This is a genomic window from Flavobacterium sp. RSSB_23 (assembly GCF_051547145.1).
Taxonomy (GTDB): domain Bacteria; phylum Bacteroidota; class Bacteroidia; order Flavobacteriales; family Flavobacteriaceae; genus Flavobacterium.
In genome coordinates this window covers 173,014-288,356 of the sequence record NZ_JBPTTO010000003.1, presented here as the reverse complement: position 1 = coordinate 288,356, position 115,343 = coordinate 173,014, and the positions used below count along the sequence as shown (strand labels likewise).

Annotated in this window: 113 protein-coding genes (2 of these 113 only partly in view); 67 read left to right on the top strand and 46 right to left on the bottom strand. The window is 34.1% G+C overall.

Features of this window, described 5'->3' with window-relative positions:
- The 3 genes from ygiD to ACSVH9_RS08065 form a co-directional block, all read left to right on the top strand.
- Positions 1-620 carry the 3' portion of a 4,5-DOPA dioxygenase extradiol gene (gene ygiD, locus ACSVH9_RS08075; RefSeq protein WP_438063279.1) on the top strand. The gene continues 211 nt to the left of window position 1, outside the view, so only the last 620 of its 831 coding nucleotides appear in the window; the start codon falls outside the window, past its left edge; it ends in the stop codon at positions 618-620.
- Between the two features lie 105 nt (positions 621-725).
- Positions 726-1,460 carry a 3-deoxy-manno-octulosonate cytidylyltransferase gene (gene kdsB / locus ACSVH9_RS08070; protein ID WP_438063278.1) on the top strand — a complete coding sequence of 245 codons (735 nt, stop codon included), beginning with the start codon at positions 726-728 and terminating at the stop codon, positions 1,458-1,460.
- A gap of 52 nt (positions 1,461-1,512) precedes the next feature.
- Positions 1,513-2,643 (top strand): serine hydrolase, encoded by a 1,131-nt coding sequence (locus ACSVH9_RS08065; RefSeq protein ID WP_438063277.1) that lies wholly within the window; start codon positions 1,513-1,515, stop codon positions 2,641-2,643.
- A gap of 1 nt (position 2,644) precedes the next feature.
- On the opposite strand, the gene ACSVH9_RS08060 is transcribed toward ACSVH9_RS08065, so the two are convergent.
- The 7 genes from ACSVH9_RS08060 to ACSVH9_RS08030 form a co-directional block, all read right to left on the bottom strand.
- Positions 2,645-3,577 carry a transglutaminase gene (locus tag ACSVH9_RS08060; protein WP_438063276.1) on the bottom strand — a complete coding sequence of 311 codons (933 nt, stop codon included), beginning with the start codon at positions 3,575-3,577 and terminating at the stop codon, positions 2,645-2,647.
- A gap of 20 nt (positions 3,578-3,597) precedes the next feature.
- A complete protein-coding gene (locus tag ACSVH9_RS08055; protein WP_438063275.1) occupies positions 3,598-4,449 on the bottom strand; it encodes a substrate-binding domain-containing protein in 852 nt (283 codons plus the stop codon).
- Positions 4,450-4,986, bottom strand: coding sequence for a GNAT family N-acetyltransferase (locus ACSVH9_RS08050; RefSeq protein ID WP_438063274.1), 537 nt, complete (start codon positions 4,984-4,986; stop codon positions 4,450-4,452). It abuts the gene before it with no gap.
- Positions 4,983-5,363 carry a VOC family protein gene (locus tag ACSVH9_RS08045; protein ID WP_438063273.1) on the bottom strand — a complete coding sequence of 127 codons (381 nt, stop codon included), beginning with the start codon at positions 5,361-5,363 and terminating at the stop codon, positions 4,983-4,985. Before ACSVH9_RS08045 ends, ACSVH9_RS08050 begins: the two co-directional genes overlap by 4 nt.
- 11 nt (positions 5,364-5,374) lie before the next feature.
- Complete coding sequence (locus ACSVH9_RS08040; protein WP_438063272.1) at positions 5,375-6,241, bottom strand: nucleoside phosphorylase; 867 nt, start codon at positions 6,239-6,241, stop codon at positions 5,375-5,377.
- Between the two features lie 148 nt (positions 6,242-6,389).
- Positions 6,390-6,719: a translation initiation factor gene (locus ACSVH9_RS08035; RefSeq protein WP_438063271.1), complete on the bottom strand. Its 330-nt coding sequence runs from the start codon at positions 6,717-6,719 to the stop codon at positions 6,390-6,392.
- An 86-nt stretch (positions 6,720-6,805) separates the two neighbouring features.
- Complete coding sequence (locus ACSVH9_RS08030; RefSeq protein WP_298294315.1) at positions 6,806-7,759, bottom strand: isopenicillin N synthase family dioxygenase; 954 nt, start codon at positions 7,757-7,759, stop codon at positions 6,806-6,808.
- Between the two features lie 171 nt (positions 7,760-7,930).
- Between ACSVH9_RS08030 and ACSVH9_RS08025 the strand changes: the two genes are divergently transcribed.
- Entirely contained in the window at positions 7,931-9,907 is a 1,977-nt protein-coding gene (locus ACSVH9_RS08025) for an alpha-ketoacid dehydrogenase subunit alpha/beta (RefSeq protein ID WP_438063270.1), read from the top strand.
- A gap of 42 nt (positions 9,908-9,949) precedes the next feature.
- Here the strand turns inward: ACSVH9_RS08025 and ACSVH9_RS08020 are convergent, their stop codons facing one another.
- Positions 9,950-10,846: a LysR family transcriptional regulator gene (locus ACSVH9_RS08020; protein WP_438063269.1), complete on the bottom strand. Its 897-nt coding sequence runs from the start codon at positions 10,844-10,846 to the stop codon at positions 9,950-9,952.
- Between the two features lie 97 nt (positions 10,847-10,943).
- Here ACSVH9_RS08020 and ACSVH9_RS08015 point away from each other — a divergent pair, with 97 nt between their 5' ends.
- Genes ACSVH9_RS08015 through ACSVH9_RS08005 form a run of 3 tightly spaced genes read left to right on the top strand, consistent with a single transcriptional unit; the run spans position 10,944 to position 12,112 of the window.
- A complete protein-coding gene (locus ACSVH9_RS08015) occupies positions 10,944-11,537 on the top strand; it encodes an NAD(P)H-dependent oxidoreductase (RefSeq protein ID WP_438063268.1) in 594 nt (197 codons plus the stop codon).
- A 2-nt stretch (positions 11,538-11,539) separates the two neighbouring features.
- Positions 11,540-11,830, top strand: a complete 291-nt coding sequence (locus ACSVH9_RS08010) for a putative quinol monooxygenase (RefSeq protein ID WP_438063267.1) — start codon at positions 11,540-11,542, stop codon at positions 11,828-11,830.
- A gap of 60 nt (positions 11,831-11,890) precedes the next feature.
- On the top strand, positions 11,891-12,112 hold the full coding sequence (locus tag ACSVH9_RS08005; protein WP_438063266.1) for a hypothetical protein: 222 nt from the start codon (positions 11,891-11,893) through the stop codon (positions 12,110-12,112).
- A 39-nt stretch (positions 12,113-12,151) separates the two neighbouring features.
- Here the strand turns inward: ACSVH9_RS08005 and ACSVH9_RS08000 are convergent, their stop codons facing one another.
- Positions 12,152-13,696, bottom strand: coding sequence for a hypothetical protein (locus tag ACSVH9_RS08000; protein WP_438063265.1), 1,545 nt, complete (start codon positions 13,694-13,696; stop codon positions 12,152-12,154).
- 153 nt (positions 13,697-13,849) lie between these two features.
- Between ACSVH9_RS08000 and ACSVH9_RS07995 the strand changes: the two genes are divergently transcribed.
- From ACSVH9_RS07995 to ACSVH9_RS07930, 14 genes are all read left to right on the top strand, one after another.
- A complete protein-coding gene (locus tag ACSVH9_RS07995; RefSeq protein WP_159685454.1) occupies positions 13,850-15,025 on the top strand; it encodes a 2-isopropylmalate synthase in 1,176 nt (391 codons plus the stop codon).
- A gap of 26 nt (positions 15,026-15,051) precedes the next feature.
- The gene (leuB, locus tag ACSVH9_RS07990) at positions 15,052-16,167 is read left to right on the top strand and encodes a 3-isopropylmalate dehydrogenase (protein WP_438063264.1); all 1,116 of its coding nucleotides are present in this window, start codon (positions 15,052-15,054) and stop codon (positions 16,165-16,167) included.
- A gap of 253 nt (positions 16,168-16,420) precedes the next feature.
- Positions 16,421-18,094 carry a dihydroxy-acid dehydratase gene (gene ilvD / locus ACSVH9_RS07985; RefSeq protein WP_438063263.1) on the top strand — a complete coding sequence of 558 codons (1,674 nt, stop codon included), beginning with the start codon at positions 16,421-16,423 and terminating at the stop codon, positions 18,092-18,094.
- A gap of 51 nt (positions 18,095-18,145) precedes the next feature.
- Positions 18,146-19,840 (top strand): biosynthetic-type acetolactate synthase large subunit, encoded by a 1,695-nt coding sequence (gene ilvB / locus ACSVH9_RS07980; protein ID WP_438063262.1) that lies wholly within the window; start codon positions 18,146-18,148, stop codon positions 19,838-19,840.
- A gap of 5 nt (positions 19,841-19,845) precedes the next feature.
- Positions 19,846-20,364: an acetolactate synthase small subunit gene (gene ilvN, locus ACSVH9_RS07975; RefSeq protein WP_159685444.1), complete on the top strand. Its 519-nt coding sequence runs from the start codon at positions 19,846-19,848 to the stop codon at positions 20,362-20,364.
- Between the two features lie 96 nt (positions 20,365-20,460).
- Complete coding sequence (gene ilvC, locus ACSVH9_RS07970) at positions 20,461-21,930, top strand: ketol-acid reductoisomerase (protein ID WP_438063261.1); 1,470 nt, start codon at positions 20,461-20,463, stop codon at positions 21,928-21,930.
- Between the two features lie 369 nt (positions 21,931-22,299).
- A complete protein-coding gene (acs, locus tag ACSVH9_RS07965) occupies positions 22,300-24,207 on the top strand; it encodes an acetate--CoA ligase (protein ID WP_438063260.1) in 1,908 nt (635 codons plus the stop codon).
- A gap of 115 nt (positions 24,208-24,322) precedes the next feature.
- Positions 24,323-25,441, top strand: coding sequence for an NAD(P)/FAD-dependent oxidoreductase (locus tag ACSVH9_RS07960; protein WP_438063259.1), 1,119 nt, complete (start codon positions 24,323-24,325; stop codon positions 25,439-25,441).
- Positions 25,425-26,162, top strand: a complete 738-nt coding sequence (locus ACSVH9_RS07955; RefSeq protein ID WP_438063258.1) for a methyltransferase domain-containing protein — start codon at positions 25,425-25,427, stop codon at positions 26,160-26,162. The genes ACSVH9_RS07960 and ACSVH9_RS07955 overlap by 17 nt, the downstream gene beginning before the upstream one ends.
- Complete coding sequence (locus tag ACSVH9_RS07950) at positions 26,159-27,211, top strand: type III polyketide synthase (RefSeq protein WP_438063257.1); 1,053 nt, start codon at positions 26,159-26,161, stop codon at positions 27,209-27,211. Before ACSVH9_RS07955 ends, ACSVH9_RS07950 begins: the two co-directional genes overlap by 4 nt.
- Before the next feature lie 3 nt (positions 27,212-27,214).
- The gene (locus ACSVH9_RS07945; RefSeq protein ID WP_438063256.1) at positions 27,215-27,643 is read left to right on the top strand and encodes a 3-hydroxyacyl-ACP dehydratase FabZ family protein; all 429 of its coding nucleotides are present in this window, start codon (positions 27,215-27,217) and stop codon (positions 27,641-27,643) included.
- 23 nt (positions 27,644-27,666) lie between these two features.
- A complete protein-coding gene (locus tag ACSVH9_RS07940; protein WP_438063255.1) occupies positions 27,667-28,947 on the top strand; it encodes a beta-ketoacyl-[acyl-carrier-protein] synthase family protein in 1,281 nt (426 codons plus the stop codon).
- A 14-nt stretch (positions 28,948-28,961) separates the two neighbouring features.
- On the top strand, positions 28,962-29,219 hold the full coding sequence (locus ACSVH9_RS07935) for an acyl carrier protein (RefSeq protein ID WP_438063254.1): 258 nt from the start codon (positions 28,962-28,964) through the stop codon (positions 29,217-29,219).
- Positions 29,220-29,227: 8 nt separating this feature from the next.
- Positions 29,228-29,719 (top strand): 4'-phosphopantetheinyl transferase family protein, encoded by a 492-nt coding sequence (locus ACSVH9_RS07930; RefSeq protein WP_438063253.1) that lies wholly within the window; start codon positions 29,228-29,230, stop codon positions 29,717-29,719.
- Here ACSVH9_RS07930 and ACSVH9_RS07925 read toward each other — a convergent pair.
- The gene (locus tag ACSVH9_RS07925) at positions 29,708-30,307 is read right to left on the bottom strand and encodes a 3'-5' exonuclease (RefSeq protein WP_438063252.1); all 600 of its coding nucleotides are present in this window, start codon (positions 30,305-30,307) and stop codon (positions 29,708-29,710) included. The two genes, ACSVH9_RS07930 and ACSVH9_RS07925, sit on opposite strands and share 12 nt — an antisense overlap.
- Position 30,308: 1 nt before the next feature.
- A complete protein-coding gene (locus tag ACSVH9_RS07920) occupies positions 30,309-32,225 on the bottom strand; it encodes a DUF294 nucleotidyltransferase-like domain-containing protein (RefSeq protein ID WP_438063251.1) in 1,917 nt (638 codons plus the stop codon).
- A gap of 182 nt (positions 32,226-32,407) precedes the next feature.
- On the opposite strand from ACSVH9_RS07920, the gene ACSVH9_RS07915 reads away from it, so the two are divergent.
- From ACSVH9_RS07915 to ACSVH9_RS07855, 13 genes are all read left to right on the top strand, one after another.
- A complete protein-coding gene (locus tag ACSVH9_RS07915; RefSeq protein ID WP_438063250.1) occupies positions 32,408-32,914 on the top strand; it encodes a DUF2911 domain-containing protein in 507 nt (168 codons plus the stop codon).
- A gap of 176 nt (positions 32,915-33,090) precedes the next feature.
- Entirely contained in the window at positions 33,091-34,233 is a 1,143-nt protein-coding gene (locus ACSVH9_RS07910) for a hypothetical protein (RefSeq protein WP_438063249.1), read from the top strand.
- Positions 34,234-34,333: 100 nt separating this feature from the next.
- Positions 34,334-34,525, top strand: a complete 192-nt coding sequence (locus ACSVH9_RS07905) for a hypothetical protein (RefSeq protein ID WP_438063248.1) — start codon at positions 34,334-34,336, stop codon at positions 34,523-34,525.
- 89 nt (positions 34,526-34,614) lie between these two features.
- The gene (locus ACSVH9_RS07900; protein WP_438063247.1) at positions 34,615-34,743 is read left to right on the top strand and encodes a hypothetical protein; all 129 of its coding nucleotides are present in this window, start codon (positions 34,615-34,617) and stop codon (positions 34,741-34,743) included.
- Positions 34,744-34,852: 109 nt separating this feature from the next.
- Positions 34,853-35,572, top strand: a complete 720-nt coding sequence (locus ACSVH9_RS07895) for a hypothetical protein (RefSeq protein WP_438063246.1) — start codon at positions 34,853-34,855, stop codon at positions 35,570-35,572.
- Positions 35,573-35,574: 2 nt separating this feature from the next.
- Positions 35,575-36,087, top strand: a complete 513-nt coding sequence (locus ACSVH9_RS07890) for a hypothetical protein (protein ID WP_438063245.1) — start codon at positions 35,575-35,577, stop codon at positions 36,085-36,087.
- Position 36,088: 1 nt separating this feature from the next.
- Positions 36,089-36,262: a hypothetical protein gene (locus ACSVH9_RS07885; protein WP_438063244.1), complete on the top strand. Its 174-nt coding sequence runs from the start codon at positions 36,089-36,091 to the stop codon at positions 36,260-36,262.
- 20 nt (positions 36,263-36,282) lie between these two features.
- Positions 36,283-36,504 carry a hypothetical protein gene (locus ACSVH9_RS07880; protein WP_438063243.1) on the top strand — a complete coding sequence of 74 codons (222 nt, stop codon included), beginning with the start codon at positions 36,283-36,285 and terminating at the stop codon, positions 36,502-36,504.
- Between the two features lie 11 nt (positions 36,505-36,515).
- Positions 36,516-36,686 carry a hypothetical protein gene (locus ACSVH9_RS07875; protein WP_438063242.1) on the top strand — a complete coding sequence of 57 codons (171 nt, stop codon included), beginning with the start codon at positions 36,516-36,518 and terminating at the stop codon, positions 36,684-36,686.
- Positions 36,652-37,173 (top strand): hypothetical protein, encoded by a 522-nt coding sequence (locus ACSVH9_RS07870; protein WP_438063241.1) that lies wholly within the window; start codon positions 36,652-36,654, stop codon positions 37,171-37,173. Before ACSVH9_RS07875 ends, ACSVH9_RS07870 begins: the two co-directional genes overlap by 35 nt.
- Positions 37,174-37,403: 230 nt before the next feature.
- Positions 37,404-37,949: a hypothetical protein gene (locus ACSVH9_RS07865; protein ID WP_438063240.1), complete on the top strand. Its 546-nt coding sequence runs from the start codon at positions 37,404-37,406 to the stop codon at positions 37,947-37,949.
- A gap of 10 nt (positions 37,950-37,959) precedes the next feature.
- Positions 37,960-38,760, top strand: coding sequence for a hypothetical protein (locus tag ACSVH9_RS07860; RefSeq protein ID WP_438063239.1), 801 nt, complete (start codon positions 37,960-37,962; stop codon positions 38,758-38,760).
- Positions 38,761-39,008: 248 nt separating this feature from the next.
- A complete protein-coding gene (locus ACSVH9_RS07855) occupies positions 39,009-39,377 on the top strand; it encodes a hypothetical protein (RefSeq protein WP_438063238.1) in 369 nt (122 codons plus the stop codon).
- 180 nt (positions 39,378-39,557) lie between these two features.
- Here ACSVH9_RS07855 and ACSVH9_RS07850 read toward each other — a convergent pair whose 3' ends face one another.
- The 4 genes from ACSVH9_RS07850 to ACSVH9_RS07835 all read right to left on the bottom strand — a co-directional run bounded on the left by ACSVH9_RS07850 (position 39,558) and on the right by ACSVH9_RS07835 (position 44,578).
- Positions 39,558-40,832, bottom strand: coding sequence for an NAD(P)/FAD-dependent oxidoreductase (locus ACSVH9_RS07850; RefSeq protein WP_438063237.1), 1,275 nt, complete (start codon positions 40,830-40,832; stop codon positions 39,558-39,560).
- 108 nt (positions 40,833-40,940) lie between these two features.
- Positions 40,941-42,275, bottom strand: a complete 1,335-nt coding sequence (locus tag ACSVH9_RS07845) for a DEAD/DEAH box helicase (protein ID WP_438063236.1) — start codon at positions 42,273-42,275, stop codon at positions 40,941-40,943.
- Positions 42,276-42,398: 123 nt separating this feature from the next.
- Entirely contained in the window at positions 42,399-43,937 is a 1,539-nt protein-coding gene (locus ACSVH9_RS07840; protein WP_438063235.1) for a DEAD/DEAH box helicase, read from the bottom strand.
- Positions 43,938-44,041: 104 nt separating this feature from the next.
- Entirely contained in the window at positions 44,042-44,578 is a 537-nt protein-coding gene (locus ACSVH9_RS07835; RefSeq protein ID WP_438063234.1) for a DUF6155 family protein, read from the bottom strand.
- Between the two features lie 105 nt (positions 44,579-44,683).
- Between ACSVH9_RS07835 and ACSVH9_RS07830 the strand changes: the two genes are divergently transcribed.
- The gene (locus ACSVH9_RS07830; protein WP_159685402.1) at positions 44,684-44,968 is read left to right on the top strand and encodes a DUF3817 domain-containing protein; all 285 of its coding nucleotides are present in this window, start codon (positions 44,684-44,686) and stop codon (positions 44,966-44,968) included.
- A complete protein-coding gene (locus ACSVH9_RS07825; RefSeq protein WP_438063233.1) occupies positions 44,961-46,253 on the top strand; it encodes a mechanosensitive ion channel family protein in 1,293 nt (430 codons plus the stop codon). The genes ACSVH9_RS07830 and ACSVH9_RS07825 overlap by 8 nt, the downstream gene beginning before the upstream one ends.
- A 14-nt stretch (positions 46,254-46,267) precedes the next feature.
- On the opposite strand, the gene ACSVH9_RS07820 is transcribed toward ACSVH9_RS07825, so the two are convergent.
- Positions 46,268-46,651, bottom strand: coding sequence for an acyl-CoA thioesterase (locus ACSVH9_RS07820; RefSeq protein ID WP_438063232.1), 384 nt, complete (start codon positions 46,649-46,651; stop codon positions 46,268-46,270).
- 69 nt (positions 46,652-46,720) lie between these two features.
- On the opposite strand from ACSVH9_RS07820, the gene ACSVH9_RS07815 reads away from it, so the two are divergent.
- The 20 genes from ACSVH9_RS07815 to ACSVH9_RS07720 all read left to right on the top strand — a co-directional run bounded on the left by ACSVH9_RS07815 (position 46,721) and on the right by ACSVH9_RS07720 (position 66,770).
- Positions 46,721-47,119 (top strand): glyoxalase, encoded by a 399-nt coding sequence (locus ACSVH9_RS07815; RefSeq protein WP_438063231.1) that lies wholly within the window; start codon positions 46,721-46,723, stop codon positions 47,117-47,119.
- Positions 47,120-47,459: 340 nt separating this feature from the next.
- Positions 47,460-48,020, top strand: coding sequence for a gluconate 2-dehydrogenase subunit 3 family protein (locus ACSVH9_RS07810; RefSeq protein ID WP_438063230.1), 561 nt, complete (start codon positions 47,460-47,462; stop codon positions 48,018-48,020).
- Positions 48,021-48,067: 47 nt separating this feature from the next.
- Complete coding sequence (locus ACSVH9_RS07805; RefSeq protein ID WP_159685388.1) at positions 48,068-49,771, top strand: GMC oxidoreductase; 1,704 nt, start codon at positions 48,068-48,070, stop codon at positions 49,769-49,771.
- 16 nt (positions 49,772-49,787) lie between these two features.
- Positions 49,788-50,942 carry a Gfo/Idh/MocA family protein gene (locus tag ACSVH9_RS07800; RefSeq protein ID WP_438063229.1) on the top strand — a complete coding sequence of 385 codons (1,155 nt, stop codon included), beginning with the start codon at positions 49,788-49,790 and terminating at the stop codon, positions 50,940-50,942.
- 10 nt (positions 50,943-50,952) lie between these two features.
- A complete protein-coding gene (locus ACSVH9_RS07795) occupies positions 50,953-52,011 on the top strand; it encodes a sugar phosphate isomerase/epimerase family protein (RefSeq protein ID WP_438063228.1) in 1,059 nt (352 codons plus the stop codon).
- Positions 52,012-52,024: 13 nt separating this feature from the next.
- Entirely contained in the window at positions 52,025-52,384 is a 360-nt protein-coding gene (locus ACSVH9_RS07790) for a c-type cytochrome (protein WP_438063227.1), read from the top strand.
- Between the two features lie 14 nt (positions 52,385-52,398).
- On the top strand, positions 52,399-53,862 hold the full coding sequence (locus tag ACSVH9_RS07785) for a Gfo/Idh/MocA family protein (RefSeq protein WP_438063226.1): 1,464 nt from the start codon (positions 52,399-52,401) through the stop codon (positions 53,860-53,862).
- Between the two features lie 168 nt (positions 53,863-54,030).
- Positions 54,031-54,741 (top strand): 3-keto-disaccharide hydrolase, encoded by a 711-nt coding sequence (locus ACSVH9_RS07780; RefSeq protein WP_438063225.1) that lies wholly within the window; start codon positions 54,031-54,033, stop codon positions 54,739-54,741.
- Between the two features lie 40 nt (positions 54,742-54,781).
- Complete coding sequence (locus ACSVH9_RS07775) at positions 54,782-55,999, top strand: nucleoside permease (RefSeq protein ID WP_438063224.1); 1,218 nt, start codon at positions 54,782-54,784, stop codon at positions 55,997-55,999.
- A 14-nt stretch (positions 56,000-56,013) separates the two neighbouring features.
- Positions 56,014-56,904 carry a hydroxypyruvate isomerase family protein gene (locus ACSVH9_RS07770; protein WP_438063223.1) on the top strand — a complete coding sequence of 297 codons (891 nt, stop codon included), beginning with the start codon at positions 56,014-56,016 and terminating at the stop codon, positions 56,902-56,904.
- A gap of 19 nt (positions 56,905-56,923) precedes the next feature.
- Positions 56,924-57,796 carry a sugar phosphate isomerase/epimerase family protein gene (locus ACSVH9_RS07765; RefSeq protein ID WP_438063222.1) on the top strand — a complete coding sequence of 291 codons (873 nt, stop codon included), beginning with the start codon at positions 56,924-56,926 and terminating at the stop codon, positions 57,794-57,796.
- Positions 57,797-58,169: 373 nt separating this feature from the next.
- Positions 58,170-58,967, top strand: a complete 798-nt coding sequence (locus ACSVH9_RS07760; protein ID WP_438063221.1) for a hypothetical protein — start codon at positions 58,170-58,172, stop codon at positions 58,965-58,967.
- A 180-nt stretch (positions 58,968-59,147) separates the two neighbouring features.
- Positions 59,148-61,541: an AAA family ATPase gene (locus tag ACSVH9_RS07755; protein WP_438063220.1), complete on the top strand. Its 2,394-nt coding sequence runs from the start codon at positions 59,148-59,150 to the stop codon at positions 61,539-61,541.
- Between the two features lie 167 nt (positions 61,542-61,708).
- Positions 61,709-62,224 (top strand): hypothetical protein, encoded by a 516-nt coding sequence (locus tag ACSVH9_RS07750; protein ID WP_438063219.1) that lies wholly within the window; start codon positions 61,709-61,711, stop codon positions 62,222-62,224.
- A 162-nt stretch (positions 62,225-62,386) separates the two neighbouring features.
- Positions 62,387-63,037 (top strand): hypothetical protein, encoded by a 651-nt coding sequence (locus ACSVH9_RS07745; RefSeq protein WP_438063218.1) that lies wholly within the window; start codon positions 62,387-62,389, stop codon positions 63,035-63,037.
- Between the two features lie 199 nt (positions 63,038-63,236).
- Positions 63,237-63,665: a hypothetical protein gene (locus ACSVH9_RS07740; RefSeq protein WP_438063217.1), complete on the top strand. Its 429-nt coding sequence runs from the start codon at positions 63,237-63,239 to the stop codon at positions 63,663-63,665.
- A 47-nt stretch (positions 63,666-63,712) separates the two neighbouring features.
- On the top strand, positions 63,713-64,156 hold the full coding sequence (locus ACSVH9_RS07735) for a hypothetical protein (protein ID WP_438063216.1): 444 nt from the start codon (positions 63,713-63,715) through the stop codon (positions 64,154-64,156).
- A 482-nt stretch (positions 64,157-64,638) separates the two neighbouring features.
- Positions 64,639-65,367 carry an SIMPL domain-containing protein gene (locus tag ACSVH9_RS07730; RefSeq protein ID WP_438063215.1) on the top strand — a complete coding sequence of 243 codons (729 nt, stop codon included), beginning with the start codon at positions 64,639-64,641 and terminating at the stop codon, positions 65,365-65,367.
- 210 nt (positions 65,368-65,577) lie between these two features.
- Positions 65,578-66,036 (top strand): hypothetical protein, encoded by a 459-nt coding sequence (locus ACSVH9_RS07725; RefSeq protein WP_438063214.1) that lies wholly within the window; start codon positions 65,578-65,580, stop codon positions 66,034-66,036.
- Positions 66,037-66,215: 179 nt separating this feature from the next.
- Positions 66,216-66,770 (top strand): hypothetical protein, encoded by a 555-nt coding sequence (locus tag ACSVH9_RS07720; RefSeq protein WP_438063213.1) that lies wholly within the window; start codon positions 66,216-66,218, stop codon positions 66,768-66,770.
- Positions 66,771-66,851: 81 nt separating this feature from the next.
- On the opposite strand, the gene ACSVH9_RS07715 is transcribed toward ACSVH9_RS07720, so the two are convergent.
- The gene (locus tag ACSVH9_RS07715) at positions 66,852-68,507 is read right to left on the bottom strand and encodes a M1 family metallopeptidase (protein ID WP_438063212.1); all 1,656 of its coding nucleotides are present in this window, start codon (positions 68,505-68,507) and stop codon (positions 66,852-66,854) included.
- Between the two features lie 263 nt (positions 68,508-68,770).
- On the opposite strand from ACSVH9_RS07715, the gene ACSVH9_RS07710 reads away from it, so the two are divergent.
- Positions 68,771-69,709, top strand: coding sequence for a DUF2167 domain-containing protein (locus tag ACSVH9_RS07710; protein WP_438063211.1), 939 nt, complete (start codon positions 68,771-68,773; stop codon positions 69,707-69,709).
- A 74-nt stretch (positions 69,710-69,783) separates the two neighbouring features.
- Here ACSVH9_RS07710 and hisIE read toward each other — a convergent pair whose 3' ends face one another.
- From hisIE to pckA, 10 genes are all read right to left on the bottom strand, one after another.
- On the bottom strand, positions 69,784-70,380 hold the full coding sequence (hisIE, locus tag ACSVH9_RS07705) for a bifunctional phosphoribosyl-AMP cyclohydrolase/phosphoribosyl-ATP diphosphatase HisIE (RefSeq protein ID WP_438063210.1): 597 nt from the start codon (positions 70,378-70,380) through the stop codon (positions 69,784-69,786).
- Between the two features lie 38 nt (positions 70,381-70,418).
- Positions 70,419-71,174 (bottom strand): imidazole glycerol phosphate synthase subunit HisF, encoded by a 756-nt coding sequence (hisF, locus tag ACSVH9_RS07700; RefSeq protein WP_298295667.1) that lies wholly within the window; start codon positions 71,172-71,174, stop codon positions 70,419-70,421.
- Between the two features lie 53 nt (positions 71,175-71,227).
- Complete coding sequence (locus tag ACSVH9_RS07695; RefSeq protein ID WP_438063209.1) at positions 71,228-71,593, bottom strand: four helix bundle protein; 366 nt, start codon at positions 71,591-71,593, stop codon at positions 71,228-71,230.
- 237 nt (positions 71,594-71,830) lie between these two features.
- On the bottom strand, positions 71,831-72,574 hold the full coding sequence (gene hisA, locus ACSVH9_RS07690) for a 1-(5-phosphoribosyl)-5-[(5-phosphoribosylamino)methylideneamino]imidazole-4-carboxamide isomerase (RefSeq protein WP_438063208.1): 744 nt from the start codon (positions 72,572-72,574) through the stop codon (positions 71,831-71,833).
- Positions 72,575-72,581: 7 nt separating this feature from the next.
- Entirely contained in the window at positions 72,582-73,217 is a 636-nt protein-coding gene (hisH, locus tag ACSVH9_RS07685; protein WP_438063207.1) for an imidazole glycerol phosphate synthase subunit HisH, read from the bottom strand.
- A gap of 58 nt (positions 73,218-73,275) precedes the next feature.
- Positions 73,276-74,412 (bottom strand): bifunctional histidinol-phosphatase/imidazoleglycerol-phosphate dehydratase HisB, encoded by a 1,137-nt coding sequence (hisB, locus tag ACSVH9_RS07680; protein WP_438063206.1) that lies wholly within the window; start codon positions 74,410-74,412, stop codon positions 73,276-73,278.
- 140 nt (positions 74,413-74,552) lie between these two features.
- Positions 74,553-75,599, bottom strand: coding sequence for a histidinol-phosphate transaminase (hisC, locus tag ACSVH9_RS07675; RefSeq protein WP_438063205.1), 1,047 nt, complete (start codon positions 75,597-75,599; stop codon positions 74,553-74,555).
- Positions 75,600-75,675: 76 nt separating this feature from the next.
- Entirely contained in the window at positions 75,676-76,989 is a 1,314-nt protein-coding gene (hisD, locus tag ACSVH9_RS07670; RefSeq protein ID WP_438063204.1) for a histidinol dehydrogenase, read from the bottom strand.
- A gap of 49 nt (positions 76,990-77,038) precedes the next feature.
- Complete coding sequence (gene hisG, locus ACSVH9_RS07665) at positions 77,039-77,896, bottom strand: ATP phosphoribosyltransferase (RefSeq protein WP_024981796.1); 858 nt, start codon at positions 77,894-77,896, stop codon at positions 77,039-77,041.
- A 370-nt stretch (positions 77,897-78,266) separates the two neighbouring features.
- Positions 78,267-79,871: a phosphoenolpyruvate carboxykinase (ATP) gene (gene pckA, locus ACSVH9_RS07660; protein WP_438063203.1), complete on the bottom strand. Its 1,605-nt coding sequence runs from the start codon at positions 79,869-79,871 to the stop codon at positions 78,267-78,269.
- 300 nt (positions 79,872-80,171) lie between these two features.
- On the opposite strand from pckA, the gene ACSVH9_RS07655 reads away from it, so the two are divergent.
- Complete coding sequence (locus ACSVH9_RS07655) at positions 80,172-81,872, top strand: putative transporter (protein WP_438063202.1); 1,701 nt, start codon at positions 80,172-80,174, stop codon at positions 81,870-81,872.
- A gap of 81 nt (positions 81,873-81,953) precedes the next feature.
- On the opposite strand, the gene ACSVH9_RS07650 is transcribed toward ACSVH9_RS07655, so the two are convergent.
- The 10 genes from ACSVH9_RS07650 to ACSVH9_RS07605 all read right to left on the bottom strand — a co-directional run bounded on the left by ACSVH9_RS07650 (position 81,954) and on the right by ACSVH9_RS07605 (position 93,546).
- Positions 81,954-82,433 (bottom strand): hypothetical protein, encoded by a 480-nt coding sequence (locus tag ACSVH9_RS07650; RefSeq protein ID WP_438063201.1) that lies wholly within the window; start codon positions 82,431-82,433, stop codon positions 81,954-81,956.
- A gap of 25 nt (positions 82,434-82,458) precedes the next feature.
- Positions 82,459-83,574, bottom strand: a complete 1,116-nt coding sequence (locus ACSVH9_RS07645; RefSeq protein WP_438063200.1) for an efflux RND transporter periplasmic adaptor subunit — start codon at positions 83,572-83,574, stop codon at positions 82,459-82,461.
- Positions 83,575-83,582: 8 nt separating this feature from the next.
- The gene (locus ACSVH9_RS07640) at positions 83,583-87,917 is read right to left on the bottom strand and encodes a CusA/CzcA family heavy metal efflux RND transporter (RefSeq protein WP_438063199.1); all 4,335 of its coding nucleotides are present in this window, start codon (positions 87,915-87,917) and stop codon (positions 83,583-83,585) included.
- A 95-nt stretch (positions 87,918-88,012) separates the two neighbouring features.
- Complete coding sequence (locus ACSVH9_RS07635) at positions 88,013-88,417, bottom strand: hypothetical protein (protein ID WP_438063198.1); 405 nt, start codon at positions 88,415-88,417, stop codon at positions 88,013-88,015.
- A 93-nt stretch (positions 88,418-88,510) separates the two neighbouring features.
- Complete coding sequence (locus tag ACSVH9_RS07630) at positions 88,511-89,890, bottom strand: sensor histidine kinase (protein WP_438063197.1); 1,380 nt, start codon at positions 89,888-89,890, stop codon at positions 88,511-88,513.
- 12 nt (positions 89,891-89,902) lie between these two features.
- A complete protein-coding gene (locus tag ACSVH9_RS07625; protein ID WP_438063196.1) occupies positions 89,903-90,565 on the bottom strand; it encodes a response regulator transcription factor in 663 nt (220 codons plus the stop codon).
- A gap of 2 nt (positions 90,566-90,567) precedes the next feature.
- The gene (locus ACSVH9_RS07620) at positions 90,568-91,884 is read right to left on the bottom strand and encodes a DUF3570 domain-containing protein (RefSeq protein WP_438063195.1); all 1,317 of its coding nucleotides are present in this window, start codon (positions 91,882-91,884) and stop codon (positions 90,568-90,570) included.
- A gap of 38 nt (positions 91,885-91,922) precedes the next feature.
- On the bottom strand, positions 91,923-92,132 hold the full coding sequence (locus ACSVH9_RS07615) for a DUF4266 domain-containing protein (RefSeq protein ID WP_438063194.1): 210 nt from the start codon (positions 92,130-92,132) through the stop codon (positions 91,923-91,925).
- A complete protein-coding gene (locus tag ACSVH9_RS07610; protein WP_438063193.1) occupies positions 92,132-93,112 on the bottom strand; it encodes an FAD:protein FMN transferase in 981 nt (326 codons plus the stop codon). The genes ACSVH9_RS07615 and ACSVH9_RS07610 overlap by 1 nt, the downstream gene beginning before the upstream one ends.
- Positions 93,109-93,546, bottom strand: a complete 438-nt coding sequence (locus ACSVH9_RS07605) for a thioredoxin family protein (RefSeq protein WP_438063192.1) — start codon at positions 93,544-93,546, stop codon at positions 93,109-93,111. The genes ACSVH9_RS07610 and ACSVH9_RS07605 overlap by 4 nt, the downstream gene beginning before the upstream one ends.
- 180 nt (positions 93,547-93,726) lie before the next feature.
- Between ACSVH9_RS07605 and ACSVH9_RS07600 the strand changes: the two genes are divergently transcribed.
- Both ACSVH9_RS07600 and ACSVH9_RS07595 read left to right on the top strand, forming a co-directional pair.
- On the top strand, positions 93,727-95,823 hold the full coding sequence (locus tag ACSVH9_RS07600; protein WP_438063191.1) for an LTA synthase family protein: 2,097 nt from the start codon (positions 93,727-93,729) through the stop codon (positions 95,821-95,823).
- 40 nt (positions 95,824-95,863) lie between these two features.
- The gene (locus tag ACSVH9_RS07595; protein ID WP_438063190.1) at positions 95,864-96,640 is read left to right on the top strand and encodes a YoaK family protein; all 777 of its coding nucleotides are present in this window, start codon (positions 95,864-95,866) and stop codon (positions 96,638-96,640) included.
- Here ACSVH9_RS07595 and ACSVH9_RS07590 read toward each other — a convergent pair.
- The 5 genes from ACSVH9_RS07590 to ACSVH9_RS07570 all read right to left on the bottom strand — a co-directional run bounded on the left by ACSVH9_RS07590 (position 96,621) and on the right by ACSVH9_RS07570 (position 102,897).
- Positions 96,621-97,601, bottom strand: coding sequence for a YeiH family protein (locus tag ACSVH9_RS07590; RefSeq protein WP_438063189.1), 981 nt, complete (start codon positions 97,599-97,601; stop codon positions 96,621-96,623). The two genes, ACSVH9_RS07595 and ACSVH9_RS07590, sit on opposite strands and share 20 nt — an antisense overlap.
- A 74-nt stretch (positions 97,602-97,675) precedes the next feature.
- A complete protein-coding gene (locus ACSVH9_RS07585; RefSeq protein ID WP_438063188.1) occupies positions 97,676-98,572 on the bottom strand; it encodes a LysR family transcriptional regulator in 897 nt (298 codons plus the stop codon).
- 29 nt (positions 98,573-98,601) lie between these two features.
- Complete coding sequence (locus ACSVH9_RS07580; protein WP_438063187.1) at positions 98,602-100,629, bottom strand: hypothetical protein; 2,028 nt, start codon at positions 100,627-100,629, stop codon at positions 98,602-98,604.
- 93 nt (positions 100,630-100,722) lie between these two features.
- Complete coding sequence (gene fabG, locus ACSVH9_RS07575) at positions 100,723-101,469, bottom strand: 3-oxoacyl-[acyl-carrier-protein] reductase (RefSeq protein WP_159685293.1); 747 nt, start codon at positions 101,467-101,469, stop codon at positions 100,723-100,725.
- Positions 101,470-101,727: 258 nt separating this feature from the next.
- Entirely contained in the window at positions 101,728-102,897 is a 1,170-nt protein-coding gene (locus ACSVH9_RS07570) for a proline dehydrogenase family protein (RefSeq protein WP_438063186.1), read from the bottom strand.
- Positions 102,898-102,989: 92 nt separating this feature from the next.
- Here ACSVH9_RS07570 and aroB point away from each other — a divergent pair, with 92 nt between their 5' ends.
- The 6 genes from aroB (at position 102,990) to ACSVH9_RS07540 (ending at position 109,885) form a co-directional block, all read left to right on the top strand.
- Positions 102,990-104,057: a 3-dehydroquinate synthase gene (gene aroB / locus ACSVH9_RS07565; protein WP_438063185.1), complete on the top strand. Its 1,068-nt coding sequence runs from the start codon at positions 102,990-102,992 to the stop codon at positions 104,055-104,057.
- 293 nt (positions 104,058-104,350) lie between these two features.
- Positions 104,351-105,751 (top strand): arginine decarboxylase, encoded by a 1,401-nt coding sequence (locus ACSVH9_RS07560; protein ID WP_438063184.1) that lies wholly within the window; start codon positions 104,351-104,353, stop codon positions 105,749-105,751.
- A gap of 83 nt (positions 105,752-105,834) precedes the next feature.
- Positions 105,835-106,806, top strand: a complete 972-nt coding sequence (locus ACSVH9_RS07555) for a deoxyhypusine synthase family protein (RefSeq protein WP_438063183.1) — start codon at positions 105,835-105,837, stop codon at positions 106,804-106,806.
- A gap of 8 nt (positions 106,807-106,814) precedes the next feature.
- The gene (locus ACSVH9_RS07550) at positions 106,815-107,210 is read left to right on the top strand and encodes a DNA primase (RefSeq protein ID WP_438063182.1); all 396 of its coding nucleotides are present in this window, start codon (positions 106,815-106,817) and stop codon (positions 107,208-107,210) included.
- Between the two features lie 84 nt (positions 107,211-107,294).
- Positions 107,295-109,400, top strand: a complete 2,106-nt coding sequence (recQ, locus tag ACSVH9_RS07545) for a DNA helicase RecQ (protein WP_438063181.1) — start codon at positions 107,295-107,297, stop codon at positions 109,398-109,400.
- Entirely contained in the window at positions 109,397-109,885 is a 489-nt protein-coding gene (locus tag ACSVH9_RS07540; protein ID WP_438063180.1) for a DNA-deoxyinosine glycosylase, read from the top strand. The genes recQ and ACSVH9_RS07540 overlap by 4 nt, the downstream gene beginning before the upstream one ends.
- Here the strand turns inward: ACSVH9_RS07540 and ACSVH9_RS07535 are convergent.
- The 4 genes from ACSVH9_RS07535 to ACSVH9_RS07520 all read right to left on the bottom strand — a co-directional run bounded on the left by ACSVH9_RS07535 (position 109,880) and on the right by ACSVH9_RS07520 (position 114,896).
- The gene (locus tag ACSVH9_RS07535; protein WP_438063179.1) at positions 109,880-110,395 is read right to left on the bottom strand and encodes a DinB family protein; all 516 of its coding nucleotides are present in this window, start codon (positions 110,393-110,395) and stop codon (positions 109,880-109,882) included. The two genes, ACSVH9_RS07540 and ACSVH9_RS07535, sit on opposite strands and share 6 nt — an antisense overlap.
- 10 nt (positions 110,396-110,405) lie before the next feature.
- Entirely contained in the window at positions 110,406-112,991 is a 2,586-nt protein-coding gene (locus ACSVH9_RS07530) for a phosphoenolpyruvate carboxylase (RefSeq protein WP_438063178.1), read from the bottom strand.
- A gap of 192 nt (positions 112,992-113,183) precedes the next feature.
- Positions 113,184-113,663 (bottom strand): Lrp/AsnC family transcriptional regulator, encoded by a 480-nt coding sequence (locus tag ACSVH9_RS07525; RefSeq protein ID WP_159685266.1) that lies wholly within the window; start codon positions 113,661-113,663, stop codon positions 113,184-113,186.
- 78 nt (positions 113,664-113,741) lie between these two features.
- Entirely contained in the window at positions 113,742-114,896 is a 1,155-nt protein-coding gene (locus ACSVH9_RS07520; protein ID WP_438063177.1) for a M14 family metallopeptidase, read from the bottom strand.
- Between the two features lie 299 nt (positions 114,897-115,195).
- Between ACSVH9_RS07520 and ACSVH9_RS07515 the strand changes: the two genes are divergently transcribed.
- Positions 115,196-115,343: the beginning of a helix-turn-helix domain-containing protein gene (locus ACSVH9_RS07515; RefSeq protein ID WP_438063176.1), read on the top strand. 284 nt of this gene lie beyond the right edge of the window; only the first 148 of its 432 coding nucleotides appear in the window; it begins with the start codon at positions 115,196-115,198; its stop codon lies beyond the right edge, outside the window.

The following is a 115,343-nucleotide window of genomic DNA, read 5'->3' as shown; positions in this document are numbered from 1 at the left end:
CCGCTATGGAAATGCCGAAAACCATTCACGATTTTGGTGGTTTCCCAAAAGAGTTATTTGAGGTACAATATCCCGCTCACGGAAGTCCTGAATTAGCTTCTTTTACCCAAGAATTATTGCTTCCGACAGCAGTAGAATTAGACCATCATTGGGGATTGGACCACGGCGCTTGGAGTGTAATTAAACATTTATATCCAGAAGCCAATATTCCTGTCATTCAATTGAGTATAGATTATTCAAAACCCGCTGAATATCATTTTCAATTGGCGCAACAATTGAGTAGTTTGCGTCAAAAAGGTATTTTAATTATTGGTAGTGGTAATATCATTCATAATTTGCGTTTGGTCGATTTTTATAATTTTGAGAAAGATGATTATGGCTATGATTGGGCTATAGAGGCTAGAGATACCATTAATTCACTTCTACTAGATGGCAATTTTCAACCTTTACTCGATTACGAAAAGCAGGGTCAAGCTTTTAAATTGGCTATTCCAACACCCGAACATTTTTTGCCTTTGATTTACGCATTGGGTTTAAAGGGCAAAAGCGAAGAAATACAATTATTCAATGACAAATTAGTAGCGGGTTCGTTAAGTATGACCTCGGTGCAAATTGGCTAGAGTTGCTAATTGACTTAAAAAGAAAGGATTTTATATATTTGTTTAGTCAAATTTTAAATTAAAAAAACTTCATATACTAGCGCCTTTGTGGCAAAAAATAAAACAATGAAAATAATAGCAGTCATTCCCGCTCGATACGCATCAACCCGATTTCCTGCAAAATTAATGAAAGATTTAGGTGGAAAAACAGTCATCAGAAGAACTTATGAAGCCGCCATTAATACCCAACTTTTTGATGATGTGTTTGTGGTGACCGACTCTGATTTAATTTATAATGAAATTGTAGCAAATGGCGGAAAAGCCATTATGAGTATCAAAGAACACGAGTCAGGGAGTGACCGTATTGCAGAAGCAGTTGAAAATCTCGATGTTGATGTCGTGGTCAATGTGCAAGGTGATGAACCATTCATAAATGCAGAGCCTTTAGCTAAAGTCATTGAAGTGTTTAAAAATGACACCAACCAACAAGTGGATTTGGCTTCTTTGATGCGAGAGATTACAAATGAAGATGAAATCAATAATCCAAACAATGTGAAAGTTGTGGTAGACCAAAACAGTTTTGCCTTATACTTTTCACGTTCTGTAATTCCTTATCCAAGAGAGAAAAATGTCGGAGTGCGCTACATGCAACATATAGGCATTTATGCTTTTAGAAAGCAAGCCTTATTGGATTTTTACAGTTTACCAATGAAATCTCTAGAAGCTTCTGAAAAACTAGAACAATTACGTTATTTAGAATTTGGGAAACGAATTAAAATGGTCGAGACTACTCACGTAGGTATTGGTATAGACACTGCCGAAGATTTGGAAAAAGCCAGACAGTTACTTCGTGATTTATAATTGAATTTATATTTTTTCTTCACGAATCTATAATCTGAGTTCAACTAATTTTATGAAAAAAGGCTACACTATTTTCTTTTGCTCACTGCTAACAGTTTTAGTAGGCTGTAGTGGCTTGCGAAACAATCCATTAAGAGAGACTTTAAAAACACCAAAAGGGATTATTCATCAAGTAATGCAAAATCCCGAAGAATATGAGGTTCAAATCATTTATTCTCAAATTAAACGAGCTGCTAACGGAAAGGCTTCTTTTATTGATTTTAAGTATAATGTAGACTCCAAAAACTATTTCTATCCTGCCAGTACAGTGAAATTCCCTATTGCAGTCATGGCCTTAGAGAAGTTAGATGCAATTTCGAATACCTCAGTAAATTCAACATTCTCCATTGGAGAAGAGGCAACACAATGGAAATTCTCAGAAGAAGTTTCAAAGTTGTTTGCAGTAAGTGATAATGAAGCCAGTAATCATTTGTTCGAATTTATCGGATTTGATGATTTGAACAATGGTATGAAAAATAAGGGTTTGTCGCCATTCAGAATTACTCATCGATTATCGACAGCAAATTCTGGTAGTAGAGTAATAAAACCTATCACTTTGTATAAAGACGATGGTTCAGTTGTGAAATTCCCATCAATTCAAACAAAAGCATTTGTTCCCTTGAAGCTAAATGGAATTCAAAAAGGAAATGGCTATTTAGAAGGAGAGCAAATCATTCAAAATCCATTCGATTTTTCATCAAAAAACTATTATCCTTTAGAGACATTGCATAATACATTGAAAAGAATTGTCTTTCCAGAAGCTTTTGAGGAAAATGAGCGTTTCAAGCTTTCAGAAAAAAGCAGAGAATTTATATTGTTTTCGATGCAAAACTTGCCAAGAAATGCAGGATATGACCCAAAAGAATATTTTGATGGGTATTGTAAGTTTTTTATGTTTGGTGATACCAAAGAACCTATTCCTGATTACATCAAAATTTACAACAAAGTTGGAGAAGCGTACGGAACACTTACGGATTGTGCGTATATCGTTGATTCGAAAAACAACATTGAGTTTTTAGTATCGGCCACTATTTTGGTCAATAAAAACAAAATTTTTAACGATGGAATTTATGAATATGATTCGATTGGATTTCCTTTTTTGGGAGAACTCGGTCGACAATTGCATAAAAAAACAAAGCAATAATCTAGTTTAAGGTCAAGGCTCCTAAAATTTCCTCGAATAAGAAAGGACCTCCGGGATATTTCGCGGTATAATCCAAATTCATCCATACTTGCCCACGCTCATCGATGTGATAATGCAATTGTTTCTTGGCGCTTTCTCTCGGGAATAGTTCGTTTTTGATTAAATAATTCACTTTTTCTAAATCTTCCATCGAGCCAATTAAGATTTCAGGATAAATGTGCCCTTTGGTGTGAATTAATCTTGGAGTGCCACCAATTGCTCTAACACAAGCTGCCATAAGAATGGAATGGTCATCACAATCGCCAGAGAAATACATCAAAGATTCTGTTGCTGTAGCAATATAATCGCCTTCTTTAGGGTCGTGAACGTAATTCCAACGCGAATTGATTTCCTTGAAAACAGCAAAACACTGAATAATGGTTCTGTAATCGCTATATCCTTTTAGATTTCGAAAGTGCTTTGTAGTAGCCATAATGGCAAAATTGCGCACTTTTGGATTTTCATATTCAATGGCGCTCAAAATCTTTGATTTATTGGGAAAGGGAAGGAGTTTGGCAATGATAATATCTTGAGGGTAAGGACTGTCAGACATAGTGTAAACCATTGAATTGTAATCTTCAACGACGCTATTAAATCCGTAATTTCCAAAAATACTCCCGTAAATAAGAACAAAAAAATAAATCAGAATGGCAATCATCATAAAGGTTCGCATTGCATTCAGAACGAAATGAATAACAATGAAGACCAACAAGAATATCAGAATTCGGTCTAAATTAAAAGGCCAATTGAAATCAATAACATTGTGATGAATAATGATGAAAACAGGGAAGGTGATGACCAAGTTCAAAAAAGATATAATAATAATGTCCCAAGGTTTCTTGACTTGAAGTTGGGTTTTTAGCTTATTTAAATCAATTTTTTTTGGGTCTATCATATCTTAAAAAAGGAGTACGATTATACCACTTTTACTATTTCAGCAAATGTACTTTTTTTATCAATAATTCCGAGTTCTAACAATTGATTTTGGACATTGTTTAACACATTTTCACTTAACTGATTTTGTGACCATTCGGTTAAAGCCAACCATTTTTCAAGGTCTTCTTCTTTTTGATGAAAACGTACTGCTAATTTTTCAATAATATTAAGTAACGATTTAAAATTTAATGTATTGGAGTTAATTACTTCAAGTATTTTTGCAATTATTTCAGGGTTTTGATTTAGAATTTCTTCTCGAACAGCAACAACAAAACAAGGCCAAGGTGTGGGACAATCAGCAATTCTCCTGAAAATTCCTTTGTCTACAAGAGGTTGTGTCATAAATCGTTCCCACATAAAGTAATCAGCAGTACCTTCGGTCAAAGCAGTGACAGCTCCATCAATCGTATTTACAATTTCAAATGTCAAGGAATTAGCGTCCCACTTTTGATTACCAGCATTGACATAGGCCATTAATTGAGAACCAGAACCTATTCTTGAAATAGCGGCTTTGGTGCCTTCAAGTTGGGCTAAGGTCTTGTATTTGGATTGGGCTGCAACGTGAATTCCCCAAATTAATGGAGTTTCAACATACACTTGAACTATTTTTGAAGGATTGCCAGCGGTAATATCTTTTACGATACCTTCGGTTAAAATAATAGCAATATCCGTACTCCCATCACGAAGCATTTGGCACATTTTACCCGTGCCTTCTGGAACATCTGTCCATTGCAAATCGATGGCTGCTTTTTTAAAATCTCCATTTTCTATGGCTAAATGCCAAGGTAAATTAAAATGTTCTGGAACACCAGCTATTCGTATTGTTGTCATTTATTTTTGATTTGGATTCAATAGTTGCCACCATTTCCAATTGATACCATCTTCAGTCGTATATTCTTCTATAAATTGCATTCCGCATTTGCTTAAGATATGATTAGAAGCACCATTTTGGGTGTGGGTGTAAGCATTCATTTCTTGTATCTTCATTTCATTAAAACCATACTCCAGCCAAAATTTTGTGGCTTCGGTGGCGTATCCTTTGTTCCAAAAGCGCTCGTCCAAGCGGTATCCGTAATCGTAAAAATTAGTATTTCCGTTTTCTATATGGTCGTTGATGAACTTAATACCTGTCCAACCGATAAATTGTCCCTCTTCTTTTAAAAAAGTAGCAAAACGACCAATTTTATTTGCTGCATATTGTTTTTGAAGCGATTCAATCACCGGATAGATTTCTGAAACATTTTGAACGGGTTTGTTCCATAAATATTTATGAACATTAGGATTGGAATCCATAATAAACATGGCTTCGGCATCGTCAAGCGTAAATGGGCGAAGAATTAATCGGTCAGTTTCGAGAAGGACATTCATGCTTGTGTTTTTAAATTTGAAATAATTATACCGTATCCATCGGGGTCAAAAAACAATTTGCCATTTTCGTTCCAATATGGATTTTTCGTTGGCCTCCTTTTTATAGCGTTTGTATTTAAACTAGAAATTATTCTATCGTAATCTTCAATGCAATTGGGATAAAAAACTAAAAAATCTTCGTCTCCAAAATTAAAAGTAATAGTTTCTTCCGATTTTGTAAATTCTAGATGCCAATTTTCATTCGATTTGCCAATAAAAATACCATCATACCCGTTGTGATTTTTAAAACATCCCAATAATTCGAAGCCTAAAATATGGATATAAAATGATTTAATCTTTTCTAAATCGTTAGTATGTCTTGCAAATCTAAATGTCATCCAAATAAATTTTATTGGGCTAGTTTATTGAGCGTATACAAAATAAGTTCGTCTACCGCTTTATAAGGATCTTGGCTAAAAGTTCCGTTCGCGCGGTTGGCAATGATGGCATTCATTGATAAGCAATGATGTCCTAGTAATTTACCGAGTCCATAAATAGCACTGGTTTCCATTTCTAGATTGGTAATGCGATGCCCTTCAAAACTAAAGGAATCCATTTTAGAATTCAATTCTGGATCTTGAATTCCTAAACGCAACACACGCCCTTGTGGTCCATAAAAACCACCAGCCGTTGCCGTAATTCCTTTATGAATTTGTTCACTTGCAATTAATTGCTCCAACTCAGTAGAACAACCAATAACATAAGGCGTTCCTTTTTTCAAATCCCAGTGGGTATGTTCGATAAAGGCTTTTTCTAAACGAGTCTCAGAAATTGAATCAATCAAATAAGAGCGAAGCATATTGTCTAATCCTAGTCCGTATTGCGCCATCACAAAATGATCTACAGGAATATCGGCTTGCAGAGAACCTGAAGTTCCAATTCTGATGATTCGTAACGCTGTTAGGGTGTCTTTTATCTTTCTGGTTTTTAAATCGATATTGACTAAAGCGTCGAGTTCATTGAGTACAATATCTATATTATCTGGACCAATTCCAGTAGAAATCACACTAATTCGCTTGCCTTTATAGGTTCCGGTTTGCGTTTTGAATTCTCTTTTTTGAACGGTAAACTCAATAGTTTCAAAGTGTTTAGTGATTTTTTCTACACGATCTTGATCACCCACAAACAGAATTGTAGTTGCAATTTGTTCTGGCTTTAAGTTAAGATGATAAACGCTACCATCTGGGTTGAGTATTAATTCGGAATCTTTTATCATAACCTATGTTTAAATTGTTTGAGCTTTAATCGTTTAATGTTGTTAAACTGAGTATTAAAACCTGCATTCTGAGGACTAAAGTACGTGCTTTTGTGTTTTTTATCTGTTAAACCGAACACTAAAAACTGCATACTGAACACTTACTATTTTACCCTCCAACTCTTTTTGTTTTAAAGCCTTTCTCTTTTAAAAGGGTCATAATTTTATCACGGTAATCCCCTTGAATGATTATCGCTCCTTCTTTGAAAGTACCGCCAACACTCAATTTTGTTTTTATTTCTTTGGCTAGAATTTTGAAATCTTCATCGGTTCCTTCGTAGCCTTCTATAATCGTGGTGGCTTTGCCTTTTCGTTTTTCGTATTTACAAATCATCGGTTCTTTTTGCACGTACAATTCGTGCGCTACTTCCTCGACAGGTTCGTCAGGAAGGGGTTGATGATCTGGAAAAAGATGCTTTAATTGGTCTTGTAAATCCATAAAATTAAACTTTTAAAAAAATCAAATTCCAAATTCCAAGTGGGTAAGCTTTGGAATTTGGAATTACTGATAGTATGTTTATCCTTTTATTTTTTGATTAAACCCAAATCCACCAAACGCTCATATAAATAATCGCCAGCAGTGATATCATCAAACAATTTAGGGTGTTGGTCATCGATACAATTTTCCAAGCAATTCAGCTTCATATCGCTAACAGGATGCATGAAAAACGGAATAGAATAACGTGAGGTTCCCCATAATTCTCTTGGTGGATTCACTACTTGATGAATGGTTGATTTCAAACGATTATTGGTGTGACGGGATAACATATCACCAACATTAATCATTAATTCGTCAGGTTGTGCCATAGCATCAATCCATTCGCCATCGTGATTTTGCACTTGCAACCCTTTTCCTTGAGCCCCCATTAATAGGGTAATCAAATTAATATCTCCGTGAGCTGCTGCACGAACTGCGCCGTCTTTTGGCTCATCTGTAATTGGAGGATAATGAATAGGTCGCAAAATGCTGTTACCATCTTTTACGTATTGGTCAAAATAAAATTCATCCAAACCAATAAACAAGGCTAATGCTCTTAATACATAAACTCCGGTTTTCTCCAACATTTGATAGGCTTCTTTTCCAACTGTATTAAAATTGGCTAATTCTGAAACTTCAACATTGGCAGGATATTCCCCAGCGTATTTTGAACCTTCGCTTACATATTGGCCAAAATGCCAAAATTCTTTCAAATCTCCAGCTGAGCGTCCTTTGGCATGTTCTTTTCCAAAAGAAATATAGCCTCTTTGTCCACCAATACCTGGAATTTCATATTTTTCTTTTACTTCGAGAGGAAGTGAAAAAAAGTTACGAACTTCGGTATACAAGTTCTCAACTAATTCGTCATTCAAAAAATGACCTTTTAATGCTACGAAGCCTATTTCTTCATAAGCGGTTCCGATTTCATTTACAAATTTTTGTTTACGTTTCGGGTCATCCGAAAGGAAATCACGCAAGTCAACACTAGGAATGTTTTGCATATTATTTGAATTTTGATAATTTAGAAGCTTTTTAAACTTCTAGTTACAAATGTAAAGAATATTTTCAATTCTGACTTTTTAAAAAATCATTTGAAAATCAAAAAATATAACAAAAATAATCAAAACTGTTATATTTTTATATCTTTGAAGCACTCATAAAAATCGAAAACCATGACTTTTGATAGAAAAGAACTTAGCAACGAACAATTAATTAGTCTCTATAAAAAAATACTACTTCCTAGACTTATTGAGGAAAAAATGTTAATCTTGATACGACAAGGTAAAGTATCCAAATGGTTTTCAGGCATTGGTCAAGAAGCTATTGCTGTAGGTATTACCGCTGCTTTAGACCAAGATGAGTATATTTTGCCAATGCACAGAAATTTAGGAGTTTTTACAGGAAGAGCTATTCCGTTACACCGATTATTTTCTCAATGGCAAGGTAAAGCAAATGGTTTTACAAAAGGTAGAGATCGTAGTTTTCACTTCGGTACCCAAGAATATAAAATTATTGGAATGATTTCGCACTTAGGCCCTCAACTGGGAGTGGCCGATGGGATTGCTTTGGCCAATACCTTAAAAAAGAATAATAAAATTACAGCTGTTTTTACAGGAGAAGGAGCGACAAGTGAAGGCGACTTTCACGAAGCTTTAAACATTGCCGCTGTGTGGGATTTACCAGTTCTTTTTGTCATTGAAAACAATGGTTATGGTCTTTCTACGCCAACTAATGAACAATACCGTTGTGAAAATCTAGCCGATAAAGGAAAAGGTTACGGAATGGAAAGCCATATTGTGGATGGTAATAATATTTTGGAAGTTTTTACTTTGATTAGTGAATTAAAAGCCTCGATGGTTGAGCGTCCTCGTCCTATTTTGCTAGAGTTTAAAACCTTTAGAATGCGAGGTCACGAAGAAGCAAGCGGTACTAAATATGTTCCTCAAGAATTGATGGATTTATGGGCAGTGAAAGACCCTGTTGCGAATTATAAAGACTTTTTACTTCAAAATGGTATTCTTACAGAAGCAGAAGATGCTGAAATCAAAGCAAAAATAAAACAGGAAATCGATACCGATTGGGCTTTGGCGAATGCCGAACCGGAAATTGAAGCTAGTTTCGACGAAGAGTTAAATGATGTTTATAAACCCTACGTTGCAGAAATTGTTGAACCTTCAGGAGCTACTGAAAATATTCGATTTATAGATGCGATTAGTCAAGGATTAAGACAATCCATGCAGCGCTTTGAAAATTCTGTTATCATGGGGCAAGATATTGCTGAATATGGTGGTGCTTTTAAAATAACCGATGGTTTTGTGGCTGAATTTGGTAAAGAACGTGTTCGGAATACGCCTATTTGCGAAAGTGCAGTTGTCTCAGCCGCTATGGGATTGTCCATTAATGGGTATAAAGCCATCATGGAAATGCAATTTGCAGATTTTGTGTCTACAGGTTTTAATCCAATAGTAAATCTTTTGGCTAAATCGCATTATCGTTGGTTGGAAAAAGCCGATGTTGTTGTCCGAATGCCTTGTGGTGGCGGAACTCAAGCTGGGCCTTTTCATTCACAAACCAACGAAGCTTGGTTTACCAAAACACCAGGTTTGAAAGTAGTGTATCCTGCTTTTCCTTATGACGCCAAAGGATTATTAAATGAATCCATTAATGACCCTAATCCGGTTTTATTTTTTGAACATAAATTATTGTACCGTTCTATCTATCAAGAGGTTCCAAAGGAGTATTACACGCTTCCTTTAGGTAAAGCAGCCGTTTTAAAAGAAGGGGAACAAATTACCATTATTGCTTTTGGAGCCACTGTTCATTGGGCATTAGAAACGTTGGATAAAAATCCACAGCTTAGTGCTGATTTGATTGATTTACGAACCTTGCAACCGTTGGATACCGAAACTATTTTTGCTTCTGTGAAGAAAACAGGAAAGGCAATTATTGTCCAAGAAGACAGTCTTTTCGGAGGAATTGCAAGTGATTTGTCCGCATTGATTATGGAAAATTGTTTTGAATATTTGGATGCGCCAGTAAAACGAGTAGCCAGTTTGGATTCGCCAATCCCATTTACTAAGGCGTTGGAAGACCAATATTTACCCAAAGGCAGATTCGAAAAAGAATTGCTGGATTTAATAGCTTATTAATAACAAAAGGGTTGCTTATATTCTGGAATATGAGCAACCTTTTTATTTTAATAAAGACAGAAACTTTTCTTTAATTAAGTTTATTTCAGCCGAATGTTCGTTTTTCTTTCTTGAAGCAAAATAGAGTTTATTTATCAAAGGATTTTTCCCTTTCCAAATTAATTGAACAGACCCGTTTTCTATCTCGTTTTTGCAAAGAAAATCAGGAACTACTGCTAAACCTGGCCCTGAACTTAAACAACGAACAATAGAATTGATATTTGGTACAATGTAATTAGGTCTAAAATCAGGATGCTTATTAAAATTTAATTGCCAAAATTTGCGAAGATGCTCCATGTCGCCAGTAGTGCCGTACCATTTTTGCTGTTTTAACCAAGTTTCGATTTCAAGCAAATTCTCATTTTTAAGTATTGCATTAAATTTATCACTGTCAGTCGAATTTCCACCAATAAGTACAATGGTTTCTTTAGAAAACTCTTGATAATCAATTCCGTTTTTAGCTACTATTTGAGGAGTTACGATAAGGTCTAAGATTCCTTTTTCTAAACTTTCTATCATCTCGGGATACAATCCAAATTGAATGATAATATTGAAAGACAAGCTAGAAACAAATTGCTCTAAAGTAATTTGAAAGGTTTCAAAACACATTCCTACGCTTATGGTTGGCGTGTTTTTTTCGGTACTTCGCTGAAACATTTTTTCTGCTTCTTCGAGTTTACTCAATGCTTCAACTATAAAATTGTAAAGTACTTTTCCTCTTTCGGTAGGAATCATTTTTCTGCCACTTCGGTCAAATAATTTATATCCTACATAATTTTCTAAAGCACTTAAGTGCAAACTTACACCAGGCTGAGATATGAATAGCACCTCTGCTGCATTCGTCAAAGTGCCTGTTTTATAAATCGCTTTAAAGGTTCGATACCATTCAAAATTCACCATAACTATTATAATTATAATACAAAGGTATAATTTATATTGTTTTTGTAATAGTTAAATACGTTCTAACTTTGCAAAGTCAAAAAATACAACTTATATCATGAAAAAAATATTTATAATCAATGGTGGACAAAAATTTGGTCATTCAGGTGGACGATTCAATGAAACTATTGCAAATGCCTCTATAGAGTTCTTCGAAAGCAATCCAAATTTTCAAGTAAAAACGACCAATATTAATGACGAGTATAATCCAAAAGAGGAAGTAGAAAAATTTGTTTGGGCTGATGTGATTATTTACCATACTCCAATATGGTGGTTTCAATTACCTCATGGTTTTAAAAAATATATAGACGTTGTTTTTACAGAAGGTCACGCTAATGGAATTTACAAAAGTGATGGTCGTTCTGCTGAAAACCCAACGATAAATTATGGAACAGGTGGTATGTTGATTGGAAAACAATATATGCTTACCACTTCATGGAACGCACCCAAAGAAGCTTTTACTTTACCAGGGGAGTTTTTTAATCAACATTCTGTAGATGAAGGGCCATTGTTTGGTTTTCATAGAATGAATGCATTCGTAGGATTACAACCAATACAAAGCATGCATTTTCACGATATTGAAAAAAATGCCAATGTTGAAAAGGACTTAGAAAAATATCAAAACCATTTGGAGCAACTATTTTTAAATTAATTATGAAAATAAATCTAACAGCAATTTTAAAAAGTAAGCCTGAGAATATTGAAGAACTTCGTCACATACTTTTGGATATGGTTGATAAGTCCAAATCAGAAAAAGCTTGTATTCAATATGAATTGCACCAAGATAGGAATGACAAGTCTCTTTTTATTTTTCATGAAGTATGGGAAAATCAAGTTGGTTTTGACCTTCATAATCAACAAAATTACATTCAATCTTTTTTTCAAAAGTCAAAATCATTACTTCAAGAAGAACCATTGTTATATTTTACCAATCGAATAGCATAAAAATTTGTGCACTCAGATAGTATGATTTAATTTTGAAAATTAATGTAAGAGAAATTAAAAATGAAACCACTTAAAGAAAAACTTCTAATTCAAGATGCTACAATAAACAAAGTGCAATATGATACAGAGTGGTTTTTCAATTTTGAGGACATAGCTTTTTACCTAAAAGAAGACCTTTCGGAGGTGGAATGGATTTATTTGCCAATGATGATAGAAGGGGAGCAAGAAATTGTAAAATGCTGTACTTTTGAAGATATTCTGAGAGGTAGAAAAGAACTATAAACAAAAAAGGAGGTACTAATTATACCTCCTTTTTGTTTTTTATCGATTATTTATTTTGGCTTTTTCTTTTATGATATCACTAATTTTTCTGTTTTCAATTTTGCTTTCAAGCCAAGAAATGATGTCCAAGTATAAGAAAGCTCTCTTTTCATAAGTGTTTTTGTCAAGTTCTACGAAACGCTCTTTCATTTTTATAAACTCTTTTTTGATATCACTTGGATAAATCGAGTTTAAGTTTTTCATAAAACGAATGATTTCTTTTTGCACTTCATGCAAATCATTCATCTTAATCAAAAATTTATAGGTGTTTTTGATTTGGTTTTCGATATAAAAATCTTTGCCAAGTTCATAATGAGCAATTAAGCATAAAAGTCTAGAAAAACACATCAAATCCTCACGCATTGATAAGTTTTTGTTGTTGATTATTTTTTCAAGATAATTAATACATTCTGCATATTTTTCATTACCAAAGTAAATAGAAGCTATTTTGTAATAAAACAACATTTCATGATGCTCATCAAGATGGTCGTTGTGAATTTTGAGTTTATTCAAAATCTCTGGAATCAAATATTCGCTTTCTACAAATGAGCCTTCGAGAATGTGATAATTGAGTTTGTTGTTATACAAATACAAAAAGGACAAGCAAGCAATATTGTCGTTGATTGGAAAACGAGGGTCTTTAATTGTTTCTTCGAGTAAAACTAAGTATTTCTTGAACTTTGATTTGTATTTGAGCATGTACAATGACTCCAAAAGATAATTGTTCCCTTTTAAGAAAAAAACGGGATTCAAATAAATCATATTGGGATTGTCATAAAACAAGGTAACCCATTTAAAGGCATATTTATAACTGGCCAAAAAGTTCTGAACCAAGAAGCTACGCCATAAATTGGCATTGTAAAACCAATATTTTTCTCTAAAACCAAATTTACTTTCATCTAATTTGGAGATATGTTTTTTGAAATAATCATCAATATACTTGTATTCAGTATCACTTTTTACATATCCCGTTTTTAGCATAATGCCATACAACTGCAAGGAAAGATTGGATAGCTTACTCGAAATGGTATTGCGATAATTCAACTCTTTGGCTTGCACCACTAATTCGTCTGCACGACCTTGTATACTTCTCGTGATGTATTGTGACTCGATTAGTTTTTCAAATTCAACAATTTCAAAAGCCATGTATTTTTCGTCATTTTCAATGGCTAAGGCTTTGGTTTTATCAAGAATTTTCAAGCTTTGTTTATACAATCCTTTGTTGTACAAAATCACCGCAAAATCAATTTGTTCACGCAATTGATAGCGAATATTTTGACTTGGAATATTTAAGCGTATGCTAACTAGGATTTGTTTGTACAAGTATGATTTCAAATTGGATAATTGCACTTTTTTAATCAATCCATTCTTTAAAATCATTTTTTCATCATAGACTTCTGATTTGTCCAAAATATTGAAAAGTTCGATGAATTTAGTATTTGAACTAGTCTCCAATCGACTGGCAAAAATTTTAAATTGACGTTTTTCAGACTTAGAAAGAGACTTAATCAATACAAATAAAAAATCTTTTTGATGGTTAGCCATTGTAAAATAATGTATATTAAACTATTGAAAATCAATTAATTAAAAACAATTAACTGCTTTTATAAAGAGTATATTTGAATATATTGGTTTTTGTGCTTGTGTAACGAAATCTATTTTTGTTTAGAGATGTGAAATTACATTAAATAAATTAAAATGAATAGAGAGAAAGTTCAAATTTTTGACACCACACTAAGAGATGGAGAGCAAGTTCCTGGATGCAAGCTAGATACCAAACAAAAGCTAGTGATTGCAAATCGTTTAGACGAAATGGGAGTTGATATAATAGAAGCTGGTTTTCCGGTTTCTAGTCCAGGTGATTTTTTATCTGTTTCTGAAATTAGCAAAATTGTAAAAAATGCAACGGTTTGTGGTTTAACTAGAGCCGTAAAAAATGATATAGATGTTGCTGCTGATGCTTTACGATATGCCAAAAAACCTAGAATTCATACAGGAATTGGTACTTCAGATTCGCATGTAATGCACAAATTGAATACGACAAGAGAAGATGTAATCGAAAGAGCTAAAGCCGCTGTTGCCCATGCAAAATCATATGTTGAAGATGTAGAGTTTTATGCTGAAGATGCTGGTCGTACTGACAATGAATTTTTGGCACGAGTCTGTGAGGAAGTCATCAAATCGGGAGCTACTGTTTTGAATATCCCAGATACAACAGGTTATTGCTTGCCAGAAGAATACGGTGCCAAAATTAAATACTTGAAAGAAAATGTAAGAGGTATTGAAAATGTAATTCTTTCTTGTCATTGTCACAACGATTTAGGAATGGCTACAGCCAATTCAATTTCTGGAGCAATAAACGGAGCCAGACAAATAGAATGTACTATCAATGGTATTGGAGAGCGCGCTGGAAACACAGCACTCGAAGAAGTGGTAATGATTTTTAAGCAACACCCGTATTTGAATTTGGATACCAATATCAATACCCGACAATTGAATGAAATGAGTCGTTTGGTTTCTGAAAGTATGGGAATGATTGTGCAACCTAACAAAGCGATAGTAGGTGCCAATGCTTTTGCTCATAGTTCAGGAATTCACCAAGATGGGGTAATTAAGAACAGAGCGACTTATGAAATTATGGACCCATTAGACGTTGGTGTCAATGAATCATCCATTATTTTGACAGCAAGAAGTGGCCGAGCTGCTTTGGCATACCGAGCAAAAAAAGTGGGTTATGAGCTAACCAAAGTACAATTGGATATTGTCTATCAAGAATTTTTAAAGTTTGCCGACATTAAAAAAGAAGTAGTTGATACCGATATTCACCAAATCATAGCCGCTTGCAAAATTGAAAGCGAGCTAGCCAGAAACTAAACCAAGACTATTAAGACCAAAAGATTATGAATTTAAAAATAGCAGTACTTTCAGGAGACGGAATAGGTCCAGAGGTAACAATGCAAGCTAAAAAAGCTTTGAACGCTATTGGTGTGGTTTACAATCACGAATTTGTTTTTGAAGACGCTTATATTGGTGCAATAGCCATAGAAAAAACAGGAAAACCACTTCCAGATCAAACTTTGAATTTGTGTAGAAACACAGATTGTATCTTATTTGGTGCAATCGGAGACCCTATATACGACAATAACCCAACTGCAAAAGTTCGTCCAGAACAGGGATTATTAAAATTAAGAAAAGAATTAGGCTTGTATGCCAATATTCGTCCAATAAAAGCTTATCCTCATTTAATGAGTTCTTCTCCTATTAAAAAAGAAGTTTTAGATGGAACTGATTTTGTAGTGTACAGAGAATTGAATGGTGGCTTATATTTTGGCAAAAAAACAACCAACGAAACCGAAACGTATGCTTCGGATTTGTGTGAATATAATGAATCTGAAATTGCAAAAATCACTCATTTGGCTTTCAAAGCTGCCCAGGCTAGACGCAAAAAAGTGACATTAGTTGACAAAGCCAATGTATTAGAAACCTCTCGTCTTTGGAGAAGAGTAGTAGCAGAAATCGCTACGGATTATCCAGATGTAGAATTGAATTTCTTGTATGTAGACAATGCAGCAATGCAAATCATTTTGAATCCAAGACAGTTTGATGTTTTATTAACGGATAATTTGTTTGGTGATATTCTATCGGATGAAGCAAGCGTTATCTCGGGTTCAATCGGGTTAATGGCATCTGCTTCTATAGGAGATTATCATTCTTTATTTGAACCCATTCACGGTTGTTATACCGAAGCCAAAGATAAAAATATTGCAAATCCAATTGCATCCATTTTATCGGTAGCTATGCTATTGGAACATTTTGGATTGTTTGAAGAAGCTAAAAAAGTAATCGCTGCGGTAGAAGCTGCCATAAGCAATCAAGTCGTCACGGTAGATTTAAAGGTAGATTCTCGATTTGGAACAAATGAAGTCGGGGATTTTATCGCGAATCACATTATGGATGCAGAAGATTTGTACTTCAAAAAAGATTTTGTACAAATTGGTCGATCAACTATAGTCTAGTTTATTGACAAAACATTAAAAATAGAGGATTCGTTGTTTTTTTATCCAAACTTTTAGTAGATTTGGACTTCAATAAAAAAAACAATGCAAAAACATAACAATACTATTACCTCTATTATTAATGTCATCGTAATTATTACGCAGGCAAGAGGAATGGTATGATAATATGTTATAAACATATATAGAAAAACCTTCCAGCTTCTTGGAAGGTTTTTTTTTACACAAATTTTTAAAAAAAATAGATATACATAAAATGGAATTAAATAAATACAGTAAAACAATTACACAAGACGAAACACAACCAGCAGCACAAGCAATGTTGTACGGAATTGGATTAACTGAAGAAGATTTAAAAAAAGCACAAGTAGGAATTGTAAGCATGGGATACGAGGGAAATACTTGTAACATGCATTTAAATGATTTAGCCAAACACGTTAAAAAAGGGGTTTGGGATGCCGATTTAGTTGGCTTAATTTTTAATACGATTGGCGTTAGTGACGGAATTTCTAACGGTACAGATGGAATGCGTTATTCATTGGTTTCTAGAGATGTGATTGCTGATTCTATCGAAACTGTAATGGGAGCGCAATGGTATGATTCTATGATTGCCATACCGGGATGTGATAAAAATATGCCAGGAGCTTTAATTGCAATGGGAAGAGTAAATAGACCAGCCATTATGGTTTATGGCGGATCAATTCATTCAGGGGAATGGAAAGGTGAGAAGCTCAATATCGTTTCTGCTTTTGAAGCTTTGGGTAAAAAATTACAAAAAACAATTTCTGAAGAAGATTTTAAAGGGGTAATTCAAAATTCTTGCCCTGGTCCAGGTGCTTGCGGTGGAATGTATACTGCCAATACTATGGCTTCAGCAATTGAGGCTTTGGGAATGAGTTTACCATACAGTTCATCTAATCCGGCTTTGAGTGAACAAAAAAGAAATGAATGTTTGGATGCTGGTAAATACATCCGATTGTTGCTCGAAAAAGACATCAAGCCAAGGGATATTATGACTCGAAAAGCGTTTGAAAATGCGATTACGATTGTAGCTGTTCTTGGAGGTTCTACCAATGCGGTAATGCATTTAATCGCAATGGCGCATTCAGTTGATATTGAAATTACCTTGAAAGATTTTCAAAATATTAGTGATAAAACACCTATGCTAGGTGATTTGAAACCAAGTGGTAAATACATGATGGAGAATCTTCATTATGCAGGAGGAGTTCCAGCAGTTTTAAAATATTTATTGAAAAACGGCTTGATTCATGGTGATTGTATCACAGTAACTGGTAAAACAGTAGCTGAAAACTTGGCGAATATTCCAGACTTAAATGATGGACAGGATGTGATTCACGAAATACAAAAAGCATTAAAACCTACAGGAAATATTCAAATTTTATATGGAAATCTTGCTGAAGAAGGTTGTGTAGCCAAAATAAGTGGTAAAGAAGGTGAATATTTTGAAGGTACAGCCGTAGTTTTTGAAAGTGAGTTTGAAGTGATTCCCGGAATAGAAGCTGGAAAAGTAAAACCAGGTAACGTAGTAGTAATTAGATACTGTGGTCCTAAAGGTGGCCCAGGTATGCCTGAGATGTTGAAACCAACATCTGCCATAATGGGAGCAGGCTTAGGAAATTCGGTAGCTTTAATTACTGATGGAAGATTCTCAGGAGGTTCTCATGGTTTCGTGGTAGGTCATATCACTCCAGAGGCTTATGATGGTGGTGGAATTGCTCTAATCGAAGAAGGAGACGTAATTAGTATTGACGCCGTCAAGAATACGATTAACCTTAAGATTTCTGATGAAGAGTTTGCAAGACGAAAAGCCAATTGGGTACAACCACCACTAAAAGTTACAAAAGGGGTGTTACTTAAATACGCTAGATCGGTCTCTAGTGCTTCAACAGGATGCGTAACCGATAAATAACTAGAAATATTTAAAAAATGAAAGCAATTTCATTTCCAAATAATAATACCAATGGTAACAAATAAAATTTCAGGCGCTGAAGCAATCATCAGATGCCTACTAGAAGAAGGTGTAGACATCGTTTATGGATATCCAGGTGGTGCCATAATGCCTGTATACGATGAATTATATAAATTTCAAGATAAGTTGCATCATGTTCTAGTGCGACACGAACAAGGAGCAACGCATGCTGCACAAGGTTATGCTAGAGCTACAGGAAAAGTTGGAGTAGCCATCGCTACTTCAGGACCAGGAGCCACTAATTTAGTCACTGGAATTGCCGATGCTCAAATCGATTCGACTCCAATGGTTTGTATTACAGGTCAGGTTGGGAAACATTTATTGGGTTCTGATGCTTTTCAAGAAACGGATATTATCGGAATTTCGACTCCTGTAACCAAATGGAATTACCAAGTTACAGAAGCTTCGGAAATTCCAGAAATCATCGCTAAAGCTTTTTATATCGCTCGTTCAGGACGTCCAGGACCAGTTTTGGTAGATATTACCAAAAACGCTCAGTTTGATGAACTTGATTTTAGTTATACTAAATGCAAAGGAGTTCGCAGTTACTTTCCAAAGCCTGTTTTGGATCACCAAAAAGTTGCTGAAGCAGCTGCATTGATTAATGGTGCTAAAAAACCTTATATCGTTTTTGGTCAGGGTGTGATTTTGGGGCAAGCCGAGGAATTATTAAAAGCGGTAATTGAAAAAACAGGAATACCAGCAGCTTGGACGATTTTAGGTCTTTCTGCTTTACCATCAGATCATCCACTAAACGTTGGTATGCTTGGTATGCACGGTAATTATGGACCAAATATTTTGACCAATGAATGCGATGTATTGATTGCCATTGGTATGCGTTTCGATGATCGTGTAACAGGTAATTTAGCCACGTACGCCAAACAAGCCAAAGTAATCCACTTTGAAATAGACCCTGCTGAAGTAGATAAAAATGTAAAAACGGATGTAGCTGTTTTAGGTGATGTAAAAGAATCGTTGGCAGCACTTTTACCTTTGGTAGAAGCTAAATCACATGAAGCTTGGCATAACGAATTCAAGGAAAAATATAAAATTGAATTAGAAAGTGTTATCAACGACGAATTAAATCCAAAAGGAGAAGGAATCTCTATGGGTGAAACTATTGAAATGATAAACAAGCATTCAAATGGCGATGCTATTATGGTTTCAGATGTTGGGCAACACCAAATGTTTACTTGTCGCTATTCTAAATTCAATCAATCAAAAAGTAATATTACTTCAGGTGGTTTAGGAACTATGGGATTTGCTTTACCTGCAGCTATCGGTGCCAAAATGGGACAGCCAGATAGAGAAGTGGTTGCCATCATTGGTGACGGCGGTTTCCAAATGACCATTCAGGAATTAGGAACTATTTTTCAAACTAGGGTTCCAGTAAAAATTGTGGTGTTAAACAATGAATTTTTAGGAATGGTAAGACAATGGCAGCAGTTGTTTTTTGACAAACGCTATGCGTCTACCGAGATGATTAACCCCAATTTTATTGCAATTGCCGAAGGGTATTATATCAAAGCCAAAAAGGTGACCAAAAGAGAGGATTTAGATGCTGCCGTAGCTGAAATGTTAGCTTCAAAAGAAGCCTATTTCTTAGAAGTAATGGTAGAAAAAGAAAATAATGTATTTCCGATGATTCCAACAGGGGCCTCAGTTTCTGATATCAGATTAAGTTAAAAGTTATGGAAAATAAAACATTCACGATTTCTGTATATTCAGAAAACAACGTAGGCTTATTGAATAGGATTTCAGGCATATTTCTGAAACGACATATAAATATTTTGAGTTTAAATGTATCCGAATCAGAGATAGAAAACGTTTCTCGATTTGTAATTGTAGTAAATACAACCGAAAAATGGGTACAAAACATCGTAGGTCAAATCGAAAAACAGATTGAAGTAATTAAGGCTTTTTACCACATCGATGAAGAGACAATTTTCTTGGAAAGCGCTATTTTCAAAATCGAATCCAGTTTACTTTTTGATGAGCGACAAATTCAAAATATAATCAAAGAAAGCAATTCACAAATTGTAACCGTTTCGAGAGACTTTTTTGTGATTTCAAAATCAGGAAAACGTTCTGAAATAGAGGAGTTGTATGCAAAGTTAAAGCCTTTTGGAATTATGCAATTTGTACGTTCAGGACGTATTTCAGTTTCAAAAACGAAAATGGAAATTTCAGCAATATTAGAGAATTTATAAAGCAATAGCATTCGAAATTACCATAACTAGAATTTCAAAACAAAACCAAATAAAACTATTAATTATAAAATTTTACATTCATTAAATATTAAAAAAATGGCAAATTATTTCAATTCATTACCACTTAGATTACAACTAGAACAATTAGGCGTTTGCGAATTCATGGACCAATCAGAATTTGCAAATGGAATAACAGCTTTGGCAGGAAAAAAAGTAGTCATTGTAGGTTGTGGAGCTCAAGGTTTAAACCAAGGTTTAAATATGAGAGATTCTGGTTTAGATATTTCTTATGCTTTACGTGCAGAGGCAATTGCTCAAAAAAGAGCTTCTTATATGAATGCTGCAGATAATGGTTTTAAAGTTGGAACCTATGAAGAATTGATTCCAAGTGCAGATTTAGTTTGTAATTTAACTCCAGATAAACAACATACTGCCGTAGTAAGTGCTATTATGCCATTGATGAAAGAAGGAGCTACTTTAGCTTACTCTCACGGTTTTAACATCGTTGAAGAAGGAATGCAAATTCGTAAAGATATTACGGTAATTATGTGTGCACCAAAATGTCCCGGATCAGAAGTTCGAGAAGAATACAAAAGAGGTTTTGGAGTGCCTACCTTAATTGCAGTACACCCAGAAAATGACCCTAATGGAGTAGGTTTAGAGCAAGCAAAAGCGTATGCAGTGGCAACAGGTGGTCACAGAGCTGGCGTATTGAAATCTTCTTTCGTTGCCGAAGTAAAATCAGATTTGATGGGAGAGCAAACCATTTTGTGTGGAATGCTACAAACGGGTTCTATTTTGTGTTTTGACAAAATGGTAGAAAAAGGAATCGAGCCAGGTTATGCTTCAAAATTGATTCAATACGGTTGGGAAACAATTACTGAAGCTTTAAAACATGGTGGAATCACTAACATGATGGATCGTTTGAACAATCCTTCTAAAATTGAAGCTTATGAATTGGCTGATGAGTTAAAAGACATTATGCGTCCTTTGTTTCAAAAACATATGGATGATATTATTTCTGGTGAGTTTTCAAAAAATATGATGATTGATTGGGCAAATGACGATATCAATCTATTATCATGGAGAGCTGCTACAGCTGAGACTAATTTTGAGAAAACAGCACCAACTGCAGCATCAATTTCAGAACAAGAGTATTTTGACAATGGTGTTTTAATGATTGCGATGGTTAAAGCAGGTGTAGAGTTGGCTTTTGAAACAATGACAGAGTCTGGAATTATCGAAGAATCTGCTTATTATGAGTCATTGCACGAATTGCCTTTGATAGCAAATACTGTAGCCAGAAAAAAATTATATGAAATGAATAGAATCATTTCTGACACGGCTGAATATGGTTGTTATTTGTTTGATCATGCGTGTAAACCTTTGTTGGTAGATTTTATGCAAGCTATTGATACAAATGTTATTGGTAAGCCATTTTCTACTTCAAATGAAGTTGACAATGCAGTATTAATTGCTGTTAATAATAGTATCCGTCAACACCCAATTGAAGAAGTGGGAGCTTGGTTACGTGAATCAATGACTGCAATGAAAAAAATAGGTTAAAAATAAAAAAGGAATTACCACACAGGGAGCGTGTGCTGAAAAACTATCTTATCGATACTCTTTTGGTTTTAGTTTGAATTAGTTATTAAATTTTAAAATTGGGCTAAACGATTTGATAAAGTCAGGTTCACTTAACTTCGTTGGGGAGTTAAGTGAATGTAATCCAGAAAATAGAATAGATTGTTAAAAATTGAGTTAAATTGTTATTTCTAAAGGCAAACTGTAAAAAGTTTGCCTTTTTTATTCTATCAAAACCTACAAAAAACAACAATTATTGTAAACATCAATCAAAGGAATTAGTATATTTGATTTTCAATAAAATCAACGAATAAAATTTAGAATTAATACCTTCGCAAAAAATTAAAAAAGATGAGTTATTTTAAAATCGAAAATTTAGAGCAATATTTTAAACACTATAATAAATCAGTTAGAGAACCTAGAAAATTCTGGGGAAAAATTGCTGAAGAAAATTTTACTTGGTATCAATATTGGGATAAAGTAGTTGATTTTAATATGGCTACCGCTGAAGTAAAATGGTTTACCGAAGCAAAAGTGAATATCACCAAAAACTGCATTGATCGTCACTTAGCCAAGCGAGGAGAAAAAAATGCCATCATCTTTGAACCTAATAATCCTGAAGAAGCAGCACAGCACATTACTTATAACGAATTGCATCAGCGAGTTTGTAAAATGGCTAATGTTTTGAGAGAACAAGGGATTTCAAAAGGAGATCGTGTTTGTATCTATTTACCGATGATTCCTGAATTGGCTGTTTCGATTTTAGCCTGTGCTAGAATTGGGGCTATTCACTCTGTTATTTTTGCAGGATTTTCTTCTTCTGCTGTAGCGTCAAGAATTAATGATAGTGAATGTAAAATGGTCATCACTTCTGACGGTGGATATAGAGGGAATAAAACCATCGATTTGAAAGGAATCATTGATGAAGCATTAGAGGCTTGTCCTACAGTACAATCAGTATTGGTTGCCAAAAGAACGGAGACAACAATTGCAATGAAAGCTGGAAGAGATCAATGGTTACAACCTCTTTTGGATCAAGCATCAGATAACAATGTAGCAGAAATAATGGATGCCGAAGATCCATTGTTCATTCTTTATACATCTGGTTCTACTGGGAAGCCAAAAGGAATGGTACATACCACCGCTGGTTATATGGTGTACACTTCATATACCTTTAAAAATGTTTTTAATCACGAAGAAAATGATATCTTTTGGTGTACCGCAGATATCGGATGGATTACGGGACATTCTTATACACTTTACGGTCCATTGTTAAATGGTGGAACAACAGTTATTTTTGAAGGAATTCCTTCTTATCCAGATTTTAGTCGTTTTTGGGAAACTATTGAAAAACATAAAATTACTCAATTCTACACTGCACCAACCGCAATTCGTTCTTTAGCCAAAGAGAGTTTAGAATATGTACAACGTTTCCCTTTGAAATCATTAAAAGTTATTGGTTCTGTTGGAGAGCCTATCAATGAAGAAGCTTGGCACTGGTTCAATGATCACGTTGGTGACAAACGTTGTCCAATTGTGGATACTTGGTGGCAAACTGAAACGGGTGGAATCATGATTGCGCCTATTTCTTTTGTAACGCCAACCAAACCAACCTATGCTACTTTGCCTTTACCAGGAATTCAGCCTGTTTTGATGGATGATAAACGCAACGAAATCGAAGGCAATCAAGTTGTTGGAAGTTTGTGTATTAAATTCCCATGGCCAGGTATAGCAAGAACAATATGGGGAGACCATCAACGCTATATTGATACTTACTTTTCATCGTTCCCAGGTAAATACTTTACCGGAGACGGTGCCTTACGTGACGAAGTTGGGTATTACAGAATCACAGGTCGTGTAGATGATGTTGTAATTGTTTCGGGGCATAATTTAGGTACCGCTCCAATCGAGGATGCTATCAACGAACATCCAGCTGTGGCTGAATCGGCTATTGTGGGATTCCCTCACGATATCAAAGGAAATGCTTTGTATGGGTATGTTATTTTGAAAGAATCTGGTGAGTCTAGAGATAGAGATAATTTGATAAAAGAAATTAATCAAATCATTACCGATCATATTGGCCCAATTGCAAAATTAGATAAAATTCAGTTTGTAACTGGTTTACCAAAAACACGCTCAGGAAAAATCATGCGTCGCATATTACGTAAGATTGCAGAAGGCGATTTTTCTAATTTTGGAGATACTACAACCTTGCTTAATCCAGAAATTGTGGATGAAATTAAAAACAATAGATTGTAATACAAATAAATACACTTTTTACAGAACTGCTTTATTTTATCGATAAAGCAGTTTTTTTATATAATAAAAGTGCACTTGTTGCTTCAGTACAAAACATTTGACTAAATTTACCAATATGGTATCTACAGAAGTTGTTATTATTGGAGGTGGATTAGCAGGTTTGACTGCTGGAATTCATTTATCTCAAAACGGAATTTCAGTAACTATTATCGAAAAAAACGAATATCCAAAACACAAAGTTTGTGGAGAATATGTTTCTAATGAAGTAAGAGGATATTTGGAATCCCTTGCTATTTCTATACAAAATGCAGAACCAACAGCAATTAATCAATTAGAATTTGAAACCCTTTATGGTGCAAGAATACTTCAAAAGCTTCCATTAGGAGGTTTTGGTATCAGTAGGTATACATTGGATTTTATTTTGTACAAAAAAGCCATTGAAAATGGATGTACTATAATAAATCAAACTGTAGAAAATTGTCGATTTGATGGGAATCATTTCATAATCGAAACAATTGAAAAATCAATTTATAAAGCACAAATTGTATTAGGCGCTTATGGCAAAAGAGCTCAATTGGATTATTCATTAAAAAGAACATTTATCAAAAAAAAATCACCTTGGTTAGGGGTGAAAAATCATTACAAAGGTCAGTTTTCAGATAATCTTGTTGGTTTATATCATTTCAAAGGAGGCTATTGCGGAGTTTCTAAAGTAGAAAATGACACTATAAACATTTGTTATTTAACTAATTATTCTTCCTTTCAAAAACACAAAAACATTGCATCTTTTGAAAAAGAAGTCCTTTTTAAAAATAAAAGATTGAAACAAATTCTGGAGAATAGTGTTCCAATATTTGAAAAGCCTTTGACTATTAGTCAAATTTCATTTGAAAAAAAAGAACCAGTTTCAGAGCATATGCTGATGATAGGGGATACGGCTGGACTAATTCATCCTTTGTGTGGTAACGGAATGGCAATGGCAATTCACAGCGCCAAAATTGCTTCTGAATTGTGTGTATTATATTTAAGTGAGAAAAAAATAAGCAGAAATGAATTAGAAGAACGTTATTCTAAGGCTTGGAATGTAAATTTTAAAAAAAGATTGGCAATTGGAAGAGTATTGAGTACACTTCTTGAGCAACAAACACTAACATTACTTGTTTTACAAATTGTTGTTTTGTTTCCGTTTCTTTTGAAGCAAATAATAAAACGAACCCATGGCAAACCTTTATAAAATGATTTTTTTTGTTCCTACAAAATACAGAACTACATCCACTGAAATAATGGATGATTTCACTTTAGAGGGTGAAGAGCTACGAGATGCTTTAGATAAGATTGCAATCATTAATCAAGTTTTAGGAGGTAATACAATAACTTTAGATGGAGTTAATCAACTTATTAAAAAACATTACTTTAATAAAAATTTGACAATCATAGACATTGGGTGTGGAAATGGTGATATGCTACGAACTTTAGCAAAATTTGGGCAAAAATTAAAACTAGAATTAAATCTAATTGGAATTGATGCCAATGCTTTTACTATCAATCACGCAAAAGAATTATCTAGTGATTTTAAAAATATTTCTTATCGATGTGAAGATATATTTGATTCCTCTTTTGATGAAGTCAAATGTGATATTTTTTTATGTACCTTAACACTGCATCATTTTAAAGATAATGAAATTCTGAAGTTGTTGCATCAGCTTTATAAGAATGCAAATGTAGGAATAGTAATTAATGATTTGCAGCGAAGTGGTTTAGCCTATAGATTATTTCAGCTTTTGTGTTTTGTTTTTAGACTAAATACAATGTCAAGAGAAGATGGTCTAACGTCTATTTTAAGAGGTTTTAAAAAAGAAGAACTACATCATTTTTCAAAGCAACTGAACTTTAAAAAAAGAACCATTCGATGGAAATGGGCGTTTAGATACCAATGGATAATTTCAAAAATATGAGTGTAAAAATAAGTACTGTAGCCAAACAATTGCCTAAGTATTCTAAGGCTACTGAAGAAATTATTCCTTTTTTAGATGCTTGGTTAGAAGGACAAGACGAAAGGTTCATTCGAAAGGTTAAAAAAATTTTTGAAGGTGCAGCTGTAGATAAAAGATATTCTATAATGGACCCTGTCGAAGTTTTTACCAAAACTAGCTTTGCAGAAAGAAATGCAATTTATGTTCGCGAAGTTATTGATTTAGGTGAAAAAGTGCTTCATAAAGCATTGCAACAAGCACAATGGGATGCTACTGATATTGATTTTATAATTACTGTAAGTTGTACTGGAATAATGATTCCATCTCTTGATGCTTATTTAATCAATAGTTTACGTTTAAGACAAGACGTTGTTCGTTTGCCTGTAACCGAAATGGGCTGTGCAGCAGGTATATCTGGAATTATTTATGCTAAGAATTTTTTAAAGGCCAACCCAGGAAAAAGAGCTGCTGTTGTTGCAGTGGAAAGCCCAACGGCAACTTTTCAGTTGGATGATTTTTCGATGGCTAATATTGTGAGTGCTGCAATTTTTGGAGATGGTGCAGCTTGTGTTTTACTTTCTTCTGACGAACAAGATTTAGGACCTGAAATCATTGGAGAGGAAATGTATCATTTTTATGATGCCATTGAAATGATGGGTTTTGAATTGACCAATTCTGGATTGCAAATGGTTCTTGATATTGCTGTCCCAGAAACTATTGCGAATCATTTTCCAACTATTATTCATCCATTTTTAGACAAATATCAATTAAGTATTGCAGATATTGACCATTTAATTTTTCATCCCGGAGGAAAGAAAATTATTGAAACCGTTGAAACTTTATTTGAAGGTCTTGGAAAAAATATAGAGGAAACAAAATCGGTGTTACGTTCCTATGGCAATATGTCAAGTGCAACTGTACTCTATGTCTTAGAAGAAATAATGAATAAAAAACCAATAAAAGGTTCAAAAGGACTGATGCTAAGTTTTGGTCCAGGCTTTTCGGCACAAAGAGTTTTATTGCAATTTTAAAAAATGGAAGCACAAGAAATTATATCCAAATTACCCTACAGCAAACCCTTTTTGTTTGTGGATACCATTATTGATGTTAATGAAAATGCCATTAAGGGTAGTTATAGATATGAAGAAGATTTGGATTTTTATAAAGGGCATTTTGTAGGGAATCCGGTAACGCCTGGCGTTATTTTGACCGAAACTATGGCGCAAATTGGCGTCGTGTGCTTGGGAATTTTTATTCTAAATGATAACTTTACAAAAGAAAGTGTAATTGCCTTAACATCAAGTGAAATTGATTTTTTAAAGCCTGTTTTTCCAAGCGAGACCGTAACTGTCTTTTCTGAAAAAATATATTTTCGTTTTGGTAAGTTAAAATGTAAAGTATGGATGGAAAATGAAAAACAAGAAATAGTTTGTAGAGGAATTATTTCTGGAATGATTAAATAAATTTTGAGCTAAAATTGCTAAAAATGAAAAAAAGAGTGGTTATTACTGGTCTAGGGGTAGTTGCTCCAAATGGAGTAGGAGTCCAAGCTTTTACCGAAGCCATCAAAAATGGTACTTCAGGAATTAAGCATGACCCTCAGTTAGAAAAGTTGGCTTTTTCTTGTCAAATCTCAGGGAAACCTATCGTTTCTGATGAATTGGCACTTGAGTATTTTACACCTCTAGAACTTAGAAATTTTAATGCTTCTGGAATTTTATATGGAGTTATTGCAGGAATGGAGGCTTGGAAGAATGCAGGACTACCTATAGAAACAAATGACATACCCGACTGGGACAGCGGAACTATTTTTGGCACTGGAACATCTGGGATTGATAAATTTAGGGAAAGTATATACAAAATAGATGATTTGCAAACCCGCCGTTTGGGTAGTACAGCTGTAGCGCAAACTATGAATAGTGGTGTAAGCGCCTATCTTGGAGGGAAATTGGGATTAGGGAATCAAGTAACAACTAATTCATCAGCATGTACAACGGGAGCTGAAAGTATTTTAATGGGATTTGAGCGGATTCAAGCAGGATTAGCCAAGCGCATGTTAGTTGGTAGTACAAGTGATTCTGGTCCTTACATTTGGGGAGGTTTTGACGCAATGAAGGTTTGTACTTTCAAACATAATGAACACCCAGAGCAAGGTTCAAGACCTTTATCAGCATCGGCTTCTGGATTTGTACCAAGCAGTGGAGCAGGAGCTTTGGTTATTGAAGATTTAGAATCTGCTTTAGAGCGAGGTGCAACCATTTATGGAGAAATTATGGGGGGCAATTGTAATTCTGGTGGTCAAAGGGGAGAAGGTTCTATGACTGCACCAAACGGTATTGCCGTTCAAAAATGCATAAAAGACGCCTTAGAAAATGCTGGTATTACTGCAGGAGAATTAGATTCGATTAATGGTCATTTAACAGCGACCTCTAAAGATGCATTTGAAATTGAAAATTGGTGTACCGCATTAGATTTAAAAGGAAAAGATTTTCCGTATATAAATTCCTTAAAATCAATGGTTGGACATTGTCTTTCTGCAGCAGGTAGTATCGAGTGTGTTGCTACAGTTTTACAATTGCACAATGATTTTATTTTTCCAAATATAAATTGTGAAGATTTAAATCCTGACATTCTAAGTTTAATAGATACGACAAAAATCCCACAAATTGCAATAGTAAAAAAAATGAAGTATATTGCTAAAGCAAGTTTTGGCTTTGGAGATGTTAATGCATGTATAGTTTTTAAAAAGTGGAATTCTAATTTCTAAAAAAATCACATTTTATGAATACAAATCAAGACAATAGAATTGAAGAACTTAAAGAAATCATTAAGCCTTACATTCAAAATCAAGAAGCAATAGAGACTATAACAGAGGAAACCGATTTCATAAAAGATTTACAAATTAATTCTGCCAATTTGGTTGACATTGTTTTGGACATCGAAGAAAAGTATGAAATTGTCATAGACAACCCATCAATGGAACGAATGATAAATGTAAAAGCTGCACTAGAAATCATTGATGCAAAATTAAACGAATAGAGCAATTTATGATTGGAAACGACATTGTAGATTTAGTCCAAGCGCGTTTTCAAAGTAATTGGAAACGAAAAGGATTTGTACAAAAAATATTTACTCAAAAAGAACAAGAGTTAATTTTTTCATCCAAAAATCCTGAAAATATGGTTTGGAATCTATGGACTAGAAAAGAATCTGCATACAAAATTTTTAATCGAAAAACACAAATTCGTGCTTTCATACCTCACTTAATTGAATGTAATATTGGCAATGAAGAATTCGACACGGTAACTATTGAGAACCAAATTTACTACACTCAAACAGTTATAAATGAAGAATCTATTTATACAATAGCTGTTGGCAACAAAAAATATTTCTCAGAAATAGTTCCATTATCGAATGATGTTTGTTTTGAAAAAGAAAACGGTATTCCATTTTTAACCGATAGCGTAACAAATAAAAAAAATCCCATTTCAATTACGCATCACGGGAGATATTGGAAAGGGATTATTTTAAAAATTTAAATCTAATTTGTTTTTTAACTTCAAAAATAAAAGTGCAATTCTATAAGCGTCTTCAGAGGATGAATTTCTATCACTTTTTGGAATTTTATGTAAAGCGCAAAGCTCGTCTAATGAAAACTGCTTATCTGTAATATCGTTAAGTTTTCTATACATCACATCTACATCAAGTGCTTGATTTTTTAAGCGACCACAACCCAATTTATCCAGAGCAGCATCAATCATTTCTACATCAAAATCAATATGATGACCAATGAGGATTGAGTTGCCAATAAAATCAATAAACATCTGAATAGCATCCATCTCAACCAGTTTTTTCATTTTGCTATCTACAATAAACTCATTGGATAAACCATTATCATGAAAATATTTGTATTGTAACAAAACCGCCTCAAAACTTTCCCCAATAGAAATACTATTATCTTCAATAGCAAAAGAGCCTATAGATAAAATAACATCTTTACTAGGATTCATACCAGATGTTTCAGTTGAAAAAACTATGAATTTATTTGATTTACTATCAAATTTAGACAAGTAATTTTTCCAAAAATCAGGATAATCTTTATTGATATTTTTTAGCCAATCTAACATATTATGAAAATTGCGTAAGTTTAAATTTACCTTTAATTAGTTCTTCTAAATCTTTCATTGGGTATAAAGCAGCTTTTAACTTGTCTTTTTCCAACTTAGACATATCCGTTATTGGGATATATTGGCCGGAATCATCATTTCGTAATCCTTCTATTGTTCTGTATTTTGATAATGTTATGAAAGCATCAGCACAATTTAAATAAATCTCTTCATTTTTAGGATCAGTTATCGCAAGCTGTTTGAATCTTAGATAAGTATTATTAATTCCTTTTAAATTGTAATGTAATGCAAACAAACGTGCTCCATCAATTAAAGGCATTAGTGCACGTGTTTTTATATCAAATTTATTTCGATTTAAAGAGTCTTCTTCGGTTATGAATTTTTTGAAAAAAGTTAAAGGTGCATTTTTTCTTAAAACATCATTCCCTAAAAAATCAAAAAACAGGGTATTGTTTTTAGCATTTTGAAGTACCACATTACTAATCGCTTCTTCGAGTTTATCATCTCCAAACACTAACTCATAGTCAAAAAAGATACTACTCATATCATTGCTGTTTTCTCCAGGAGTATTCATCCAACTATTATATTGCTTAATCCAATCGGATAGTGATTTACACCATTGCAAATTACTGGCCATATGATTTTGTGCACACAACTGATAACCTACTTTCTCCAAGGTTGCGGTAGTACGTTTAGCCAATTTTATAAAATAGTCTTTTACGTCGCGATATTTTTCAGAAGGCACATCTTCAAAAACAAGCATACTGTCTTGATCAGTATATAATAATTGTTCTTTTCTGCCTTGGCTACCAATACTTAACCAAACAAAACGAGCAGGAGGGGAGCCTAAATCTAAAATGGATAATTCTACGCTTCTTTTAACAATAGCTAAATTTATTTCACTTGCAATATTGGCAACATGATATAATGGTATATTTTTATAAATTGAATTTTGAATTAAATCGGTAAGTCGCTCTCTTATCTGTTTTAAATCTTTTGCGGCTAACGATCTTTTAATTTCTTTAATCATCACACCAGGATTACTAGCTTGTGCAATGATTAAATCATGTTCAGAGATGATACCTTTTACAACAGATTGAGTTGTCCCATCTAAAGTAACACACAGATGCGTTACATTATGTTTTAGCATAAGTAACTGAGCTTCAGCAAGCGATACATTTTCTACAACAGTAATAACTGGAGAATCCATTATTTTGTCAATCGTATCAGTTATTAAGTACCTTCCTGTGGCGACTTTTGAACGCATATCACGATCAGTAACTATACCAATTGGCAAGTTGTTTTCACAGATTAGTACATTGTTGACAATTTCTTCTGTCATTAGCTGCGCAATATCTTTAATGATAGTTTGTGCAGTAGTTGTTATTGGAGAGGTATTATAAGTTAAAGATTGAAAGTATTGAATTTCAGACTGCTGATCAGGATAAAACACATTATCAGATATTAACTTACCGCCATAATTATCTTTGTCACTTGCATATCTAGAAGTTGCAGCAAAACTCTCCAACAAGAAATTCAATACCAAAGAGTTGTTGGCTACGAAAGGACGGAAAGTTGCAATGGGAATGGCATAAATAATGCTTTCTTCACGAGCTTTTGCTGTCATCATATAATTATTTTTGGCAAAGAAAGGACGTAAACCAAAAATATCTCCCTGATGGCATTTGTTTAAAAGTGTTTCTTCTGCATCTGAAATTACAGATAAATTAATTGTTCCAGATGCAACTACATAAAAGCTTTCATGAAGTGTATCGTTAATTTGAAATAACGTTTGATGCTTTTCAAGATTGATTACACGAATATTCGAGGCAATTTCAGATAGTTCATTAAAAGTTAAATTATCAAAAGGTGGGTACTCTTTTAGAAAATCAGCAATGCGTTCAGCAATTGTATTCATAATATTAGTGAAGGTTAATACTATAGTAAAAATAGTAAAATTGAAAACAAAATCAATGCAGTTTTTTCAGAACTCATTGATTTACAAATATCTTAATTATTTCTTAAAAAAAACTAAAAACCTTATAAAGATAGCCAGAGTTGAATTACTTTTAATCAAAATTTATTAAAACCTATTCAATTATGAAATTACAAAACAAATCATTAGTCTTTTTTTTCTCACTTTTAATCAGCACTTTTTCTTTTGCACAAAAAAAAGTAGCTAGCCCTGCAGAAACTGTATCAGGAAAAATCAATGGAGCCACAATTACAATCAAATACGGAAGTCCATCTGTAAAAGGAAGAGCCATCTGGGGCGCCTTAGTTCCTTATGACAAAGTATGGAGAGCTGGAGCCAATGATGCAACTACTTTTGAAACTGATAAAACAATAACTATTGAAGGGAAACAATTACCAGCTGGCAAATATTCTTTTTTTGTAATACCAAATGAAAAGGAAAGTATTGTCATTTTTAACAAAGAAGCCAAACAATGGGGATCTTATGATTACAAAGAAAGCAATGATCAGTTAAGAGTTGTTGTAAAAAATAAGAAAGCTGATGCTTTAGTTGAAAAATTAGAATATAAAATTCAAGAAAATAAAATTGAATTACGCTGGGAAAACTGGATAATTGGATTTGAAGTTAAATAATCAACCAAATTTTATTTTAAAGCACCTTATTAGGTGCTTTTTTTGTTTTATTAATACTTGTGAGATTTTAATATTTCGAGCAAAGAGCAAGTTCTTTTAAAATATTAAAAATTCTATTTTACATAATATAAATTATAGTTCAAACCATATACCTGAACCCTTTAAATCAGTGCGTTATGAACTATAATCCAGTGCCTTTAAATGTCGGGTTAATAGATTCGTTAACCATATATTTACCCCTAGACAAAATACAAGTAATTGACAACAAATTAGTTGACGAATTTAAAGTATTTTATGAAACTACGGGCGAACTCTTGGACGATTTAAACCCACCTAAGCCGATTTTAATAAATGACAACGGTATAAACTTTAGGTTTAATAAAATCGTATTTCCTCCAAGAAACAACCAACCCCCGCAAACCTTTATCAGAATCACATTGACTTGTAAAATGTTATTTGAAAGATATTTTGAAGGAATTAATTCTTATAATATCTACTCTATTGTCGATTATATCAATACTCGTAATATCATCAAAGTTGATTATGAAACCGTTTTAAATTCAATTTGTAATGATATCGATATTTGCATAAACTACAATCTTTTACTAGAACCTTACAAAGAAAGTTTAAAATTACTCAAAAAAATGGGTAAATCTTCCAAACAACACGCTATCAAACTTTTCCCAAAAAAAGAAACACAAAAAAAAGATTTAAATATCGGGATTCAATTCGGCGAACGTGATAAAGCAAGTATCTCAAATCCTTTTTGCAAGTTCTACAACAAAACAAACGAACTTTTAACCAATTCCGCTGACTTTTATAATAAGTACATTTTCCCCCAATTGAAATATGGTTTAAACATTGACAATCTGATAAGAAAAGAAACCACTATAAAAAATTCAAGTGCAAAACAAAATCTTAAAAAGAAAAAACTAGTTTCCAAAAACAACGAATTAAAAACCTTGAATGATATTTTACAAATCACACCCGACCAATTAACCACTATTTGCAACATTCAATTAAAATACTATTACGAAAAAAAACAAATCTCAATCAGTTCCGACCTGACTCCAAGAGAAAAGGCGTTTTCTATGTATATGTATCAACTTGTAAATGATGCCAAATTCGATAAAGTTAGATTGCTTGAACCTCTCGAACTTTTTGATTCTTCAATACCCTCTGAAAAGGTACAAAAGGCACAACTTAAAAAATATTTATTGGAAATGATGGATATCACGTTTAACACTCAATATTTACAACAAATTCTTACAAAAAATAGCTATGCAAACGAATTTATTAGAATGCAGAATTTATGGTAGTCAAATCAAAGGCGGGGGATACTGATTCCCCCGCTCAAGTTAATCTTTTCGTTAACTTTTTAATGTTTCAATTATGCAAAATTTAACCAAAATCAACCAAATGAGAAAAGCAACACCAAAACGACAAAACAAAGGTTTAATTCCCTCAATGATTCACAAAACAGAAAAAGAGAAAGGTTTTATTTATCGTCTTTCAAATGGGGATTTTTTATACTTTGAAGATAAAATTTTCCCAACTGACAAAGTCGAAAACAAATCAAATCCAGCTCAGTTAAACTTATTTTTTAATTAATAAGGGGGGATTCCGCCCCCCCTCAAACCCCACATTATAAAATGAATTCTTCTTATCAAAAAATTACAGTTAAACAGTTAGTTAATAATATGGGTATTTCTTTAAGAACTGCTGAACGTTACTATAAAGACATCAAAAACCATTATAATATAAAAGTTGTCCTATTATGTCACGTGCAAAGCTACTTCAAAACCGATGCCGAAACACTTAAAAATTAAATAATTCCGACAAAATACGCAAAAATCCGACAAAACACCCCACTTTCAAAAAGTAGGGTGTTTTTTTTTAAACATTTGTAACTCAATCATCAATCAAAAAATCAAAATAATGGAAATTTTTAACTCTAGCGGAAAAAATATCACAAAATCAGACGTGCTTTTGGTCACAAAACCAATAGGGGCGTTAATTGTTTCTTCTTCATTGGAAGTAGATGCATTAACTACGGAATCAATAGAGGTATTCGTAGAACGTTTATCAGGTAATATCCAAATTACCGAGGGTGTAATGGCTTTAAAAGATTTTATTCTTTTAACAACGTTCAACGGTGACGCAGTTTCAGCGGATGCGACTTACAAAACTACTGCCGAATGTGAACTATCCGAAAACGGCGCTATCGTTCTTTCAGAAAAAGACGTTATCAAAATCAAATTAAGTGGTTTAAAAACTGCCGAAACGTATGTTATTAATACTATTGAAATGCCCCAACTTTCTGACAAAGTTTTGCAGTTTACCAATAGAAGTATGAATGCAGACGAAAGACAAAAAGCATTTGACGTTTATGACTGTGATTTGGCACTTTTAGACGATTCAGCAACAATTGAGGAAATTGCTTACACATACCTTAATGACGTAGTAGTAAGATACACTTTGCACGAATTGCGTGTATTATCTCGCTCCGTTGACCCTGTCGGATATGTCAAAAATGACGGTACAGTAAAATCCCTATTCAACGGCAAATTACAATTACCTCTTTTTGGTGTCAAAAACATTGAAATTCGCAAAAGTCAAGGTAGTATTATCAATTTATTAACTAGAATTGAGGCGTAATTATGGGATTTTTCAAAAACATAGGAAATGCCGTAAAAAAAGGATTGAAACAAGTTTCACTTAAAAATGTAGTGAAACTTGGTACTCCTTTGTTGGGTTCAATTCCAATTGTCGGCGGTGCAGTTCAGCAAGTTGTTTCAAATGCTTCCGAAGCTCACGAACTAAAAAAACAAGCTGATAAACTAGCAAAAGACGGTAAAATTGCAGAAGCTCAGGCAATGCAACAACAAGCAGAATATTTGGCAACCCAAACGGGCGCTTTAGTTGGTCAGCAAGTTGGCGGACAGTTAAATGCATTTGCAAAAGGTGCAGTAAATGAAGCAAAGGCGCAAGTTTCACAAACTGCAAAGGAAACCGCTGGAAATGTAGGCGCCGAAATTGTTGACCTAACGATTAAACAATGGTTCGAAAAACATTGGTTAAAAGTTGTTCTTGGTGTTGGTGCATTAGGTGGAATCTTTTTGTACTTCAGAAATCAAAAATCATCAAAACGAATCCCTTTAAAACGCCGATAAAATGACAAAACCATTGATAGGAACACTCTCAATCGGTGCAATTGAAGGAGTACAACACATTCCCGCACCAAATCCAACAATTGAGATAGCAAAATTGGCAATTCAATTTGTTGTTGGTATTGTAACATTATTCAAATTGTTAAGAAAACCAAAAACAGAACAAGAAAATAAATAATAATTAAAAATCTTAAAAAAATGGCTTCAAACTTTAAAGCAAGAATCTCAACCGACAAATTCGGTCAAAAATATCAGGTCGTTGGATGCAAGGACAAAAAAGGAACTGGTTTCCCCAAAGGTTATGTTGAATTAGGTGGTAAACTATACCGTTTAGAACCATCAAATTCAAACAAAGACGGTGTAGAAATGTGGATTCGAGTAACAGCAGTAAAAAAACAAACTGACGGCGGTACAATGTAAATCGTAACATTATGAAAAAAGCAACGGGAATAATCAACGGTTTAAAATTCGTTTTGAAATATGGTGTGTATGTTATGGCAATTATCAAAATTGTCGAATTTGCAATTAACACTTTAGACGAAATTGACAACTCAAAAAACGAAAAAAATGGCGAAATCCTTTCTGAACAATCACAAAGTTAGAGGTTTAAGGAACAATAATCCGGGCAATTTGATAAGAACCTCAAACGCTTGGCAAGGTAAAATTCCTTATCCTCAATCAAAAGATACCCAATTCGAACAATTTACAAATGTAATTTTCGGATTGCGTGCAATGTTCAAAGATTTGATTAACGACATTAACAAAGGAAAGAACACCGTAAAAAAATTAATTTACGAATATGCTCCACCTAATGAAAACAACACCGAAAAATATATTCAATCGGTTTGTAAATCAATCGGCGTTACACCTGACCAAGAAATTAAATCGATTAACAATCAATTTCTTTTACTTCTTGGTCGTGCAATCATCAAAGTTGAATTGGGTTCCGCACATCTTGAAATTACTGATAAGGATTTAGATGACGCTTTGCAACTTCTTGGTAATGTTTCTACAGATAAACTAGTAGTTACCATTAAAAAGAATTACAAGTATCTCCCTGCATTAGCATTTTTACTGTTTTTTTTTTAGCTAATTATTTTTACAAAAAAAACAAAAAACCAAATTATAAATTTAAATCTTAAAAAATGGACGAAATTAAAGCTTTTATCGTTAAAAATCAATCCAACATCATTATTGGTTTGGCTCTTGCTGTTGTTTTTTTAGGCTACAAAGTCTTTAAAAAATAAAAAACATATTCATTTACCAAATAAAAAAAAGAGTGCTTAAAAACGCTCTTTTTTTTGATTAAAATTAAACTTATGGCATACATAAAAAATAAAAATAATTCCTTTGATTGGGATGCTTCAATGCAATTTTTACAAAAGTATTGGATTGTTATTCTAGGGTTAATTATTGCGGTTCCGTGGATTCAAAACTATTTGGAAGAAATGAAAACCAAAAACCAAAATGATAAACTTGAAAATGACGTTGAAAAAATCGAAACAAAAAAAGCAGTTGAAAAAGAAATAAAACTACTCGATAATAAAAACCCTCTCACACAAAAACAAAAAAGGTTAAAAATTACGGGCAGTTCAGAACTTTGGGCAGCATCAGAAAAACTAGCTTCTGATTTCGGTTTTGCTATTCAGGATTCGGGCGATTGGTGGGATTTTGCCAAACCTCGCAAATGGACTGAAAATGACGAAAGTATTAGAAATACACTTTTAAAGTATAGAAATTATTTTTCAATTTTAGAAAAATTATACTTTCAAGTTGATACGGATTCCCGTTCCTTACGTGCTGATATTCTAAAGTATTTAGATAAATCAGAACTTGTACTTGTTCGTAAAGGATTAAAAATTTAAACCAAAAAAAATGAATTTCATTACATATATAACAGAAAACAATTCTTTCGATTTTGTAGAAATTACAGAAGCCGAACACGTAAATTTTATTACAACTGAATCAATACCTCAAAGGTTTTTGGTTACTGCTGTTTACATTGATGGAGAAAAAAGGCAAATAGCAAATGTTTCTCCCTATCAAATAGCTGTTGTAAATGATAATAACTTTGATGGCGATTTTATTGATATTTCAAAATTCAATCAATCAGGTTATTTCGGTTTTGATGTTCTCCCTAAACAATCTAGCTCTCTAGATTTATCGGTATTAATTCCATACTTACAGCCAGAACCATATCTAAAAATATATGACATTCCAACACCACTATTACAGCTAGAAGATGCTTCTTATAATCCTTATGTTTTAGGCGCAACTTTTAGATATAATTACCAACAAGATAATTATTATTGGGATTGTACTGCAATGGATAGTTTTAGCAATTTTTCAAAAACTCAAAAAGCATTAATTTACTATCCAACTGTTTTTAAATATGGTTATGAAACTGTTATCAGATTTGCCGATATTAATATTATGCTTATGTGTCCGAGTTTGTCAGAAATACCGCTTATCAATGGTAAGAATATTTTATCAGTTTATTTTAGATACAACATAAGAACAAAAGAAGTGCATATTTATTACAACGAAATGCAAAACGATGAACGTAAATATTTTTCTTTGGCCGAGCTTCAGCCTTGGGATGGTGGTTTTAGAATTTATTCAAATATTCTAGCAATAAATGTCTTTAACCCAAAAAAGGATTATAACCTTATTTAAAAAAATAATTTTCTAAATCCAAAAAAAATGTATATTTGTGAAAACTTCAATAGTGGTTAGAAATGGTTCGCAGACCTTAACCTCTTTAGATAAAAAATCGAATATAATGGAAAGAATTAACTATTTATATGAAAGTGTTTCCCTATCGGGATGCACTTTTTTTTTTCAATCACATATACTACTGTTGATGCCCGCGGTTAACGCCGTTAGGCTTCCAGCGTTAGCACACCAAATAACACTTTAGTATTATGAAAGAAAACAAAGAAAACAATGTATTAAAAAACAACTTACAAAGAATACCCGATAAAGATAGAATTGTTTCGGCTGTTGGAAAGGTTGTTTTAAATGGAGTTGTTACCAAAACGGGAAAGAATTATTTTTGGATTAGAATAACCCGCCACGATATAAAAGCGCTTGCAAGATATTGGAGAAATAACAAAGCCTTTTATTATATGAAAATTTACAAATATTATAAATTCAAACAAAACGGTGTTTTAGTTCGTGAAGTAGGCGACCAAATCGGATTTATAACTCAAAGAGTTGAAACCCTAAACATTGATACACATTTACTATGGAAAAGGAAATTTAATCCTGAATCAAAAAAATGGGAATATTAAGAGTATAGAATAACCTTACAATAACCACAAAAAAAAGAGGGTCAAACGTGATTCGCAGTCACTCCCCTCTTGTTGATAAAAAACCTATGGCAAATATATATAAAAAATCTTATTTACATACTATAAATTATAGTTCAAAATATGACAATAACTTTTTATAGTTAGAAATCAATAACTTAGTTAGGATACTTCTTCTTTTATTCTTTTATCCGGACGGATAATCATACGCAAGGATTGATCTTTAGAAAAATAAGCAATCATCCAGTGATAAAAAGTATTGATGCGGTTTCGATATGTAATCAATGACATTAAGTGCACGAACAACCAAATCATCCAAGCAAAAAAACCTTTAAAATGAAGATTTGGTTTTGGTAAATCTACAACAGCTTTGTTTTTTCCAATTATTGCCATTGAACCTTTGTCCTTGTAAATAAATGGTTTAAGTGCTTTTTGTTGAAGTAAATTTTTAAAATTCCCAGCTAAATTTAATCCTTGCTGAATGGCTACTTGAGCCACTTGTGGATGTCCTTGAGAAAAATTTTCATCTGTCAGTTGAATACAAGTATCTCCGATAGCAAAAATATTTGTGGTACCATTAACTTTGTTAAAAGCATCAGTTAGAATTCGCTTACCGCGTCCATAACTTTCTGCTGGAATTCCTTCAAATTCTCTTGCCGTTATTCCGGCAGCCCAAATTAAATTTTTGGTTTGAATGGTGTTGCCATCAGCAAAATATACTGTATCGTCTTTGTAGTCTACCACGCGAGTATTCAATTTTACCACTACACCAAGTTTTGTCACCGCTTCTAGTGTATCTTGCTGAGATGCAACACTCATTGGTGACAATAAAGCCTCACCACCATCTACCAAATAAATATTACTGGCAGATGTTTCCAATTCCGGATATTCTTTGATGAGTATACTTTTTCGCATTTCTGCAAACATTCCAGAAACTTCAACTCCTGTAGGACCACCTCCAGCAACAACAATCGTAAGTAATTTTCTTCTTTTGCGTATGTCCTTACAAATCGCTGCTTTTTCTAAATTTTTTAACAAGGTATTACGCATATTTGTCGCGTCATTGAGCGTTTTCATTGGAATGGCATTTTTCTTCACATTTTCCATACCAAAATAACTGGTCTCTGCTCCTGTGGCAAAAACCAATTGATCGTAACTCAATTCACCATTGTTGAGGATTATTTTATTTTCTGTTGGAATGACTTTTAAAAATTCACCCAATCGAAATTGTAAATTCTTTTTTCCTGCAAAAAACTTTCGGAATGGATAACTAATACTTGAAGGTTCTAAAAAGGCTGTTGCTACTTGATAAATTAATGGTGGAAAAAAATTATAATTATTTTTGTCTACTAATGTGACAGTAATACCTTTTTCGTTAGTCAAAGCTTTGGCCAAGTTAATGCCTGCGAAACCACCACCTATAATTACAATATGCATCTTTTTGCTGATTTATTAGTTATGCAAATAGATAAGCTTTTTTACTTTCTATATACTATATTGTTTATTTGTACTCAATAAAAATACAACAATAAATCAGTAGAAAATTTAGTTTTTGAATTTTTTAACAGGTTTTTCTGTAGGTTCTGTTTTGTTTTGTAACCAATAATTAGCGATTAATTTTTCTATCAATTCCTCTTTGGTGAGATGATGAAAAATAGTTTTGATTTTGGTTTTGAATTCAGCTTCTAACTCGTGATTAGGTTTGGTTTTGAAGATTTGTTTTGCCCACAAAAGCGCGTTATTCTCTTCAATACTAGCCGTTGATGGCTTTTGATATTTGGAAAATTGCAAACCTAATTCTCGTTCAAAATCAGCAATTTCTGCTTCTTCTTCAGCTTGTAAAACGGTTAATGAAAGTCCATTAGCTCCTGCTCTAGCCGTTCTACCACTACGATGTACGTAAGCTTCATACGTATCTGGTAAATGATAATTTACGACATAAGAAATGGCAGCTACGTCTATACCACGAGCAGCCAAATCGGTTGCAATCAAAATATTGATATGCCCTTGACGGAATTGGTCCATAATTCTATCTCTAATTCCTTGTGACAAACTTCCGTGTAAAGCTCCGGATGAAAACTTATTAATGGCCAAGTTTTTAGCTAATTTGTTAACTGCTGCTTTGGTTTTGCAAAAAATTATACCGCGTTCTCCTTCTTTCGTATTCAAAAAATGCATTAAAACATCTAGTTTTTCTATAGGGTCTACTATGATGTACTTATGGTTAATTCCTTGATTACCCATAATTTCCATGCTAGCGCTTACTTGTACTACATTTTTGTTCAAGTAATTCTGGATAAGTTGTTTTATGGTTCCAGGAAGTGTGGCTGTAAAAAGATAGGTTTGGTGTTTTTTTGGTAACTCCGCAATGATAGTATCAAGACTATCCTTTAAAATGGAAACCATTTCATCGGCTTCATCGAGAACTAATAAAGGAGTTTCTTTTATGTTAATTGCTTTTCTCTCAATCAAATCAATCAATCGACCAGGTGTTGCAATGACAACATGTGTAGGTTGAGACAAACGTTCAACCTGAGGTTTGATAGGTACTCCTCCGCAAGTTACAGCAATCGAAATAGCAGGTTGGTACTTTGCAAACTGAACTAAATTATCAAAAATCTGATTGCCCAATTCTCTGGTGGGTACCAAAATAATAGCTTGAATAGAAGAAGTAGCAACATCTATTTTATCTAAAATTGGTAATCCAAAAGCAGCCGTTTTCCCCGTTCCTGTCTTAGCAATACCAACTAAATCTGTATTGTTTGCTAATGCTAATGGAATAATTTCAGACTGAATTTCTGTAGGTGTGACAATTCCCATTTCGGTAATCGCTTTAACAAGGGGTGCTGAAAGCCCTAAATCTGAGAATTGTTTTGACATGTTTTCTGTTTTTTGAAATTCTTGTTTGTTTCCTGAAATAGCCCGGATGGAAACGGCATCCTTTTCTTTTTTTCCTTTAAAAAAAGAAAAGATACAGTGTACAGCCGGAAAAGCTCCTAAAAATTAATCCAATTCGCTTAAGACTTTTTCTCTATATTTTTTACCAATTAACAAGGTAAGTTTTTGTTTATAATCATCGACCAACCATTCGCGGTAGTTTTTACTGCACTGGCTTAGGCATTTTGAATAACGTTTGATGCGGCATTCAATATCTTCATCTAATTCTTTGGCTAAAGCTCTGGCTTCTTGAGGTAATTCGGCATTGTCAACACACATAGAAGCATGTTGGTCTAAAGATTTATCAAGAACAACTTTAGAACGTAAGTTTTGTTTGATGGCCAATTTGTGTTCTTCATCAACATCAAAAGTTACATCAGCAGTTTTACTGAATTTAGCTCTTAATTCGGGAGACATTTGGTATTTAAAGTGCAACTCAATTTCGTGGTCATCACGCAAGTTTTCTAGATAAAACTCAGGTGATTTGAAGATATGCTGCCAATTTACAGGCTCACTCCACAGTCCAAAACGAGCGGCGTTATTACCCAAATCAATAACTGTAAATTCGTCTTTTCCAGGTAACTTTCTTGAACCACGACCAATCATTTGGAAATAAAGTGTCAACGATTTGGTGGCACGATTCAAAATGATAGTTTCTACTGTTGGCTCATCAAATCCTGTGGTCAAAATTCCAACAGAAGTCAAAATAGCATCTGGTGTATGCTTGAACCAATGCAAAATTTCTTTTCGCTCTTCGTTATTACTGGTATTGTCTAAATGACGAATAGGATAACCTGCCTCACGGAACGTTTCGTAAACGTACAATGAAGTGTTGATACCGTTATTGAAAATTAAGGTTTTCTTTCCTATAGATTTTTCAGTGTAAGCATGCAATAATTTTTCTTGCATCGCCATGTTAGTGTATAAATCATCAGAAGATTTTACGGTGTAATCTCCGTTGATTCCGACTTTTAGCGAAGTCAATCCTACATCATAACTATACGTTACAGCTCGTGCTAAGAAACCTTTTTCAATCAAAGAACCAATGGTGTCACCAACAATTAATTCATCATAACTTTGATGCATTGGCAATTTGATATTGGAACTCAATGGTGTTGCGGTAACCCCAAGAATAAAAGCATTCTTGAAGGAACTCAATAATTTTCGGAAGGAATTGTAGTGTGCTTCGTCAATAATTACTAAGCCAATATTGTCTAAATGTAGTTTTTCGTCATTAATACGGTTTTTCAAAGTTTCTACCATGGCCACAAAACAAGAGTAATCGTTTTGGTCTGGTAATTCTTTTACTTTACTGTTGATGATTTTGTTTTTAACATCAAATCCTTTGAGCATTTTTGATGTTTGTTTACACAACTCAATTCTATGCGTTAGTACAACTACTTTTTTGTCATGTTGTGATAAATACCTGCGAACAATTTCTGAAAAAACTACTGTTTTTCCACCACCTGTAGGCAATTGATACAATAAATGATGATTGCTTGGAGCATTATCTATTCTTTCAAAAATTGCATCTATATCTCCTTTTTGGTAGGCATAAAGTTCTTTTTTATTTTCAACTTGAATTTCTAAAGTGTCTTCTAACATTGTATTTTCTTGGATTTTTGCAAAAATACGCCGAAAAAAGAGTTAATCCACTACTATTAAAATAAAAAATATAGTTTTGATTAAATAATTTTATTTAAGAAGCGCTACAAAATTGATATTTTATCGATTAAGGTTTCAAAATCATAACGATTTTGCCATTTTTTCAGCTTTGCTTCAGCGCTAATTCCTATAATTCTTTCTTTAAAGTCAGTAAAAATGCCGTTTGCGATACAATAATTTGCTGCTTGCCCAAAAGAATTGTACATACTTTTGTAAAAAGTTTCACTTTTAATAGGGTTTTCTGCAGCATAAGTTTGGGCAATTTCAATGGCATACAGCATTAAATCAGCAACTATAAAAGCATCTACTCCCAACACAATAAAATGCTTGATAAACTTTTGAGCAATAGAACGTCTCATTTTGGCTCTTGGTTTACTCTTTCGTCCAGGATTTCTAACTGGAAAATATTCATTGGTTACTTTGAGTTTTGCTTCTTGTAAAAGAGAGTCTTCCTTTGGATTAAAAACAAAATTGTAATAGACTTTTACTGGACTGAATTTTTCATACAATTCAATCACTTGTTCTTCCAATTGTTCTTTCGTTAATTGGGCTACATATTTTTTTAATTCGCGTTTGCTCATTTTCAATCGTTAGGAATTGTAAAAGTAAATAGTTTGACTTTACAAATGCTATAATCAACAAGAATCCTTAATTTTGACACAATAAAAATTACTTAAATTTAGAAAATGCTCAAATTATTCAAAATTACTGCCATTTTAGAAGGATGTTCTTATTTAGTTTTATTAGCTAATATGTTGTTTATCAAACCTAACAACATGGATTTATACAAAACACTCTTGTATCCGATAGGAATGAGTCACGGTGTTTTGTTCATTGGGTATGTAGTATTAGCTGTGCTATTGAAAAATGCACAAAAGTGGTCCTTCCCTACTTTTGCAATTATTATTTTAGGTTCATTAATTCCGTTTGGTACTTTTTATATTGAAAAGAAATACTTGAGTAATGAATAAAACCTTAGAACAACTCTTTAATTTCCTCTACCCTATTTTTAGAAAATGGGGATTGGGTTATTCGTTTGCTTCTTATTTGAGTTTGGTGCTGAACATCATTATTTTGATTGTTCTAACCTATACTATTTATATGTTTTTCAGGTTTTTGTTTGTTACGGCTATGGCTGTCATTGCGCTAAAAACAAAAACCAAGTTCGATGATTTAATTATATCGAACAAAACGGTGATTTACATCGCACAATTAATTCCGTTTACTTTAATTTATAAATCGGTTCCAATCATTTTAGAACGCTATGATTATTGGGAAGATATATTCGGTAAACTAGTTGGAGTTTATATTGTATTACTTGTTCTTTGGATTATAAGAACACTTTTGAATACCACTCAAGAATACTTAAAGCATATTCCAAGATACAGCGACAAACCGATTGATAGCTTTATGCAAGTAATCATGATTGTGCTTTGGATGTTTGGGATATCTGTAATTATTTCAAAGTTATTTGGCATCAGTCAAAAAGAAATGCTTACCATTCTTGGAGCAATATCAGCCATTATCATTTTGATATTCAGGGATACTATTTTGGGTTTTGTAGCCAGTGTTCAAGTCGCCATCAATGATATGGTACGTATAGGTGACTGGATTACAATGGATCGTTATGGTGCCGATGGTGATGTGATTGAAATCAATTTGGCTACTGTAAAAGTTAGAAACTTTGACAATACCACCACCACAATTCCTACCTATAGTTTGAGTTCTGACTCCTTTCATAACTGGCGCGGTATGCTTAAATCAGACGGAAGACGTATTAAAAGACATATTTTAATCAAAGCTAGTACTATCCGTTTTCTTGAAGATAAGGAATTAGAGGAATTGCAAAAAATTGAGCTTATCCGACCTTATATTGAAACACGAAAAGCTGAAATTGATCGATACAATGGAGCCAATGGGGTTGATAAAAGTTTAGCTATCAACGGAAGAAACATGACTAATTTGGGTTTGTTTAGAAAATACATCAATCAATACTTGCATCAGCATCCGGGATTGAATAAAAATATGGTCATGTTATGTCGACAATTGCAGCTTACTGCTCAGGGTGTGCCATTGGAGGTTTATGCCTTTTCTACTGACAAACGTTTTGAAAATTACGAATACATCATGGCGGACATCTTTGATCATGTCATTGCTTCAGTAAAGTATTTTCACTTAGAAGTATATGAAATGCCCTCAGAAAGCAATTTTCTTGATTACGAAGTACCCGTAAGAAAAACAAAAGGGACACTTTAATTAGTGTCCCTTTTTTATAGTCTGTTTTTTACGTATTCAATTTCAGTCTTACCATGCGCTTTTGGTTTACCATCAGCACCAAGATTTACCATAGTTGTTTGGTCAATAGTCAGAATCGTTTCTCGAGTCATCATGTTTCTGGCTTCGCATTTTAAAACTAAAGAAGTGGTGCCAAACTTTACGACATCAATGCCAATTTCTATAATATCACCTTGCCGAGCTGAACTTTTAAAGTTAATCTCCGACATGTATTTGGTTACAATTCGGGAATTTTCGAGTTGAATAATCGTATACAAGGCCAATTCTTCGTCGATCCAAGCCAATAATCGACCACCAAACAACGTTCCGTTTGGATTTAAATCTTCGGGTTTTACCCATTTTCTAGTATGAAATCTCATTTTGTTAGGTTTATTTTCAAATTTAAGAAATTACCAAACCACTTTTTGATTAACTTTAAAGAAAAAACAATGAATCCAAGAGATCTTCTGCTAAAGGAATTAAGAGGTGAAGCCATTGGCACAATAACTAATCAGTCCTCTAGCGAGGAAGCCTTTCAAAATGAAACACTTCGACCTATTCTAAAACTTCAAAATGATTTATTTCTAGCTTCATTTGAAAATTACATTACTAAAAATAAAAAGGATTTTTATAGTCTATCCACTGAAAAGAAATTGCTTTTGATAGAAAATTCAATTCAAAAGGATATAAAGTTTAGAAATGCTTTAAAAGGAATGGTTATTGGACTTTTTACTTTGGAAGAATACCAAACCTATATTCAAAATTCATCTAATTTGAACAAAAGAATGATGAATATGCTGATTGAACGCCTTAAAAGTCAAATACAATTATTTGAAAAAGTACTATAATGTATAAAATGTCATTTTAACGCAATGAAATCTGTTTTCAACTTTTTGTTACAAATTTTAACAAGTAAAATTACATAAAAGTTAGTTTATTTCACTATGAACTAGCCTATTTAAAAAAATAGTACTCTTAAAAAAATTAATAAATCGTATTCATTGTCCTTTACTGCTTCTATTCTTTCATCATTTTGGATAGAAATAAAAAAAACATTGCTAAATATTCATTAATGATATTAAATTATTAGTATAAAAAAGAATCTGTCATTTTTTTACTTATTATTGTAATACATTGATAATTATGTTTTTTATTACTAATAACCAATTATTTTAAATAGTATTCAAAATGGACAGAAGAGAAGCATTAAAAAAAGTTGCCTATTTAATGGGAGGAGCCATTTCTGCAACGACAATGGGTGTTTTGTTTGAAAGCTTTACCGTTTACGAACCAGGAAAAAGTCCCTACTCGTATTCCTTTTCAGAAGAAGCAATTTTAGCTGAATTTGCGGAAATAATTCTGCCCACTACTTCAAGTTCTCCTGGAGCTAAAGCTGCCGGTGTTGGAGCAATGATTCCCTTAATTATTAAAGATTGTTATCCTCCAAAACTGCAAACTATTTTCAAAAATGGTTATGAGGCCATGTTGGCCAAATCAAAAACAAAATTCAATAAAGAATTCTTGGCTTTGTCAACTGATGAAAAAATCCAATTAATGAATGATTTGAAACAAGAAGCTATTGATAGCAACAAAGAACCTTCCTTCTTTTTAATTGCTAGAGACTTAACCATTTTGTGTTATTTCTCATCAGAAATAGGTTGTACTCAAGCTCGTGAATATTTACCAATCCCCGGAAAATATGATGGAAGCGCTCCCTATAAACCTGGACAAAAAGCTTGGGCCACATAAAAAGGACTGGAATTCTATTTTAGTATTAATTCAAAAAAAAGCAACTCGTGAATATCAATACCGATTTAAAAAAGCAAAACACTTATGACGCAATCGTTATAGGTTCAGGAATAAGTGGTGGTTGGGCAGCCAAAGAATTAACCGAAAAAGGACTAAAAGTGCTCATGCTCGAACGTGGTAAAAACATTGAACACATCAAAGACTACGATTCGGCTATGAAAGCCCCTTGGGAAATTCCGTATGCAGGCAAAATGACCGAGGAACAAAAACGTACACATCCGGTGCAAACCCGTGATTATCCGTACAATCAAGCGACCGAAAGTTGGTGGGTTAATGATTTGGAATGTCCTTATACTGAAGACAAACGTTTTGATTGGTATAGAGGTTTTCACGTAGGAGGAAAATCCTTAATGTGGGGGCGTCAGAGTTACCGCTTGAGTGACCACAATTTTGAAGACAATGCTAGAGATGGTCATGGTAATGATTGGCCCATTCGTTATAAAGATATTGCACCTTGGTATGATTATGTAGAAAAATTTGCTGGTATTAGTGGACAAAATGAAGGTTGGCCTTTGTTACCTGATGGACAATTTTTACCCCCAATGGATTTGAATTGCGTTGAGAAATCGGTGAAAGAACGTATCGAAAAACATTATAATAAATCTAGAATTCTAACGATTGGTCGTACAGCCAATTTGACTGTACCTCTTAATGGTAGAGGCAGTTGTCAATACCGAAATTTATGCAGTAGAGGTTGTCCTTTTGGGGCTTATTTCAGTACCCAATCTGCCACTTTACCGGCAGCAATGGCTACGAAAAAACTAACCGTTCGCCCCTACTCGATTGTCAATCATATTATTTATGACAAAGACACCAAAAAAGCCAAAGGCGTTATGGTTATTGATGCTGAAACTAATGAAACGATGGAATTCTATGCCAAAATTGTTTTTGTTAATGGTTCAACATTAGGTTCTACTTTCATTTTATTAAACTCTACTTCTGAGGCACATCCTAACGGTTTAGGAAATAGTAGTGGACAATTAGGGCATAACTTAATGGACCATCATTTTAGATGTGGTGCCGAAGGAACTGCCGAAGGTTTTGAAGACAAATATACTTACGGGCGACGCGCCAATGGAATTTACATTCCAAGATACCAAAACTTTAATGGCGATAAACGTGATTATTTGAGAGGTTTTGGATACCAAGGTGGCGCTAGTAGAGGGAATTGGCACAAAGAAGTCGCTGAATTAGCTTTTGGTGGTGATTTTAAAGAAACGATGTCAAGACCAGCTGATTCTTGGACTATGGGTCTAGGTGGTTTTGGAGAAATGTTGCCTTATTACGAAAATAAAGTCTACATCGACCATTCGAAAAAAGACAAATGGGGACAACCTGTTTTGGCCATCGATTGTGAGTACAAGGAAAATGAAGCCAAAATGCGTGAAGACATGATGTATGATGCCGCAGAAATGCTTGAAGCTGCAGGGTTAAAAAATATTAAAACTTATGATAATGGCTGTTTCCCAGGTATGGCTATTCACGAAATGGGAACTGCTCGTATGGGGAACGACCCTAAGGAATCTGTTTTGAACAAATGGAATCAGATGCACGAAGTAAGCAATGTTTTTGTAACAGATGGTTCTTGTATGCCTTCTGTGGCTTGTCAAAACCCCTCATTGACCTTCATGGCTTTGACCGCAAGAGCTTGTGATTATGCTGTAAAAGAATTGAAAAAGAAAAATATATAGAGACAACTTGTCAAGCATGAGAAAATTAAAAATGGGAATGATTGGCGGTGGTAAAAATGCTTTTATTGGAGCAGTACACCGCATTGCCGCCAACATTGATGGTTTGATTGAATTGCATTGCGGTGCGTTTAGCTCTAATCCTGAACTATCGATGGAATCAGGTCAGGCTTTGTTTTTACCAAAAGCCAAATGTTACGGTTCTTACAAAGAGATGATTACCACCGAAGCACAATTACCGCCCAACGAAAGAATGGATTTTGTATCGATTGTTACACCCAATCACGCACATTTTGCCCCAGCTATGATGGCGTTAGAGTACGGTTTTCATGTCGTTTTAGACAAACCAATGACACTAACCCTTGAAGAAGCCAAACTGTTAGCACAAAAAGTAAAGGAAACAGGATTACAATTATGCCTTACACACACCTATTCTGGCTATCCAATGGTGAAACAAGCCAAAAGTATGATAGCTGATAACCAATTGGGTGCAATCCGCAAAATTATGGTAGAATATCCTCAAGGTTGGTTGAGTACTTCATTTGAAAAGGAAGGCAACAAACAAGCCGCTTGGCGCACCGACCCTTCTAAGAGTGGAATTAGTGGTTGCATGGGCGATATTGGAACCCATGCCGCTCATTTAGCCGAATACATTTCAGGATTGAAAATTACCCAACTTTGCGCTGATATCAATACCGTTGTAGCTAACAGACGTTTGGACGATGACGGCAATGTGTTGCTCAAATTTGATAATGGTGCCAACGGAATATTAGTGGCCAGCCAAATTGCCGCTGGTGAGGAAAACAGTCTTAAAATTAAAGTATATGGCGAAAAAGGTGGCCTTGAATGGCACCAAATGGAACCGAATACCTTAATCGTAAAATGGCTAGATGCTCCAGCACAAATCTACCGTACTGGAAATGGCTATGCATCATCAGTAGCTGCTTTTAATACGAGAATTCCAAGCGGACATCCTGAAGGGTATTTAGAAGCTTTTGCTAATTTGTATAAAAACTTTGCCTTAACCCTTCAAGCCCAATTAGAAGGTAAAGAACCTACTACTGAAATGCTTGATTTCCCAACCGTTTCAGATGGGGTGCGTGGGATGGCTTTTATAGAAAATGTTATTGCCTCAGGGCGTTCGACTCAAAAATGGACTGAATTTAAAATTTAAATCAAAAGAAATGACCACAATGCAAGGCCCAGCCGTTTTTTTAGCTCAATTTATCTCGGATGAAGCTCCTTTTAATTCATTAGACGGTATTTGTCAATGGGCGGCTGATTTGGGATTCAAGGGGATTCAAATTCCAACTTTGGATGCTCGCTTTATCGATTTACAAAAAGCTGCCGAAAGTAAAACCTATGCTGATGAACTTACAGGAAAAGTTGCCTCTTACGGACTAAAAATATCCGAATTATCTACTCATTTGCAAGGTCAATTAGTGGCTGTTCATCCTGCTTATGATGATTTTTTTGATGGGTTTGCCCCTACTGCTTTACGAGCTAATCCTAAAGCTAGACAAGAATGGGCCGTACAGCAAATGCATTATGCCGCCAAGGCTTCGCAAAATTTAGGTTTAGAAGCGCATGCAACCTTTAGTGGTTCTTTGCTATGGCAATATTTTCATCCTTGGCCACAGCGTCCTCCGGGATTAATTGAAGAAGGATTCAAAGAACTGGCCAAACGCTGGTTACCCATACTAAATTCCTTTGACCAAAATGGTGTTGATGTTTGCTACGAAATTCATCCAGGAGAAGACTTGTTTGATGGCGAAACTTACGAGATGTTTTTGAAAGCCGTTAATAATCATCAACGCGCTTGTTTATTGTACGACCCTTCACATTTTGTATTGCAACAATTGGATTACTTGCAGTATATCGATTTTTATCATGAACGTATCAAAGCCTTTCACGTAAAAGATGCCGAATTCAATCCTACCGGAAAACAAGGCACTTTTGGAGGTTATCAAAGTTGGCTCAATCGCGCGGGGCGTTATCGCTCGCCTGGTGATGGTCAAATAGATTTTAAAACCATTTTTAGCAAATTGGCGCAGTACAATTACAAAGGTTGGGCCGTAATGGAATGGGAATGTTGCTTGAAGAATCAAGAAGATGGTGCAAGAGAAGGCGCCGAATTCATCAAAAAGCATATTATTAAAGTCACTGATAAAGCATTTGATGATTTTGCAGCAGTTAGTACCAACACCGAATTGAACAGAAAAAATTTAGGATTATCAATATAAAAATTAAAATAAAATGAGAATTAAAATAATGGCAGCCATAATTAGCGTAAGTGTATTGAGTGCTTTTTCTGATTATGAACTCATTCCAAAAAGCAAAGTAGTTCCAACAGAACAACCTTCAGAAGGTGAAAAGTTAATCGCAAAACAAGATTGCGCTACTTGCCATAAAATTGACAAAAAAGTAATTGGTCCATCGTATTTAGATATTGCAAAAAAATATCCAATGAACGATAAAAACATCAATTATTTATCGGATAAAATTATCAAAGGAGGTTCAGGTGTTTGGGGCGCTATTCCAATGGCTGCTCACGGTGCATTGAAAAAAGACGATGCCAAAAAAATTGCGAAGTACATTCTATCATTGAACAAATAAATTGAAACGCATCTATGGATCAAGATTTTAACCCCAAAAAAGAGCCCGAATCCACCATTCGTAGGGATTTTCTAAAAAAAGGCGCATTGGCAACAGCGGCCTTTATGATTATTCCACGTCATGTAATGGGAAGAGGTTTTGTAGCGCCAAGTGACCGATTACTTATTGCGAGTATTGGTGTAGGCGGAAAAGGCCAGTCCGATATTGCTTCTTTTGAAAAAAGTGGATTAGCCAACGTAGCTTATTTATGCGATGTTGACACGCGCAGAGCGTCCAATAGCGTAAAGGCCCTACCAAAAGCAAAATTCTACAAAGATTGGCGTGAAATGCTCGATAAAGAGCATAAAAATTTTGATGCCGTTTCGGTTTCAACACCCGATCATAATCACGCGATTCAAGCCTTTGCAGCCATGCAGTTGGGCAAACACGTGTATGTGCAAAAACCAATGGCACACGACATTTATGAAGCACACATGATGACTCAGGCTGCAAGCCGCTATAAAGTGGTGACTCAAATGGGAAATCAAGGTTCTTCGAATGATGGTACGCGCTTGCTAAAAGAATGGTTTGAAGCCGATTTGATTGGCGATGTACACACCGTTTATGCTTGGACCGACAGACCCGTTTGGCCACAAGGGATTCCGTGGTCTACTGCAAAAGCCGATATTCCAAAAGAATTGGATTGGGATTTGTGGTTGGGAACAGCACCAAGTAAAAATTATGTCGACAAACTAGTGCCTTTTAACTGGCGTGGTTGGTGGGATTATGGAACAGGTGCCTTGGGTGATATGGGATGCCATTTGCTAGAAGCTCCATTTTCTGTATTGAATTTGAAATATGCAAAAGACGTACAATGCAGCGTAGGTTCTGTGTATGTGGATGAATTCAAAAGAGGGTATTTCCCTGATAGTTGTCCGCCGTCGAGCCACGTGGTGTTGACTTTTCCTAAAACTGATAAAACCAAAGGCGATGTAAAAGTGCATTGGATGGATGGAGGAATTCAGCCAGAACGTCCTGAGGAATTGGGCGCTAATGAAATCTTTGGTGATGGTGGAAACGGAACTTTATTCATTGGAACCAAAGGAAAAATGATTTGCGACACCTACAGCGAAAATCCAAGATTATTGCCTTTGAGTCGCAATGAAAACCTAAAAATCGCCGAGAAATACCTTCGTGTAAAAGACGGAGCCAGCGGCCACCAAAAACAATGGATTGAAGGATGCATTGCCGGTTATGGCAAAAAAGAATTGAGTTCGCCATTCGAGATTGCAGGTCCGTTGACTGAAGCTTTGTTGATGGCGAATTTAGCTGTTCGTGGTTATGACTTGTACAAAGAAGTATTGGGAGAAGATGTGTATCCGGGACGTTCGGTGAAACTGCTTTGGGACAATACCGCTAAGAAAGTAACCAATGTAGACGATGTGAACCAATTTGTAAAACGAAATTATAGAGAAGGTTGGAAGAATTTGAGTTTTTAGGTTGGTAACCAAGAATTCAAATTGTGGCTCCATAGCCCCGATGGCAGCGGCATCCTTTGCTTTTTGGGTTAAAAAGCAAAGATATAGCGGACAGCGGGACTTTGACAACAAGAAAGCCTTTTTCTATCTGCTCCAAACAATTAAATGAACTAAAAAAAATCAATCGAAATGAAAAAAATAGTAGCAACGCTTATGGTTTTGGTTATCGCTCAAACCCTACAAGCACAAAAAGGATTTAAACCGATTTTTGACGGAAAAACAACAACCGGTTGGCATACTTACGGCAAAACTACCGTGGGTGCTGGATGGAAAGTAGAAGACGGTGTCTTGCATTTTGACCCCGAAGCAGCCAAAAATGGTCAAGGTGGCGACATCGTGACTGACGCCGAATACGAAAACTTTCACTTGAAAGTGGATTGGAAAGTCGCGCCAAAAGCCAACAGTGGGATTATTTTTTACATCAATGAAAATCCACAGAAATACAAAAACACGTATGAGACTGGTTTAGAAATGCAGGTATTGGACAATGACGGACATCCTGATGGAAAAATCACCAAACACCGCGCAGGAGATTTGTATGATTTGATTCAGAGTAAATCAGAGCCTGTAAAACCTGTAGGCGAATGGAATACGGCAGAAGTAGTATGTAAAAATGGCAAATTAACTTACGTATTAAATGGAGTAATTATCGTAGAGACAGTACTTTGGGATGATGCATTTAAAGCGTTGGTAGCAGGAAGTAAATTCAAAGCTTGGCCTGGATTTGGAACCTTCAAAAAAGGAAAAATTGCCTTGCAAGACCACGGAGACAATGTGTGGTACCGCAATATTCTAATCAAAGAATGGAATACAATGGAAACCACTACAGGCTGTAAATAGCCCTCACCTACTAACCACTAACCCAAAAACCACCTAAAATATGACTACAACTATTAGAATCAAATTATCGTCCATGATGTTTATTAATTTCTTCGTTTGGGGAATTTGGTTTGTTACTATGGGTACTTATTTAACAAAAGGGATTATAGCAGCAACAGGAGCACAAACCGGATTGGCCTATGGAACACAATGTTTGGGAGCGATTATAGCCCCTTTTATTGTGGGGATGATTGCTGATAAATTTTTCTCAGCACAAAAGATTCTAGGAGTTTTGCATATTATAGGCTCGGTACTACTCTATTTGTTATCGACTAAATCTACATTTGATTCTTTTTACACCTTGCTATTGTTCTATATGATTCTTTTTATGCCCACTTTAGCCTTGGTCAATTCTATTTCGATGAATCAAATGACCGATGCTGAGAAAGAGTTCGCTAAAGTACGTGTTTGGGGAACCCTTGGCTGGATTGCCTCTGGATTAGTCATTGGTGCCATGGCTTGGGAATCTACACCAGACAGATTGAATATCACTTTTTATGTTTCGGCAATCGTATCGCTTTTGTTTGGGGTGTTTTGCTTTTTCTTACCGAATACACCACCTCCGAAAGCGGGACAAAAAGTGTCAATCGCCGAAACTTTGGGTTTAGATGCTTTAAATGTTTTGAAAGACAAGAATTACTTAGTGTTTTTTATCGCTTCAATTCTTATTTGCATTCCGTTGGCGTTTTATTACGGTCAAGCCAATCAATTTTTGAATGAAATTGGTCTTGAAAGCGCAGCAGCCAAAATGACCATTGGACAAATGTCGGAAACGGTATTTTTGTTTTTAATGCCTTTGTTTTTTATACGTTTTGGTATCAAGCAAATGTTGTTAATCGGGATGTTGGCTTGGGTAGTTCGCTATTTATTGTTTGCTTATGGCGATGTAGGACAAAACATTTGGATGATTTATTTAGGAATTGCACTGCACGGAATTTGTTATGACTTTTTCTTTGTGACTGGACAAATTTACACGGACCAAAAAGCGGGTGCTTCCATTCGTTCCTCAGCTCAAGGCTTGATTACGCTTGCCACTTATGGCGTTGGAATGTACATTGGCTTCTACGTTGCAGGACAAATTGTAGACCAAAATAGTGCTGGAGAAGGCATTCACAATTGGAACAATGTTTGGATTTTCCCTTGTCTATTTGCAGCAGGAATTGCATTGCTGTTTTTTATCTTCTTTAAAGAAAAGCAAAAAATTGCAGCCAACAACTAATACTCCATTGCAAGATGCCTGAACAATTCAATCGAAGAACCGCTCTAAAAGGCCTAATTGCTGGCACTGTAGCTATGGGAATTCCGTCGTCGCTTTCGGCTATGGGAGTGTCTGATAAAACCTTTACCTCTGATTTTATGACCAAAGGAAAAATAAACCATTCCGTAGCACGTTGGTGTTTTGGCGATATGGAACTCGAAGCGCTTTGTATAGCAGCCAAGAAAATGGGGATAACTGGAATTGATTTGGTCGGCCCAAAAGACTGGCCCATCCTGCAAAAACACCAATTAGTATCTACTATGTGCAATGGTGCCGAATTGAATCTCGTTGACGGATTCAATGATACTAAATTCCATGACCAACTTATAAAAAACTACACCGCTATGATTCCGTTGGTGGCTCAGGCAGGCTATAAAAACCTAATTTGCTTTAGCGGCAACCGCAGAGGCAAAACCGATGAAGAAGGCTGGAACAATTGTGTAAAAGGCTTGCAAACCTTGATTCCGCTGGCCGAAAAACACCAAGTTACCTTAGTAATGGAATTGCTCAACAGCAAAATCGACCACAAAGATTACCAGTGCGACAGAACCTACTGGGGCGTAGAATTGGCCAAAAGAATCAATTCGCCTCATTTCAAACTTTTGTACGACATCTATCACATGCAAATTGATGAAGGCGATGTCATTCGCACCATCAAAGAAAACCACCAGTACATTGCCCACTTTCACACGGCGGGTGTACCAGGTCGCAACGAAATCGACGAAACCCAAGAACTTAATTATCCCGCCATCATGAAAGCCATTGCAGCTACTGGTTTTACAGGTTTTGTGGGACAAGAATTCATGCCGAAACAAAAAGATAAAATGGCCGCTTTGCAACAAGCCATCGCCATTTGTGATATTTAACCCCTAAAAACGAACCACCATGATTAAGCGTAGAGATTTCATCATCAATAGTGGGTTGGCCTTGGGCGCCGTTGCCCTAGCTCCTTCCCTAGCCTTTGCGGCAAAACCCAAAAACATCGGCATTCAATTGTACACCTTGCGCGAAGCCTTTTCCAAAGATGTCAAAGGCGTGCTAGAACACGTTGCCAAAGCCGGCTACAAAGAAGTTGAAACCTACGGATTTGCAGGCGAAAAAGGCTTTTTTGGCACCTCGCCCAAAGACTTTAAAAAAATCTTAAACGACAACGGACTCAAAGCGCCGAGCGGGCATTATGATTTCAAAACGTTTATCAAAGACAACAATGCCGACTTCCTGAAAGCCTCCATAGAGTGCGCCAATCAATTGGGAAGCGAATATGTGGTGATTCCGTGGCTAGAAGACGCTCTACGCAGCCAATTGGACGACTACAAACGCATCGCCCAAAAAGCCAACGAAGCCGCACTTTTGTGCCAAAAAGCAGAACTCAAACTCGCCTACCACAACCACGATTTTGAATTCACGAAATTCGGTGACCAAACCGGTTACGACATTTTGCTAAAAGAAACCGACAAAAAACTGGTCGATTTTGAATTGGATTTGTACTGGGTAGTGCGCTCCGGCAACGACCCTTTGCAGTTGTTCCAAAACCACGCTGGCCGCTTCACCATGTGGCATGTTAAAGATAGGGACAAAAACAATCCCGCTTGGAATGCCGAAATTGGTGAAGGCAACATCAATTTCAAAGCCATTTTTGCACAAGCCAAAGCCTCAGGCATGCAGCACTTTTTTGTGGAGCAAGAAACCAACTACTCTCCCAACCCAATGGAATCCATCAAAGCAAGTTGCCAGTACGTTAGTAAGCAATTGCTATAAAATAACACCCTTTTTTATTTGGGCATGACCCCGATATACACGACCGTGCCAAAAACACGACAGTGTTGCATCGGGGTCGCGCTGTACGCTATATCTCTTGGGGCGAACCCCGCCCCCAAGAGGATGCCGCTCCCATCGCTCATGCGAAGTAAGAAATTAGAAGTTAGAGATTAGAAGTAATGGTAACAACAGACAAAAAGAGTTTAACTTTTTCAGAATTTTTTTATATTTTTTTGAAAGAAAACGGTTATATTTGGGGAAATGAAAATCTCTGACTGTACCTATCTCACTAATGTAGATATGATAGGTCTGATTTTATAAGACCTATATGGTAGTTGGTGGCAAGCATAACGAGACACTTCACAAATTAACAATGAACGACAGAATACATAAAATTGAAAACGATGTGCAAGACAGAAATTCTGTTGCTTGGAAAAAATTATGTGACTATGTTGACAAAATTGCAACACTTGAAAGTGAAGAATTTTCTCCATTAGAAGAACTTGGACAAGAACTATTTTCTCAAATTCATACTTTGCCAGAAACCATTTCAAAACTTAAAAAAGTTAAAAAAGTGTGGCTTTATGGAAGCAAACTAAAACGTATTCCACCAGAAATCGGACAAATGGAATCACTTGAATACTTTGACCCATATACATCTTATGACTTACATTGGTTTCCTTACGAAATATCACATTGTAAAAATCTAAAAAATAGTAGAGTTAGCACAAGGGCCCTTTATGGGAATTATAAAAACAGAATGGGTTTTCCTCGTTTGACAAATAATCCTGTTCGATACTTAGGCGACATCCTAAATTGTAGTGTATGTGGAAAGACAATGACTTACGAACAAACAAATCAATTGTGGATTTCACTTTGGGTTGGAACAGACGTATTACCATTGTTAACAAATTTATGTTCATCAGAATGTGAACACAAATTACCTAAACCACCAGAAGACTATGTTCAGTTTGCACATAAAGGTGGTTCTGAATTAAAACAACCTCTTGACGAAGACGAACGCTTTGAATTAGAGATGGAACAATTTGAAAACGAACAAAATAATATTCCAATTCGGGAAGAACAAGAGCCAATCCCGACTAACGATATTGCTAACGACAATGAAAAGCCGAAACTCTTAAAACTAATTCGAAAATTATGGGACAGATAAAAATGCCAGCCACCAACACACGCTACAAGCAAGCTTGGCAATTGGCTTAATTTGAAAATAGTTTGTATTTGATGCATTTGTTTTTAACCGAAAGATTACGCATCTTTAATCCCAGCCTGCGTGTAGCGCGGGAACGTTATGGGCAATGCTACCCAAAATCGCTAAATTTGATAATAAAGAATGATTACAAAATTCAAATCCATAACTAATCTTGCAGTTTTCCAAAACTTCGTTTGGGACGCAACTATTCGCGATGACGGAAATAATGTAGTTTTATTCAAACCAATCAATATTTTTTACGGACGAAATTATTCGGGAAAAACTACACTATCCAGAATAATCAGAGCATTAGAAACAGGTAACATTTCCGATAAATACGAAAACCCACAATTTGAAGTCAGTATTCAAGACATTTCAGACGTTACACAAACCAACCTAACTACACACGGAAAGAAAATCAGGGTATTTAACGAGGATTTTGTAAAAGATAATCTCCGTTTCATTATAAATTCAGATGAAAATATTACACCATTTGCAATTATTGGAGGTAATGCAATTATTGAAGAAGAAATAAAAAAACTTAAAGAAGATTTAGGACAAGAAGAAAATACAGAGCAAGTTATAAACGCAAGCGGATTTTATCTTGAACTTAAAAATGCTTCCGTAACAGCGACCACGGCATTACTGGCGTATCAAACAGAAAACAATAATTTAACCCAACAGTTAAGCTATAAAGCAACTAATAACCCAAATGGAATAAAATACAAGTCTGAAAAATTTGGCGACCAAAATTACAACATCAACAAACTTCAAAATGACATTGCTTCGGTTTTAGAAACTTCGTTTCAACCGTTAACTGATGATGAAGTAACACAAAAACAAAATTTGCTTAACGAAAAAACAAATCCGGATATACCCGGAATTGTAAAACCAAATTTAGATTTAAATACACTTAATACAAAAGCAAAAGAACTTATTACAAAATCAATTAGCAGTTCTAATAAAATTGAACAGCTTTTAAAAGATGCTATTCTAAATCGTTGGGTTAAAGAAGGGCGACAATTACATAAAGACAAACTTGAACAATGTTCGTTTTGTGGCAACGATATTTCAGAAGAGCGTTGGAATGAACTTGATAGTCATTTTGATGAAGAGTCTGAAAAATTAGAAAAGGAAATTGATGCTTTGATTACTGAAATTGAAAATTCAATTCGTAATGTTGATATACTACTTCAAATCAATAAAAATGCTTTTTATTCAAAGTTTCATTCGGATTTAGACACATTGATTTTACAAAGACAAAAAGCGATTGACAGCATAAAATCCGAATTAAATCGTGTCAAAGAAAAACTTATAGAGCGTAAAAATGACTTATTAAGTTCAAAAACGTATGATGATATAATCGACAACAGTCAACAAGTTGAAGATTGTTGGACAGCATTTGAAACTTTAAGAACACAAGCAAACGAATACAGTAATTCGTTAGGAACAGAACAAGCCGAAGCAAAAAGACTATTGCGATTACGAGAAGTCAATGATTTTGTAACAACAATACAATACACAACTGTAACAACTAGAATACAAACTTTAAAAGCGACTTCTGATACCGAAGCACAAAACAAGCAAGCTGTAGAAGATAAAATTAAACAGCAAATTACACAGATTGAAGATAAAGAACGTTTGATGAAAGACGAAGAAAAAGGAGCATTGAAAGTAAATGAATACTTAAACAATTTTTTCGGACACGACTTTCTGACATTACAAGCATTGGAAGAAGCAGACGTTTTGGGCGGTAAAAAAATACGATTTGAGATTGTTAGAAATGGAAAGAAAGCCCACCATTTAAGCGAGGGCGAATGTAGCTTGATAGCATTCTGCTATTTTATGGCAAAACTTGAAGATGTTGAAACCAAAGGAAGTAAACCTATCATTTGGATTGACGACCCTATTTCAAGTTTAGATAGCAATCATATTTTTTTCGTTTACAGCCTTATTAATGCTGAAATAATTGCGAAAATGGAATTTGAACAAATATTCATTTCTACTCATAATCTTGATTTTTTGAAATACTTGAAACGATTACCCAATGCACTAAATAAAAATCAATGTGCTTATTTTTTAATTTCAAGGGAAAAAGAGGAAAGTAGAATTAGAATAATGCCAAGATATTTAAAGGATTATGTAACTGAATTTAACTTCCTTTTTCATCAAATTTATATGTGTTCAACCGCTGATCCAGATGATGAAGAACAACACAGTTTATTTTACAACTTTGGAAACAACACACGTAAATTTTTGGAAGCATTTCTTTATTACAAATATCCAAATGCTAACGACCAAATAGAAAAACTTACAAAATTCTTTGGCGAGAACAGACAGGCTTCAACAATGACAGATAGAATCAACAATGAATTATCACATTTGGAAGGCTTATTTGAACGGAGTATGATTCCAATTGATGCACCTGAAATGAAAAAAACAGCAACATTTATCTTAAACAAAATCAAAGAAAAAGATAATGAACAGTATGAAGCACTACTTTTAAGCATAGGAGTTGAAATTGTAATCACATAAAAGCACAGCCCATAACACACGCTACAAGCAATTTGGGGATTTGGCTTAATTTAAAAATGGTTTTGTATTTGGGATGATTTTGCAAATCCGAAAAAATGGGCTTAATTTAGTCCCAAACCCGCTTTAGAATAATACCGTTATCAAGTAAGCAAATTGAAAAAAATACAATGAAAGCCATTAAATTAATTACATTCTTACTTTCTATTATAGTTTTGACAAGTTGCTCAAAACCTAATTCCTCTTTTGTATTTGATAAAGTTGAGCATTACAAAGATTCTGGAAACAATTCACTATATGAAACCGTGTATCAGAAAACATTTGAGAACTTTACTATTCTTGAAAAAAGGTATTTAGAAATAATTGAAAAAGAGTTACCTCAAAAAATTAGTGATACATCTTTTATAGCAGATTTGGAACGATTGCATTTTAAAAAGAGTATAATAAAATCAAATAGATTCGATGAATTAAGAGAAATATTTAATCCCAAAGCGTGCAGTGAATATAAAAAAAGTGCATGTGCTCCAATTTATAGAGATATCTATATTTTTAAAAACAAGTCAAAAGTTGTTGCAATTGCAAAAGTATGTTTTGAATGTCAAATAGTATATTTTATTGATTCAAACAGCAAATGGGAAAGATTTGGAGAATGTTCAGAATATGAAAATTTAAAATTGATAAAATAAGAATACCAACTGCAAACAGCTTCAATAGATTTGAGCAATTCGCTTAATGGAAAGTTGGTTTTGTATTTGGCAGTTCAGTGATAACCGAAAAAGAAATATAATTTAGTCCAAAATCCTCAGAATAATAACAAAAATTTCAGAAATACTATAAAAAACAGGAGCGTGAAATCAAACTTAATAATCTTATTTTCTGTTTTGCTTTTTAGCACATCGATAAATGCCCAAGAAATAACCCAAAAAGATTCAATCATTGTTTTACGAGAAATAAAAATACTTAAAAAGAAAAAAGCAAAGAAGCACATTACTAAAATAGATTTAGATGGTCGTCCTAACTTTGGTGGGCTTAACCAAATTAGTAAAATTGTGAGTGCAGTAAAAAATATTCCAGAAGGGCGTCTTTCTTATGTTGATTTTTATTTTAACTGCGGGCTTGTCAACTTTTTAAAAAAGAAATTAGATATCAACTATAAAGATACAGAGCTCGGATTATTGGTTTATGAAGTTGATCAAGATGGAAAGCCTGGAAAAGCAATCAGTGAAAACGAGATAAAGTTTATTGTTAAAAAAGAACACAATGGTCGATTTAGAATAGATTTATCTACTCTAAATTTATATCATAGAAATATTTATATGGGTGTTCAAGTACTAAGTAAATTAGATGATAAGGAAAAGAATATTTATGTTCGGTTTAGCGAAAACGAAAATGCATCTACTTATATAGTAAGTGAAAATTATAAATCTGCAAACTGGCATAAATATTACAGCCCTAAAGCACATTTTAAACTTTCATTAGGAGTAGAAGATTATCTGTAACAGCTATGCATTGTTAAAAAAAACATCAGCCTACATGCACCACAAACAGTTTGCAATTGATTAAATTAAAACTAATGTTTTGCAATTGGCAGATTGATAACCGAAAAATAAAACTTACTTTAATCACAAACCTATTCATCTTCTTGAAGTCATGAGAAATATTAAAAAAACTAATTAAAAACTCTCAATCTAAAATTCTATGAAAACCATTTTAACCTTCCTAATTTTAATTTTAAGTTTCACCTCTTTTGCACAAATCGATAAAGTCAGTGGCGATTATAAACTAGCTATTGAAACTAAGGACAATAATACACTTCAATACGAATTAACATTATCACAAGACGGGACGTTTACATTCCATTATTATTCAAACATCAAAAATGGCATTCCTCCTGAAGTAAACAAATACGGAAAAGGAAAATGGACTATCGAAAACAATGTGATTTCATTTTTTTCCGATAAACAACAAGACATTGATAATAAATTTACCTTAGATTTTACTAATTCCAAAGCGAGATTTATAACTAAATCTCCAAGAGACAAAACTGACCAAATAATTAAAACAAGACTCCAATTCTTAAAATCAGATATTTTCTGGATGGCAAAAATTGAACTATTTAAAGTATAATAACTCATACTTGATAGGTAATAAAACCACAAAATAAAATAGACCATATGAAAAAATTATTATTTATTATATTGATTTCCATATCTGGAAACCTCTTTGCTCAATCTGAGCCACAGAATTTGTTAAACATTTTTTTTAAGGCTTACGAAAAAGATGCAGGAAAAGCGGTAAAAGAATTATATGCAACGAATAAATGGACTGAACGAGCAAAAGATGACATTGAAAAAATTGTTGGAATAGTAAATGGATTTACAGAAAGTTATATGGGTAAATACAATGGATACGAAATCATCACAACGAAAAAATTCTCAGAAAGTTTTATGCTATACTCCTATCTCGTGAAATATGATCGACAACCAATAAGATTCATTTTTAAATTTTACAAACCAAGTGATAAATGGGTATTATATTCATTTTCACTTGATGATAATTTAGATGACGAAATTCAAGAAGCTGCAAAACTTTTTTATTTAGATTTGGATAAAAAGTAACTACCTAACTGCACAATGATATCAATCTTTAGAATTGTTGATATTACGGAGAACGAATAGATTTTCAAATGGAAACTGGAAAAGCATCATTTGGGTTAATTAAAAGTGTAAATACTGTTATAAATTTTAAAAAAGGAATCTTTAAATGAAAAGTAAAACTCAAAAATGTGACGAATGTAAAAGTATTTATTTTTCAGAATCATCGGAAATGACCTCATTATGTCCTGAATGCTCATTTTATTTGTATGGAAAGAAAAATTGCGAACACAAATTTGAAAATGGTAGATGTATTAATTGTTATTGGAATGGAAGATCATCCAATTATATTAATAATTTTAAAAGCGATAAATAGCTTGTGCCTAACAGCTTCAATTAATTATCCCGACAGAAATAAGCTGGAAGCAACAGTACCATTCCCGATTTATTAACAGAACTTTGGTGATATTTTTAAGCGACGTAAAAACGAAAATAATTAAATAAATATGAAAAAACATTTAACAATTTTAGCTTTTGTACTTTTAACATTAAACGGTTTTTCACAGAATAGAAGTGGAAATGAAATAACTGCAGAAGGAATTGCAAAAATGAAAGTTAAACCTGATTTGGCAAGTTTTAGAATTAGTGTTTCAAAACGAAATTTAGTAGAAAAGGTTTCGATTAAGGAATTAAATGAAGAAATAGATAAACTACAAAAATTACTTTTACGAATTGGTTTTACTGAAAAAAACATTAAAATTTCAGAATACAAAGTCTCGAGTGATGAAAACAATGACAATAAAAAGGAATATACCTCTGAAAACACTTTAGCTGTTGAATTTGTTCTAGATAACAAAATAATTGAGGCGTTTTATCAAGAAATACAAAATGAAAATCTAAAAGATTCAGACATAGATTTTGAAACTCAAGTTTCCGATGAATTAGAAAAAACGGTAAGACAAAATCTAATAAAGATTGCAATTGACGAAGCAAAAAGTAACGCAGAAAATATCGCAAATGCCCTAGATGTGAAACTTCTAAATGTAAAACAGGTTGCAAAATTTACTGTTCGTGATTTTGAAAGTGCTTCTATGTTGAAAGTAGCAGCAGTTAAAATGGATAAATCTATGCCAGCAATGGCTTCAAATCAAAAAAGTTCTTTTGATAAATTTGAAGTTGAAGAAAAAGAATTGGAAGAAACTATAACAATTGTCTACGAAATAATAAAAAAATAAAAGTAATTGCACAATAATATTGAATTTACGTAGTAAACTCGAATAACGAAATTCACTACTATAATTCATCCTTTTGTCGAAATTACATAATACCGCTCCTCTAAAAACATTGCGCTCGTGCTAACACAGTATATCAATTCTAAAACAAATGAAAAATCTTCTTATCGTGTTTAGCAATTGCATCAATTCAAATACCTAAAAACGAATACAATGCACATCATTGAACTAAAAGAGAGACAAGATATCTCTGAAAATATTAAACTAAGTAGAAAATACGCCCAACTCGGAAATTTTCTAAAAGAATTAAAAAAGAAGGAATTACCTCTTACAGTTATTGAAGCTGTAAATAATGATATTGAAGCAATAAATAATACACCTCAAACAGAGTTTGATTTAACGATATCAGTAACAAAGAAACAAAGAAAAATTATTAAACTAGTAGAAAAGGAACTTAAAATCGTACCTAAAAACTACTATCGCAATCTTTGGTCAGCTTTAGGAATGTCTGTTTTTGGATTGCCAATTGGAGCTTTAGGATTAAGCTTTGAAAATATGGGATTAATAGGAATCGGTTTGCCATTAGGTATGAGTGCAGGAATATTTGTAGGTTCAAAAATGGATAAAAAAGCTTTTGAAGAAGGAAGACAATTAGATATAGAAATTAAATAAACAACTCTATTACAATAAGTTGAACTGTATTTCCAATTTTACTGCCCAGTCATATCATTAAATTCATCCTATCAAGGCATCGTTTTGTCCTTGTTAGGAAAGCGATATTGTAACAATATCACTCCCAATGCAACTAATGGTTAGATACTTTTATCGTACCATTCCTAACTAACCTCTTTGTGAAACAAGCAACATTTTTTAAAAAGCGTATTTATTGTACTATTCTCGTAACAGTGTTCATTTGGGCGCTTTTGCTTTGGGATTATTTTCACGGAGGCGTGCCCAGTCATCATCTTTTGCAAAACAAGGACTTGCCTTCATTTTCGAATTGGTGGGGTGGTATTTTGCTTCCTTTGCTAACTTGGTTTTTGCTGTACCGCGCCCAAGTACGAATAGAGAAAGAGTCAACGAGTAGTGTTGTACCAAATAGTTTTGTGGCTTATTTTGTAGGCGCTTTACTTTTTGGGATGGTACTTTCAGTTTTTTTTACGCTGGGGAATCAAGAGGTGCCTTTTTATATGCTTATCGGCTTGTTGGTGCTTGGTTTTTTCTTGCCTATTTATCGTGCAGAATGTTTACTTGGTTTTGCAATTGGGATGACCTTTACTTTTGGAGGTGTACTTCCAATTCTTATTGGAAGTATTTTAGTACTCCTTTGCAGCGCACTGTATTTAGTACTTCGACCTATGCTACTCTTTGTTTTCTCCAAAATTACCAAGCTACTTCATAAATAATTCCATCACTAAACAACATAAAAAAAGCTTTCTGAACTAGTACTAGACTTCAGAAAGCTTTTTTATTTTTTATTTTAGGAACTACTCCGTTATATTGTAGCTGCCCACATAATAGTTGTTATCCACTTCAAGTCCTGGTTTTTCTGTTGTTCCTAAAGGCAACATTTTCCATTCGTTATTCGGTTCCAAAATTTGTGTAGTACCATTCAAAAACACTTTTACAGGAAGATTGAAATTGGCCACACTATTCGCCCAACGATACCCCAACTGATTGTTTTTAAAGAAATACTCCAAGGTTGGAATACGCGTATCACGCAAATATTGATTAAAAACAGGCGTCAAATCTCTTCCGATTTTTTCGCTCAAATAACTTTCAATCTGCTGTGTCGTCACTGTTTGATGGTAAAAAGTAGTATTCAAACCGCGCAAGATTTCACGCCATTTTTCGTCATTATTTACCACTTGTCGCAAGGTATGTAGCATATTGGCGCCTTTGTAATACATATCTCCAGAACCTTCATTGTTTACATCATAAACTCCAATAATTGGTTTGTCATTTTCGATGTTTTTTCGAATCCCACGAACGTAAGTATATCCCGCTTCTTTACCAAAGTAGTATTCCAAAAACAAACTCTCCGAATAATTGGTAAAGCTTTCGTGAATCCACATATCGGCGATGTCTTTATAAGTAATATTGTTTGCAAACCACTCATGCCCCGACTCGTGAATGATGATAAAATCAAACTTCATTCCCCAACCCGTTCCACTCAAATCGCGTCCTAAATAACCATTCAGAAATTTATTGCCATAGGTTACGCTACTTTGGTGTTCCATCCCCAAGTACGGAGCCTGCACCAACTTATAGCTGTCCTCATAAAATGGATAAGGACCAAACCAATGCTCAAAAGCCTTCAACATTTTGGGCACATCTTGAAATTGTTTTTTGGCTTTGTCCAAATCATCACGCAATACATAATACGTACAATCCAAGTCGCCTTTTTCCCCTTTGTATTTTTCAGAAAAAGAAACATAATCGCCAATATTAATGTTCACCCCATAATTATTGATTGGATTTTTAACCACCCAATGAAAGGTTTTGGTACCGTCTTTTTCCTTTTGTACACTTTGTAAACGCCCGTTAGAAACATCCGTCAAATTGCCAGGCACATTCACACTGATGCGCATTCCTTCTTCGACTTCGTCATACATATGGTCCTTACAAGGCCACCAAACACTAGCGCCCAATCCTTGACAAGACGAAGCGATAAACGGATTTCCGTTTTTATCTTTTTTCCAAGTAATCCCTCCATCCCAAGGCGGATTAACTGCTACTTTTGGCTTTCCACTATAAAATACCACAATTTCTTTGGTCGTTCCTACTTTTTGAGGAGCCGTTAATGTAATAAAATAAACATTTCCCTCTCGCTTGTAGGTCAATGGCTTTCCGTCTTGAGTGACATTGGTAATGGCCATCGGATTTTGCAAGTCAATTTGCAACACCGAATTCTCTTGAAGTACCTGATAACGAATAGTATTCGACCCCGAAATAGTTCTATCCGCTGGATTCACTTTGATGGCTAAGTGATAGTGTTTTAAATCCCACCAAGCTCGTTCTTTGGTAATGCTGCCTCTAAGCGTATCTTGACGGGTAAAAGTGGTTTCCTTTTTATTCAATAATCCTTGGGCTTTACTGACCGAAAACGAAGTCATCAAAAGAAGGATAGCTATTTTTTTCATCGGGTATAGTTTTTTTCAAAACTACATACTTTTTTAGATTTTATCTGCATTTCATTTATTCAATTGTTAAAAAAGTATCTTGTTTTTTATACATACAACAGTCTTGTTTATTTATTTTTATTAACAAAATATTATTAAGAAAATTATTTTTAACAATCTTCATCAGTGTAAGAAAATTTTATATATTTGAAAACATTCAAGTTGAAAATACCACAATAAATAATTAATCTTTACTAACAAACTAACACAAAATCTGTTAAATTATGAATTTATTGTTGAAAAGAAGTATGTTCATTGTGATGCTGTATTGCTATTCCATTCTATCATTTGCACAAGATAATAGTGCACAAAAAATAGACTCGATTGAACAAACCTTTACTTACGAAAAAGGTAGCATTACTTTAAAAAATGGAATAGGTACCATTACTGTTCCTAAAGGATTTAAGTATTTAAATGCGGAACAGGCAGAAAGAGTTCTTGTTGATTTATGGGGAAATCCAAAAACAGAAAACATTACACTTGGATTATTGCTTCCTGAAAATCAAGGTGTTTTGAGTCAAAAGGGATATGTTTTCAATATTCAATATGATGAAATTGGCTATGTAGAAGATAAAGACGCCGACGATATTGATTATGACGAATTATTAACACAAATTAAAGAGGATACCAAAGAAGAAAATATTGAAAGAAAAAAAGAGGGATACGAACCTATCACCATAGTTGGATGGGCTTCCACCCCATTTTATGATAAGGAAAAGAAAATCTTGCATTGGGCAAAAGAAATAAAGTTTGGTTCAGAAGCACAAAACACACTAAACTATAACATTAGAATTCTAGGTAGAAAAGGAGTTTTAGTTTTAAATGCTATTGCTGGTACTTCAGAATTACCTTTGGTACAGAAAGATATTAATAAAGTTATTGATATCGTTTCTTTTAACAAAGGATATACGTACGCAGAGTTTGATAGTTCAATTGATAATGTGGCTGCTTGGACAATAGGAGGTTTAGTCGCTGGCAAGGTATTAACCAAAGTTGGTTTTTTTGCTATTCTAGCGAAGTTTGGAAAAATTATTATTATTACCTTAATTGGTCTTTTTGGGGCATTTAAAAATAAGATAATGAATTTATTTTCTAAGAAAGAAAATGATGCAGCAATAACTGCCGAAAATGAAGTTGTAGAAACAACAACTGAACAAGAATAAAGTTTATTATTCATAAAATAAGGTTTCTAGTTAAGTCACTTACTTCTAGAAACCTTTTTTTTTGTTTCAAAAGGCTACTTCTGTCTTCCTTTTAGCACTTCCACTACATCATTCAATTGAAACCCTTTGGCTTGCAATAAAATCAAGTAATGAAAAAGCAAATCGGCACTTTCGCTCAAGAACAAGTCATCGTTATCATCTTTTGCTTCAATAACCACTTCGACCGCTTCCTCTCCTACTTTTTGAGCAATTTTGTTGATGCCTTTTTCAAATAATGAAGCCACATAACTCCTCTCAGAATCGGCATTTTCACGACGCGTTTTTATGGTAGACTCCAATTGTGAGATAAAACCATAGTTTTCGGAATTCGCTTCTTGCCAACACGTATCGGCACCAGTATGACAAGTAGGTCCCACTGGTTTTGCTTGAATCAATAAGGTATCGCCATCGCAATCATTTTTAATGGAAACCAATTCTAAAAAATTACCACTTTCTTCTCCTTTGGTCCACAATCGCTGTTTGGAACGGCTAAAGAAGGTTACTTTTTGAGTATCTATGGTTTTTTGAAGCGATTCTTCGTTCATATAGCCCAACATCAAAACATTTTTGGTTTCAGCATCTTGAATAATGGCTGGAATTAATCCGTGAGCACTTTTAATATCTACATTCATTTTTGTTAGTTTAAGTATTGATAATTAAGTGGTTAAACTTAAATTCTGACTTCTATAGTATTATTTTTAAGTTCTTTTTTTAGTGTTTTAATTTCAATTTCTTTGAAATGAAAGACACTAGCTGCCAAAGCCGCATCGGCTTTTCCGTCAATAAAGGTATCAACAAAATGCTGAATGTTCCCAGCGCCTCCTGAAGCAATAATCGGAATATTAACCAATTGTGATAGTTGCGCTAAAGCTTCGTTGGCAAAACCATTTTTGGTTCCATCGTGATTCATAGAAGTAAAGAGAATCTCTCCTGCACCGCGTTGTTCCACTTCTTTCGCCCAATCGAACAATCGGATTTCAGTTGGCACCTTCCCTCCTACCAAATGCACCATCCATTCGCCTTCTATTTGTTTGGCATCGATGGCTACCACTACACATTGGCTACCAAATTTCTGCGCCAAATCATTAATCAGTTGCGGATTTTTTACTGCCGAAGAATTTATTGATACTTTATCCGCGCCATTTTGCAACAGCACTTCCACATCTTCCACCGACGAAATTCCACCACCTACCGTAAAGGGAATATTGATAGTAGCCGCCACTTTTCGAACCAAGTCAATCAAAGTGCTGCGTCGCTCCTCAGTAGCCGAAATATCCAAAAACACCAATTCATCTGCCCCTTCTTGTGAATAGATTTTGGCCAATTCTACAGGGTCGCCCGCATCGCGTAAATCGACAAAATTCACCCCTTTTACGGTTCGTCCGTTTTTTATATCCAAGCAAGGAATTATTCTTTTTGTAAGCATTATTTGAAGTTAGAGGTTAGAAATTAGAGGTTAGAAGTTCTTACTAGAGAAAATCATTTTAATTTGTTTTTTGCTGTATTTATTGAAGCTACTATTATTGCGACCAATTCATTCGCTTCTTTACATAATCTTTTCATTTCATCTTTTACATTATCATCATCTAAATCATATAAATCTAGCAGAATTTCAAGAAAAAAATGGCTTTCATCAGCTTCCTCTTCTACTATTTTTAATTTATTTATAAAATCAGCTGTAGACTTACCTCTTTGAGAAGCTCTGTAGTTTGCTCCTACAGAACTTGAACATCTTATTAACTGATTAACATATGCATTATATTCTCGTGAATGAGGAAAATTTCTACATAATCTCCCGCAATCAATTGCAAATTTTTTAGTCCTTGTTTTTAAATCTTGAACCATAATTTAAAGTTAGAGGTTAGAAATACGAGGTTAGAAGTTAGGGGTTAGAAGTTAGAAACTAAATGTAAAAAACTAGAGGTTAAGGTTTATAGGTTATAAAAATGAAGTTAATATTAAGAATAATTTTCTATTGCAGAACTTCTAAGTTCTTAAATCTTAAATCTAACATTTTTCACTTCTTATCTCTAACTTCTAATTTCTAACTTTCCTCCACTTCTACCCTCTAACTTCGTATTTCTAACCTTGAATAATGAATTTTTCTAATTGTTTCAGCGTAATTCTTCCTTCATAAATCGCTTTACCGATAATGGTTCCTTCGCAACCTAGTTCGGCTAATTTAGGCAATTCATCAAAAGTTGAAATCCCTCCTGAAGCAATCAATTTTATCTCGACTCCGCTCGATATGACATTACATTGGTTCAAAATTTTTGCATACAAATCAAAACTCGGGCCTTCTAACATTCCATCTTTGGCGATATCGGTGCAAATCACGTACTGAATACCTTTGCTTTGATAATCTTGAATAAATGGAATCAAATCTTCATTGGAATCTTCCAACCAGCCTGAAACAGCCACTTTTTCATTATTGGCATCTGCTCCCAAAATGATTTTATCTGAACCATATTCAGCAATCCATTTCTCAAAAATGGCTCGATTTTTTACGGCTATGCTTCCTCCTGTGATTTGGTTGGCACCACTTTCGAAAGCAATTTTCAAATCAGCATCCGATTTCAAACCACCACCAAAATCAATCTTCAATTTCGTTTTAGTGGCTATTTGTTCCAATATTTTATAATTGACAATTTGGCTCGATTTGGCTCCATCCAAATCTACTAAATGCAAATACTCAATTCCGTGTGCCTCGAATGATTTGGCGACTTCCAGTGGATTTTCATTATAAATAATCTTAGTATCGTAGTCACCTTTGGACAAACGCACACATTTTCCTTCGATGATATCTATTGCGGGTATTATTCGCATAATTTGTTTACAGTTTAAGGTTTAAAAAGTTGTTTAAAATTTGCTCACCAACATCTCCACTCTTTTCAGGATGAAATTGTGTTCCGAAGAAATTATCTTTCTCTAAAGCCGATGAATACTCCAATTCATAGTTTGTGGTAGCAATGGTTTCCTTGCAAAGTGGCGCATAAAAACTATGCACTAAATACATATACGCATTTTCTGCAATGCCTTTGAATAAATCCGATTTTAGATTATAAATCGTATTCCAACCCATTTGTGGTACTTTCACCTTTGACGAAAATTTGACCACATCCACATCAAAAATCCCCAAACCTTTTGTATTCCCTTCTTCAGAAGATTGACACATCAACTGCATTCCCAAACAAATGCCTAAAACAGGTTGCTTCAAAGTTGGAATCAAGGTGTCCAGTCCGCTTTCTTTTAGCATTTTCATTGCGTAACTCGCTTCTCCCACACCAGGAAAAATGACCTTGTCTGCTGCTTTTATCTCCTCAGGATTGTTACTCAAAACCGCATTGTAGCCCAATCGTTCTATGGCAAACATAATGCTTTGAATGTTTCCTGCGCCGTAATTTATGATGACAAGCCCCCCATCCCCCGCAGGGGGAGTTGAAGTAGCTTGTGTATTTACTGTACTCATAAAAATTTTATTTAATAATTCATAACCTTAAATAGTTCCCCCTTTGGGGGTTAGGGGGCTACAACATTCCCTTCGTACTTGGTAAAATCATTTTCTCTGTATCGCGTTTCACAGCTACTTTTATAGCTTTGGCGAAAGCCTTGAAAATCGCTTCGATTTTGTGGTGTTCATTGGTGCCTTCCGCTTTGATGTTGATGTTCGCTTTTGCCCCGTCTGAAAAGGATTTGAAGAAGTGATAAAACATTTCAGTTGGCATTTTACCTACCATTTCGCGCTTGAATTCAGCTTCCCAAACCAACCAATTTCTTCCACCAAAATCAATCGCCACTTGTGACAAACAATCATCCATTGGTAAACAAAAACCATAGCGTTCAATCCCTAATTTATTACCTAAAGCTTTGGCAAAAACTTCTCCCAAAGCAATGGCGGTGTCTTCGATAGTGTGGTGTTCGTCTACTTCCAAATCGCCTTTGACCGAAATCTCTAAATCCATTTGACCGTGGCGCGCAATTTGGTCCAACATATGGTCAAAAAAGGCAATTCCAGTATCGATTTTGCTTTTTCCTGTTCCGTCCAAGTTCAGCTGAATGTTGATATCAGTTTCATTCGTTTTTCTGGCAATACTAGCCGAACGAGCTTCTAATTTCAAAAACTCATAAATCGCTTTCCAATCGGTAGTTTGCAAGGCAATTACGGCGTCTAATTCCTCTTTTTTACTAGACAATTCTGCTGCTCCCAACCCTTCCTCTTGTTTCAAGAAAATGGCTTTCGCTCCTAGATTTTTAGCCAATTCCACATCGGTCAAGCGGTCGCCCAACACAAAAGAATTCGCCAAATCATACTTAGGATTGTCGATGTACTTGGTCAACATTCCCGTTCTAGGCTTGCGCGTTGGCGCATTGTCTTCTGGAAACGAGCGGTCGACAAAAATATCATCAAACAAAACGCCTTCGTTTTCAAAAGCTCTCAAAATAAAATTTTGCGTAGGCCAAAACGTATCTTCAGGAAAACTAGCGGTTCCCAAACCATCTTGATTCGTCACCATCGCTAATTCATAATCCAATTCTTTGGCGATTTTTGCGATATATTGAAACGCTTTTGGGTAAAATTCTAATTTGCTCAAACTGTCCAACTGATACCCTTCTGGTTCTAAAACTAGTGTTCCGTCACGGTCTATAAAAAGTACTTTTTTCATCTTATTTTATATTGTTTATTTGGGCGTGCCCCACCAGAAAAAGGTGGGTCGGGCTTCCGTTCCCGCTTTTTTGTAACTCCGTTCCTCCGTTACAAAAAGAGCTCCACTACATCCCTCACGCAATTTACGGTTCTCTACTACTAAATTGCTAATAAAGCTTCTATCAATTTCTTATTTTCTATTTCTGTACCAATCGTCAATCGCAAACAATTATCGCAAAGGGGTTGCGTGGTTCGGTTCCGAATCACGATGCCTTTCGCAATTAACTCATCGTATCTTTTGTTCGCATCGTCTACTTTAATCAAGACAAAATTTGCTTCTGTTGGGTAGACAACTTCAACAAAATTAACTTTAAGTAATGCTTTAAGCAAAAGTTCTCTTTGCGCAATAATAGAAGTGATTTCTAAATCAATTTTAGCAGGTTGTTGCAAACGTTCAATCGCTCTTTGCTGCGTTAATTCATTGACATTATAAGGCGGTTTAATTTTATTCAACACCCCAATAATAGCTTCTGAGGCATAGCAAATTCCCAATCGTATACCTGCCAATCCATAGGCTTTGGACAAGGTTTGTGTAATGACCAAATTAGGATATGCGTCCAATTCGTTGACCCAACTCGCTTTTGCAGAAAAGTCGATATAGGCTTCGTCAATAACCACTAATCCGTTAAAATTATTCAACAAATACACCACACTTTCATCCGAAAACGAGTTGCCTGTTGGATTATTCGGTGAACAGAGAAAGATGATTTTGGTATTGGCGTCCACCGCTTCCAAAATGGCTTCTACATTTGGCTGGAATTCATTGGTCAACAACACTTCTTTGTTGGTTACATCATTCAAATTCGCCAAAACACTATACATTCCGTAGGTTGGAGGCAACGTAATTATATTATCTGTTTTAGGCTCACAAAATCCTCTAAACAACAAATCCAGCACCTCGTCGCTACCGTTTCCAAGTAGGATTTGTTTCTTTTGCAATCCTTTATTTTGCCCTAAAATCGATTTTACCGATTGTTGCTGTGGGTCTGGATAGCGATTTACTCCATTTTCAAACGGATTTTCATTGGCATCCAAAAAAATCATTTGAGCGGTGTTAAAATCTTCAAATTCATCACGAGCGGAAGAATAAGGTTTCATTGCCTTGACGTTTTCTCTAGTTATGGTGTTTATATCAAAAGTATTCATAATAAGTTTTTTATTCCTGCAAGGTTTCAAAAACCTTGTAGGTTTTAGTTAACAAATAGCAATCTAAAATATAGACCTACGAGGTTTTAGAAACCTCGCAGGACTGTAGTCTAAGCGTCACCGCATTTTTATGGGCTTGCAATCCTTCCGCCTCTGCCATTAGTTCAATAGCTGGCCCTATATTTTGGATACCCTCAGCTGTAATTTTTTGAAATGTCATCGATTTCAAGAAACTATCCAAATTGACACCACTATAATTTTTAGCATAACCATTGGTTGGCAACGTATGGTTGGTTCCGGATGCATAATCACCAGCGCTTTCTGGGGTGTAATTCCCAATAAAAACCGACCCTGCATTACCAATGTTATTTACATAAAAATCTTCGTTTTGAGCGCAAATAATGAAATGTTCAGGCCCGTATTCGTCAATCAAATCTAAAGCAATTTGGTCATTTTCAACATAAATCAATTTAGAGTTTTCAATGGCTTTTGTTGCAATAGCTTTTCTTGGCAGTACTTCCAATTGCGTTTGGATTTCAGTTTCAACCGCATCAATTAAGTCTTTCGAAGTCGAAACTAAAATCACTTGACTGTCGGTACCGTGTTCCGCTTGCGACAATAAATCCGAAGCTACAAAGGCTGGAACGGCTGTATCATCAGCTACAATTAACAATTCTGATGGTCCCGCAGGCATATCGATAGCGACTCCAAATTGGGTAGCTAATTGTTTCGCTACCGTTACAAATTGATTTCCGGGTCCGAAAATTTTATACACTTTCGGAATTGCAGCTGTACCAAAAGTCAATCCTGCAATCGCTTGAATGCCACCCACCTTCAGAATTTTGGTCACCCCACACAATTGTGCGGCATACAAAATGGCTGGATTGATTTTTCCTTTTTTATCTGGAGGAGAACACAACACAATTTCTTTACAACCCGCAATATTCGCAGGAACGGCCAACATTAAAACGGTCGAAAACAAAGGAGCTGTTCCACCCGGAATGTACAAACCAATCTTTTGAATCGGACGTTTTTCTTGCCAACAAGCAACTCCTGGAGTGGTTTCTACGCTTACACGAGTTGTTTTTTGAGCTGTATGAAATTTTTCAATATTGGATTTTGCCAATTGAATAGCGTCTTGTAATTCTTGTGGAATTGATGCAATCGCTTCATTGATTTCCTCTGGAGTAACTTCAAGATTGGCTAGGGCTACTCCATCAAAAAGAGAAGTGTATTTGGTAATGGCTTCGTCGCCTTTTTTTTGTACTTCTTTAAAAATTTCTTTTACAGTAGCTTCTATATCATCTACTGTTTTCGTGGGTCTTTCTAAAAGCCCCCTAACCCCCGAAGGGGGAACATCACTGAAATTATATTTATTTATTGTAATCATTGTATTTAAATTTTAAGTTTATAATTCCCCTTTCTGGGGGCTAGGGGGCTTAAAGTACCATTTTCTCAATTGGGCAAACCAAAATTCCTTCAGCGCCAACTTCTTTTAATTGATCGATGACTTCCCAAAACGTATCTTTATCAATAACCGAGTGCACACTACTCCATCCCTCTTGAGCCAATGGCAATACAGTCAAACTTCTTAATACAGGAAGAATTTTGCCTACAGCATCGATTTTATCATTGGGAATATTCATCAAAATATATTTGGATCTTCTGGCTCTCAACACAGATTCAATTCTGAATTTCAAAGTATCGATAATCTTTTGAGATTCCTTACTTACTTTGGGGGAAACGGCTAAAACCGCTTCACTTTTGAAAATCACTTCAACTTCTTTCAAATTGTTTTTGAACAATGTACTACCACTTGAAACAATATCAACTATAGCGTCGGCTAAACCTATGTTTGGGGCGATTTCCACCGATCCTGAAATTTGGTGAATATCAACCGTAACGCCTTTGGAATTGAAAAAATTAATTACTGTATTTGGGTAAGAAGTGGCGATTCGCATGCCCTCTAAATCTTTTACGGAAGTATAATTGAACGATTTTGGAACAGCTACAGAAACTTTGCATTTAGAAAAACCTAACTTTTGAATTACTTCAATGTTTTTTCCTTTTTCTACTAACAAATTATCGCCTACGATAGCTATGTCTACTACTCCATCGATAAGATATTGAGGGATATCCGAATTTCTCAAGTACAATACTTCAAGAGGAAAATTGGAAGCTTCTGCTTTTAATTGATCGATACCGTTGTCTATTGATATTCCGGCATCTTTTAGAATTTGGATGCTATCTTCGTTTAATCTTCCTGATTTTTGGATAGCAATTTTTAGTGTACTCATTTTAGTTTTTTGTTTAGATTGATAAAATTTGAGTACAACTAAGAAGGTATAAAAAAACCCGTTTGATGTACTCAAACGGGTTTTAAAATATGATGATTTACAAACATACCATTAACACATCGCTTGAGAGCAATAATGTAAATGATGATGATGTAATTGAGTTGCGAACATTTATTTTGTTTTTTTAACGATGCAAATATATAGAAATATTTTTTTGTAAAACTAATTATTTTACAACATTGTGTTGTTTAATTGTTAAATCACTGCTTTTTTTAAAGCGAAACACCCGCTACGACAAGCCAAGAGCAAGTGGTAACGAGTGTTTCAAAAAAAAACCAACTTAATTATTATTATAGAATTATTACAGCTATTAAAGTTGTGGTCCAGCAGCTACTAAACGTTTACCTTCTTCGGTATTAGTATATTGCTCGAAGTTTTTGATGTATTTAGAAGACAAATCTTTAGCTTTAGCTTCCCATTCTGCCATATCTTTATAGGTGTCTCTTGGATCTAAAATTCCATCACTTACGTTTGGTAAATAAGTTGGAATAGTCAAATTCAAGAAAGGAATTGTAGCAGTAGGTGCTTTATCAATTTCTCCACTAATGATAGCATCAATGATTGCTCTAGTGTTTTTCAAAGAAATTCTTTTTCCTGTTCCATTCCATCCTGTGTTCACTAAATACGCTTTTGCTCCGTGTTCTTTCATTTTACCAATCAATGTTTTTGAGTACATCGTTGGGTGTAAGGTTAAGAAAGCTTCACCAAATGCTGGAGAGAAAGATGGTTCTGGTGCAGTAATTCCTCTTTCTGTACCTGCTAATTTAGAAGTATATCCACACAAGAAGTGGTATTGTGCTTGATCTTCGTCTAAGATTGAAACTGGAGGCAATACACCAAAGGCATCTGCAGATAAGTAAATGATTTTCTTAGCGTGTCCTGCTTTTGAAGGCAATACAATTTTGTTGATGTGATAGATTGGGTAAGAAACTCTTGAGTTCTCAGTGATACTGTGATCATAGTAATCAATATCTCCGTACTCATCCACAATCACGTTTTCTAACAAAGCGTCACGTTTGATAGCTCTCCAAATGTCTGGTTCATTGTTCTCGCTCAAGTCGATTACTTTTGCATAACAGCCTCCTTCATAATTAAATACTCCGTTGTCATCCCATCCGTGTTCGTCATCACCAATCAAGTAACGTTTTGGGTCAGCAGATAAAGTTGTTTTTCCAGTTCCAGAAAGTCCAAAGAATACCGCTACATCTCCATCTTCTCCTACGTTTGCAGAACAGTGCATAGAAGCCATTCCTTTTAATGGTAGGTAGTAGTTCATCATCGCGAACATTCCTTTTTTCATTTCACCACCGTACCAAGTACCTCCGATAATTTGGATTTTTTCAGTTAAATTGAACATTACAAAGTTCTCAGAGTTTAATCCTTGCTCTTTCCAGTTTGGATTAGTTGCTTTTGAACCATTCATTACGATGAAATCTGGTTCTCCAAAGTTTTCTAATTCGTAAATTGAAGGTCTGATGAACATATTAGTTACAAAGTGTGCTTGCCAAGCTACTTCCATTACGAAACGTACTTTTAAACGGGTGTCTGGGTTCGTTCCGCAGAATGCATCTACTACATATAATTTTGGAGAAGTAGACAATTGAGTCAATACTAATTCTTTACATTCGTCCCAAATTACTTTTGACGTTGGGAAGTTTACTTTGTCATCCCAGTAGATAGTATCTTTAGTAACATCATCTTTAACAATATATCTATCTTTAGGAGAACGTCCTGTAAAAATACCGGTTTTAACTGCTACAGCTCCAGTTGAAGTATTCGCTCCTTTCTCATATCCTTTTCTTTTTAAAGAAACCTCTGCTTGATACAATTCTTCATAAGATGGATTATATACTACTTCATGATAACCAGTGATTCCTAAATTGTGTAGTTCCTGAATGATTTTAATGTTTTTCATTGTGATAATTTTTTATTTTTTTTTAACCTTATTTTTTTTATAAATCTCTTAATTTTTGATATTCAAATTTACGACTGTTATAGATGGAAAAAACTGATATTTATCATAAATAGAAGAAAAATTTACGAAAACGATTGCAGTATTTTACACTGATTATAAGGCTTTTACAGCGAAATCGATTTCATAACAAATTTATGCTTTTATTTTAAAAATAAGCTCATTAACTGATTTTTATCATAAAAAAAAATCTACAAAAGTGATTCATTTACACTACTTTTAATAATAATAAATTTTAACATTATGTTTGAATGGTTTAGAATATTGTTTACTCCGACCGAAGAGCCGGAGATGGCACAGTCATTAATAGTTTTATTTTTGGCAATAAGTATAGGTTTCTTTGCAGGAAGACTCAAAATAGGAAAAGTTTCTCTTGGTGTATCTGCAGTTATGTTCGTTGGACTCTTTTTGGGACACTTAGGATATAGTATGCAAGCCGATTTAATTCAGTTTGTGAGAGAGTTTGGTTTGATTTTATTTGTATATGGAATCGGAATACAAGTAGGTCCTACTTTCTTTTCTTCCTTTAAAAAAGAAGGTTTGGTTTTCAATGCTTTAGGGGTTGGAACGGTTTTTCTTGGAGGAATCATAGCTTATCTCATCCATATTTTGGCTAATGTAAAAGTGGAAAATGCAGTAGGCTTAATGTCGGGCTCTGTTACTAATACTCCTGGTTTAGGAGCGGCTAAATCCACTTTGATTGAAATTCAAAAGCAATTGAATCTGCCAGCTGATCATTTTTCTGATCCAGCGATTGCTTATGCCATCACCTATCCGATTGGAGTTTTTGGGATTATTCTCCTTATTATAGTTGCCAAAAATGCCTTAAAAATTGACCTAGAAAAAGAGGTGATTTTACTCAAAAAGAAAAATAAAGACCATGAGAATGCTATTGTTCGTCAAAAATGTAGGGTCACAAAATCGGAGGTAATAGGTAAAACTTTCAAACAAGTATTCAAAGAATTTCACATTGATAATGTTATCATTTCAAGACAAAAACAAAGCGGAACTAAAGTCGTTTACTCCCCTTCATTGGATTCTGTCATAAAAGCCAAAGACGTTTTAATGGTAGTAGCAAAACAGAAAGACATCAACACCTTTATTGATGTGGTTGGTAAAATTTCGACGGATTTGTTTATTGAATCAGAAGAAGATGTGACTACAAAAATTCTTAGTGTGACTCACAAAACAGCTATTCATAAAACATTGGCCGAGTTGGATTTATACAATCAATACGACGTGAAAGTTACTCGTGTTATTCGTTCTGGATTAGAAATTTTAGCACAACCTTCATTAGAATTATTCTACGGCGATACTTTGATGGTAGTCGGCAACAAAGAAGCTATTCAAGAAGCCGAAAAAATCATTGGAAATTCTAAAAAAATATTGCTAGAACCCGATTTTCTTTCTTTGTTTGGCGGTTTAATTTTTGGATTGATCATTGGTTCTATTCCAATTGTGATTCCTTCATTACCCGTTCCTTTAAAATTAGGTTTGGCAGCTGGACCGCTTTTGGCAGCTTTGTTTATCAGTAGATATGGTGGTGTTGGCGTGATTCACTCGTATATCAACAATGGAGCCATTCACTTTATGAAAGACCTTGGAATTTGTATGTTCTTTGCAGCAGTTGGAATCAAAGCAGGACACGGTTTTTATGAAAATTTTGTAGCAAACAATGGTTGGATGTGGATTTACTACGGCTGTTTTATCACTTTTATTCCGCTAACTCTTTTGGTACTTATCAGTCGTTTTGTTTTCAAGCTCAATTTTTATCAAATGGTTGGAATAATGAGTGGTTCTTATACGGACCCAGCAGCTTTGGCTTTTAGCACCAAATACTTAGATTCTGATATCCCTAATCAATCGTATGCTACCGTTTATCCTCTAGTAACTATTAGTCGAATTCTGGTCGCACAATTGCTTATTTTACTCTTTGCGAGTTAATCATTTTGTTAGTTTCAATTTCAAAAAAAAAAAAGGATGTCATTGGTTTGACATCCTTTTTTCATTAACCTAAATCTATAATTAATCCTTGTCTTCCATTTGAACATCAGCTGGAACCGCTACCGACCTTATCTCTGTATGACGAATTTCTCCACCTGTTGTTCCTGTTTGTTGTCCTAAAAATACAGCTACCGCAGCAATAATAACTGCTACATAAGTTACTAGAACTGATTTAGCTGATTTTTTGTAATTCAAATACAAACCAATTACGGAAGTTAGTCCCAAAACATACAATGCAATAGCCAATTTTTCTGCCATTTCTTCGTGTTCGTGAATGATATCGTGACCAATGTTTGGCATATCTTCTACCAATTCCTCTGCTCCTTCTCCAGTTGCCATACTCACTGCAGCAAAAATAGCCGCAATAATGAACAGAAAAAACGCTGTATTCTTTATCGAATTGTTCTTCAACAACAACCCAACTACTAAAATTCCTAATCCTAAAATCGTCCCGATAATAGGAAAATGGTTCACCACTAGGTGCAAATGTGCTTCATTCATAAGTTTTATTTTTAAGTTAAATTTTTTATTCTGCTAAATCAAAAACGCCTTTGGTCAAAATTTTAGTGGAAGCGTTGATGGAAGTATTTGGAAGTATTTCACTAAAATCCTCATTTTGTTCTCCTAAAGATACGGCTAATTTCTTGAAGGCATACCCATTTTTATTGGTTACCAAAGTAAAAACGTAATACTTGTTGTTTTCTTTAATAATAGCTTCTGTAGGTACCGCTAATCCTTTTTTAGTATCAAAAATAATGGCTGCTTCTACAAACATACCCGTAAGTAATCTTTGCTTGGATTCGTCTTCTAAATGCCCGTGAACATTGATGGTTCTGTCATTTCCTTCAATTGATTTTCCTACCAAATGCACTTCTGCATTGAACACTTCCTTAGTCGCTTCGGGAACGGTAAATTTGATTTTTTGGCCTTTAGTTACTTTCAAAATATCTTTTTCAAATACAGCTAATTCTAAATGCAAATGGTCTGTATCTACAATTTCCAAAATCACATCTTCAGGATTCATCAGCATTCCTACATTAGCATTCATAATCACAATATCACCAGAAATAGGAGCGTAAATAGTTATTACCGAGGTAAATTTGCCTTTCTCCACCTGAACAGGGCTAATGTGCAGCAAAATTAGTTTTTGTTTCAAACTCTGATAGGTTGCCATCGCTCTTTTGTACTCACTTTCCGCCTTGAAATAATTCTTTTGTGAGGTTATTTTTTCGTCATACAAGGTTTTTTGTCGAACAAACTCAGATTTGAGATACTTTAGCTGCTCGGCTACTTCTAAATATTCTTTCTGAATATCAATAAAAGCTGTGTTTTCAAGGGTTAATAAAGCTTGTCCTTTACGAACTCGGTCTCCCACCAAAAGTTGAGTGCTTTTTACATAACCCCCTATGAAAGTGGTAACTTTTGCTCTATTTTGAGGCGGAACATCAATCTTGCCAGATACTTTTATGGTTTCGTCAAAATCTTTCATTACAGGGGTGCTAATCACCATTCCTGCGGATTGAAATTGTGCCTGAGTAACTCTAACCAAACCATCGTCTTCTGTTGTTGCTGGTGTAGTTTCTTCTTTTTTACAGCCTATAAAAAGCAGTGTAAGCACTAATATATACAGTTGTTTTTTCATAATCTAAACTAAAAATTAAGGTAGTGTAATTCTAATTGATTGCTGTTGAATTGCAGCACAGCTTCTACATATTCTATTTTTATCGCCACAGCATTTTCTAAACTTTGAATGTATTGAAAAAAGTCAATTTCTCCATTTTTATAGCTGCTATTCGCCACTTTGATGATTTCCTCAGATAATTTTTTCCCAGTAGCATTGTAATAATTGATGCTTTCTTGGTACTTGGCAATTTCATTTTGCTGTTGACGAATAAATTGCGTCATTTTTTGTTCTTGATTAAGCTTTTGCTCTTCCCAACTTTGCGATTCTAATTGTGCTACTTTGGTTTTGGATACATTTCCTGAAAACAAAATAGGAACCGCAATACCCACTTGAAAACCATACAAAGATTGTGACAGACCGTTATTTCGTCCTTGAAAATATTCCAAATTCAAATCGGGTAACCAATGTTGTTTTTGTAAGCTAATCTGAGATTTATACATTTTACTAATACTCTCTAAATAAGCAACATGAATAGCTTTATTTAAGGTAGTATCCAAAGTAGCCATTGGTACTAATTCTTTCTCAAGAATGCTTATTTTTTCGTCGGATTGTACCAAAGCTTGCAAGGATTCGTACTGTGCTTTTTTCTCAAAGTTAATTTGCGACAGCTTGGTTTTAATTTGTCTGTATTTCGATTGTGCTGTAATTTTTTCTAAATAATTAGTTTCACCCAATTCAAAACGACGGTCGCTGGCTTTAGAGAAATTTTGGTACAAACTATCTAAATAAGAATACAAGCGTTCCTGATGTTGCCAATACACGATTTGCTCATAGGTTTTGGCTACTTGCAGTGAAAGTTTGTTTTTTTGAAGTTCATAATTGGCCTTCTCTTTCTCAAATTCTGAGGTATTCGCTTTCTTTTGCACTCCATAAACGGTAGGAAACAAAAAGCGTTGTTGCACTCCGAAAACTTTCAACGGTAGATTATTCAAGGCCAAATTGTTTTGGTCATACGAATAATACACATTGGTTTTTTCGAAGGTAAAACTGCTTTTAATGTTTTCTTGCATTTTATTGACTTGCAATGCTGCCGCTTTAATGCCTTTGTTGTTTTCAAGAGCTTTGGCAATTACCGCTTCTCGTGACATATTGGTGTTTTGAGCAAATCCAAAACTACTGGCTAACAAAAACAAAATAGCAGTAAGGTGCTTTTTGCCTTTTTTCAATTTGGGTCTTTTGAATTCTTTTGAATCAAAAACTTTAAAAAGAATTGGCAATACAATCAAGGTCAATACCGTAGCTGTAAAAAGCCCGCCAATTACTACCGTTGCCAAAGGACGTTGCACCTCTGCTCCTGCTGAGGACGAAATCGCCATTGGTAAAAAACCTAAAGCGGCGGCGGCGGCTGTCAATAGCACTGGACGCAAACGGTCGGTAGTTCCTTTCAAAATTAAGGCATTCATATCGGTCATTCCTTGATGTTTTAGTTCTTTAAAATGTTCAATAAGCACGATTCCGTTCAATACTGCAATACCAAAAAGGGCAATAAAACCAACCCCTGCCGAAATACTGAAAGGCAAATCACGAATCCACAACAACAAAATTCCTCCCACTGCCGATAACGGAATCGCCGAATACACCATCAAAGCTTCTTTCATAGAACCAAAAGCAAAATGCAACAGTATAAATATCAACAATAAAGCGATAGGAACAGCAATAAGTAATCGGGCTTTGGCACTTTCTAAATTTTCGAATTGTCCGCCGTATTTCACATAATAACCTGCTGGTAATTTGATTTGTGTGTCTACAATTTTTTGAATATCGGTCACCACACTTTGTAAATCTCGATTTCGAACATTAATTCCAACTACAATACGTCGATTGGTATTGTCACGTGATATTTTGGCTGGACCTTCAGCATATTCAATGGTAGCCAACTCATTCAACGGGATTTGAACGCCATTAGGAACCGTAACATATAAGTTTTTCAAGTCCTCAATACTTTTTCTGTTGCTTTGGTCTAAACGAATCACCATATCGAATCGTTTTTCGCCTTCAAAAACATTTCCCACTACTTTTCCAGCAAAGCTCAGCGCGATGGCATCGTTCAAATCTTCAATATTCAAACCGTAGCGTGCAATTTTGGAGCGGTCGTATTGTACATACATTTGAGGCAAACCTTCTGTTTTTTCAATAATAACATCAGAAGCACCAGGTACTTTTTTGATGGCGCGTTCTATTTCGTGCGCTTTTCTGGCCAAAACATCCAAATCGGTTCCGAAAATCTTAATCGCCACATCAGAACGTGTTCCAGAAATCAACTCATTAAAACGCATTTCAATAGGCTGTGTAAACTCGATTTCCATATTCGGAATTTGGGCGTTTAAGGCTTCTTTGATTTTATCGGCCAATTCATCTTTGGAAGTGGCAGAAACCCATTCTGATTTAGGTTTTAGTTTCACAATAATATCACTTTCCTCCATCGACATTGGGTCGGTAGGGACTTCTGCAGCACCAATTCTAGATACGACTTGCTCTACTTCAGGGAAATTTTTCAAAATAATTTTCTCCATTTTAGTAGTGGTTTCGATGGTTTTGGTCAAAGAAGTTCCTGTTTTTAGTACGGGCTGAATCACAAAATCTCCTTCGTCTAAAGTGGGAATAAATTCGCCTCCCATAGTACTAAATAAAACTCCCGAAAACACCAATAACGCTAGGGCTCCGTACAATACTTTTTTGGTATTTCCCAAAGCCCAAGTAATGGAAGGCAGATACCAAGAATTTAATTTACGAATGAGCTTCTCTGAAATTGAGTTTGGATTTTCTCTTGTTGGTTTTAAAAACATCGAAGCCACAACAGGAACATAAGTAAAACAGAAAATCATCGCACCAAGTAAAGCAAAGCTAAACGTCATAGCCATTGGTTTGAACATTTTTCCTTCGATACTTGACAAAGACAAAATCGGAATGAAAACAATCAGAATGATTAACTGACCAAAAATGGCAGAATTCATCATTTTAGAAGCGCTTTTATAGGTGATTTGGTCAATTTCTATTTGGCGATTTTCTTTGTTTAATCCTGCCAAATGTGCGGAATTTTGGGCGATTTGAAAGGCAATAAATTCTACTATAATTACCGCTCCATCGATAATAATTCCAAAATCAATGGCACCCAAGCTCATCAAATTGGCATCGATTCCGAAAATGTTCATAAACGAAATGGCAAACAACAAACACAACGGAATCACAGAAGCCACGACCAATCCAGAACGCCAATTTCCTAGCAATAAAACCACCACAAAAATTACTATCAAACAACCTAAAATTAAATTCTCGGCTACCGTAAAGGTGGTTTTTCCAACGAGTTCACTTCGTTCTAAAAAACCATTGATATACACGCCTTCTGGCAGTGATTTTTGGATTTCGGCTACTCTATCTTTGACATCACTAATGACTTGTTTTGAGTTGGCTCCTTTGAGCATCATCACTTGTCCGAGTACCTTCTCTCCTTCTCCATTTCCAGTAATCGCTCCAAAACGATTGGCGTGGCCAAATTGTACTTTGGCAATATTTTTAATCAAAACGGGAAGACCATTGGTGTTTTTAACCACAATGTTTTCAATATCCTGAATGCTATTGACTTTTCCTTCGCCACGAATGAAATAACTCTGATTCGTCTTTTCAATATAAGCCCCACCAGCAATGCTGTTATTCTTCTCTAAAGCGGTAAAAATTTCAGTCAAGCTACAATTCATCGCCTTTAATTCCGAAGGACGAATACTGATTTCGTATTGCTTTAAATAACCACCCCAAGTGTTGATTTCGACCACCCCATTGATTCCAGACAATTGTCTTTTCACAATCCAATCCTGAATCGTTCTTAAATCGGTTATGGAATAGTTGTTTTTAAATTGTGGTTTTACCTCCAAAGTGTACTGATAAATTTCTCCCAATCCAGTGGTAATTGGTCCCATTTCGGGTGTACCAAAACCTTCGGGGATTTTTTCGGAAGCCGCTTTTATTTTTTCGGCAATTAATTGACGAGGCAAATAGGTTCCCAAATCGTCATCAAAAACAATCGTTACGACCGATAATCCGAATTTTGAAATGGAACGAATTTCTTTTACGCCTGGCAAATTAGCCATTTCAATCTCGACAGGATACGTAATAAATTGCTCAATATCTTGAGTCGAAAGATTTCGTGAAGTGGTAATCACTTGTACTTGATTGTTGGTAACATCAGGAACCGCGCCAATAGAAATTTGGAATACAGAAAACAATCCGAAACCAAACACGCTCAAAGTAAACAATAATACAATGAGTTTGTTGTTGATAGAAAATGCTATGATTTTATTCAGCATACTAGTAAATTAAAAATTATACGTTAGAATCATTAGAAAACCAATAACTCACAAAATAGTACTTATCAAAAATATGATTAGTAACAAAATAACTTTTAAACTAGTTTAGGTGGTTGCCAAATAGCACTAAATACATTAGAAATATACCATTCTTTGTAAATCGGAAGTGATTGATTTACAACTACTCGTATAGGGTTTTTTAAAGTAAAAATAGATTGAGGTTCCTCAAAAGCCAAGACAACCGTGTCGAGATTTATGGTTTGACTTTTGAAAGGCAAGTTTTCGTGCTTATCGTGACCATCAGTATCGGTGTGTTTGTTTAAATTATTGTAGTGACTGATGGTAAAATCTATAAATGAAAAGGCTTGTTCTTGGTTGTGATTTTGATGTTCTAAATAATGCTGAATCAAATTGGGTATTTTGAATAACTGCCCTATTTCTGTGTTGGAATACACAAAAACAAATAGAAATAAAAGGGTCGTTATTTTTTTGACAGACATATACAACTACTTTCAAATGGTTACAGCGTCAAGCTTTGGTACAAAAGTAAGTGGTAAATATATGAAATATCTTAAGAACGGCTTAAAAAGAGATTAATGAAAACTTAAGACTACTTTAGTTCCTTTGCCCGTTTCACTAAAAATTTCGATATCCATAGGGAGTAATTCTGCAATTCGTTTCACTATAGAAAGCCCTAACCCAGAACCTTTTATAGTAGGATGATTAGTGGCATCAGAACGATAAAAAGGGTGGTAAATTTTATCTAAATCGGCTTTGACTATACCTATTCCTTGGTCTGTAATAATACAATGAGTACCATTTTCATCTTTATTTAATGCGATTGTGATTACCGTATTTTCTCCAGAATACTTGATAGCATTACTAATAATATTGCCAATAACAATGGCTACTAAGTAATGATCCGACTCGATATAAAAATCTGAAGTAAACTGGCTATTAACCATTATTCTCTTTGATTTTATTTTTTCTGAATACAAAGTTAATGTGTCCAAAATAAGCGCGTTCAAATAAACCTTCTCAATTTTTAATCGTTGTTTTTGGTTTTCGAAACGCGCCAATAGCAATAATTGATCAACCAAGTTATTTACACGATTGACTTCTTTGATACTGTATGCAATTTTTTCTTCGTACTCTGCTTGTGTTCTTGGTTTTCGTATCAAAACCTCCAAAGTACCTTTCAAAACGGTCAGTGGCGTTCTTAATTCGTGGGAAGCATCTGAGGTGAATTGTTTTTCGCGCTCTACAGCATTTTCTATTCGATCTAGCAAATCATTGATAGTTTTCGAAAGGGTATAGAGTTCATCTTTGTTTTGAGGTAAAACGATGCGCCCTTTTAGGTTGTCTTTTGTAATATTACTTGAAGTTTCTGTAATAGCAGTAACGGGTTTTATACTTCGACCAGCAATTAACCGTGCAATAAGAAATAGTAGAATGAGTATTAAAGGAAATGAAACTGAAAGTGTGTTGCGCAAATTCGTTAAAATCATTTGTGCATCATCTAAAGACATTGCGATAAACAAATGACCTATAATTTTCTGCTCGTCATAAAGCGGTACTTGAATCTGACGAATAGGTTTTTTATTAAGATAAGTATCGATAAAAGTATTATCAAAAGTGGTTTTGTACATTTTAAGCTGGAGTCCTTTCAAGTTGGGTGACTTGTCAATCAACTGATTATTACTGTCAAAAAATTGTACGAATACAGGATTTACCGTCACCGTATTGTGTTCTCTTGCACGCCACTGATCAACTTGAATTAAGTAGGTATTATTGCGATCGATTTCAATTTCTTCTAAATGCTTTTGAATTTCGGTTTGAATGTCTTCATTAATGTGCGTGTTCACATTGTATTTCATACTTTGATAAATCACAATGAAAACGACAGAAATTAAGAGCCCTGTGCTCAAAATATAGTTAAAGGCAATTCTGTCTTTGTATGAAAATGAAAACATATTTATGAAAAATTAATCATTCGCAATATAGCCAACGCCACGAATAGTTTTAATGAGATCTTCTTCTTTATTGAGATTGAGTTTTTTTCGGATAGCATTCATAAAAACATCAATAACTCCTGTATCATATTCAAAATGAATATCCCAAACGTCCTCAATAATTTGATTTCGAGTACAAACTTTTCCTTTATTTTTGACTAAATATACTAATAATTCATATTCGCGTTGCGTAAGATTGACTTCTTGATTGCTCAGTAGCACTTGATGTTTAGAAGGGTCAATAGTGATAGTGCCTAAAACCAATTTGTCATTAGAAGCCGTATTTCTAAAATGAATTTTAATTCGTTCAATTAATTCATCAAAACTAAAAGGTTTCTTGATGTAATCATTCGCTCCAGCTTTCAAACCTTCTATGGTTTCTTGTACAGTATCTTTGGCTGTCAAAAACAAAATTGGCGTTTGATTATCTACTTTTCTTAGTGCCTTGCAAATATCTATTCCGTTCATTTTCGGGAGCATCCAATCTAGTAAAATGACGTTTACTTTTTGCTCTAATGCCAAAGCTAAACCAGCTTCTCCATCATAAGCCACCAATACGGTATAGCCCTCTTCTTCCAAACCTTGCTTGAGGAAATCTGCAATTCCAACTTCATCTTCTACAATAAGAATTTTCATAGTTACTGCATTAAAAACTTGAATCCAAGTGAGACAATATCAGCTTTCAAACCATCACTCCTATCGTAATGATTGTATCTGAAATCAATATTTTTCAAGCCAAATTTCCAAATTTTTGCTCCTGTAAAAATATCGGTATAATTGACTCCAAATCCATACTGATTGGCATCAAAAGCAGATAAATCATAGTCTGAAGTATAATATCTATCAGAAGATAAATGCGTATTGATAGGCGCAAAATAGTCAGAAGCGGTTTGTGTATAATAACGATACATCGGAAAAACCGTAAAGCGATCCGTTAGCTTGATTGGTAATTCGATACTAGCGGTATGCGACTGTATTCCCCAGTTATCAGAATAGAAACGATAATAGGTTCGCAAAACAAAGCGTTCATTGATGTAATAATGCAACCTCGCTCCTATTGGTAATTTGAATCTTGAATCTGGTAGGCGTTCAATATCATTAGCCAATTGAAAATTATTAATAAAGGAAGCCGACACATCTTTGAAATACACCCTTTGATAAGGCGTAGATAGCAAACCTTGTTGTTGTAACACATCCAAAAACACCGAGGCTTGCAATTTTTTATTGATTACCTGAGACAAACTTAACGATACAGAATAAGAATTTCTTTTCTTATCCTTATGAAATTCGAATTGACTTGGATTATAGGCTGTATTTCCTGTGATAGTAAAATAATCAAATATTCCGCCGTTTAAGTTATCTCCATTATTTTTGAAATCCTGCAATTCTTTCGGATAAATGGGTTTCCAAGTATCCAAATACGCACTAGCAGAAAGGCTTACTTCAGTATTTTTATCATTAAATTCTTTGGTAATTCCACCGCCAAATCCAATAGAAGAATAATCATATTCAACTGAAGCCGAAACGTGGGCATTCCAAATCGTGTTTCTGTCATCAGAGCTAGCTGAATACGATAAAGCCAAACTTGTCAATTGGTCTGATTGCGATGCTCCCGAACTAGATTGCCAAGGGTTTGGTGTATTACTATCAAAAGGATTAATATTACTTGATGATGCAGATGAATAAGCAGAAATACCTATGTCAGCCGTAAGTACTTCATCATCGCTTAATGGCATTGCTACCACTATTGCAGCCGTAATATCTGTCAGATTTTCGGTTCCACTTCCTCCAGAAACAGCTGAATGTATCCCATCTTGTTTGTAGTAGCTTAACAAGAAATCAACTTCGGTAGTTTCTAATACTCTTTTCTTAAATCCAACTGCTGTAGAGTCTTTCTGTTGCCCATTGGCAAAGAAAACAATACTCAGTAATAGAATGAATAGGGCTTTTTTCATTATTTAAATTTCAATTAAAAATAAATTATTTCAAGGCTTTAGTTGCATCCACAACCGCCACCAGTTTTTCCTCCATTAGCCCCAGCAGAAGCTTCTCTGTAGACCTGAAAAGTGGTTTCATAGCGTTCTGATGCTCTTGCAGCAAGCTTCATATCAGGGTCATTTATAGCTACTTTTTCATATTCTTTTACAGAAGTACAAGATTGTAAAGCAGCTACCAGTATACTAGCAAAAAGTATTTTTTTCATTAGTTAAATTTTTTAATATCTATATTTTTAGAGGTATGTATTTCCCCTTTATCGTCAACAATTATGCATCCGATGCCTTTCAGTTGATTGACTAAATCCAAACCTACATCAACTCCCAAAACAAAAATTCCTGTAGCTAAGGCATCTGCAATCTCTGTTTGCTTGGCAAAAACAGAAACACTAACCACACCTTGTGCTGGATAACCCGTTCTTGGGTCAATGATGTGAGAATAGCGCTTGCCGTCAAAAACCACATATTTCTCATAACTGCCTGAAGTCTCTACCGCACTATTTTCGAGTGGAAAAGTGGCAAACACTTTACTTTTATTCATTGGATTGACAATCGCTACAGTCCAAGGTTTGCCAGTGGTTTGATAGCCCCATGCATTAATATCACCCGAAACATTTACAATTCCAGAAGTACAACCTTTTGATAACAACAAGTCTTTGATTTTATCAGCGATATAGCCTTGACCAATACCGCCTAAACCCAATTTAATTCCTTTTTCCTTCAAGTAAATAGTCTGTGCTTTGGCATCTAAAACAATTTTTTGATAGCCAATTCTAGCCACCGATTGTTTAATCGCTTCCGGAGTGGGCATTTCCTTCATACTCCCATCGAATTTCCAAATTTTATCCATTGAAGCATACGATATATCGAAGGCGCCAGAAGTAAGTTGTGATACTTTTATTGCGCGTTCCACCAAATCATAGACTTCTTTATCAACTTTTACAGGTTGAATGCCAGAATTTTTACTCACTTGAGATATTTGCGTGGTTGGAATCCAATCCGAAATTAGATTTTCAATACGTTTAACTTCGGCAACAGCCATATCAATATAGATGTTGGCTTGAATTGTATCCTTAGCAACAACCGTCATTTCAAAGGGACTTCCTAGCATATTCAATTTTCGCTTGTGGGTCACTTGCCCAAAAGCGATTACTGATGTTAAAAGGAATAAAAGAATTATTTTTTTCATTTTTTCTCTAACGAATGAATCAATTGAATATAATCACTGGCAGGAACATTTTTAAAACCTGTCATTCCTAACACTTTCCCAGTTTTGTCTAATAGTACTACTAACGGAAAGCTTCCTCCACGATTGTATTTTTCGGCTAATTTTTGATTAGCAGCGGTTAAATCGGGAGCCAATTGATTCGCTTTTTTCTTAGGAAAATCGGCTTTATAAATGACCCAATTCTTCTCTGCTTCTTGTTTGAAGGCTTCTGATTTCCAAACTACATTATCTAACTTCATACAAGGTGCACACCAATCAGAACCAGAAAATACCAAAACGATATTTTTGTCCTCTTTAGTAGCTTCTGCTTTTGCATCATCAAAATTGGTACTCCAGTTTTGAGAAAAACCACTTGCGGTCAAAAAAAGAAATAATAGTAGCATCGTATTCTTCATATAAACATTTGTTAAATTTACAAAGTAAAAGTATTATATTTATAGTCAAACTCAACTCTTTATTAGTTATTTTAAGGGAATCTTAATTTTAGCTTACTTTAAGCAAATCTTAAGTTAATCTTAAATGAATCTTAAACCAATTAGAAAAAGACAAGTATAATTTTGAATAAAAAATAAAGAATGCCATTTTTAAAAAAATTTTCCCCGTTTTACTACCTATCCCTTTTTTATCTTAGTATTAGTTTTGTGTTAAGAACTGTGTTACTAGTTCACCCTATTACCCAAAGTTCATTTACTTTCACTGAAATAGTTACAATTTATGGATTCGGCTTGTGTTCTGATGTCTTTGTATTCGTAATCGCTAGTGGATTTCTTTGGCTTTACTTAATTTTCCTCTCCAATTCAAAATACGACAAGCCGTACGGATACATTATATTTGGAGTATTACTGTCTTTACTAGGTTATGTGACGTTAGGAAATACTATTTTGGATGAATATGGCGGCGGTTTACCCAAAATTGGAATTGCCTTTATTGGCATCAAAACCTTATTATTTGGGCTATTTCTATTCCTGCCTCAATACCGTGAGCGTTTGCGCTTGTGGATGTTTAGTTTTGTTATCTTTTTGTATGTTTTACTGCTTTTACAAAACGGCATTAGTGAATACTTTTTTTGGAACGAATTTGGAGTAAAATACAACTTCATTGCGGTCAATTATTTAATCTACACCAATGAAGTAATTGGCAACATTATGGAATCCTATCCTGTGATTCCTATTTTTACCGCATTATTTATAGTAGTTGGAGGCATAACTTTTTTTATTGTTAAAAGAACCCAAAGTTATTTGGTTAAGCTTCCTACTTTCAAAGAAAAAATAAGTCTGTCTTTGGTTTTCTTGAGCTTGTTTGCGCTTTCGTTTTGGGCAATTCCTACTTTAGCAAAAAAAGAAAATTCGACCAATATTTTCACCAATGAATTACAATCCAACGGAATTTATAAGTTCTATTTGGCATTTATGAATAGCGAATTGGATTATTTCAAGTTTTATAAAACATTGCCAAATAACGAAGCATACGCCCTGTTACACGATTTACTACCAGGAATTAAAGGAACAACTACTCAGAGAACTATTACTTCTGACAGTTTAGAAATTAAAAAAAATGTGGTGCTTATTACTATTGAAAGCTTAAGCGCTGATTTTATGAAAAGATATGGCAATGAAAAGAATATCACCCCATTCTTGGATAGCTTGGCTGACAAAAGTTTAGAATTTACCAATTTATATGCTGTGGGAAATAGAACCGTAAGAGGCTTAGAGGCTTTGACACTTTGTTTGCCACCAACAGCTGGTGAAAGTGTGGTAAAAAGAAAAGACAATAAAAACAAGTTTACTACAGCTTCTATTTTTAAAAAGAAAGGATACAAAGTAAATTATTTGTATGGTGGAGATGCTTTCTTTGATAATATGGAATCTTTTTTTGGAGGAAATGGTTATAACATTATTGATAAAAAAACATTTACTCAAAGTGAAATTAGCTTCGCCAATGTGTGGGGCGTTTGCGATGAAGATATGGCAAAAAAAGCGATTCAAACTATGAATGCTGATGCAAAAACAGGAAAACCCTTCTTTTCACATTGGATGACTGTTAGTAATCACAGGCCTTTTACCTATCCGAATAACAAAATTGATATTCCAGGAGATGCTAAATCTCGTGAAGGCGGCGTAAAATATACGGATTATGCCTTGCGACAATTTTTTGCAATGGCAAAAAAACAGCCTTGGTTTACCAACACCATTTTTGTAATTGTATCCGACCATTGTGCTTCAAGCGCTGGAAAAATTGAATTGCCATTAGATAAATACCGAATTCCAGCTTTTATCTACAATCCGAGTAAACCAAAAGCTGTAAAATACACCCAACTAATGTCTCAAATTGACATTATGCCAACTCTTTTTGGTGTATTGCATTTTAACTACCAAAGTAAATTTTATGGACAAAACGTACTACAACCTAACTATCAACCAAGAGCTTTCATAGCTACTTATCAGGATTTAGGTCTAATTAAAGAGCAAGTATTAACTATTTTGTCTCCTAAACAAAAAGTAAAGCAATTCGATTTAAAAATGATTCTGAATTCAAATGTTCCGAAGGTTTATGAATCGCATTATGACGAAATTATATTAAAAAATCCAAACCAAAAACTCATTAATGAAACCATTGCTTACTATCAAACTTGCTCAGAAATATTAAAAAATAAGCAATATCAAAAAGAATGATTTCTGAAGGGTTTATTGTAAATTTGATAAAAACCAAACTATGTTTCGCCACCAAGGAAAAAGTAGAACATTCAGTCATAATTTACGACTAGCAACCCTACTATCTTTTGTGGCTGGAGTTGTAAATGTAACTGGAGTACTCGAGATTCAAGTACTCACCACAAATGTTACAGGACATTTCGCCTACTTTTCCGAGCAAATAATGGAACATCAATACTTGGCAGCATTTGCTTTTTTTGTATTCATTCTTTTCTTTCTACTAGGAGCTTTTACTTCAAATTTTATTGTAGAATTAATGACTAAGACGAAACCCGAATTCTCGCACGTCATTCCGTTATCGATAGAAATTGTTTTATTATTCATTATTGGATTATTCGGAGCTTCTGCTGATGCGACAAACCTTCAGGGGAAAATAATTGCTTTTACGTTGCTTTTTGCCATGGGACTTCAAAATGCCTTAGTGACTCGAATTTCGCAATCAACCGTAAGAACAACACATCTAACGGGTTTGTTTACAGATTTGGGTATAGAATTGTCACAATTGTTTTTTTACACCCAAATTGAAGAAAAGAAAAAACTAAAAAGAAACATTTTTCTGAGATTATCGATTATCACTTTGTTTTTCTTGGGCTGTTTTGTGGGTGGCTTGTTATACCAAATCATAGCATTAAAAACCCTTTTCTTGGGATGCTTATTTTTGTTCATCGCTTTGTTTTACGACTATTTTCGATTAAAAATTTATTACCTCAATCGAAAGAAAAATTCATATTTGGAACGTTATGAATGGAATAAAAACATTAATGAGCATAATTCATAATTACCAGCAAAGCCAATCCAGCGATAAAACCCCACAATAGAATCCCTTGCAATAAAGGTTTGATTCCAACTTGCTTTAAACTTGTAAAGTTAAGCCCCGCTCCTATTAAAAAAAGAGTTATAGTTAAACCAACTTTTGATACCGATACCAAAAATGGAGCTACTGTAGCAACGGCTGGAACATAAGTATTTACCACCAAAGCCAAGATAAATAAAAAGATAAAATAAGGAATGGTTACTTTCTTTTTGCCATTTTTGAACAAATAAGAAGAACCAATGGCTATTGGAATTATCCACAAAGCTCTAGCTAATTTTACTGTAGTTGCGACTTGAAGTGCTTCTGCACCAAATTTATTAGCAGCGCCAACAACAGAACTCGTATCGTGTATTGCAATAGCACACCACAATCCAAATTCGTTTTGCGACAATTGTAACCAATGTCCAATGACAGGGAACAAAAACAAAGCCACAGAGTTTAAAATAAAAATAACTCCCAGAGCTACTGAAGTCTGATTTTCTTTAGATTCCACTACTGGTGCTATGGCTGCGATGGCGCTTCCTCCGCAGATTGCTGTACCACAAGAAATTAAATGTGCTATTTTTTTGTCAATTCCTAGCCATTTACCTAAAAGAATCCCTAGAAATAAAGTAGAAAAAATAGAAACAATAGTAAAAACTAATCCTTCTTTTCCAGCTGCTATAGCACTGTGTAAGTTCATTCCGAAACCTAGTCCGATAACGGATAATTGCAATAAAACTGAAGTCGCTTTGTGATTTAAATGCAAAAAAGGATGCCCTGAAAGATTCGCTATTATTAACCCCAGAAGTAATGCAATGGGTGGTGATACAGAAAAAGTAAGACAAACTATTAAGAGAAGAACAAAAAGAATTTGTTGATTCGTTCTAGAAAGATTCAAAAAGTGTGTGGGTGAAACGGCATTATGTTTTGATGTAGTATCCATCGTAAAGTAGTTTAAAATTACTTTACAAAGGTCTGACGAAAGCATTTAAAAAGCCAATACCAAAATACAATTGACTATAACGACAAGTTATAATAGTTCGAAATATTCCGAATGAACAATTCCGATAAAGTATCTGATTTCCCAACTAAAGTGATGCTATAGAAAAATCGTTCGATAATTAAATCTTCTACATCCATAACAATTAATTCTTTGTTTTTCAATTCTTTAGCAACAGCATGAATCGATATAAAAGCAAAACAATCCGAATGCAATAAATAAGACTTAATACTTTCTGTACTACCTAATTGCATCTCGATTTGCAAATCGGATAATTTGACATTACGTTGTTTTAGGGCGTATTCAATAACTTCAAGTGTTCCAGAACCTCTTTCTCGAGTTATCAAACGGAGTGTTTTTAAGGCCGCAATAGTGATTTCATTAGTTTGTGCCAAAGGATGATTGGCTCTACAAACCAATACCAATTCATCTTTCAAAAAGGGGACATATTTAATCGATTGATTTTTAGACTGCCCTTCTACTACTCCAACTTCAATTTCCTTGTTGAGTAATGCATTTTCAATTTGCTCTGTATTGCCATTAATTAAATGAATACTTATTCCTTTTTCTTTTTTGTGAAATTGCGCTAAAATTGGAGAAATAACATATTGCGAAAGTGTTGTGCTTGCTCCAAGTCTCAATAATCCCTGGCGTTTGGTCACAAAAGAGCTCATATCAAACTCAATCTCACGATAAATATCAAAAATAGATTTGGTATGTTGCAACAAAAGATGACCCGCTGGTGTTAAGGCAATTTTAGAACCATTTCGTTCAAAAAGCTTCGTTTTGTAGGTTTCTTCTAGTTCTTGAATGTGCTTTGAAACGGCTGGCTGACTGATATATAATTCCGCAGCCGCCTTAGTAAAATTAAGTCGAATTGCTACGGTATAAAATACTTTTAGCCTAAAATCCATTTGTTACATTTAAAAAAGTCCATTTAAAACTATAATAGCCCGTGATATTTACGCACAAACCATTCTGTTGACAAACAAATTGCAATCAAAATTAAAAGCCAAATCCAATCAATCAAAGGTGATTTGATGGCATTCTCTTTTTCAATCGCTTTGTACGATTCATCTGCAAGCAATTGTTGTATCAATTGTTCGATTTGCGAAGGAAGAAATACTTTTCCTTTCGTTTGCTCGGCTAATTGGGATAATTTGGTATAATCAGGCGCAACAAATTGTTTTTCGATATCAAAATCTAGAATTTCAAAACGTCCTGAATAACTGGTTTTGGTATTCAATTCTTTTACAGTAAAGGTATAACTTCCAGCGGAAAGTCCATCTAAATTGACTTGATAAGAATTGGTTCCTTTAAGTAAATCATAATTTTTGGTTTGCTTATTTTTTACGTTTGTAACAGAAATAGTTAGTCGCGCATTGTCATCAAACTCATAATTTTTATTAAAAAACTGAGCGGTAATAGCAATTGCTTCTCCTGAATTATAAAAGTTTTCGTGAGTAACGACCAAAGATTTTTTTGAACTATTAGAAGCTAAAAACTGAATGGTTTTATCGATAAAAACATCATATTTTTCAAATGATTGCTGGTCCACGTGGGATTGTAATCGCCATTTCCAGCTATTTTCTCCTAACAAATACGCAGCTCGTTTTCCGCCTGTTTCAGTAAATGCTAACAAAGGTAAACCTGTATCTATACTTCGTATTTTGGAAGAAAGTAAAACCGTAACATTCTCTTTAGCGTTAATGGTACCAAAAGGATGTGCTAAGGGAGGAAAACTTTCAAAACCTATATTTTCCAACGCAAACAAATTGAATTTTGTATTGAATGACGGTAAGAAATCTTCTTTTTGATTGGTTACTTTAAAATCCAAATCATTTTGTTGTTGATTCAGAAAATTAAAATCTGTAGTCATTCCTGTAACAACTAACGTATTAATACCAGCGGCTTTAGCACCATCAAAAATAGATTTGAAACTTGCATTGGGTTGGTATAAAATCAAAACATTATAATCCGACAATGATTTGATTTCTTGAGGCTTAATAATACTTACTTTACGTTGTGCATTAGTTTCAATAGCGCGTTTAAAAGCACTTAAATCAGGATGATTAATTGCCGAAACCAATCCAACAGTTGTTTTTTGGTCCAATACTTCAACAGCAAAATTCTTGGTGTTATTGTAATTATTTTTTTCTTTTACACCAGCAGTAATATTGGCTTTGAATAAATGCAAGCCAATTTTATCAGCAGGTAAAAAAACGGTAACTGTCGCGGTTCTTTGTCCAGCAGTAAAACTTACCGCTTGTTTTAAAATCGTGTTTTTTCCTTCTGAAATTGAAAAGTTAGCCGTACTCAAACGCTTTCCAGAATATTGAACAAAAACTTCTACTGGGAATTTATTCTTGTAAAATGCATATTTATTAACATTCAACTGGCTGATTTTTAAATCAAAAACAGCAGTGGTATCCCCCAGAACTACTGGAAAAACACTATTTTCTGAATCAAAACTATAAACATAGTCATCTCCAGAAGTTTGGTTTCCATCTGTGAGCAACACTGTAGGGTAACGAAGATTTTTATTCAAATTCTTCAAATCTTTGGCAACAACATCCAACTGTGTTTGTTTTCCTTTAAAATTAAAGGTATCTGATGGTTGCAACGTCGCATCAAACAAAAAGGGTTGTACTTCAAATTTATTTTGTAACTCTTTATTAGAAACCAATGCTTCATACACTTTTTCGGCTTGTGCATTAGCTTTTAAAAAAGAAATTGAACTAGAATTATCGACAACGATAGGCAATGGTGTTTTGATAATTTCTAATTCTGTTCTACTTATGATAGGATTTATCAATAACAATAGAAGACCAAAAATCGAAGCAAAACGCAAAAAAGCCAAAAGCCAATACACTTTAGATTGACTTTTGGCTTTATATAGGTATTGAAAATACGACAAAACAGCAGCTATAACTATTGAAAGAATCAGTAATAGAAGGGTGTTTGTTGTCATATTTTAATTATAATTGTAACATATTCTATCAATATTCTGAGTTGTTTTCAGATTCAATACTGAATACTAAAATCTGAATACTGAATACTTTTTTTAGGTAAGCATTCCACCACAAACGTTCAATACTTGACCTGTAATGTAAGCACTCATATCTGAAGCTAAGAACAAGCAAGCATTAGCAACATCCTCAGTAGAACCTCCGCGTTTCAATGGAATACCTTCTCTCCAACCTTTTACTACATCTTCACTTAATTTTGCAGTCATTTCAGTTTCGATAAAACCTGGAGCAATAGCATTACAACGAATGTTTCTCGACCCTAACTCCAATGCTACAGACTTAGTAAATCCTATTGCACCTGCTTTAGACGCAGCATAATTGGCTTGACCAGCATTACCAGAAACACCAACAACAGAACTAATATTGATGATAGAACCTGAACGTTGTTTTAAGAATGTTTTTTGAATCGCTTTTGTCATATTGAAAACCGACTTCAAATTCACATCGATAACTAAATCAAAATCAGCTTCAGACATACGCATTAACAAGTTGTCTTTTGTGATTCCAGCGTTGTTAATCAAAATGTCAACTGTTCCAAAATCAGCCAAAACAGCATCAACAAATTTTTGTGCTTCTTCAAAATCAGCTGCATTAGACTGATAGCCTTTTGCTTTGATTCCCATTGCGTTCAATTCATTCTCTAAAGCTTCTGCAGAGGCAACAGATGAACTATATGTAAAAGCAACATTAGCACCGTTTTTTGCAAAAACTTCAGCTATTCCTTTTCCAATTCCACGACTTGCACCAGTAATTATGGCAACTTTTCCTTCTAGTAATTTCATTTTTAGTCAATATTTGTTTTTCGAAAATGGTTCACTCAATTTCTTCTTAATTTCAGAAAAAGCTGATTTCACTTTCAAAAGATTAATTATTTTCAAGAACTATAAAATCTTTTCTTTTAATAGGTAAGTATCAAAAGCATTTTTGGAGTGCCAAATATAAGATATTTCCTTTTTAAAAAAAATTAGCCTCCATTATAACCATCATTGCAATGCGAACTACAAAAAAAGTGGTTTGCACCACTTCTTGTTTTGAATGAATTATTTTTCTTTTCTTCTTTTACGCTCTGCTTTTATCATCGATAATTCACGACTGGTTTGTCCAGCCACAGATGTATTTTCTTCTGCACGTCTAATTAAGTACGGCATCACGTCTTTAACTGGACCAAAAGGTAAATATTTAGCAACATTAAATCCATTTTCGGCAAGATTGTAACTGATGTTATCGCTCATTCCATACAATTGACCAAACCAGATTCGGTTATCATTGCTTTTGATACCCTTTTTCTCCATCAATTCCATCAATTTATAAGTACTCAATTCGTTATGAGTTCCTGCAAAAATCGACATACTATCTAAATGCTCCATCATATAGGTCACCGCCGCATCATAATTCTCATCAGATGCTTCTTTTGACGCACAAATAGGCGTTGGATAATTCATTTCTTGAGCACGAAGATTTTCTTTTTCCATATAAGCACCACGAACCAATTTCATTCCAATAAAAAACTGATCGCGTTTAGCTTCTTCGTGTATTTTCTTCAAATAATCCAAACGATCCCAGCGGTACATTTGTAATGTATTGAAAATAATCGCTTTTTCTTTGTTGTATTTACGCATCATATCGGTAACCAAATCATCTGCTACATCTTGCATCCAGCTTTCTTCAGCATCAATAAGTAAAGCGACATCTTTAATGTAAGCTTCTTTACAAACAGCATCAAATCGTTCAACAACTTTATTCCATTCTATAGTTTCTTCATCTGTCAAAGGCTTTTTCTGACCTAATTTTTCATACAAAGCCAATCGCCCTAAACCAGTAGGTTTAAACACAGCAAAAGGAATCGCCAGTCTTTCCTTAGCAAATTCAATAGTCTTTAAAGTCATTTTTAAAGCAGCATCAAATTGCTCCTCTTCTTCTTTTCCTTCAACAGAATAATCCAAAACAGAAGAAACTCCTTTGGTATACATTTTATCAACAACCGTCAAACAATCGTTTTCATTAACACCACCACAAAAATGATCAAAAACAGTAGCTCTAATCAAGCTTTCTACTGGTAAATTAGCTTTAATAGCAAAATTTGTAACCGCTGTACCAATTCTAACCAAGGGTTCACTAGCAATCATTTTAAACAAAAAATAAGCTCTATCTAGTTCTGTATCACTTTTTAAAGCAAAGGCAACTTGTGTATTATTGAATATATTTTTCATTATTTGTTAAATTTTAATGCAAATATAGCTAGAGTTTTGAATTCTATTAACTAAAAATTGCCTTATTTTGCGACTCAAATAATTTGGAAATTATGCAAACTATTACAGCCAACAACTACCCTATTTATTTTAATGAAAACGCCTATGAACATTTGAATCTTTTTTTGAAAGAAAACAAATATTCTAATCTTTTTATCATCGTTGATAGCAATACTACCGATAGCTGTTTGCCAAAGTTTTTACCTTATCTAGAAACTGATTTGACAATAGAAATCGTTGAATTTGAAGCGGGAGAGATCAATAAAAACATAGAAACGTGTATTGAAATTTGGAATGTATTGACGGAATTAGGTGCTGATAGAAAATCGTTAGTAATTAATGTTGGTGGTGGCGTAGTGACTGATTTGGGCGGTTTTGTTGCTTCAACTTTCAAGCGAGGTGTTGACTTTATTCATGTTCCAACAACGCTTTTATCTATGGTAGACGCTTCTGTGGGCGGAAAAAACGGTGTAGATTTAGGTAATCTAAAAAATCAAATAGGTGTAATTAATGTACCAAAAATGGTATTAATCGACACCGCTTATCTTGAAACTCTTTCTCAAAGCGAAATGCGTTCAGGTCTCGCCGAAATGCTAAAGCACGGATTGATTTATGATAAAGAGTATTGGGAAAAGTTTTTAGACCTAACTTCTATTGATTTTGCTGATTTTGACGCACTTATTCATCGTTCTGTAGCTATCAAAAACGAGATTGTAATGCAAGACCCTACTGAAAAAGGCATTCGTAAAGCTTTAAATTTCGGTCATACTTTGGGGCACGCCATAGAAAGTTATTTCCTTGAAAGCAAAGACAAAACGACTTTACTGCACGGGGAAGCTATCGCGATAGGAATGATTTTAGAAAGTTTTATTTCATTGAAAAAAGGGCTAATTTCAACAGCCGAATACCAACAAATAAAACAAACGATAAATAGTATCTACGATAAAATTGTTTTTGAAGAAAATGATCTTGATCCAATCTTAGAATTATTGATTCACGACAAGAAAAATGAATACGGAACCATTCAATTCGCCTTAATTGAAGGTATCGGAGCTATAAAAATAAATCAATTGGTTGAAAACGAATTGATTCTTGAAGCCTTCGAAGATTACAAATCTTAATCTTTTTTTTAATAAAAAGCATTGCATTGCGTATATATTATTTTTTACATTTGCATCGATGAAAAAAAATCAAAAAAATAGCAACAACAAAGGGGATAAAAACAAACAAGAACGATTTTTAATTAAATCTTTCCACCGTTTTTATACTATGATTGGTTGCTTTAATTTTGATCCTTTTCAATACATAAAAACAGAAAACGAAAAACTACAGATTAGGTACGCTAACATTAGAGTTTGAACAGCAATTGATTTAGTTTAAATGCTTAATTAATTTCTATAAATATTCAAAACTAATGAATACAAAATATTCCGACTTAATCAATCAAACGTACTATTTCCCTCAGGAAGAATTTAAATTAAATAAGGACAATCTACAATTTCACAATATTGATTTGATGAAATTAGTAGAAAAATATGGTACGCCATTAAAATTCACCTATTTACCTCAAATTTCCAACAACATCAACAAAGCCAAAAGCTGGTTTCGTAAGTCAATGGAAAAAAACAAATATGAGGCAAAATATTACTACTGTTATTGCACAAAAAGTTCTCATTTTGAATACATAATGAATGAAGCTTTTAAGAACAATATCCACATAGAAACATCCTCTGCATTCGATATCAATATCGTTGAAAATTTGCTAGAAAATGGTAAAATCAACAAAAGTACTTATGTAATTTGTAATGGTTTCAAAAGAGATCAATACGTAGAAAATATTGCTCGATTAATTAATAATGGTCATAAAAATACCATTCCAATTATCGATAATTACGAAGAATTGGATTTGTTGCAATCACAAATAAAAAACAAGTTCAAAATAGGAATTCGTATAGCAGCCGAGGAAGAGCCTAAATTTGAATTCTATACCTCTAGATTAGGGATTGGTTATAAAAACATAGTTCCTTTCTACAAGAAAGAGATTAAAGAGAATAAAAAATTGGAACTTAAAATGTTGCACTTTTTTATTAATACTGGGATTAACGATAATGCTTATTACTGGAATGAACTAGTAAAGTGTATTAAAGTATATGTAGCTCTTAAAAAAGAATGCCCAACTTTAGATGGATTGAACATTGGCGGTGGTTTCCCAATCAAAAATTCATTGACTTTCGAATACGATTATCAATACATGATTGATGAAATTATCAATCAAATTAAAATTGCTTGCGAAGAAGCAGAAGTAGATGTTCCAAATATTTTTACAGAATTTGGTTCCTTTACTGTTGGAGAAAGTGGAGGTGCCATTTATCAAGTATTGTATCAGAAACAACAAAATGATAGAGAAAAATGGAACATGATTGACTCTTCATTTATCACAACTTTACCAGATACATGGGCGATTAATAAGCGTTTTATAATGTTAGCCATCAACCGTTGGAATGACACTTACGAAAGAGTTTTACTCGGAGGAATGACTTGTGATAGTGATGACTATTACAACTCTGAGCAAAATATGAACGCCATTTATTTGCCAAAATACAATAAAGAAAAACCACTTTATATTGGTTTCTTTAATACAGGAGCTTATCAAGAAACAATAGGTGGTTATGGAGGTTTGCATCACTGCCTAATTCCGCAACCTAAACACATTCTGATAGATAGAGACGAAAATGGTATTTTAGCTACAGAAGTTTTTTCAGAACAACAAACTTCTGAAGATGTGTTAAAAATTTTAGGATACGGAAAAAAATAAACATAATTTTAATAATTGTCTAACTAAAAAATAGTGAAAAAATAAATCAATTTTACTATTTTTGACACCCTAACTATTTGAAAATGAGTAAAGGACCAATCAGTCAGTTTATTGAAAGGCATTATTTGCATTTCAACTCTGCATCCTTAGTTGATGCTGCAAAAGCTTATGAGCAGCAATTAGCCAATGGAGCCAAAATGTTGGTAAGTATGGCGGGTGCAATGAGTACCGCCGAAATAGGAAAAATATTTGCCGAAATTATTCGCCAAGATAAAGTTCAAATTATTTCTTGTACAGGAGCAAATCTTGAAGAAGATATAATGAATTTAGTAGCTCATTCACATTACGAAAGAGTTCCTCACTATCGCGATTTAACACCACAAGATGAGTGGGATTTACTAGAGAGAGGATTAAATCGTGTAACTGATACTTGTATTCCTGAGCATGAAGCATTTCGTCGTTTACAAAAGCACATCTACAAAATTTGGAAAGATGCTGACGACAAAGGAGAGCGCTATTTCCCTCATGAATTCATGTACAAAATGTTGCTTTCTGGAGTACTAGAAGAATATTACGAAATTGACTTAAAAGACAGCTGGATGTATGCTGCTGCTGAGAAAAATTTACCTATTATTGTGCCAGGTTGGGAAGATAGTACTATGGGTAATATTTTTGCTTCTTACGTAATAAAAGGGGAATTGAAAGCCTCAACTATGAAGTCTGGTATTGAGTACATGACTTTCTTAGCTGATTGGTATTCTAAAAATTCATCTAACGGAATTGGATTTTTCCAAATCGGAGGAGGAATCGCAGGAGATTTCCCAATCTGTGTAGTACCAATGTTGTACCAAGATATGGAAATGCATGATGTTCCATTTTGGAGTTATTTCTGTCAAATTTCTGACTCAACAACAAGTTATGGTTCCTATTCCGGTGCTGTCCCAAATGAAAAAATCACTTGGGGTAAATTAGATATTAACACTCCGAAATTTATAATTGAGTCGGATGCTACTATTGTAGCACCATTAGTTTTTGCTTATTTGTTAGATTTATAGAATAATTTATGAAAAGAGTAATTGTTGATTACGCCAAACTAACTAACGAAATTTTAAATCTTTTAGTTGAAAAATTTCCTGATGGGTATGATGATTCGGATGTAATTCGTTTCAGAAACGCTAAAAATGAATTAGTTGAAGCAGTTGAAGTACGAACTGAGGACACTATTTACCTTGTTAAGGTAAGTACTAAACTTGCAGATCGTATAGAAAACTTTGATGACGACGAAGATATCGATGCTGTTGTAGCTCCAATTAGTGGTTTAGAATTAGATGATGACGATGCTGTGTCTGATGATGATGATGATGACGATAATTTAGACAAACCAGACTTAGATCCTGAGGACGATGAAGATGGTGACACTGATGTTGCTGACGAGGACGATGAGGATGACGAAGATTAAATTTCTCTAAAAAATACAAAGGAGCTCATAACAAGAGCTCCTTTTTTTTATACTTTTATACTTCAAATATAAATATAAGCCAAAATGACAATTAATTTACACGCCACTCTCAAAGAGAATTTTGGGTTTGAAAAGTTTAGACCCAACCAAGAAGAAATTATCAATTGTATTTTATCTGGACAAGACACACTTGCGATTATGCCTACAGGTGGAGGAAAATCTATTTGTTTTCAGCTACCAGCACTTGTTTTACCGGGAACTACCATTGTTATTTCTCCGTTAATCGCTTTAATGAAAGATCAAGTTGATAGTTTAAAAGCAAACGGAATCAAAGCATGTTTTATAAATAGTAGCCAATCTTCAGATGAACAACAATTTTATATCGATGCTTTACAGAATAACGAATTTAAACTCGTTTATATAGCTCCTGAAAGCCTTTCCTATTTGGATAATGCATTCAACAAGCTCACAATCAGCCTTATTGCAATTGATGAAGCGCATTGTATTTCGGCTTGGGGTCATGATTTCAGACCAGCTTATACAAATTTAGGGTATTTAAAAAACCGCTTCCCCTCTACTCCAATTTTAGCCTTGACTGCCACAGCCGACAAAGCTACTAGAACTGACATTTCAGATCAATTGAATTTGGTTGACCCTAAAACTTTTGTGGCTTCTTTTGATAGAAAAAATTTAAGTCTAGAAGTGAGACCTGCTTTGGATCGTGTCAAACAAATCATTGATTTTATAGATACAAAACCAAATGAATCAGGAATCATTTATTGCTTAAGCAGAAAGACTACCGAAGAACTTGCTGAAAAGCTTCAAAAAACAGGAATTAAAGCAAGTGCATATCATGCAGGGCTGGATAATCGTACACGTTCAACGGTACAAGATGCTTTTATCAATGATGAATGTCAAGTAGTCTGTGCTACCATCGCTTTTGGAATGGGTATTGACAAATCAAATGTTCGCTGGGTCATTCACTACAACTTACCCAAAAATATTGAAGGATATTACCAAGAAATTGGACGTGCTGGAAGAGATGGTTTGCCTTCAGAAACGATTTTGTTCGAAAGCTATGGCGACATGATTCAGTTGCAAAAATTTGCTTCTGAAGGTTCAAATGCCGAAGTGCAATTGGCAAAACTGGAGCGAATGAAACAATATGCAGATGCTTTAAGTTGTAGAAGAAAAATTTTGCTCTCTTATTTTGGTGAATTGGTTACTGAAAATTGTGGAAACTGTGACATTTGCAAAAATCCTCCCGCTTTTTTTGACGGAACCATTATTGCTCAAAAAGCCTTGTCTGCTATAGCAAGATTGAAAGAATCAGAACCACTAGCGGTAATTGTTGACTTTTTGCGAGGTTCAAAAAATGCTTCTATTTATGACAAAGAATATCAGTATTTAAAAACATATGGAATTGGAATTGATATTTCTTGGTACGATTGGAATCAATACATTATCCAATTGATAAATCTTGGTTTTTGCGAAATTGCTTTCCACCAACAAAACAAAATCAAATTAACTCCTTTGGCAAAAAAAGTATTATTCGAAGGAGAAAAAGTACAACTAACCACAGTACAAAAAATTGATAAAACTAAAGCAGAGACTAAGGAACGTAGTCCGAAAACAGCAACCAATTCTTTATTTGAAATTTTAAGAAAACTACGTGCTGAAATTGCAAAAGAAGAAGAAGTTCCTGCTTATGTGATTTTTAACGATGCAACGCTTAGACAATTAGAGAATCAACGACCCATGAGTGATTCAGATTTTTTAGCAATAGATGGAGTCGGAAAAGCAAAATTGGAAAAATATGGAGATATCTTTATTAAGACAATCATCGATTTTCAAAAAAACAAAACTGTAAAAGCCAAAAAAGAATCTAACACATATAAAGAAACATTAGCATTATTCCAATCTGGAATAAGTGTCGATGAAATTGCAATAAAAAGAAATTTAGGCATCAGTACCATTGCATCACATTTAGCCAAACTTTATATAGATGGTCATCCCATTGATTTAAGTAGCTACATCAGTCATGAAGAAATCACTCAAATTAGAGAGGCCAAAATCAAACTTGAAAATCCAAATGCCTTAAAACCCTATTTTGAGTATTTTGAAGAACAACTGCCTTATGACAAAATAAGATTAGCACTTGCCATTATTGAAAAAGAAAATCAAGAATGATGACAATTGCTTCCTTTGCTCCAATTGTAGATGCTAGAACTGAAATCCTAATTTTGGGTTCTATTCCTGGGATAAAATCGTTAGAAAAAGTCGAATATTACGGAAACAAACAAAATCAATTTTGGAAAATCATTTGTACAATATTCAACAATACGGTCGTACCCGATTGTTATAAAAACAAAGTAGATTTTTTGCTTCAAAATCGAATTGGACTCTGGGATGTGGTTCGAAATTGCGAGCGAAAAGGAAGTTTAGACATTGCTATCAAAAATCAAGAAATAAATGATTTTGATACTTTTTTAAACGAACACCCAAAAATTACAACACTTCTATTCAATGGAAAAATAGCTTATCAGTTTTTCTATAAAAAATATGGACAAATAAAAGGCATTACGTATTATGTAATGCCTTCTACAAGTCCTGCAAACACAATACCATTCGAAAATAAATTAAACGAATGGTCTTTGGTTTTGAGTAATTTATAAGTATCGTTCTTCAAACACTTTTTGATGGTGCTTTTGATGTCCAATTATAATAAAACCAATGGCTCGAACCGAAATTTCATTTTCTGAAGCTATTCCCATTCTAGCCAACTGTTCATCGGAAAAACTTTTGAACAACAGCAAAGTAGCATGACGAACAGCTGATAATTCGGTAAGTAATTCCTGCAAACCTCTTTTGTTAGCATTGGTATTATCTACATAATTATTTTCGTCAAAACCAGGTAAAGGCGTTTTGTCATTTCTAGAAATTCGCAAAGCGCGATAACTGAAAACTCTTTCAGAATCAATTATATGCTGAATTATTTCTTTTATCGTCCACTTACCTTCAGCATAACGATAATCAAATTTGTCCATTGGAATATTCTGTACAAATCGAATGAAATCATGTAATGAAATCTCTAATTCCTCGATTAATTCTACATTCATAGCTGCATTGATATAAGTAGCTTGAAATTTTGAATACTCATTAACTGGTAACTGATTTGAATTCATAATTAAAAAATTAAGCCGAGTTTCTACTCGCGTTTGTATTTCCGAAAAGAGATCTAGTTACAATTTTTTCATAAACCTTAATAAGTTCATCATTAGGTTGAGTCGCTTTGTTCAATTCGTTAATTCTTAATAAAGCGTATTGCTGTATCGTTAAGAGCGGCAATACAATACGCTCTCTCATATCGATAGAAGCTTTACCATCAGGGTAATTTTCCATAAGGTCTTTATGTCCTGCAATTTTCAACAACAAACGTTTTGTTTCTAAAAACTCATCATAAATGATTTGCCAAAACTCACCAAACTCTGGGTCTTTTCGCATATAAGCTGTTAATGGAAAAAATGATTTTGCCAAAGACATCATACTATTTTCCAATAATGTTTTTACAAATAATGAATTTTTATATAGATTTTGAACTTTATCCCATTCGTTATTATCTTCGAAATACTTCAAAGCAGTACCCACTCCAAAAAAACCAGGGACATTTTGCTTTAATTGACTCCAAGAACCTACAAAAGGAATCGCTCTTAGGTCACTAAATTCTAGACTTTCAGAGGTACTTCTCTTAGATGGACGACTTCCAATATTTGTTTTTGCATAGTATTTTAAAGTACTCATTTGCTCCAAATACGGGATGAACTTAGGATGATTTTTAAAATTCAAGTATTTTTCATATCCTAATTCAGACATTTTATCCAATATGGCTTTATCTTCTTGAGATAATTTGTTTTTGGAATTATTAAATACCTGATTGGTCACTCCGGCACTCAAAAGGTTTTCTAAATTATAACGACAAGAATCTAAGGTTCCAAAATTTGAGCTAATGGTTTGTCCTTGAATCGTAATCTGGATTTCTTTATTTTCAATTTGAGGTCCTAACGAAGCATAGAACTTATGTGTTTTTCCGCCACCACGAGCAGGAGGTCCACCTCTACCATCAAAAAAAATAGCTTGAACATCATATTTTCGGGAGATTTCAGTAAGGGCTTCTTTTGCTTTGTAAATACTCCAATTCGCCATTAAATAACCACCGTCTTTTGTTCCATCAGAAAAGCCTAACATTATGGTTTGCTTGTTTCCTCTTCGTTTTAAATGTGCAGCATAAGAAGCATTGGTGTATAATTTCTCCATAATTTCATGAGCATGTTGCAAATCATCAACAGACTCAAAAAGCGGTATAATATCAATAGTTGCTTCATCCCAATTGCTTAATTTAATCAAAGCAAATGTTTCTAGAACATTCAATGCACTTTCGTTATTACTAATAATGTATCGATTGGCACCAAATTCTCCATTGTTTACTTGAATAGTTTTCACAGCTTGTATTGATTCTAACGTCTGTCTTGTTATGACATTATCAAAAACATTTGGATCTAAATCACCACTAACATTTTCAAGTACTTCAAATTTTTCCTGTTCAGAAAGAGTAAAATAATTATCAGGAAAAACTTCAGTATTTGACTTTAAATAAAAATTCACGACATCTTTAAAAACAGCATCATGTATTTTGCTATTTTGCCTAATATCCAAAGTGGCGAAATGAAATCCGAATAAATTTACACGTATCAATAAGGCTTCCAAATCATCTAAATACAATGATTGATGTTGCTCAATAATAATGGTTTTAATTTTATGAATTTGTTCTTTGAATTCTTCTAATGTGATAAAAATTTCACCTTTGGAATAAAAAACAGAACGATACAATTTTTGTTCTAATTCAGAAATCAACACATCAACTCCAGAGAAAGTAAGTTTTCGTTTTAAATTTCTAATTTCAAAATAATAGCATTTTAAAATTGAAGTTCTTAAACGTTCCGCAACTTTAATAGTGATTTCAGTCGTAACAAAAGGATTTCCATCTCTATCTCCTCCTGGCCAAAAGCCAAGTTTTATTAATGGATTTTGAATAGTCGTTCCATCAAAGACATTTTTTTCTAAATAATGGATCATCTCTCCAGATGTGTTATAAAACACATTTTCTAGATACCAAATCAAACTAATTGCTTCATCAAACGGATTAGGTTTTTCGTTTTGAATAAATGGCGTTTTACCTAGTTGCGCTAATAACTGCTTAATTTGAATAAGATCGTTTTTTCTAATTGCAGCAGTTAAATCATTAATTATTCCCAAAACAGGACCTGGATAAAATTGTGTAGGGTGAGCTGTCAATACAGTACGTACATTAAAATTCTCTAAAAAAGCAATTAGTTCTTTCTGCTTGTTTTTAGCATCTGTTTTTTCCTTAATATCACGCAATGAACCCCTTCCTTCCATATTATTAACTGAGGAAAAAGCTGCATCTTCAATCGCATCAAACAACACAATTTGTCTTTCTATATACTGAATGAAACGAAACATTAAATCGATTGCTTCTTGCTCAGTAGCGTTATTTAAGTATTTAGCAGAGAAAAAATCTACAATTTCTTTGGGCGTCTGTTGTTTTTTAAAACCTTTTTCACAAATATCTGTAAACAAAGGAAGTAAGACTCCTGTATTATCTACTGAATCAAAAGGCAATGTGATAAAAACGCTATTATATATATGATATTTAGATAGAACATCTCTATTGAATCGCTCAATTTTTGGGAGGGTATACATAATAAATTTAGTTGTTTATTTGGCTTAATAGTTGGTTTGTATTATTAAAAAAAATAAAAATATAACATCAAAAAACACTATCAGCTACTAATATAACAGTAAGTAGCTATTTTAATTAGTTTAAATTATTTTTTCATAAAAAAACCCCAAGAATCAACTTGAGGTTATATTAAAAATATAGCAATCAAGTCATTACATCTCCTTAAAGATGGTATGCATTAAACGCTTCTTATCATTGATACTTTCTTCTAAAGAAATCATAGTTTCAGTTCTGTATACACCATCGATATCATCAATCATAAAGATAACATCTTTTGCGTGTTTAGTATCTTTTGCTCTAATCTTGCAAAAAATATTAAACTTACCAGTGGTTACAGAAGCTACCGTTACAAATGGGATTTCATTAATACGTTCCAAAACAAATTTAGTTTGAGAAGTATTATTTAAAAACACACCAACATAAGCGATAAATGAGTAACCCAATTTATCATAATCCAATACCAAAGAAGACCCCATGATAATCCCAGCATCTTCCATTTTTTTAACTCTTACATGTACTGTACCTGCAGAAATTAATAATTTTTTTGCGATATCGGTGAAAGGAACTCTTGTGTTGTCAATCAACATATCTAAAATTTGATGATCTACTTCATCCAAACGAAATTTACTCATAATTCTTTAATTAATATTACTGTTTTAAGGCAAGAATGTGTACAAATATAAGAAAAAATCAATATTTTGATAAAAAAATTAAACTTTAATCATTCCATTAACAAAAACAACCTTGTCATCTAATGAAAAATCGGCTATTTGATTAATTTTAGGCAAATTATCTTGATTATCCGAATACAAAGCACCTTGTGCATCATACTCGTAATGACCAAAATAAGAGTCCAAATTTTCGATTGCTGTGATGTAAGCTTTAAAATTTACTTTCCCATCAATCAATTCTTCCTTATATTGAACAGCAAAATTCGTTATAATTTCATTACCATCATAATTTATTTTGATATTTTTATACATAAAATCATAAAAAACCACTTTATTTTGAGGAATATTCAAATATTGACTGATTTCATTATCAACTACATCGTTTTCGGAAAGTGTAGTAAAACTCACAAGTAAAGAAATGAAGATATACTTTCTCGTTTCTTCTCTTAAATAATCGTCTGGAAAATGACCTGCTTCAAACAAAATTGTAGGCACTCCCAAATTTTGAAACGTATCGCCTATGCAATTAATATTAAATGAATCATCAAAACGTCCCACTTGACCTGGAATATAATTTTGCAGAACGCTATTAATATTGTTTATAACCCTTATAGCATCGAGTCTGGTTGCATTAATATCTCTTTCTTCATTATAAGAAGGAGCTAAAAAAGAGACAGTTGCTGGCTTTCCAGAATCAGCAACACCAAAAATCGTTCTTTGATCATGTAGATTAAAACAATAATCCGGTTGAAAAACCTCAAAAACCCCTCTTAAAACCAAACTTTCTGGTTGAGTCAAGTTTTGAGCATCTCTATTTAAGTCAACTTTATTAGCGTTTTCACGTGTATACAAAAAAGCCCCATCAGGATTTAAAATTGGAATAGCCAAAAAAGTAAAATCTTCCAAAAGCATTTTTGATAACTCCGTTTCACCATTCAAAAGATTAATAAAATCCAAAAGGGCTTTTGTAGTCGTACTTTCATTACCATGCATTTGAGACCATAAAAAGATTTTTGTTTTTCCAGTACCAATTTGATAGGTATAGATCGGCCTTCCTTGAACAGAATTGCCCACGTGTTTTACCTGTTCTTTTGTATTGAGTTTTTTTAAGATTGGCAAAATTGCCTCCAAAGTCAAATACCTCCCTTGTACCGATTGTTCCTTATAATTGAGGAATAAATCTAACGCTTCCATATTTATAATTTTTGTTTTACAAAAATATACATCTTTAAAATTACAATTGTAAACTAATATTCTTTTTTAAAAATACAATCTTACAATTAAAACTATTCAATTTTGTTCGATTTTTAAGTGAACACTAAAACATACAAATTATTAATCTATTATATTATATATCAATACATTAAATACGATTGAGTAAATTATAAGTTTAAATAAAAACTAAACTATTAGTCGTTATTAATAAGCTTAATTTGTTTTATAAGGACAAATAATTACATTTGTAAAGACACGTGCTATCAAAATAATTTACAATGGTAAACTTAGACATTTTCATTAAAAGACTAGAACATCTACTTGACTATTACAGCATGAATGCCGCTACTTTTGCTGATAGAATTGGTGTACAACGCTCTAGCTTGTCTCACCTTCTTTCAGGCAGAAACAAACCTAGTTTGGACT

What these genes read in the sequence shown, in the direction of transcription:
- kdsB (WP_438063278.1), top strand. Translation starts at nt 726, where the DNA reads ATGAAAATAATAGCAGTCATTCCCGCTCGATACGCATCAACCCGATTT.
- ACSVH9_RS08065 (WP_438063277.1), top strand. Translation starts at nt 1,513, where the DNA reads ATGAAAAAAGGCTACACTATTTTCTTTTGCTCACTGCTAACAGTTTTA.
- ACSVH9_RS08060 (WP_438063276.1), bottom strand. Translation starts at nt 3,577, where the DNA reads ATGATAGACCCAAAAAAAATTGATTTAAATAAGCTAAAAACCCAACTT.
- ACSVH9_RS08055 (WP_438063275.1), bottom strand. Translation starts at nt 4,449, where the DNA reads ATGACAACAATACGAATAGCTGGTGTTCCAGAACATTTTAATTTACCT.
- ACSVH9_RS08050 (WP_438063274.1), bottom strand. Translation starts at nt 4,986, where the DNA reads ATGAATGTCCTTCTCGAAACTGACCGATTAATTCTTCGCCCATTTACG.
- ACSVH9_RS08045 (WP_438063273.1), bottom strand. Translation starts at nt 5,363, where the DNA reads ATGACATTTAGATTTGCAAGACATACTAACGATTTAGAAAAGATTAAA.
- ACSVH9_RS08040 (WP_438063272.1), bottom strand. Translation starts at nt 6,241, where the DNA reads ATGATAAAAGATTCCGAATTAATACTCAACCCAGATGGTAGCGTTTAT.
- ACSVH9_RS08035 (WP_438063271.1), bottom strand. Translation starts at nt 6,719, where the DNA reads ATGGATTTACAAGACCAATTAAAGCATCTTTTTCCAGATCATCAACCC.
- ACSVH9_RS08030 (WP_298294315.1), bottom strand. Translation starts at nt 7,759, where the DNA reads ATGCAAAACATTCCTAGTGTTGACTTGCGTGATTTCCTTTCGGATGAC.
- ACSVH9_RS08025 (WP_438063270.1), top strand. Translation starts at nt 7,931, where the DNA reads ATGACTTTTGATAGAAAAGAACTTAGCAACGAACAATTAATTAGTCTC.
- ACSVH9_RS08020 (WP_438063269.1), bottom strand. Translation starts at nt 10,846, where the DNA reads ATGGTGAATTTTGAATGGTATCGAACCTTTAAAGCGATTTATAAAACA.
- ACSVH9_RS08015 (WP_438063268.1), top strand. Translation starts at nt 10,944, where the DNA reads ATGAAAAAAATATTTATAATCAATGGTGGACAAAAATTTGGTCATTCA.
- ACSVH9_RS08010 (WP_438063267.1), top strand. Translation starts at nt 11,540, where the DNA reads ATGAAAATAAATCTAACAGCAATTTTAAAAAGTAAGCCTGAGAATATT.
- ACSVH9_RS08005 (WP_438063266.1), top strand. Translation starts at nt 11,891, where the DNA reads ATGAAACCACTTAAAGAAAAACTTCTAATTCAAGATGCTACAATAAAC.
- ACSVH9_RS08000 (WP_438063265.1), bottom strand. Translation starts at nt 13,696, where the DNA reads ATGGCTAACCATCAAAAAGATTTTTTATTTGTATTGATTAAGTCTCTT.
- ACSVH9_RS07995 (WP_159685454.1), top strand. Translation starts at nt 13,850, where the DNA reads ATGAATAGAGAGAAAGTTCAAATTTTTGACACCACACTAAGAGATGGA.
- leuB (WP_438063264.1), top strand. Translation starts at nt 15,052, where the DNA reads ATGAATTTAAAAATAGCAGTACTTTCAGGAGACGGAATAGGTCCAGAG.
- ilvD (WP_438063263.1), top strand. Translation starts at nt 16,421, where the DNA reads ATGGAATTAAATAAATACAGTAAAACAATTACACAAGACGAAACACAA.
- ilvB (WP_438063262.1), top strand. Translation starts at nt 18,146, where the DNA reads ATGGTAACAAATAAAATTTCAGGCGCTGAAGCAATCATCAGATGCCTA.
- ilvN (WP_159685444.1), top strand. Translation starts at nt 19,846, where the DNA reads ATGGAAAATAAAACATTCACGATTTCTGTATATTCAGAAAACAACGTA.
- ilvC (WP_438063261.1), top strand. Translation starts at nt 20,461, where the DNA reads ATGGCAAATTATTTCAATTCATTACCACTTAGATTACAACTAGAACAA.
- acs (WP_438063260.1), top strand. Translation starts at nt 22,300, where the DNA reads ATGAGTTATTTTAAAATCGAAAATTTAGAGCAATATTTTAAACACTAT.
- ACSVH9_RS07960 (WP_438063259.1), top strand. Translation starts at nt 24,323, where the DNA reads ATGGTATCTACAGAAGTTGTTATTATTGGAGGTGGATTAGCAGGTTTG.
- ACSVH9_RS07955 (WP_438063258.1), top strand. Translation starts at nt 25,425, where the DNA reads ATGGCAAACCTTTATAAAATGATTTTTTTTGTTCCTACAAAATACAGA.
- ACSVH9_RS07950 (WP_438063257.1), top strand. Translation starts at nt 26,159, where the DNA reads ATGAGTGTAAAAATAAGTACTGTAGCCAAACAATTGCCTAAGTATTCT.
- ACSVH9_RS07945 (WP_438063256.1), top strand. Translation starts at nt 27,215, where the DNA reads ATGGAAGCACAAGAAATTATATCCAAATTACCCTACAGCAAACCCTTT.
- ACSVH9_RS07940 (WP_438063255.1), top strand. Translation starts at nt 27,667, where the DNA reads ATGAAAAAAAGAGTGGTTATTACTGGTCTAGGGGTAGTTGCTCCAAAT.
- ACSVH9_RS07935 (WP_438063254.1), top strand. Translation starts at nt 28,962, where the DNA reads ATGAATACAAATCAAGACAATAGAATTGAAGAACTTAAAGAAATCATT.
- ACSVH9_RS07930 (WP_438063253.1), top strand. Translation starts at nt 29,228, where the DNA reads ATGATTGGAAACGACATTGTAGATTTAGTCCAAGCGCGTTTTCAAAGT.
- ACSVH9_RS07925 (WP_438063252.1), bottom strand. Translation starts at nt 30,307, where the DNA reads ATGTTAGATTGGCTAAAAAATATCAATAAAGATTATCCTGATTTTTGG.
- ACSVH9_RS07920 (WP_438063251.1), bottom strand. Translation starts at nt 32,225, where the DNA reads ATGAATACAATTGCTGAACGCATTGCTGATTTTCTAAAAGAGTACCCA.
- ACSVH9_RS07915 (WP_438063250.1), top strand. Translation starts at nt 32,408, where the DNA reads ATGAAATTACAAAACAAATCATTAGTCTTTTTTTTCTCACTTTTAATC.
- ACSVH9_RS07910 (WP_438063249.1), top strand. Translation starts at nt 33,091, where the DNA reads ATGAACTATAATCCAGTGCCTTTAAATGTCGGGTTAATAGATTCGTTA.
- ACSVH9_RS07905 (WP_438063248.1), top strand. Translation starts at nt 34,334, where the DNA reads ATGAGAAAAGCAACACCAAAACGACAAAACAAAGGTTTAATTCCCTCA.
- ACSVH9_RS07900 (WP_438063247.1), top strand. Translation starts at nt 34,615, where the DNA reads ATGGGTATTTCTTTAAGAACTGCTGAACGTTACTATAAAGACATCAAA.
- ACSVH9_RS07895 (WP_438063246.1), top strand. Translation starts at nt 34,853, where the DNA reads ATGGAAATTTTTAACTCTAGCGGAAAAAATATCACAAAATCAGACGTG.
- ACSVH9_RS07890 (WP_438063245.1), top strand. Translation starts at nt 35,575, where the DNA reads ATGGGATTTTTCAAAAACATAGGAAATGCCGTAAAAAAAGGATTGAAA.
- ACSVH9_RS07885 (WP_438063244.1), top strand. Translation starts at nt 36,089, where the DNA reads ATGACAAAACCATTGATAGGAACACTCTCAATCGGTGCAATTGAAGGA.
- ACSVH9_RS07880 (WP_438063243.1), top strand. Translation starts at nt 36,283, where the DNA reads ATGGCTTCAAACTTTAAAGCAAGAATCTCAACCGACAAATTCGGTCAA.
- ACSVH9_RS07875 (WP_438063242.1), top strand. Translation starts at nt 36,516, where the DNA reads ATGAAAAAAGCAACGGGAATAATCAACGGTTTAAAATTCGTTTTGAAA.
- ACSVH9_RS07870 (WP_438063241.1), top strand. Translation starts at nt 36,652, where the DNA reads ATGGCGAAATCCTTTCTGAACAATCACAAAGTTAGAGGTTTAAGGAAC.
- ACSVH9_RS07865 (WP_438063240.1), top strand. Translation starts at nt 37,404, where the DNA reads ATGGCATACATAAAAAATAAAAATAATTCCTTTGATTGGGATGCTTCA.
- ACSVH9_RS07860 (WP_438063239.1), top strand. Translation starts at nt 37,960, where the DNA reads ATGAATTTCATTACATATATAACAGAAAACAATTCTTTCGATTTTGTA.
- ACSVH9_RS07855 (WP_438063238.1), top strand. Translation starts at nt 39,009, where the DNA reads ATGAAAGAAAACAAAGAAAACAATGTATTAAAAAACAACTTACAAAGA.
- ACSVH9_RS07850 (WP_438063237.1), bottom strand. Translation starts at nt 40,832, where the DNA reads ATGCATATTGTAATTATAGGTGGTGGTTTCGCAGGCATTAACTTGGCC.
- ACSVH9_RS07845 (WP_438063236.1), bottom strand. Translation starts at nt 42,275, where the DNA reads ATGTCAAAACAATTCTCAGATTTAGGGCTTTCAGCACCCCTTGTTAAA.
- ACSVH9_RS07840 (WP_438063235.1), bottom strand. Translation starts at nt 43,937, where the DNA reads ATGTTAGAAGACACTTTAGAAATTCAAGTTGAAAATAAAAAAGAACTT.
- ACSVH9_RS07835 (WP_438063234.1), bottom strand. Translation starts at nt 44,578, where the DNA reads ATGAGCAAACGCGAATTAAAAAAATATGTAGCCCAATTAACGAAAGAA.
- ACSVH9_RS07830 (WP_159685402.1), top strand. Translation starts at nt 44,684, where the DNA reads ATGCTCAAATTATTCAAAATTACTGCCATTTTAGAAGGATGTTCTTAT.
- ACSVH9_RS07825 (WP_438063233.1), top strand. Translation starts at nt 44,961, where the DNA reads ATGAATAAAACCTTAGAACAACTCTTTAATTTCCTCTACCCTATTTTT.
- ACSVH9_RS07820 (WP_438063232.1), bottom strand. Translation starts at nt 46,651, where the DNA reads ATGAGATTTCATACTAGAAAATGGGTAAAACCCGAAGATTTAAATCCA.
- ACSVH9_RS07815 (WP_438063231.1), top strand. Translation starts at nt 46,721, where the DNA reads ATGAATCCAAGAGATCTTCTGCTAAAGGAATTAAGAGGTGAAGCCATT.
- ACSVH9_RS07810 (WP_438063230.1), top strand. Translation starts at nt 47,460, where the DNA reads ATGGACAGAAGAGAAGCATTAAAAAAAGTTGCCTATTTAATGGGAGGA.
- ACSVH9_RS07800 (WP_438063229.1), top strand. Translation starts at nt 49,788, where the DNA reads ATGAGAAAATTAAAAATGGGAATGATTGGCGGTGGTAAAAATGCTTTT.
- ACSVH9_RS07795 (WP_438063228.1), top strand. Translation starts at nt 50,953, where the DNA reads ATGACCACAATGCAAGGCCCAGCCGTTTTTTTAGCTCAATTTATCTCG.
- ACSVH9_RS07790 (WP_438063227.1), top strand. Translation starts at nt 52,025, where the DNA reads ATGAGAATTAAAATAATGGCAGCCATAATTAGCGTAAGTGTATTGAGT.
- ACSVH9_RS07785 (WP_438063226.1), top strand. Translation starts at nt 52,399, where the DNA reads ATGGATCAAGATTTTAACCCCAAAAAAGAGCCCGAATCCACCATTCGT.
- ACSVH9_RS07780 (WP_438063225.1), top strand. Translation starts at nt 54,031, where the DNA reads ATGAAAAAAATAGTAGCAACGCTTATGGTTTTGGTTATCGCTCAAACC.
- ACSVH9_RS07775 (WP_438063224.1), top strand. Translation starts at nt 54,782, where the DNA reads ATGACTACAACTATTAGAATCAAATTATCGTCCATGATGTTTATTAAT.
- ACSVH9_RS07770 (WP_438063223.1), top strand. Translation starts at nt 56,014, where the DNA reads ATGCCTGAACAATTCAATCGAAGAACCGCTCTAAAAGGCCTAATTGCT.
- ACSVH9_RS07765 (WP_438063222.1), top strand. Translation starts at nt 56,924, where the DNA reads ATGATTAAGCGTAGAGATTTCATCATCAATAGTGGGTTGGCCTTGGGC.
- ACSVH9_RS07760 (WP_438063221.1), top strand. Translation starts at nt 58,170, where the DNA reads ATGAACGACAGAATACATAAAATTGAAAACGATGTGCAAGACAGAAAT.
- ACSVH9_RS07755 (WP_438063220.1), top strand. Translation starts at nt 59,148, where the DNA reads ATGATTACAAAATTCAAATCCATAACTAATCTTGCAGTTTTCCAAAAC.
- ACSVH9_RS07750 (WP_438063219.1), top strand. Translation starts at nt 61,709, where the DNA reads ATGAAAGCCATTAAATTAATTACATTCTTACTTTCTATTATAGTTTTG.
- ACSVH9_RS07740 (WP_438063217.1), top strand. Translation starts at nt 63,237, where the DNA reads ATGAAAACCATTTTAACCTTCCTAATTTTAATTTTAAGTTTCACCTCT.
- ACSVH9_RS07735 (WP_438063216.1), top strand. Translation starts at nt 63,713, where the DNA reads ATGAAAAAATTATTATTTATTATATTGATTTCCATATCTGGAAACCTC.
- ACSVH9_RS07730 (WP_438063215.1), top strand. Translation starts at nt 64,639, where the DNA reads ATGAAAAAACATTTAACAATTTTAGCTTTTGTACTTTTAACATTAAAC.
- ACSVH9_RS07725 (WP_438063214.1), top strand. Translation starts at nt 65,578, where the DNA reads ATGCACATCATTGAACTAAAAGAGAGACAAGATATCTCTGAAAATATT.
- ACSVH9_RS07715 (WP_438063212.1), bottom strand. Translation starts at nt 68,507, where the DNA reads ATGAAAAAAATAGCTATCCTTCTTTTGATGACTTCGTTTTCGGTCAGT.
- ACSVH9_RS07710 (WP_438063211.1), top strand. Translation starts at nt 68,771, where the DNA reads ATGAATTTATTGTTGAAAAGAAGTATGTTCATTGTGATGCTGTATTGC.
- hisIE (WP_438063210.1), bottom strand. Translation starts at nt 70,380, where the DNA reads ATGAATGTAGATATTAAAAGTGCTCACGGATTAATTCCAGCCATTATT.
- hisF (WP_298295667.1), bottom strand. Translation starts at nt 71,174, where the DNA reads ATGCTTACAAAAAGAATAATTCCTTGCTTGGATATAAAAAACGGACGA.
- ACSVH9_RS07695 (WP_438063209.1), bottom strand. Translation starts at nt 71,593, where the DNA reads ATGGTTCAAGATTTAAAAACAAGGACTAAAAAATTTGCAATTGATTGC.
- hisA (WP_438063208.1), bottom strand. Translation starts at nt 72,574, where the DNA reads ATGCGAATAATACCCGCAATAGATATCATCGAAGGAAAATGTGTGCGT.
- hisH (WP_438063207.1), bottom strand. Translation starts at nt 73,217, where the DNA reads ATGAGTACAGTAAATACACAAGCTACTTCAACTCCCCCTGCGGGGGAT.
- hisB (WP_438063206.1), bottom strand. Translation starts at nt 74,412, where the DNA reads ATGAAAAAAGTACTTTTTATAGACCGTGACGGAACACTAGTTTTAGAA.
- hisC (WP_438063205.1), bottom strand. Translation starts at nt 75,599, where the DNA reads ATGAATACTTTTGATATAAACACCATAACTAGAGAAAACGTCAAGGCA.
- hisD (WP_438063204.1), bottom strand. Translation starts at nt 76,989, where the DNA reads ATGATTACAATAAATAAATATAATTTCAGTGATGTTCCCCCTTCGGGG.
- hisG (WP_024981796.1), bottom strand. Translation starts at nt 77,896, where the DNA reads ATGAGTACACTAAAAATTGCTATCCAAAAATCAGGAAGATTAAACGAA.
- pckA (WP_438063203.1), bottom strand. Translation starts at nt 79,871, where the DNA reads ATGAAAAACATTAAAATCATTCAGGAACTACACAATTTAGGAATCACT.
- ACSVH9_RS07655 (WP_438063202.1), top strand. Translation starts at nt 80,172, where the DNA reads ATGTTTGAATGGTTTAGAATATTGTTTACTCCGACCGAAGAGCCGGAG.
- ACSVH9_RS07650 (WP_438063201.1), bottom strand. Translation starts at nt 82,433, where the DNA reads ATGAATGAAGCACATTTGCACCTAGTGGTGAACCATTTTCCTATTATC.
- ACSVH9_RS07645 (WP_438063200.1), bottom strand. Translation starts at nt 83,574, where the DNA reads ATGAAAAAACAACTGTATATATTAGTGCTTACACTGCTTTTTATAGGC.
- ACSVH9_RS07640 (WP_438063199.1), bottom strand. Translation starts at nt 87,917, where the DNA reads ATGCTGAATAAAATCATAGCATTTTCTATCAACAACAAACTCATTGTA.
- ACSVH9_RS07635 (WP_438063198.1), bottom strand. Translation starts at nt 88,417, where the DNA reads ATGTCTGTCAAAAAAATAACGACCCTTTTATTTCTATTTGTTTTTGTG.
- ACSVH9_RS07630 (WP_438063197.1), bottom strand. Translation starts at nt 89,890, where the DNA reads ATGTTTTCATTTTCATACAAAGACAGAATTGCCTTTAACTATATTTTG.
- ACSVH9_RS07625 (WP_438063196.1), bottom strand. Translation starts at nt 90,565, where the DNA reads ATGAAAATTCTTATTGTAGAAGATGAAGTTGGAATTGCAGATTTCCTC.
- ACSVH9_RS07620 (WP_438063195.1), bottom strand. Translation starts at nt 91,884, where the DNA reads ATGAAAAAAGCCCTATTCATTCTATTACTGAGTATTGTTTTCTTTGCC.
- ACSVH9_RS07615 (WP_438063194.1), bottom strand. Translation starts at nt 92,132, where the DNA reads ATGAAAAAAATACTTTTTGCTAGTATACTGGTAGCTGCTTTACAATCT.
- ACSVH9_RS07610 (WP_438063193.1), bottom strand. Translation starts at nt 93,112, where the DNA reads ATGAAAAAAATAATTCTTTTATTCCTTTTAACATCAGTAATCGCTTTT.
- ACSVH9_RS07605 (WP_438063192.1), bottom strand. Translation starts at nt 93,546, where the DNA reads ATGAAGAATACGATGCTACTATTATTTCTTTTTTTGACCGCAAGTGGT.
- ACSVH9_RS07600 (WP_438063191.1), top strand. Translation starts at nt 93,727, where the DNA reads ATGCCATTTTTAAAAAAATTTTCCCCGTTTTACTACCTATCCCTTTTT.
- ACSVH9_RS07595 (WP_438063190.1), top strand. Translation starts at nt 95,864, where the DNA reads ATGTTTCGCCACCAAGGAAAAAGTAGAACATTCAGTCATAATTTACGA.
- ACSVH9_RS07590 (WP_438063189.1), bottom strand. Translation starts at nt 97,601, where the DNA reads ATGGATACTACATCAAAACATAATGCCGTTTCACCCACACACTTTTTG.
- ACSVH9_RS07585 (WP_438063188.1), bottom strand. Translation starts at nt 98,572, where the DNA reads ATGGATTTTAGGCTAAAAGTATTTTATACCGTAGCAATTCGACTTAAT.
- ACSVH9_RS07580 (WP_438063187.1), bottom strand. Translation starts at nt 100,629, where the DNA reads ATGACAACAAACACCCTTCTATTACTGATTCTTTCAATAGTTATAGCT.
- fabG (WP_159685293.1), bottom strand. Translation starts at nt 101,469, where the DNA reads ATGAAATTACTAGAAGGAAAAGTTGCCATAATTACTGGTGCAAGTCGT.
- ACSVH9_RS07570 (WP_438063186.1), bottom strand. Translation starts at nt 102,897, where the DNA reads ATGAAAAATATATTCAATAATACACAAGTTGCCTTTGCTTTAAAAAGT.
- aroB (WP_438063185.1), top strand. Translation starts at nt 102,990, where the DNA reads ATGCAAACTATTACAGCCAACAACTACCCTATTTATTTTAATGAAAAC.
- ACSVH9_RS07560 (WP_438063184.1), top strand. Translation starts at nt 104,351, where the DNA reads ATGAATACAAAATATTCCGACTTAATCAATCAAACGTACTATTTCCCT.
- ACSVH9_RS07555 (WP_438063183.1), top strand. Translation starts at nt 105,835, where the DNA reads ATGAGTAAAGGACCAATCAGTCAGTTTATTGAAAGGCATTATTTGCAT.
- ACSVH9_RS07550 (WP_438063182.1), top strand. Translation starts at nt 106,815, where the DNA reads ATGAAAAGAGTAATTGTTGATTACGCCAAACTAACTAACGAAATTTTA.
- recQ (WP_438063181.1), top strand. Translation starts at nt 107,295, where the DNA reads ATGACAATTAATTTACACGCCACTCTCAAAGAGAATTTTGGGTTTGAA.
- ACSVH9_RS07540 (WP_438063180.1), top strand. Translation starts at nt 109,397, where the DNA reads ATGATGACAATTGCTTCCTTTGCTCCAATTGTAGATGCTAGAACTGAA.
- ACSVH9_RS07535 (WP_438063179.1), bottom strand. Translation starts at nt 110,395, where the DNA reads ATGAATTCAAATCAGTTACCAGTTAATGAGTATTCAAAATTTCAAGCT.
- ACSVH9_RS07530 (WP_438063178.1), bottom strand. Translation starts at nt 112,991, where the DNA reads ATGTATACCCTCCCAAAAATTGAGCGATTCAATAGAGATGTTCTATCT.
- ACSVH9_RS07525 (WP_159685266.1), bottom strand. Translation starts at nt 113,663, where the DNA reads ATGAGTAAATTTCGTTTGGATGAAGTAGATCATCAAATTTTAGATATG.
- ACSVH9_RS07520 (WP_438063177.1), bottom strand. Translation starts at nt 114,896, where the DNA reads ATGGAAGCGTTAGATTTATTCCTCAATTATAAGGAACAATCGGTACAA.